Here is a 115343-nt window from a genome sequence, read left to right on the forward strand (position 1 = left end):
TTAACGGGCCAACCGCTGCGTTTCAATTGTCCGCGCAAAGCCGCGAACAACAGCAGGGTGATGCCGCCGACCGCCATTCTGACAGCGCCGAATACAAGAGGCGCCGCCTCTTTCGGCGCGAATGCCTGGGTTGTTCCCGTCGTTCCCCATAAAATGGCCGCAAGCAAGACAAACAGAATCGATATTTTCATACTCCCATCTCTCCCCAATCGATCATTCAGAACTTTTTCTATTGTAAGATAAGTTGGCTGATTTTTGAATCGCTGCTTCAGAAATTTCCCTGCAAAGAGGAAATATTCAACGCTGGCCGAATTCATATAATGGCCTAAAAACAATTAAAGTCGGAGGAAGCGGATGAAAAAACGAACAGTTTTATTCTTCTTGTTGATCTGGCTCGCCGGATGTGCGAGCGCTCAAGAAGCTGACCAACAAACCAAATGGGTGAACAGTGAACAGGGAGCGATTGAGGACGGCATTCGTTACGAAAACATCACAAAAGACGATATTTTAGACAAAATCGATTTAAACGGTGAAAAAGTCGTCGTTTTTCGATTCGGGGATTCGGAGGGGGAGGGAATTTGCCTCGCTCACATCAAACGGGAAAACGGCAAATATCAATGGTACCGCGATTTAAACTATGTAATTGTGAAATCTGATCACCCGGAAACGGAAAGTGCGGAAGCTTCTTCACTGTTCACAACCCCCAATGGAAGAAAGTACACGTTATATACAGGGGATGCCGCTCGCCTGAATGGAACATTTGAGACTGATGACGGGCTTCATTTGGAGCCGGTGGTCGATCAAAAAACGGGCATGTATTATCAGATTGTGCAGGATTCGGACTGAAATGGACAAAAAAGCTGCCGGGATATTCCCGACAGCCTTTTATTTTTTATGATTTCTTTTTCCGCACTGTCAAGAGCAGCGCAGCACCTCCAAGAAGCACGGCAAGGATCGACAGGATCAGGGAAGCGGTTTGAATCCCTTGTCCTCCTTGACCGTCCTCATTTTCTGCGGCAGTGTTTTCTTTCGTTGAAGCGCCGTGTGCATCAACCGTTTCGTGTCCGAGCTTTGCAGCGTCGACAATGCTTGTGATCGCATGCGGGGTATCGGCGTCTTCATCACCGGTCCACTCGACAATAGAGCCGTCTTTATAATATTGGTAAGCGTTCCAGGCGGCCTTTTGTTCTTTGTCAGGGTTTTTGGCGGTGAAGGTAAACTGCTGGAATTCGCCGGGCTGAATGCCGCCGTTTTCGGCTTCCCACGTCACCCTTGTCACTTTTTCGTTTTTGCCGGTTTCAGTGCTCGTTTTCCAGCCCGGCACCGGTTCATACTGCTGAAATTCAACACCGTCCGGCATGCTGAGAACGACCTTGGTTGTGGCGTTGTCTTTTTCAACCGGTACTTTAACCGTGTATGTTTCCCATGAGCCTGCTGCTGATTCAGTCGGTTTTACCGTAACATGTGCGCTGACCGGCACGGAGAAAAGCAAAAATGATGCTAGGATTGCACCCAGCCATAATGTTTTTTTAAACATAATCAAAACTCCTTTTTATTAATTTTTGCATTGAAAACCGTTCTGATTTCCTCAAATGACGCCGTTAATCCGTGAACGCGGATCTTCCAGATGCCGTCTTCGTTTAGATTTAAATTTTTCGTTTGGAAAACACCGTCTTTATTTTTGCTGAGGCTGAACGTGCTCTCCTTGTCATCCCCGAAAAGCCCGGTTTTCTCAACAGTTAATTCGATTTTTTGAATATCTTTGACGACGTCTCCTTTTCTGTTTCTGACTGTGACTTCAAACGTATTTGAGCCCGGCATGTTCGGGCTGATTCGGAGCGACAGCGTATTTCCTTCCATCAGCTGCTTCGTCTCACTGAAAGGCTGCGGCAGCGGCGCAGGCGGACTTGGAATATTGGTGAAAACCGCCGTGGTCAGCAGAATGAGAAGCCCGACCGCCCATTCAGCTTTCATCGAACGGCCGTCCGGCCGTTTCGGCGCTTTTCTAAAACGGAAATAGTGAAATGCTCCGAGTCCGATCATGAGAAGAACGAGCGCCGATTTCACAAGGAGCGCTTTCCCGTAAGCCGTCCCGAACAGGTTATCCAGTGTATGAATGATGAAAAAGCTGTTGAAAAGGCCCGAGAATATGAGAAGCCCTGCTGAAGCCAGCGCCCATGGCGAGAAACGCCGAATGGTTTCCCATATCAAACTTTTGTCAGGCTTCAGCCAGTCTTTTCCGAAAAACAGCACAAACATCGCGAGTCCGCCCGTCCAAATGGAAGCGGCATTCAGATGGATGAAGTTCATCGCAATTGTCATATAGCCGGCGCTTGTCGAAGCGGCATGGCCGTCGAGCGATTTGACGAACAAAAGTCCGGCAAAAAGGAACAGGCTCAAGATCGCGCTCTTCAGGCCTTTTCTGTTCGAACAAAAAACAAGCAAGGCGATGATGGCGATGTTGATCAGCCACAGCATTCCACCCGTCGTATTCAGAAGCGTTTCCTGTAAAAGCGAAGGCTGTAAAGCCCCGAGCCAGGAAACACCTGCGTTTGCTTTTGTTTGCAGTGGCAGCTGAATGATGATGGCGGCCCCTGTCAATAAGAGCGCAGCATTCTTGATCCGCTTCAGACGGCGCCGTTTGTCACCCGGCCAGCCGTTTTCAGGTCGGTGCCATACGAGCTGCAAAAGAGCGGCTCCCATGAACAGGGAGAAACCGGTATACAAAAGGACGCGTTCCATGACGGTATCGGCTGCCGGCAGGCCTGATGCTTGATTTTGTTGATCTTTCGGCAGCCCGCCTTGAATGTTTCCGATACTGAAAGGGATCGTGCCTGATACGGGATGACCGTCTGCGGATACGGCTCTCCATTCGGCCGAGTAGATATCATCCTTTAACTTCGGTTTCAGCTTGACGGTCATGATCTTGGCGTTTTGCGGGTCGATTTCCGTTTTGCCGGAATCGACGCGCTCACCCGACGAATTTCTGACCGTTATAGAATGAAACCCTTTCTGAATCGCTTCATTGAATTCAATCTTAATTTCTGCAGGCGCTTTTTTCAGCTCCTGATTTTCAGCGGGATCTGAATTTACGATATAAGCGTGAGCAAAAGCGGCTTTTGGCAGCAAAATGGTACAAAGAACAGCCAGAACTGCCCAGAGTGTTGCTCTTTTCATCACATTCATCCAATCTTTTAAAAAAATTTCACGTCTTCAGGCTGCAGCAGCTGTTCTTCATCGTTTTCTGGACCAGAAGCGCGGCATCGTCAAACGATAACAGCTGTCCGCCAAAGCCTTTTTTGAATTTCCGCGCATCTGCTTCTGAAGCGAAAGGGATCGCCTGCGGCTCGCAGCAGTTCAAATGAAGATCTGTATCCAGCAAAAAGACGGCAGCTTTGGCGCTGATCGTCGTATCCAGCAAAAAATCTCTGCAGATCATCTGTGATACATCATCTTTCACTTTCTCATAGCGGAGCATTGCGCAATGGGCGCAGCAAAATTGTTCAATCTGGCTGTCGTTTTTTACAATTTGTACGGAAAGCCTCGAACTTGTCCCTTTTCCGCAAACGACGCAAAGCTGCCCAAGCTGCTGCTTCGGCTTGTTTAGCGTAATTCCGCCTGCCGTCTTGATGACCTGTCCGTTTTCAACGAGCGGTTTAATGTCGCGGTAAACGGTCATTTCAGAGACGTTCAGCCTTTTCGAAATTTCCGAAATGCGCAGAGATTCTTCTTCTTTGATCCACGCCAAAATCTGCTGTCTTCTTTTAATCGGTAGCATTCTCCTCCTCCTTTCCTTATGTTCTTTACTTATAAGCCTAGTAGATTGCAGGAAAAGAAACAAGCAGAACGTGATAAAAAATGTGATAAAATGTTGAACTTTAACATCGGGGCCAAAGCCGTTGAATCGTCATCAATGGGTGCTGGTCAAACCGTCCTGTTTCTAAATTTTTTTGTCAGGAAATGTAACAGGTTAGAACGCTTTAGCGATGCAATGTGAAATAATAATCCAGAGCAAAGCTGCAGAGGGGAGGGGAGAAAATGGGGAAACAAAGGTTAGTTTTAATAGGAAACGGCATGGCCGGAGTTCGCACGGCCGAAGAAATTTTACAACACGGCGGGAACCGGTTTGAGATCGTCATCATCGGCAGCGAACCACACCTCAGCTATAATCGGATTCTGCTGTCTTCTGTCCTGCAGGGGGAAACGGATTGGAACGACGTGATGACAAAAAGCCGGAGCTGGTATGAAGAAAACGGGATTACACTTTATACAGGGGAAACGGCTGTGGCAATCCATACGGTTAAACAGACGGTGGCGACAGATGAGAACCGCGAAATCGCTTATGACAAACTGATCATTGCGACGGGCTCTTCCCCGTTTATCCTCCCGGTTCATGGTGCAGACAAAGAAGGGGTATATGGTTTTAGAACAATAGACGATTGCCGGGCATTTATAAAGGCATCAAAGCGGTTTGAAAAAGCGGCCGTCATCGGCGGGGGAATTTTAGGCCTTGAGGCGGCGCGAGGATTGGCAAACCTTGGGATGAAGGTTGATGTGATTCACCACTCTTCCTGTATCATGCAGAATCAGCTCGATCCGCCGGCATCTGCCATGCTCCAGAAAGAGCTGGAGCGTCAAGGGATCCATTTTCTTTTGGAGAAAGATACAGAGGCGATTTTAGGGACATCCCGCGCCGAGGGTGTGCGGTTTAAAGACGGGACGAAGATCAGTGCCGATCTCATCGTCATGGCTGCCGGTGTCAGACCGAATATCGAAATGGCCAAGGCAAGCGGTATTTCAACCAACAGGGCGATCATTGTCAGCGACTATATGGAGACAAATGTGCCAAATGTCTACGCCGTCGGTGAATGCGCGGAGCATAACGGAACGGTCTATGGCTTAGTCAAGCCATTGTATGAACAGGGGAAAGTGCTGGCCAAACATATTTGCGGCCTCGAATGTGCCGGTTATCAGGGCTCTGTCCAGTCTGCAACTTTAAAAATGTCCGGCATCGACGTCTTTTCGGCAGGGAAAATCACAGAGGACGACTCGACGACGGCTATTAAACTTTTAGACGAAGCGGCAGGAGTCTATAAAAAAGCGGTCTTTCAAGAGGATAAAATGGCCGGCGTCATTTTATACGGAGACACCAGCGGCAGCCAAAGGCTGTTGGAAAGCATTATCAAACAAAGGGATATTACCGTTGTCAAAAAAGAGCTGTTTCAATCGGAAGAAGACAGTTCAGTCGCTTCTATGGCGCTTGGTGAAACGATCTGCCAATGCAATGCGGTTTCAAAAGGTGCGATCATGGAGGCCATACAGAGGCACGATTTAAAGACGGCCGAGGAGGTCAAACACTGTACAAATGCTTCCGGGTCATGCGGCGGCTGCAGGCCGATGGTCGAGGAACTGCTGCTCCATACCGCCGAACAGGATGGTCACGTATCTGCGGCGGAACAACCGATGTGCGCCTGTACTTCATTCACGGAAGATGAAGTCGTGAACGAAATACAGATAAGAAATCTTTCTTCCGTTCACGAAGTCATCTCAGTGCTCGGCTGGAAAAATAGCAGCGGATGCCAGATTTGCGTGCCCGCGATTCACTACTATTTAAAAATGATCCGTCCGGACAACACCGATGAGGAGCACGAAGAGGAGACGGATACACTGATTCCGCAAATGTACGGAGGCCGAACGAATGCCGAAGAGCTGAAGCGCATTGCCGGAGTGATTGAAAAATATCAAATTCAAGAGGTGTACATGACACACCATCAGAGATTAAAGCTTGCCGGCATCAAGCCGGAGCATATAGAGCGCGTGAAAGAAGAACTCGGCATGCCGTATTGCCTGCCGCAACAGCAGCGGATCGCCGCGGTTAAAACGTGCCCATGCGGATCACCGCAGATTCAAACATTGGCAGCAGACTTGGAAAAAGCAGCAGAATCCCTCCTCATTCCGGCAAAGGTCTCGATCGGGGTGTCGGGCTGTTTGGACGATTGCGTGTACGCTTCAGTTCATGACATTGGACTTCTCAAAGTAAACGGAGGATGGGAGATTTATGCGGGCGGCCAGGGAGGACAGCATGCTTCCCCGGGAGAGCTGCTTGCAGTAGCCGACTCGGCGGAGGAAGCGGGGGAATTCATGAAAGGCCTGCTTCAATATTACCGCGAAACAGCAAATTATCTCGAGAATATCGGGCATTGGATTGAACGCGCCGGCATCATTCATATTCGGGAAGTTTTATTTGACAACGGACTTCGCGGCCAGCTGATCGAACGGCTTGAAAAAGAGAAGCGGCTGGCTCAGCAAGAAACGATAAAAGGGCTGATGTGAAATGACAGAACGATTGCTAAAGTACTTTCGCACAAAGCAAAAAGAAGTGCAATCCGAAAAAACGTATGACACCCAATGTCCATTTTGCAGCATGCAGTGCAAAATGCAGCTCATTGAACAGACGATTGTGACAAGAAAAAAATACACGGCGGTCGGAAAAGACAATCCGACGACAAAAGGGCGGCTGTGCATGAAAGGGATGAACGCCCATCAGCACGCGTTTCATTCAGAGAGAATCACCCATCCGCTGATCAAAAAAAACGGCGAATTTGTCCGTGTGTCATGGGAAGAAGCGCTTCAGTACATCAAAGAACAAGTAACAGCGATCCAGCATGAAGATGGCTTCGATGCTTTGAGTGTATACGGCAGCGCGTCCATTACAAACGAAGAAGCGTATTTGCTCGGGAAGTTCGCCCGCGTCGCCTTGAAGACGAAGCATATTGACTACAACGGCAGGCTTTGCATGTCGGCAGCCGCCACAGCTGCAAATCAAACCTTCGGAATGGACCGGGGGCTGACAAATGCCCTTTCCGAGATCCCCCATGCAAGGGTCATCATCCTTGCTGGTACGAATATCGCAGAGTGCCAGCCGACGATCATGCAGTATTTTGAAGAAGCGAAGCAAAATGGGGCTTACATCATTGTCATCGATCCCCGCGAAACGGCAACGGCCAAGATTGCCGACCTGCATTTAAAAATCAAGCCTGGGACTGACGCCGCGCTCACAAACGGAATGCTGAAAATCATCATTGAAGAACAGCTGACAGACGAAGCTTTTCTCAGAGATAGAGCGGAAGGTTTTGAAGAGGTCAAGCGCCATGTGACGTCTTTATCACTTGAAGAAATTTCGGCCAAAACCGGGATACACATCGAGCAGATCAAAAAAGCTGCGGTAAAATTCGCCCGCGAGGAGACGGGAATGCTGTTCACGGCAAGAGGGGTTGAACAGCAGACGGACGGAACCGCTGCTGTCAGAAATTTACTGAATATTCTAATATCAACGGGGAAAATCGGCAAATTTGCGTGCGGATACGGCGCTATCACCGGGCAAGGAAACGGGCAGGGCGCGCGGGAGCACGGGCAAAAAGCAGATCAGCTGCCCGGGTACCGTTCGATTGAAAATGAAGACGACCGCGCCTATATTGCGGATGTTTGGGGCATAAGAGCTGAAGACATTCCGGGAAAAGGTGTATCCGCTTATGAAATGATGGAGAAAGTTCATGAAGGCGACATTACCGGCATGTTTTTAATGTGTTCAAACCCTGTTGTATCCAGCCCGAACGCCGGCTTTGTCAAATCCGCTTTGGAAAAATTAAAGTTTTTTGCCGTCGTTGATTTGTTTCTTTCTGAAACGGCAAGGCTCGCAGACGTCATTCTCCCCGCATCATCCTATCTCGAGGACGAAGGAACGATGACCAATCTGGAAGGCAGAGTAACATTAAGGGAAGCTTCAAAGCCGTGCCCCGGTGAAGCGAGGCATGACTGGCAAATTATTTGCGATATCGCTGCAGCGCTTGGAAAAGGCCATTATTTCTCATATCGATCGGCAGAGGATGTTTTTAATGAATTGAGAAAAGCGAGCCGCGGCGGAATTGCCGACTATTCGGGCATCACTTATGAGCGCCTGAGAAAGGAAGGCGGCATTTTATGGCCTTGTCCAGAACAGGGGCACCCTGGGACACAGCGCCTGTTTGAATCATCCTTTGCCCACCCGGACAAAAAAGCGAAAATGTGCGTCGTCCCGAACGAACCAAAGATCAAAAAAGATGAACCAACTGAGGATTACCCCCTTTTTCTGACGACCGGAAGGGTGATGTCTCACTATTTAACCGGCGTACAGACGAGAAGGAGCGCTGCGCTCAAAGCAAGACACTTTGAATCATTTATGGAAATCCATCCGAAAACGGCCGAAAAGTATAACATTGGCGACCGGGTGCTGGTCAGGGTGGAATCAAAAAGAGGCAGCATCATTGTCAGGAGCAAATGGTCGGAAGCCATCAGGCCGGATACCGTATTTGTACCCATGCATTGGGCGGATTCGCAAAATGTGAACGACTTGATAGCGGAAACGCTAGATCCGTCTTGCAGAATGCCGGGATTTAAGGTTTGCTCCGTAAAAATTCGTCCGTCAGTTGACAATTTTGTGAATAAATTGTCATAAAAAGTCATAAAAAGTTTACAAAATTAACTATAATTTGTGATAGTTTTAAAGATGTAAATAGAATACTTGTTTAGGGCGTATAGTGAATTGTTTTGAAAAAAGGGGAGGATCATAGTGAAAAAAAAGCAGCTTGTCCTTGTAGGGAACGGTATGGCCGGGGTCAGGGCCATTGAAGAAATTCTTAAAATTTCAAACGAAGAGTTTCAGATCACGATTTACGGAAACGAACCGCACCCAAACTATAACAGGATTCTTCTTTCCAAAGTGCTTCAAGGAGATACGGATGTTAAGGACATTACACTGAATGATTGGGATTGGTATGAAGAAAACGGGATTCAGCTGTATACAGGTGAAGAAGTCGTTAAAGTTGATCCGGAGTCCAAAACCGTCATCACGGATACGGGAAGAGTCCAGCCGTATGATGAACTGATTTTGGCGACAGGTTCTCTCCCTTTTATTCTGCCATTGCCCGGAGCGGATAAAGAAGGTGTAACAGCTTTCCGTGATATCAAGGATACGGATATCATGCTCGAAGCTTCCAAAACGTACAAAAAAGCAGCCGTTATCGGCGGCGGGCTGCTGGGACTGGAAGCAGCGCGCGGACTTCTCAACCTTGGCATGGATGTTACCGTTATCCACCTCGCGCCATATTTGATGGAGCGTCAGCTTGATGCAACCGCAGGACGGCTTTTGCAAAAAGAGCTGGAAAAGCAGGGCATGAAATTTTTACTGGAAAAGCAGACTGAAGAAATTTACGGAGAAACACGTGTCGAAGGCTTAAAATTCAAAGACGGCTCAACACTTGAAGCCGATTTGGTCGTCATGGCGGTCGGAATCAAGCCGAACGTTCAGCTCGGCAAAGATTGCGGCCTTCCGGTAAACAGAGGAATCGTCGTCAATGATTACATGGAAACCGAAGTTCCCAACATTTACGCTGTCGGAGAATGTGCGGAACATAGAGGCATTGCCTACGGACTTGTCGCGCCTCTTTATGAACAGGCAAAAGTGCTCGCCAAAAAAATCTGCGGCGTTGAAACGAATCCGTATGAAGGATCTGTTTTGTCAACCCAGCTGAAGGTTTCCGGTGTTGAGGTCTTTTCCGCCGGCGACTTTAATGAGGATGACGGAGAAGACAAAAAAGCGCTCAAAGTGTTTGACGAACAGGACGGTATCTACAAAAAAATCGTTCTGCGCGGCAATCAGGTGATCGGCGCCGTACTGTTCGGAGACAGCAGCGAAGGAAACAGGCTGTTTTCCATGATTCAAAAAGGAGCGGATATTTCTGATACTTCTAAAATTTCAATCTTGCAGCCTTTAAATCAGGAAGAAGGCATGAGCTTGACTGCTGCGATGAGCGACGATGAGATTGTATGCGGCTGCAACGGTGTTTCGAAAGGAATGATCATCCAGGCGATTAAAGAGCAGGGATGCACGTCTACGGATGAAATTAAAGCCTGCACAGGCGCATCACGCTCTTGCGGAGGTTGTAAGCCGCTTGTTGCAGAGATTCTCCAGCATACGCTCGGCTCAGAATTTGATGCTTCAGCACAAAAAGAAGCGATTTGCGGATGTACAGACCTTTCAAGAGACGAACTCGTGGCTGAAATCAAAGAAAAAGGGCTGACCCATACGAAAGAAGTCATGAACGTGCTCGGCTGGAAAACGGCGGAAGGCTGTTCCAAGTGCCGCCCTGCGCTTAACTATTACCTCGGCATGATCAATCCGAAGGAATATGAAGATGAAAGGGAATCCCGCTTCGTCAATGAACGGATGCACGCCAACATTCAAAAAGACGGCACATATTCAGTCGTACCGCGGATGTACGGCGGGGTTACCAATTCGAATGATTTGCGGCGCATCGCTGATGTCGTCGACAAATATGAAATTCCTCTAGTGAAAATGACCGGCGGCCAGCGGATCGATCTGATCGGCGTCAAAAAAGAAGATCTTCCGAAAGTATGGGCTGATCTTGACATGCCTTCAGGATTTGCTTACGGAAAAACGCTCAGAACTGTAAAAACGTGTGTAGGCGAACAGTTCTGCCGCTTCGGTACGCAAGACTCAATGGCCCTCGGAATTGACCTTGAGAAAAAATTTGAAGGGCTCTACACACCTCACAAAATTAAAATGGCGGTTTCCGCTTGTCCGAGAAACTGTGCTGAGTCCGGCATTAAAGATATCGGCGTCGTCGGCATCGACGGTGGCTGGGAAATTTACGTCGGTGGAAACGGAGGCACGCATTTGCGCGCAGGCGATCTGTTAATGAAAGTCAAAACGGCGGAAGAAGTTATCGAAATCACAGGCGCATATCTCCAATACTACCGTGAAACAGCCAACTATTTAGAGCGGACATCTGCATGGGTCGAACGTGTCGGCTTGTCCCACGTCCAATCCGTATTAAATGATAAAGAAAAACGCAAAGAGCTGAATGACCGCATCAATCAAGCGCTGTCTGTCCATAAAGACCCATGGAAAGACTTTTTGGAAGACGAAAAGACAACAAAACAGCTATTCGAAAATGTTGTCACTTCTTAAAATGAGAAACCAACTTGAGGAGGAATTCACATGGTGAACAAGAACTTAACAAAGGTGTTTGTTTCGAAGATCGGGGATTTGCCGAATCAGCTTGGGAAGACAGTGCTTATCGAGGACAAGGAAATCGCGGTATTCAAGCTTTCAAACGGCAGCGTCCGTGCGATTGAAAACCGCTGCCCCCACAAAGGGGGCGTGCTTGCCGAAGGAATGGTAAGCGGCGAATTCGTCTTCTGCCCGATGCACGACTGGAAAATCAGCCTTGAAGACGGTAAAGTCCAAGAGCCTGATACAGGGTGTATTCAGACATACGAAACGGTCGTTGAAGGCGAAGATTTGTATATCGTTTATTAAACGGCTCAAAGACATGTATTGTCAAAAGCCTTAAGGGTCGCTGAACGTGATCCCTCTTTATTAAAAAAACAAACACGCTTACAGAATCGGCAGATGGAAGGATGACAGTTGATGGGGAATGGGAAAGTATATTTTGTCGGGGCCGGACCGGGCGATTCAGGATTGATCACATTAAAAGGAAGAACACTGATCGAGGCGGCGGATGTCATATTGTATGACAGGCTCGTCAATTCCCGGCTGCTTGAGCATGCAAAAGCATCATGCGAATTTGTCTACTGCGGCAAGCTCCCGGACCGCCATTATATGAAACAAAGTGAAATCAATGCACTGCTCATTGAAAAGGGCCTGAAAGGCCTCAAAGTGGTCCGGCTGAAAGGAGGAGACCCGAGCGTGTTCGGCAGAGTCGGAGAAGAAGCGGCTGCCGTCAGCGAACACGGCATCCCGTACGAAATGGTGCCCGGCATTACATCGGGAATCGCCGCGCCTCTTTATGCCGGACTGCCTGTGACCCACCGCGATTTCGCTTCATCCTTTGCCGTTGTCACCGCTCATGATAAATCGGGCAAACCGGAAATGAATTGGGAAGGGCTGGCCAAAGGCGTTCAAACCCTCGTCTTTTACATGGGGATCAAAAACCTTGGTTATATATGCGAGCAGCTGATGAAACACGGCAAGTCCCCTCTTGTTCCCGCGATGGTCATCCAATGGGGCACATGGGGCCGGCAGCGGAGCGTTAAAGGGACATTGCAGAATATCAGGGAAAAAATAACCGAGCATCAAATCAAAAATCCCGCGATCATCGTCATCGGCGACATCGTATCATTCAGGCAGAACAGCTGGTTTGAAGAAAAGCCTTTGATCGGGCTGAACATCATGGCAGTCAAAAGCTGTGAAGAAGAACGAATTCCAGTGGAGGCGCTTCGTGAACAAGGCGCCGAAGTTGTTGAATGGCCGAAATGGAACTTAGCCGAAGCGGTGCCTGACAATGCAGTTTTAGATCGAATTGCCTCTTTTGACAGCCTGCTGTTCACCTCAAGTGCGTCACTGCGAAGATTTTTCAGCCGGCTTGCCGCTTTGAAGATCGATGTCAGGGAAATGCGCGGACGGCTCTACGCTTCAGATCAGCATGTAAAAGCAGCTCTTGAAGAACGGGGATTTGCCGCTTTTCTACAAACGGAAATGCCGATCTCGGGCAGCTGTTTGCTGATCGGCAGCAGGGAAGCCGTGCAACATCAACCGCGCTCCGGGTGTGAGGTATTGATTACACATGACAGGATGATCGACAATCGCTTTACATCGATCATTAAACGGGAAATCGATGAATTTCCTGTTGATGTAGTGATGTTTGGGAATCGAACATGCGTCGATCTGTTCGTCAACGAGGCGGAGACAATCGGCCTCCGTCCGGAAAAAGCGGCTGCCCGTCTTCAGGCGGTCTGCCTCACCGAAGAAGCGGGGAATCGGGCTGCAGCAGTCGGGTTTAAGCATGTTCATGTCGTGAATGAACGCGATCGTCTTCCGGATGTCATCAAAGGGATCAACCGAACAGCCGAATTTGTCTTTCAGATCTGAAAAAAGCAGGGGAAACCCTGCTTTTTTAGCGTGCGGCACTGCTTCCGAACAACACCTCTTTTAAGTAGCAAAGGTCTGCCTCTATATGCTTCCTCATTGATTCTGCCGCTTTTGCATCATTTCCGTCCTGCATGTGACTTAGAATCTCCTCGTGCTGATTGATGATGTCAAGGGTGCGTTCCGGTTTTTCAAGGTTTTTGCTCCGGTAGAAAAAGGTCAGCGACCGCAAATCAAGCAGCTGTTTTTGCAGGCGTTCGTTTTCGCTCGCTTCGATGATGACATCATGAAATCGCGTATTTAGACGAAGCAGAGCATTGGCCGACTCCGGACTTTGGCTTTCTTGATGCTTATGCGCGTCAGAGAGCGTTTCGGAAATGAGCGCCAGTGTTTCATTTGAAGCAAGGCGGGTCGCTAATGAAACGGCCAGTGATTCGAGCGCCTGGCGGCATTGGTATATTTCTTCAAGGTCTTTGATTGTCGGTTCATAAACTGTAATTTTTGATTTATCATCTATCAATAACAGGCCTTCTTGTTCAAGTGTCCGAATTGCCTCCCTGACGGGGCTGCGGCTCACTTGCAGCTCCTTGGCGATTTTCGATTCATAGATCCGTTCGCCTGGCTGATATCCTCCTTTAATAATCATATCTTTTAAATAATGATGGACTTGATCATGATAAGAGACTGCACGTTGGATCGAAAACTTCACGCTGTTCACCTCGTTTATTTTTCACTGCGGAAATCACTAATAGTCTAGCAAAAAGAGAGAAATACTATCAACCTAAAATTACCATAATATTGAGTATTTTGTGACAAAAAAGTGTTGACTGCCATTAGCTGTCCGTTATAATTAAGTTATAACTGTCGACAGTCGGCAGCTTACTTTTTGATTACTATTGTAAGCGCTTTATCGATAGAGGGGAAGGGGGATTTTTTATGAAATCAAGCGTTGTGTCAGCATGGGATATGCTTTGGAGATCACACCGGGAAGCAAAGAGGCTGCTTTTGTTTGCTATGCCTGTCAGAGCGGGAAAAGATGCCGGTTTAAAGATCAAGTCGGAGCAAACCATGAAGGAAGAGAAGCCGCCGAGCTATAAAACGCCTCAGAAAATCGGGCTGCTGCTTGGTCCTGCATTGTTTTTCGCCGTCCTTTTGTTCTTTTTTCCCGAGGGTCTGAGCTATGAAGGAAGAATGGTATTGGCGACCACTTTGTGGGTTGCGGTTTGGTGGATTACGGAGGCTGTTCCGATTCCGGCTGCATCATTGCTGCCGATCGTGCTGCTTCCGCTGACCGGGGCGCTGGAAGGGGCAGCTGTCACGTCAAGCTACGGCGATCCGATCGTCTTTTTATTCTTAGGAGGCTTCTTGATTGCACTTGCCATGGAGCGTTGGAATCTCCATAAAAGGATCGCGCTCAATATCATTTCTGTAGTGGGTACGAGCACTTCAAGGATCGTCCTCGGTTTTATGGCGGCCACAGGGTTTTTGTCGATGTGGGTCTCAAATACGGCCGCGGTCATGATGATGCTTCCGATTGGAACCGCTATCATTCACCAGGTATCAGCCGTCATGAAATCTGAAAGAAAAGATTTAGCCGGAGAAGAAGCAAAATTTTCAAAAGCGCTGATCTTCAGCATCGGGTATGCGGGGACAATCGGCGGACTTGGTACACTGATCGGCACGCCGCCGAACATTATTTTGGCCGCCAATATTAAAAAGCTGTACGGAGTTGAAGTGTCTTTCGGTGGATGGATGGCTTTTGCCGTTCCGGTCGTCGTCATTTTGCTTGTAGCGGTATGGCTGTACTTGACGAAAGTGGCGCATCCTATCAAGATGAAGGAGCTTCCGGGCGGAAAAGAATTGATTCTCGAAGAAAAAAGAAAGCTCGGAAAAATGAGCTTTGAAGAATCGATGGTTCTGCTCGTCTTCGGGTTTGCCGCGTTTATGTGGGTGACGAGAACGTTTTTATGGGATGACAAAATACCGGGTATTGACGATACAATGATTGCGATATTCGCGGCTTCAATGCTCTTCTTGATCCCTTCGCTCAATAAAGGGGGCAGGGTATTAGACTGGTCAGTATCGAAGGACTTGCCGTGGGGGATTCTCCTTTTATTCGGAGGAGGCTTGGCGCTCGCGACCGGCTTTAAAGAAACGGGTCTGGCGGAATGGATCGGCGGAAGGCTCACGGTATTGGATGGATTTAACTTTGTGATCATTGTCGTTATCTCAGCGGCATTGGTGCTGTTTTTGACGGAGATTACGTCGAATACGGCTACGGCGACTATGATTCTGCCTGTACTGGCCTCGCTCGCGTTAGCGCTGAATGTTCATCCGTACGCATTAATGGTGCCTGCTGCAATGGCGGCAAACTGCGCCTTCATGCTGCCGGTCGGCACGCCGCCGAATGCGATTATTTTCGCATCGGGCAAATTGAAGATCAGTGAGATGGTTCGAACCGGCTTTATCATTAATATTTTCACACTGATTTTAATCGTCGGAGCTGTGTTCTACATTCTTCCACATTTATGGGGAGTGGATCTGACCGTCTTCCCGGACAATCTGAAATCGAATTAATGAAGCAAAGCCGGAGCTTAGGCCCCGGCTTTTTGTCATGGTGGAATTTGTGAGCGTTCAGCAGCTATTTCATTCTGTGTCATCGCGCTAAACAAAAGAGAAAAAAATGAAACTGCGGTATAATCATGTAAAAAAGGATGATCAGCGTGAACAACTCTGTACTGCCGCATCGATACCCGTTTCTATTCATTGACCGTGTTGTAGAAAGCGAGCCGGGAAAATGGGTGAAAGGATATAAATTCATAACGGAAAACGACTGGTTTATTACGGAAAACCAAAAGGAAATGCCATTTTCCATCATCATTGAAGCGCTTGCACAGACCGCTGCATTTACTGCGCTCAAAGACCCGGCTGAGATCGGTTTTCTGTCTTCGGTGAAAAATGCCGAATGCACCGGCAAGGCTGTTGTGGGAGACAAACTTGATCTATACTTTGAAGTTTCCCGCTATAAACGGGGGTTTTTATTCGGTAAAGGAACCGCATCAGTAAACGGAAAACCTGCAGCGAAAGCAGAGATCGGGATTTTTATGGAAGCGAAGTGAAAGCGGGGGATAAAATTGATAGAAATAAAGCCTGTCGCGTTTGTGAAAAACTTGCGGATTTTGCCGAAGGATGATCATTGGGGCGATGTGATTTCTGAAATTAAATTAGCTGAAGATATCCATCCAGACGCTTTAAAAGGGATCGAAGCATTTTCCCATTTGGACATTATCTTTTACTTTCATCAAGTAAAAGAGGATCAAATACAATATCAGGCGAGGCGCCCGAGAAACAATAAAAACTATCCTGAGACAGGCATTTTCGCTCAGCGCGGAAAAAACAGGCCGAACAGGCTCGGCGCGACTGTTGTCACCCTCCTTGAAAAATCGGAGAGCAAGCTTGTAGTGAAAGGGTTGGATGCGATTGACGGAACACCTGTAATCGATATCAAACCGGTGATGAAAGAATTTCTCCCGAAAGGGCAAATCATACAGCCGAAGTGGTCGGAAGATTTGATGAAAGCATATTGGCATGACAGCTGATTGATAGAAAAAAACCTCTCAACATTTTTTGAGAGGTTTTTATGCTTTTACGATAAAAAAGAAGGATATCAGACCAATCTTGAAGATCGGAAGTCCCATGAATTGTGCCCAATCGGCAAACAAAGTGAAAGCGCTTTATTATATGATGACAATAAGGGGGGCGCAAAAATGATCAACGAGAAACGTCCGGCTCAATTGCTCCAATATTTGCTGCGTGTCAGAGAAGCGACAATGCATCAGCTGCTTGATCATTTTCAATTATCGAAACGGCAAATCTGCTATGACCTTGAGAAAATCAATTATTGGCTGAACGAAAAACAGCTGCCTGAAATCGAGTATAAAAGAAAGAACAGGCTGGCCGTTCCGGAAAAATTGCTTGAATTGCGGTTCTCCGAAGCCTGTTCAGACATCGGCCGCTCATTTATTTTCACGCAGGAAGAGCGGATCAAAGCCTTGTACATGTTTCTGTTTGTCCGCAGAGAGCCGATTTCATCCGCTCATCTGACACAGTTATTGCAGGTCAGCAAAAATACGGTCATGAATGATGTGAAAAAAGCGAATGAGGCGCTGGCTCCGTTTTTGGTGACAATCAAATATACAAGACAGCGCGGCTATCATTTAATAGGAAGCGAGTTTGATAAAAGAGTTCCGGTCATGCACCACCTTTCATCTTTCCTGCAAAAGCCTTACGGCAAAGAAATCCTTCATTATATTTTAAAAATTTCCGGCTCGCACGATCACACACAACAAGAAATCAAAAGAGCGGTTGAACTTGTCTCAAAAGAATACGGGCTTCAACTCGTTGAAGAAAGGCTTAATGAATTTATCCACTTTCTGATGATGTATTCGATCAGAGTGGCCGAAGGAAAAATTGTCCGTTTTCACCAGGAGGAGGGGGAGCTTTTAAAGCAAAGTCCGCTGAAAAACGCAGCCGTAAGGCTTGTGAATGAACTTCGGATTCCCGTCCATGAAACCGAACTTTGCTACATTTTGATTCAGCTGCTCGGGCTTTCATTCGGACAACAGCCGGCGCATGATCCGCTTTATCAGCTATGTGAAAAGCTTGTGTTTGAATTTGAATCAAGAGCATGCATCACATTTCCAAGGAGGCGCGAGGTGGTGGAATCTCTTTATCGGCACTTGAAGCCGGCATATTTCAGAATGAAATACCGCATCCCGATTTACAATCCCCTGCTCAGCAAAATTAAGAAAGAGCACAAAGAACTGTTTACCATCGTTCAAAAGCTGATGCGGCACCTTGAAGCGCTGCTGAACAAACCGGTTCCAGAGGAAGAAATCGGCTTTATCACGATACATTTTGGTGCATTGCTTGAGGAGCCGGTGCAGTCCGGGTCATCCAAAAAGACGGCTGTCGTCGTCTGCCCGAGCGGTGTCAGCTCATCCTTGATGGTCAGGCGCCAGCTCGAATCGCTATTTTCAGAGATTGTCGTTGAGAAGGCGATGCCTTTGCAGGAATTCACACCTGACGTCTTTGAGCATTATGATGCTGTGTTTTCCACTGTTGAGCTTAAAACCAAAAAACGATACTACATGGTCAGGCCGCTGATGACGCCCGCTGAAAAAAGCAGGCTTGTCAATGAAGTGTATCAGGAAATGTTCGGTGTGAAGCAAAGGGAGCTTTTGACAGACGAATTTCTTCACATTCTCAAGAAGCACGCCAGTATCATAGACGAAAAAGGACTAAGAGAATCATTGAAAAATATTATATTTGTTCAAAAAGTGACGGAAACAAGGGGGAAACGACCAGTGCTGAAAGATCTGCTGACAGACGAAACCATTCAAATGGCTGACCAAATCAATAGCTGGGAAGAAGCGATTCAAACAGCGGCAAAGCCTTTGCTTGATAAGGAGGTGATCTTGAAGGAATACACAGATGCGATGATCGACAATGTCAAAACGATGGGACCTTATATGATCATCGGCCCCGAGATTGCCGTCCCTCATGCAAGACCTGAAAAGGGCGTCCGAAAGGTGGGAATGAGTCTCCTGAAACTGAAGGAGCCGGTCTATTTTTTGGATGATGAACAGTATCCGGTAAGGCTATTGTTTTGCATTGCGGCGGTTGACCATACGACACATTTGAAAGCACTTTCCCAACTGACCCGGCTTCTCAGCAATAAGGAAAATCAGGACTCCTTAAAGGAAACCGAGTCGTTGGAGCATATCAAACGTTTAATCGAAGCCTATTCATCCAATTAAAAACAGGAGGGATAACATGAAGATATTGGCCGTTTGCGGATCAGGACTCGGAAGCAGTTTTATGCTTGAAATGAATATTAAGGACATTTTGCAGGAAATGGGGTTGGTGGAGATCGAGGTGGATCATTCGGATTTGAGCTCAGCGTCTCCTGATCAAGCGGATTTGTTTGTCGTTGCCAAAGATATCGCGGAAGGAGCATCCCACCTGCGGGATATCGTCGTACTTGAAAGCATTATAGACATGGATGAACTGAAAACAAAACTGGTTAAAACATTGCAGAAAAAAGGAGTGCTTTAATCACAGAAAAGGAGGAACTGCAAATGGGTGAAAGAGCACTAAAGTTGATGATGGATGTGTTGAGCCAGCCAGCTGTATTAATTGCAGCCATTTCTCTTATCGGTCTTCTGCTTCAAAAAAAGCCGGCCAATGAAATTGTGAAAGGGACGACGAAATCGTTTTTAGGTTTTATCGTGATTTCAGCCGGGGCTGGTATTCTTGTTGGTTCGCTTGAGCCGTTCGGAAAGATGTTTCAGGCAGCCTTTCATGTGAACGGCGTCGTTCCGAACAATGAAGCGATTGTCGCGATGGCGCTCAACGAATACGGAACGGCGACAGCGCTGATTATGTTTTTCGGGATGCTGTCCAACATCTTAATTGCCCGTTTTACCAGATTAAAATACATTTTTTTGACGGGCCATCACACATTGTATATGGCTTGTTTAATCGCCGTCATACTGGCGGTGGCGGGGTTGAAGGGCCCGTTTTTGATCGGCGTCGGAGCGGTTTCACTCGGCTTGACAATGAGTGTGTTTCCGGCGATGGTTCAGCCTTTTATGAAAAAGATAACCGGCAATGATAAGGTCGCGTTCGGCCATTTTTCTTCAATCGGTTACGCTGTGTCCGGGTTAATCGGCAAAGCAGCAGGCAAGGGCTCGCGCTCAACTGAAAAAATCCGGTTTCCGAAGGGCCTCGGATTTTTAAGGGATAGTTCTGTCAGCATTGCACTCACCATGACCATCTTGTACGTTTTGATTGCCTTATTTGCAGGAGCGGGCTATGTGGAGCGCGAGTTGAGCGGCGGTACGCATTACCTTGTCTTCTCCGTTATTCAAGCGGTCACATTTGCGGCAGGGGTGTTTATTATTCTTTCAGGAGTCAGACTTGTGCTCGCAGAGATCGTTTCGGCATTTAAAGGCATATCTGACAAGCTTGTGCCGGATTCCAAGCCTGCACTGGATTGTCCGATCATTTTTCCGTACGCGCCAAACGCCGTATTAATTGGCTTTTTTTGCAGCTTCATTGGCGGCATCACCGGCATGTTGATTCTCGGAGCAGCCGGAGCCGTCATCGTTCTTCCCGGAGTGGTTCCGCACTTTTTCACAGGAGCCTCGGCCGGCGTCTTCGGGAACGCTGCAGGGGGGATACGGGGAGCGGTCTTGGGGTCTTTTGTCAACGGTCTGATCATTACGTTTTTCCCTGTGTTTCTGCTGCCGGTCATGGGTGATTTAGGTTTTGCCAATACGACATTTTCCGATACAGATTTTGCTGCGACAGGAATCGTGCTTGGGCATGCGTTGAAACTGCTGGGGTCTGGAGGAGTTGTAATTGGAATCGCAGCGGTCTTGGCTGGCGCGGTCTTGCTGGGCTTTAAACGCGGAAAGGCGGAGAAGTCCGATCATAAAGCTGAAGCATAAAGGAGTGGGCAATGATGTCAGTGAGAGAAATCGATATGGAGCGTTTTCGTGATCAAATCAGGCTGCTGACACTGAAACAGCTTCATCACCTCGGTTTTGGGCATTATGGAGGCAGCTTGTCAATCGCCGATGTGTTGGCCGTTTTATATGGAAAGGTGATGAAAATAGATCCCGCCAATCCGTCGTGGGAAGATCGGGACTTCTTTATCCTTTCAAAAGGGCACGGCGGCCCCGCCTTGTATGCAGCGCTTCATCTTACCGGCTATTTTGAAGAAGATGTGCTCTATACGCTAAACCAAAACGGCACGGCTCTTCCGTCGCATCCTGACCGGAATTTAACACCGGGAGTCGATATGACGACCGGGTCGCTTGGCCAGGGGATCTCGGCTGCAGCAGGAGTCGCGCTGTCGCATAAGCTTTCAGGACGCACAAACCGCACCTTTGTCATTGTCGGCGACGGGGAGCTGAATGAAGGTCAATGCTGGGAAGCGATTCAATTCGCGGCACACCATAAGCTCCACAATCTTTATGTGTTTGTGGATGATAATAAACAACAGCTGGACGGTCCGACTAAAGATATTATTGATCCGCTGGATTTTGTCAGCAAATTTTCAGCCTTCGGGTTTTATTCCGAAAGGGTAAACGGACATGAACCAGATGCCATTTATCAAGCGGTCAAAAGAGGAGAAGCCCAGCGGGAAAGGCCGGTTGCCGTCATCCTTGATACGGTGAAGGGAAAGGGCATCCCTTATTTTGAAAATATGGAGAACAGCCACCACATTAGAGCGAATGATGAGCAAAACCGCATGATCGAAAAGATCATTTTGACGCTTGAAGAAAAGGAAGTGAGGGCATGAATGAGGCGGCAGCAAATGTAAAGCTGGATGCTGTCGAAATGAGGCAGGCATACAGCTCAGCCGTATATGAACTGGCTCAAGAAAACGCGGACATCGTGGCCTTGGAAGCGGATTTGATGAGCTCGATCTCCATGGACAAAATCAAACGGCGCATCCCCGAGCAAGTGATCAATTGCGGTGTCATGGAAGCCAATATGATAGGGCTTGCGGCCGGGCTTTCGTTAACCGGAAGAATCCCGTTTGTTCACACGTTCGCTCAGTTTGCGACAAGACGCTGCTTTGATCAGCTGTTTGTTTCAGGTGCATATGCCAAAACAAACATCAAGATTCTCGGTTCAGATTCGGGTATTACGGCTGAACATAACGGCGGTACCCATATGGCTTTTGAAGATTTGGGACTCGCCCGGCTAATCCCAAATGCCTTTGTTTATGAAGCAAGCGATGCGACAATGCTCAAATTTTTGATCAAAAGGGCTGCGGGAGAGTATGGCATTCACTATATTAGGACGATCAGAAAAAAAGCCGTCAGACTTTATGATGAACACGAAACATTTGCAGACGGAAAAGCAAAAGTTCTCAAAGACGGCAGCGATGCGGCGTTGTTTGCCAGCGGTATCATGGTCGCGGAAGCTTTGCAGGCGGCGGAACTGCTAAAAGAAAAAGGGATCGATGCAGCGGTCATCGATATGTATTGCATCAAGCCGATCGATCAAGAAACCGTGATTCGTTACGCACAAAAAACGAATGCGATTGTCACGGCAGAAAACCATAATGTCATAGGCGGATTGGGAAGCGCAGTCGCGGAAGTGCTGAGTGAACATTATCCCGCTCCGCTCAAGAGAATCGGGGTTCATGAAGCCTTCGGACAGGTCGGGACGATCGATTATTTGAAAAAATATTACCGTTTGACCGCAGAACATATCGCACGGGCGGCGGAACAGCTCGTTTAAGATTTCTTTGTCCTGGCCGATTTTTATATTAGAATAGATAAAAGCCTAAAAAAAGTGAGGTATCTTAAATATCGTGTCAGTCAGTCAAAGAGATCGAATCGATGTGAAGCTAGTAGCTCTGGATATGGATGGAACACTATTAAATGATGAACAGACCATTTCTGATGAAAACAGAAATGCGATTAAAGAAGCAGAGGAAAAAGGGATTTATGTCGTGCTCAGCACCGGGCGGACGCTGATGACGTGCCGGGAGTTGGCGGAGTCGCTCGAACTGTCTTCTTTTTTGATCACGGCAAACGGCAGTGAAATCTGGGATTCGTCTTTCAACCTCGTTGAACGCCAGCTGCTTCATCCCGATCATGTCCAAATGATGTGGGATTTGCGCAATCTGCACAACACCGATTTCTGGGCCGCCAGCGTCGATAAAGTGTGGAGAGGCGAGTTTCCTGAGGATATTCAGGCGTATGAATGGTTGAAATTCGGCTTTGATATTCCGGATGACGACGTCAGAAGCCGGGTCCTGGAAGAGCTGAAAAAGAACAAAGAATTGGAAGTCACCAATTCAAGCCCGACCAATATTGAAGTCAATGCCATCGGGATCAATAAAGCGGCCGCTTTGGCAAAAGTATGCGAGCGCCTCGGTTTTACGATGGAACATGTGATGGCGGTCGGAGACAGTTTAAATGATATCGCCATGATCAAAGAAGCGGGTTTAGGCGTTGCAATGGGGAACGCCCAGGAAATCGTCAAAGAAACCGCGGACTGGATTACGGATTCCAATATCGAACACGGAGTCGCAAAAGCGATCAGGCATTGGGTTTTGTCCTAGCCGAAAAAAGAGCCGATTTGCGGCTCTTTTTTTGTACAAAATAAAAAATATTCATGGACTGAAGCAAGCTGAAAAAACCTTGTGAAACCAGGTTTTTCAGTTAAAAGTTTTTAGGAAAAATGATTTATTTTATGTGAGGTTTTCTAACAATATGATGCCAAGCGGGCAAATCCTTGATATAATCAATTCAAGTTTGATTATTCGGAATTAAGGTTCCGAAAAACGGAACAAAACGAGGGATATACTAAAATTCGACCGAATGTGCATCAATATATAGGGGGGATTTGATGAATCAAGTTGATTTAAACTGCGATCTTGGAGAAAGCTTCGGCGCTTATAAAATCGGCCTGGATGAGGAGATTCTCGAATTTGTTACATCAGCCAACATCGCTTGCGGATTTCACGCCGGAGACCCTGGCGTCATGCGCAAAACCGTCAAAATGGCGGCGGAAAAAGGCGTGAAAATCGGCGCGCATCCGGGACTTCCCGATTTAGCGGGATTCGGGCGCCGCAATATGGCGATTACGCATGAAGAAGCATACGATCTTGTCGTGTATCAAATCGGTGCGCTTTCAGGATTTCTAAAGGCCGAAGGCGTGACCATGCAGCATGTGAAACCCCATGGCGCACTGTATAATATGGCAGCGCAAAGCCGGGAACTGGCGGATGCGATAGCGCGTGCAGTTTATCAAACAGACCCGGAACTGATTTTATTCGGTTTGGCGGGAAGCGAACTTGTGCTTGCCGGTGAAAGAGCCGGTTTGAAAACGGCTCACGAAGTGTTCGCCGACCGTACATATCAGGAAGACGGAACGCTGACTTCCCGCCGGCAGAATGATGCGCTGATTCATGATGATGATGAAGCCGTCGGTCAGGTGATCCGCATGGTGAAAGAAGGTAAAGTCCGCAGCCTGCAAGGAACGGATGTCAGCCTTAAAGCAGATACGGTGTGCATTCACGGAGATGGTGCACACGCGCTTCAGTTTGCGAAAAAAATCCGCCGTGAACTCGCAGCAGCAGATATTAAAATACAAGCCTTTTCCACATGATGTTGACAAAAGGAGGAATACCATTTGAAACAAAATAAAAAAACAAAAGCGTCATCAAGCAACTGGACGTTGCTTTTGGGCGCCGCTTTTTTAATGGCCACATCCTCAATCGGGCCGGGATTTTTAACGCAAACCACAGTATTTACACAGAGCTTGGCTGCAAGCTTCGGCTTTGTCATCCTCGTTTCCATCATTTTAGATATTTTCGTCCAAACCAATGTGTGGAGAATCATTGCGGTTTCTGAAAAAAGAGGGCAGGAAATCGCCAACCTCGTCTTTCCGGGACTCGGCTATGTCATCGCCTTTCTCGTCGTTCTGGGCGGGCTTGCTTTCAACATCGGCAATATCGGAGGTGCCGGTCTCGGCCTGCAGGTTTTATTCGGCATTACACCGCAGACAGGTGCCATTATCAGTGCCGTGATCGCGGTTTTGATCTTTGTCATTAAAGAAGCGGGAAAAGCGATGGACCGGTTTACGCTGATCGCGGGCTTTGTCATGATTTTGTTGGTGGTGTACGTTGCGATTACTACCGGGCCTCCGGTTGGAGAAGCGGTAACAAAGACGATCATGCCTGATAAGATCGACATTCTTGCGATTGTGACGCTTGTCGGCGGTACGGTCGGCGGATACATTACATTTGCCGGCGGACACCGTTTGCTTGATGCGGGTGTTAAAGGGAAGGATGCGATTCCCGAAGTAACGAAAAGCTCTGTTTCCGGCATTTTGATTACATCTGTCATGAGGATTGCGCTTTTCCTTGCCGTACTTGGAGTCGTCTCAAAAGGCCTGCAGATTAATCCGGATAACCCGCCGGCTTCTGTCTTCCAGCTTGCTGCGGGAAATATTGGCTACAAAATCTTCGGCCTCGTCATGTGGGGAGCTGCCGTTACATCTGTAATCGGCGCTGCTTATACGTCCGTATCGTTCTTTAAAACATTTTCTCCGAAAATCGAAAAGAATTCGCGCGGCATTATTATTGTCTTTATTATCGTATCAACGATTTGCTTTGTAACAATTGGAAAGCCGGTCAACCTTCTCGTTCTTGCCGGCGCATTAAACGGCTTAATCTTGCCGATCGCACTCGGCTCCCTTTTGATCGGCGCGTATAAGAAGAATATTGTCGGCGACTACAGGCACCCGATCTGGCTTACAATTCCGGGTATTCTGGTCGTTATTGTCATGGCCGTCATGGGAGGCTATACGTTAATCAATGAAATTCCTAAGTTATGGGGATGATATCGTTGCGTCATGTAAATGAAATGCGTCCTGACGAAGTCAGGGCCCTGATTCGAAAAGGGGAAATAACGGGTCCGACGGCCGGCATGGCCGGGGGTTTTACCCAGGCAAACCTGGTGATTTTGAAAAAAGAGCTCGCTTTTGAGTTTTTGCTGTTTTGCCAGCGTAATCAAAAGCCGTGTCCGATTCTCGATGTCACGGACCCCGGATCTCCGGTTCCGTCCATCACGGCGCCGGACGCCGATATCCGCACCGATTTTCCAAAATACCGTGTATACAAGCGTGGCGAATTGGCGGATGAAGTGACAGATATCTCTTCTTTATGGGAAGACGACATGGTCGGGTTTTTAATCGGCTGCAGCTTTACGTTTGAACAAGCGTTAATCAATAACGGAATCCCTGTCAGACACATTGAAGAAAAGCGTAATGTTCCGATGTATCAAACGAATATTCCTTGTGTCCCGGCAGGCCGTTTTCAAGGGCCGATGGTCGTCAGCATGAGGCCGGTTCCGCAAGAGCAGGCGGTGCGTGCCGTTCAGGTTACATCAAGGTTTCCCGCCGTTCACGGAGGGCCTGTCCATATCGGCAGTCCTGAAGCCATCGGTATAACAGACATCGCAAAACCCGATTTCGGTGATGCGGTCACGATAAAAAAAGGGGAAGTTCCGGTATTCTGGGCTTGCGGCGTCACCCCTCAGGCCGTCGCAATGCATGTAAAGCCGGAGCTGATGATCACGCATTCGCCCGGCCATATGCTGGTTACCGATGTTCGGGACGAACAATTTGGTGTGTTATAGGATCTCAAGATCAATACAGAGCGGTTTATCTGTATTGATTTTTGATTTAAGGGGATGAAAGGCAAGGTGAAACAGAATTGAAAAATCTATCGAATGTGACAATGTCTCCGCTCGGCGACTCAGCGGTTATCATTCAGCTCGGAGAGGGGATAAGCGAACAGACGCACCGTGTCGTCAGCGCGCTGACAAAGCGGATTGAAAACGAGCCGTTTCCCGGTTTTATTGAGTGTGTGCCGGCTTTCACGAGTGTGACCGTTTTCTATCAGCCATTTGAAGTATACCGCAAGATGGAGAGCTGCAAGGCTGTTGATTCTCCGTATGAAAAGGTAAAAGCCCTCATCGAACATCATCTCCAAGAGCTCACAATGGAAGAAGAAACAAATCAGCGTACGGTGGAAATTCCGGTTTGTTACGGCGGCCGTTTCGGCCCTGATTTGGAGGAAGTGGCCGACATCAACGGACTGACTGCACAGGAAGTCATCGATATTCACACCTCGGGTGAGTACCTCGTTTATATGATCGGCTTTGCGCCGGGATTCCCTTACCTAGGCGGAATGTCTGAAAAGATAGCCGCGCCGCGGCGGTCATCTCCGCGGACTTCGATTCCCGCCGGTTCTGTGGGAATCGCCGGCATGCAAACAGGCGTCTATCCCCTTTCAACGCCGGGCGGCTGGCAGCTGATCGGCAATACACCGCTTGAATTATTCAAGCCTTATGAACAGCCTCCGAGCCTTCTGAGAGCAGGGGATATCGTGAAATTTGTCAGCGTGACAGAAGAGGAGTATCACGCGCTGAAGGAGGGAAAATCTTGAGCATAGAAGTGTTAAAGCCGGGTCTGATGACGACGGTTCAAGACTTGGGCCGCGCAGGTTTTCAAAAATACGGGGTGCTTGTCAGCGGGGCCATGGATGCCGATTCTTTGCGGATTGCCAATCTGCTCGCGGGGAACAGCCAGAACGAAGCTGCACTTGAAGTGACGCTGATGGGACCGGGGCCGTCTCTCCGCTTTCAAAAACCGGCTCTTATAGCGGTGACGGGCGCTGACTTTTCACTGATGGTAAATGACGAAGAAGTCCCGCTTTGGCGTCCGGTTTTCATCAAAGAAGGCAGCGTGTTGACATTCGGCATGTGCAAGCGCGGAAGCCGTGTATACATGGCGGTGGCCGGGGGGATTGATGTGCCGCCTATTATGGAAAGCAAAAGCACATATGTCAGAGCAGGGCTCGGCGGCTTTCAAGGAAGGGCGCTTCAAAAGGGAGACGTGTTATCGCTAGGCAGCCCGACGCCATTGTCGGAAGCGATGCACAAAAAGCTCGCAGACCATGGCAATAGCCGGGGCTTTGCGGCTCCGAAGTGGGCTGTCGACCGCAAATATTTTCTCCCATTAAAAAAGAACCCGGTCATTCGTGTCATCAAAGGCGATCAGTTCGCTTGCTTCACCTCATCATCGCAAGAGCGCTTTTTCGCGGATACATTCCGGGTGACGGCCAAATCCGACCGGATGGGGTACCGTCTTCAAGGAGAAGCGCTCGAACTCACTCAGCCTCTGGAAATGATCTCTGAAGCGGTATCGTTTGGAACGATTCAGGTGCCGCCCGACGGCAATCCGATCGTTCTTCTCGCAGACAGGCAGACAGCTGGCGGATATCCGAGAATCGCCCATATCGTATCCGCCGATTTTTCGCAGGTCACGCAGATGATGCCGGGCGAGCAGGTGCAGTTTCAGCTTGTCAGCCTTGAGGAAGCAGAGCGCATTTACATCGAACGGGAGACAAAAATCAGCGAACTTTCTGCCCGATTGAAGCTTGAATACATGTTATGATAGGTGTGATGTGTATCAGGAGGGGGAAGGCATGGAACATAAAAACAAAACAGTTGTCAAAGCCATGACCCTGCTCAATCTGTTCCTGACGAGAGAAAGGCTCTCACTGGGCGACATGATTGAGCTGACAGGCATGCCGAAAACATCTGTCTACCGCATGGTTTGTTCTCTCGAAGAAATGGGTTTTCTCGACCGTGACGAGAACGGGATGTATGCTTTAGGACTGCTGTTTTTACAATACGGCCACCTTGTTTCAGAAAGGCTTGATATTCGAAAAATCGCTCTGCCTATCATGGAAGAACTCCGCGATGACGTGGATGAAGCCGTCCATTTAATCGTAAGGCAGGGAAATGAAGCAATGTATATAGAAAAAATTGAGGGCACGCAGACCGTTCGTCTCTATACAGCGATCGGGAGGCGGTCCCCTTTATATGCCGGAGCCTGTGCGAGAAGCATTCTGACGTTTTTGCCAGAAGAGGAGCGGGATGCCTATATCAAGAAAACAGAGCTGGTGCCGATCGCTTCCGGCACGATTCGGGATAAGACCGAGCTGATCCGCACTTTGGACGAGTCGTACCGGAGCGGCTGCACGGTCAGTCATTCGGAGCTCGAAGACTACACCTCCGCGATTGCCGCGCCGATTTTCAATCATAAGCGCGAAGTCGTGGCCGGGATCAGCATCGCCGGGTTTGAAGCCCGCTTTCAGAAAGACCGCCTTCCTTACTTGACCGAAAGAGTGAAAAAGGCGGCGCTTGATATCTCGAGAAAATTAGGTTTTTAGGAAAAAAGAAAAGTATCCTTTCAACCCTTTGCCGAGTACATATATGGTAGCTGCCGCGAAAAAACGGCATACCGGAGGGGGAAAGGAAATGATGCTTCAATATACGGCTCTCGGCGATTCTCTAACCGTCGGGGTCGGTGCAGGTTTGTTTGAGCCGGGATTTGTCCAGCGCTATAAAAGGAAAATGGAAGTGGATTTGAACGAAGAAGTTTCTTTGCTTGTATTTGCAAAATCGGGTCTTGAGACGTCGGAAATTCTAGCGATGCTGAACGAGCCGTTTATCATGGAACAGGTCAAAAAAGCGGACGTCATCACGATAACGGGCTGTGGCAATGACCTTCTGCAATCGCTGGAGATATATGAAAAAGAAAAGGATGAACACGTCTTTTTGGAAGCTTCCTCCCACTGTCAGAAAAACTACTCAGGCATGCTTGAGAAAATCAGAGACATAAAGGGAGAGAAAGATACGCGTTACCTCGTCCGTCTTCTCAATTTATACAACCCTTTTCCATCAATTGAATTAGCGGACAAATGGATTTCCGGCTTTAACAGGCATTTAAAGCAGCTCGAGTCCGCTCCGCAAATCAAGGTGATCGATACTTATGCTGTCTTTAAAGGACGCGAAAAAGAATATTTGTCAATTGACCGTGTGCATCCAAACAGCAGAGGGTATGAAGCGATGGCGGAAAAGCTGAGAGCGGCAGGCTACGGGCCGCTGAAAAGCTGAATATGATGAAGAAAGACCATTCCAATCAGGAATGGTCTTTTTTTGTGCTAATCGTCAGCGAGCCTTTATTTTCCTAGAGTCGGCCGCAGCAACCGGAACCAGACTGAAAAATGAAACTATTAAATTTTGTCACACGGCTCCTGCCAAAGTACCGTTTTCTTTCAATTGAGCAGTCATCTGTAAGCGTTTTAATATAGAGATAAGGAGCCGACATTATTCGACATCATTTTTTTATCACAGGCTTGAAAGGACAACAAAGGAGGGTTATGAAATGGAAGAAAGACAAAATTCAGATTTCAAAGTAAAGATTCAACGTTTCGGAAGCTATTTGAGCGGAATGATCATGCCGAATATCGGCGCATTTATCGCATGGGGGATCATTACCGCCCTGTTTATTCCGACGGGATGGAAGCCGAATGAAGCGCTTGCTTCATTGGTTGATCCGATGATCAAATTTTTGCTGCCGCTCTTGATCGGATACACGGGCGGTAAGATGGTGTACGACCACCGCGGAGGCGTCGTTGGTGCGACTGCAGCGATCGGCGTTATCGTCGGCGCGGACATTCCGATGTTCCTCGGCGCAATGATCATGGGGCCGCTGGGCGGTTACCTGATGAAACTGACGGACAGGCTTTTCAAAGATAAGGTCCGATCCGGATTTGAAATGCTAATCAACAACTTTACAGCCGGAATTCTCGGCTTCATTCTGGCAGTGCTCGGCTTTCTAGCAATCGGTCCGGTGGTGCTCGGCTTGAACAAAACATTGGCCGCCGGCGTGGAAGTGATCGTCAATGCGAATTTGCTTCCATTGGCAAGTATTTTTGTAGAGCCTGCGAAAGTTCTTTTCCTTAACAACGCGATTAACCACGGGATTTTGAGCCCGATTGGTATTGAGCAGGCCGCCCAGACAGGAAAGTCAATTTTATTCCTATTGGAGGCGAACCCAGGTCCGGGTCTCGGGATTCTTTTAGCTTATATGATTTTCGGAAAAGGTACATCAAAGCAGACCGCTCCGGGCGCTGCAGTGATCCATTTCCTTGGCGGGATTCACGAAATTTATTTCCCTTACATTCTGATGAAACCGCTGTTAATCCTGGCTGCAATAGCGGGCGGAGCGAGCGGTGTACTGACGTTCTCCATCTTTAATGCGGGGCTTGCGGCTGTTCCTTCACCTGGAAGTATTATTGCGGTGCTGGCGATGACGCCGAAAGGCAACCATATCGGCGTGATCCTTGGTGTTCTCGTTGCAGCAGCCGTTTCATTCATTGTAGCTTCTTTGATTTTGAAAACGTCTAAAGCCGGCGAAGAAGATTTAACGGCCGCAGCGGAAAAAATGCAGCAAATGAAAGGGAAGAAGAGCCAGGCCGTTTCTGCATTGACTTCGGCTGATCAAGCGGAAGAATCGGCGGCTCAGTACGAAAATGTCGGCAAGATCATTTTCGCGTGTGATGCCGGAATGGGCTCCAGTGCGATGGGGGCATCCATTTTGAAAAACAAAGTCAAAAAAGCAGAACTCGATATCGACGTATCCAATACATCGATCAATAATCTGCCGGAAGATGCCGACATCGTCATCACCCATAAAGACTTAACGGAACGCGCAAAAGCGAAGCTTCCAAACGCCAGACACATATCGGTGGAAAATTTCCTTAACAGTCCAAAATACGACGAACTGATCAATCAGCTTAAAAAATAAAGTTTGAGAACCCGTGAGCCTGTCAATCAGGCTCACACAACATGTATGAAAGAGAGTGATTTCCCAATGAAACCAGTACTTGCAAAAGAAAACATTCATCTCAATCAATCTGCCGCAACGCAGGAAGAAGCGATCAGGCTGGCCGGAAAGGCGCTGGTTGACGCCGGCTATGTGACCGCGGATTATATCGAGAAAATGTTGGAGAGGGAAGGCCTCACTTCCACTTACATGGGGAACGCAATCGCCATTCCGCATGGTACGGAAGACAGCAAGCAGGATGTTCTTCATTCCGGAATATCCGTTATCCAGCTTCCGGAAGGTGTCGAATACGGCGATGGCAATATGGCTAAAGTGATCTTTGGCATTGCCGGGAAAAATGATGAGCATTTGGAGATTTTGTCAAAGATTGCGATCGTCTGCTCAGAAGCGGACAATGTCGAACGGATCATCAATGCGAAAAATGAAGACGAGTTAATGGCGGTTTTTGAAGAAGGTGACCAGATATGATTGCACTGCATTTCGGTGCGGGGAACATCGGCCGCGGATTTATCGGAGCCTTGCTCTGCAAATCGGGATATGATGTCGTGTTCGCCGATGTAAACGATGCCGTGATCAATGAACTGAACGACAAGGGCCGCTATACCGTCGAATTGGCCGACGCCGGAAGAAAGCAGGAAACGATTGGCCCGGTGCGGGCGATTAACAGTGCCACTCAGCTTGACGAATTGTATGATTTGATAGCGAAAGCCGACCTTGTCACGACAGCGGTGGGTCCTACGGTGCTTAAATTGATCGCAGAGCCGATTGCAGAAGGTTTGAAGCGCCGGATGAAAATAAACACACAGCCTTTAAATATCATAGCTTGCGAGAATATGATCGGAGGCAGCGCTCATCTTCGCGAGGAAATTTTTTCCCGCTTAACTGTAACAGAGCGCGCTACAATCAGCGATTCAGTCGGCTTTCCGAACTCGGCAGTCGACAGAATCGTGCCGATCCAGCATCATGATGATCCGTTGAAAGTAACGGTTGAGCCTTTTTTCGAATGGGCAGTCGATCAAACGGAATTCGCCGGAAAAGTGCCGGATATTAAAGGTGTGACATACGTAGCGGATCTCGCGCCATTCATTGAAAGAAAGCTGTTTACGGTCAATACCGGACATGCCATGGCGGCTTATGCCGGCTATAAGAAAGGTTTGAAGACGATAAAAGACGCCATTCATCACCCGGAGGTCCGCCAAACGGTCGCAGGCGCGCTTGAAGAAACAGGCCGGTACCTTGTTGAAACATACGATTTTACACAGGAAGAACACCGTGCATATATGACAAAAATTATCGGCCGCTTTGAAAATGAATGCCTGTCAGACGATGTCACCCGTGTGGCCAGGTCGCCGCTTCGCAAGCTTGGCAGAGATGACCGTCTTGTCGGCCCGGCCCGGAAGCTTTGCGACCTCGGCTTTGACCCTGTCCGCCTTGCAGAAGGTATTGCCTTGGCGCTGCAGTTTGATTGTGCAGATGATCCGGAAGCCGTTCAGCTTCAGAGCATGATCTCTGAAAAAGGCTATGAAGGCGTGCTTCGGGACGTGTGCGGACTCGAAGAGGATCATTCTTTATTCAAACTGGTGATCAGCCATTTGAAAGCATAGCTTTAGATAGAATCGGGAGAAGTTCGGCAGCCGAGCGGGGGCTGCCGCAAACAGAATGTATGAACAGGGCGGCGCAGATGCAACCTAACCTAGAAACATCAGCTGTGAGCTGATGTTTCCAGCGTGTCGAGAAACCCTCGCATTCGTTGTCAGGCCTGCGCGTCGGTGCTCACGAATTCCAACATTCGCTCCGCTCCGATGCTCGGCCTTCCTAGACTGCAAGGGTTTTCAATCACGCTGAAAGGATGACAAAATCCCAAAACTAAAAGTCGTTTTGGGATTTTGTCAACAATCTAGAAACATCAGCTGTGAGCTGATGTTTCTTCACTTCTTGAAAAGTATTTGCACAGATTTTAATAAAAAATGAATTAGTTTGAATTGAAGATTTCTTAACAGCGTTTTATGATAGGGATACCGTTTCAACCGCTGGACCCCCTTTCATCCCCCGCAAAAACGACAACACCGGAGGCGGCGTTTTATGTATATGACAGCAAGGGAACAAAAATTGATGAAATATCTTTTGCATCAAAACCGTTATCTCAAGGTCAATGAAATTGCCGACTATATTGAAGTCAGCACAAGAACGGTCCACCGCGAGCTTAAAGCGGTTAAAGCCGTTCTGGATAAGTACAGTCTTCAGCTTGATAAGCAGCCGGGAAAAGGCTTGAAACTGGTTGGAGCCTACGGAGACAAACAGCGGCTTCTTGAAGATCTTTCCCGGGACAGCCATGTCGAATACAGTGCCGATGAACGAAAGCTGTTAATTTTATGTGCGATGCTTGAAGCGGGAGAGCCGATCAAGCTTTATACAATCGCCAATGACTTGCAGGTGACAACGGCTACGATCAGCAATGATCTTGACGAGCTGGAGAAGTGGATCGCTCCGTTCGGGCTTTCGCTGATCAGAAAAAGAGGCTATGGCATAGAACTGAGGGGGCCGGAGGACGCCAAGCGAAAAATCGTTGGAAACTTGATGGCCGACAAGCTCGATGTTCAGCAGTTTCTGGAAACAATCGAAATGAATATTAAAGGTAAGAACGAAGCGCCGGAGAAAATATTCGGTGTCGTTAGCAGGGGGAAATTGCTGAAAGCGGAAAAAGTGCTGTTTCAAATGAAAGAAAAGTATGGACTTTCCCTTTCTGACAGTGCATACATCGCTCTCGTCGTCCACTTGACGTTTGCGATTGAGCGGATACAGCTCGGTGAAATGATCAATATGAATGAAGAAGAATTGTCTGACCTGAAGCGTACGAAAGAGTTTGAACTGGCGCTTGCGCTTGCAAAGGCACTTGAAGATGCGTTTCACGTGAAGATCCCCGAAGCTGAGGCGGGGTATATTACGATGCATTTAAGAAGCGCCAACAAAAGCTTCAAAATCGAATATAGAGCGGAAGATATCGAGCTGGATACTGCGCTCAGAACGAAAAAGCTGATCGATTTCATCTCGCAAAAAACGGGCATGAATTTAACCGGCAATCATTCGCTTTATGAAGGCTTAATCGCCCACCTTGAACCGGCGATCATCCGGATCAAAGAAAAGATGTCGGTGCATAATCCGTTAACAGAACAGGTCAAAAAAGATTATTTCCTCTTATATATGGCCATAGAGGAAGGCGTCGAAATATTTTTTCCGGAAATCCGGTTTCCAGATGAAGAAATTGCTTTTATCGTCCTTCACTTTGGATCGGCGCTTGAAATGAGCAAACAAAAAGTAGACATTAGCGCTCTCGTGATTTGTTCGAGCGGAATCGGATCATCAAAGATGCTGGCCTCGCGGCTGAAAAAAGAGCTTCCTGAAATCGCTTCCTTTGAGATATCCTCGCTAATGGAGCTGAAGACGAAAAATACTGATGCCTACGACATCATCGTTTCAACCGTACCGATCCCGTATGAGAACATTGACTGCGTCACAGTCAGTCCGCTCCTTGATACGGAAGATGTGAAACAGATCAAACACCAGCTCACCCGAAAAATCCCGCTCATCCTTCGGAAAAAGCGGATGGCTCCCAAAAAACCGGAGCCGTTTCCAAATATGCTTCAGATTGCACGGAAAATCGGCTATTACGCGGCCGGCATTCAACATATACTGAGCCATTTTACGGTTGAAACGCTGGAAGCTGAATCAAGCCTGGAACATACGGTCAACCGCATTTGCAGTACCCTTAAAGATCAAGGCCTGGTTACGGATGCAGAGCAGCTGGCCGACGGGCTGATGAAAAGAGAAGCGCAGGGGGGCCTCGGAATTCCCGGAACGACCTTCGCACTGTTCCATTTAAAAAGCGAAGCGGCCGCGATTCCCCTCTTTAAAGCTTATGATCTGTCCAAACCGTTCGAGATCAAAGGGATGGACGGAAGCGCCATGAAGATGACACGGATGCTCATCATGCTGGCGCCGGCCGATCTGTCTCCGGAAGGTTCCGAAATTCTGAGCTTCATCAGCTCTTCGATGATTGAAAGTGATGAGAGTATAAAAGCGTACCAGACAGGAGACCGCGAGCAGCTGTACGGCAGGCTGAACGTGTTGTTTCACCGGTTTATACAGGATAAAGAGTGGTGAAAAGCCCCGGGTTAACCCGGGGCTTTCTTCATTTTTATCGCACACGGTCATGTTTAAACAAAAATTTCTCCGGTTAAAAGTTTAGTAACATCAGCTAAAGGGAGGAATCACAAATGGATTTGCGCAATCAGCAGACAAACGGACAGCCGGCGCAGACGCAAGACCGCCAGCCCGGCATCGAAAGCGTCATGAACCCACGTCCGATCTATGAGGATGAAAATTACAAAGGGACGGATAAATTGAAAGGAAAGGTCGCGCTGATCACAGGAGGCGACAGCGGAATCGGCAGGGCCGTTGCCGTTGCCTATGCTAAAGAAGGCGCGGACATCTCGATCGTCTACTTAAATGAGCACGAAGACGCTCAGGAGACGAAAGCGCGGGTTGAAAAAGAGGGCGTCAAATGCCTGCTGCTTCCCGGAGACGTCAGAGACGAAGCATTTTGCAATGACGCGGTTGAACAGACTGTGAAGGAGCTGGGCCGTCTTGATATTCTTGTCAATAATGCGGCCGAACAGCATCCTAAAGACAGCATTAAAGAGATTTCCAGTGAACAGCTCGAGAAAACATTTAAAACAAATTTCTTCTCTTATTTCTACTTTACAAAAAAAGCGATTGATTATTTGGAGCCGGGCAGCGCGATCATCAATACAACATCGATCAACCCTTACCGGGGCAATCCGCAGCTGATTGACTACACGGCAACAAAAGGTGCGATCAATGCATTTACACGGTCGATGTCACAGGCGCTCGTTAAAGACGGCATCCGTGTCAATGCCGTTGCACCGGGACCGATTTGGACGCCGCTGATCCCGTCCACATTTTCAGGGGAGGAAGTGGCGAAGTTCGGTACAAATACACCGATGGGCCGTCCAGGTCAGCCCGTGGACCATGTGGGCTGCTATGTGCTTTTAGCATCTGACGATTCTTCGTATATGACAGGGCAGACCCTCCACGTCAACGGCGGAGACTTTATCACGACATAAAAGGGGGAAGCTCGTGTGATGGTGACAAAGGAAGACGTAATCGAATACTACGAAAAAGCGGGCATCGCGTTGAGCGACGATGATAAAGAAAACATCCAAATCATGGACTACGGTTTAAATAAGCTGAATAAGCTGGGACTTCAGCTGTTCGTCTATATCAACACAGACCGCTACTGCGCCAAAGAGCTTGTATTATTCCCTGAACAAACATGCCCAGAACACCGGCATCCGCCTGTAGACGGGCAGAAAGGGAAGGAAGAGACTTTCAGGTGCAGATACGGAAAAGTGTATTTGTATGTAGAAGGAGAAAAAACGGAAGTCCCGGCTGTTATGCCGCCGCACGAGGATATCGAGCATTTCACCGTCTGGCACGAAATTCAGCTCACGCCCGGCGAACAGTACACAATTCCGCCGGACACGAAACATTGGTTCAAAGCGGGGAGTGAAGGTGCGGTAGTCACGGAGTTTTCTTCAACAAGCACCGATGATCACGATGTGTTCACAGATCCGAGAATTTAGCGAATGGGAGCCGATCTCATTCGCTTTTTTCCGCCTGATCCATCACATCAAAGCCGATGAAATGCCGTCCGTCATGATCGGCAAAGTAAAATTGAACACCGTTCACAAGAATCGTTTTAACCGCTTCCTGTGACGTCGGTCGAAACCGCTGAACGCGGGCGCCGTTTAGGAAAGCAGGTTCAAATTTGTGTTTTCTGCCGGTCAGCGTTCCAAGCCGCGCCATTTCCGGAGCCGCCTCCCCCGGAAATTCGACACCGATGATCCGCTGATGGCGGTCAAAGTCTGCAGCTAAAGCCGTGTTGCCGATCTCATCGGTTGCTGCGGCAGATCCGGCACGGCTTTCCGTCAAAGCAATATAGCCCATATCAGCCTCCACATCAAACGATATGAAAATATTCACGTCAAAAACCTCCATTCAATTGTTTAATATACAAGACATTGTGGAAAAGTAACAGTGGAGATGATACAAAGGAGGGAACTCAAAATGGATCAGCAGCAATTGAAGAACAAGGTGCTCGACATTCTCGATCATCATAAAATCGGTTCGCTTGCAACAGTCGAAAGCGGCAAGCCTCATTCCCGCTACATGACTTTTTTCCACGACGGGCTGACGCTTTATACTCCGACAAGCGATGAGACGCACAAGGCGGAAGAAATTGATAACAATCCGAACGTTCACGTGCTGTTGGGTTATAACGGCGAAGGATTAGGCGATGCATACCTTGAAATCACAGGTACGGCAAAGCTCAACCATTCAAAAGATTTAAAGGACAAAATCTGGGATGAAAGGCTTGAGCGCTGGTTTGACGGAAAGGACGATCCGAACTTGACCGTGCTTGAGATTGAGCCTTCGGAAATCAGACTGATGAATGAAGGTGAAAGCACCCCGGTCACGCTTGATCTGTAGCATGCTGTGCTCAGGAAGTTTGTCATGAAGGACAAACTGTAGTATAATAAAAAACAGGAACACACAAAAGAGCAAATAAATGGAAAGTAAACTTCTTTTTTCTTTCTGAGAAGATGCTAATTTCTTCCTCTGACCCGCCCCTAACAGGATAGAGGGAAAAAAGACTTTTTGTTTCACAATTCACACTGGCGCGGCTTCGGAGCCGCAAGGACGAATGAGAGGTAGGGCTTTCGTTGTCTTGTATCAGAAATTCCATGGTGTTTACTTTCGCTCGGAACGATAGATGCTGATCTTTTACGAAATTCAAATGACCGCCTTTGGCAGCGGATGATGATTTATTTGCTCGAATAAATATGATAATTGAGACCGCTTCGGCTTTTGCCGGAGCGGTTTTTGATTTACCGAAACGTTTCCGTTTTGAAAACAGTCTTACCTATAGACTGGAGGAAGGAAAATGGACTTTTTAACATCCAAGGTACTATTGATTTTTTGTTTTCTGTTGTTGATTCATTCCATTGAAACGCTCGCATACGCTACCCGGCTGTCAGGCGCGAGAGTCGGATTTATCGCATCGGCTCTGTCATTATTTAATGTGATGGTCATCGTCTCGAGAATGTCTAATATGGTTCAGCAGCCTGTGACGGGAAAGCTCGTCGATGTCGCAGGGGCTGACGCGCTTTCCCTCGTCGGCAGCCAATTTCGGTTTTTGATCTTTGGTTCAACCGTCGGCACAATTTTCGGAATGCTGCTTCTGCCGACATTCGTCGCCGTATTTTCGAGAGCGATTGTTCATTTAGCAGGGGAAAACGGCTCCGTTTTGCAAGTGTTTCGCAAGGCGTTTTCAAAAAATATCTTCAAGCATGCAAAGCATTATGCAAAAAGACCGAGCCTGGAATATGTGAAAGACTTTCGATTCCGCTATATACCGAAACGGCTGTTTGTCTTGAACATGGTCATCACGGCGATTTATACAATCGGCGTTCTTGCCGCTCTTTATGCGGGCGTCCTCGTGCCCGAAAGGCATACGACCGCGGTGATGGCCTCCGGTCTTGTCAACGGGGTTGCAACGATGCTGCTGGCGCTGTTTGTCGATCCGAAGGTATCGGTACTTGCAGATGATGTAGCAAAAGGGAAGCGGAGCTATACCTATTTGAAATGGGCTTCGATCACGATGGCAACATCGAGGGTGGCCGGGACGATTTTTGCCCAAGTTCTATTTATCCCCGCTTCTTACTATATCGCATGGATGACGAAGTGGATGTAGTCGATTTTTGACGAAAAGATCAAAATTCGATCATTTTTGTTACATTATGAAACAAATAAAAACAAAAGATTATCTTTTTCGACAGGATTAGACAGCCTGATCTTTCTTTTATTAATTGCCCGCTGTTTCATCCTGTGATAGTCTTATGTGTGGCGGTGATAAAAGTGGAGAGGGTTAGAGTAAGAGTAAGAAAACCGAAAAGAAAAAGGCGGAAAATTATAAAGCGCCTGTTTACATTAACTTTGCTGGTTATCATAGCAGCAGCGGGTTATACCTACTTTGAATACAAAAAAGGCTTATCTGAATCTGACGGAGATTTTAAAGAAGACGGCCAGTTTGAATTTAACGGGGAAGGCTCTGATCTTGATGAAGTGAACATCCTCGTACTGGGGATCGATTCAAGAGGGGAAGACCATTCAAGGTCTGACTCTATGATGGTCGTCCATTATAATAAAAAGCAGAAACAGCCTAAATTGATTTCGATTATGAGGGACAGCTATGTCGACATCCCGGGATATGACAAGCAAAAAGTCAATGCGGCTTATGCATACGGAGGCCCGGAACTCGTCAGAAAAACATTAAAAGATTCCTTTGATTTGGACATTAACTATTACGCCATCATCGATTTTAAAGGTTTTGCCAAAATCGTTGATGCGGTGGCGCCTGACGGCATCGAAGTCGACGTTCCGAAAAAAATGTCGTACGGAATCGGCATGACACTGCAGCCGGGAAAACAAGTTCTTCACGGTGATAGGCTGCTGGGCTATGTCCGGTTCAGGCATGACAGAGAAAGCGATTTTGGACGGGTCAGAAGGCAGCAGGAAGTCTTTTCAAAGCTTCAAAAAGAAGCGGTGAGCATCGGAAATATCGCTCAGCTTCCGAAGCTGTGGGGGCTCGTCGATCCGTATATTGAAACAAACATTCCGAACGGCGTCATATTCTCCCTCGGCAAAGACTTTTTGCTCGGAAGCGTAAAAGAAACGAAAAGCTTCAGGCTGCCGATTGACGGATCATTTACGAACAAAGACGATCCAACATACGGGGCAGTCCTCGATTTAGACCTTGAACAAAACAAGGAAGAGCTGAAACGCTTTTTAAATGAGTGATCAAAAAATCCGCCGGGTTTCCCGGCGGATTTTACTGATCATATTTTTTTAGTCCCCGGTCATAAAGGAAATTGCCGAACGGAACAAATGCGGCCACAAGACCGGCAGCCGGCCATTTCACAGACCACCTCAGCACAAAAGTTGCATACAACAGAACAAACAGATACAAAATAAACAATCCGCCGTGAACCGATCCGACAATCGTAACGGCCATCGGATAATCCGCCCAATATTTAAGCGGCATGGCGATAAACAGCAGGATTAAAAGCGACATGCCTTCAATAAAACCCATCAACCGAAGGCGGCCAATCGGCGTTTGCAGCATAGTATACCTCCTGTGGCGTGATAGTCTACCTTTATACTATAAACCAAAAGGGGACAAATATGACAGGTTTTTCTCCGTTTGATTTATGCGTCTGCCGGAAGCTTCATTAAAGCGCCGAAATATTGTTGGGCAGTCGTAAAACAAATAAATGCGGTCAATTCCGTTATTTCTTCTTCTGAAAACACTTCTTTTAAAACATCAAACTGTCTGTCTGACACGCGCTCTCTCTGCGCCAAAAAGACCTCTGCAAACCCCATCGCAAAGCTCGTTTTCTGCTGATTCGGAATCTCGGGCTTCCCCTTGGCCTTGCAATATTCACACCCGTTTCCCTGAGCCAGCACGCGGCGCACCTGCTCCTTCAGTTCCTTTGATAAAAAGCCGTCTCCTGACAGCTCTTCAGCTAAAGCCGTCCAGTTTGACATCAGGCTTTCAGAGTGTCCGAGCAGCCGCTGAAACGGCGTCTCTCCTCTGTCTGAAAAATTGATTCTTGTCATATGATGATCACCTCTTCATAATCATATATAAGCAGAAGTAAAATATGAATTTCGAACGAAAGAATTTTCGCAAAAAGATTGAAATAATGAAATAGAATGAAGGGAATTAAGTTACATATGAAAATTGATGATCTCGATTTTAAAATCATAGCCGAATTAAAGAAAGACAGCCGTTTATCGATGCGGGAGCTGGGCAGGAAGATCAGCCTTTCCGCGCCGTCTGTGACCGAAAGAGTGAGGCGGCTCGAATCGTTCGGCGTCATTAAAAAATATACGCTGGACATCGATTACCAAAAGGTCGGTCTTCCCGTTTCCTGCATTATTGAAGCAACGGTGAAAAACGGGGAATACGAAAGGTTTAAAGCGTATATCGAACGTCTCCCCAACATTGAATTCTGCTACCGGATCGCGGGAGCCGCCTGCTATATGCTGAAAATCAATGCAGAGAGCCTGGCAAAGATCGAAGCGTTTATCAATGAAACGTCTCCATATGCCAAAACCGTGACACACGTGATTTTTTCTGAAATTGAAATAAAGGAATCGTGAACATTAGAGATGCATCTGTATCATCTGTTATAATAAAAGGATGCATGAACAAGAAAGTGATGTGATGGACTTGTCTAAAACAGTCGTTTTAGCAGAAAAACCTTCAGTCGGCCGTGACTTGGCCCGCGTGCTGAAGTGTCATAAAAAAGGAAACGGATATCTTGAAGGCGACCGCTATATCGTGACATGGGCGCTCGGCCATCTGGTCACATTGGCGGACCCTGAAGGATACGGAAAGGAATACCAGTCTTGGCGGCTTGAAGACCTGCCGATCATCCCCGAGCCTTTAAAGCTCGTCGTCATCAAAAAGACCGGAAAACAGTTTCAAGCAGTTAAATCGCAGCTGATCAGAAAAGATGTCAAAGACATCGTCATTGCAACCGATGCCGGCCGGGAAGGCGAGCTTGTCGCCCGCTGGATCATCGAAAAAGCAAAGGTCACGAAGCCATTGAAGCGCCTGTGGATTTCATCGGTCACAGACAAAGCGATCAAAGACGGATTTAAAAACTTAAAGAACGGCAAAGACTATGAAAACCTTTACCATTCAGCCGTGGCCCGAGCTGAAGCCGATTGGATCGTCGGCATCAATGCGACGAGGGCGCTGACAACGAAATTCAACGCCCAGCTTTCCTGCGGACGCGTACAGACACCGACATTGGCGATGATCGCGAAAAGGGAGGAAGATATTAAGAACTTTAAACCCGTCCCTTTTTTCGGCTTGCGTGCGGCGGTTGACGGCATGACGCTGACATGGCAGGACAAGAAGACGAAGCAGACCCGCACATTCAATGCGTCTGTGACGTCACAGCTTGCAGGAGCGCTGCAAGGCAAACCGGCCGCCATCGTCGACTTGAAAAAAACAGCGAAAAAAAGCTTTGCTCCCGGACTTTATGATCTGACTGAGCTGCAGAGGGACGCCCATAAACGCTTCGGATTTTCCGCAAAAGAAACGCTGTCCGTTTTGCAGAAGCTCTATGAGCAGCACAAGCTTGTCACCTATCCGCGGACGGACTCAAGATTTCTTTCCAATGACATCGTCCCTACGCTGAAAGACCGTTTGGAAGGCATGCAGGTGAAGCCTTATGCCCAGCATGTGACCCGGATCTTGAAGCGGGGCGTTAAAGCCAATAAAAGCTTTGTCAACGATGCGAAAGTATCCGATCACCACGCGATCATTCCGACGGAAGAGCCGCTTGCGCTCGGCGCGTTAAGCGAAAAGGAAAGAAAGCTTTACGATTTGATCGCGAAGCGCTTCCTCGCCGTTTTAATGCCGCCGTTTGAATATGAAGAAACAAAAGTGTTTGCCGAAATCGGCGGAGAAACCTTTACGGCAAAAGGGAAAACGGTTCAGGCGCAAGGCTGGAAAGCGGTGTACGATTTCGCAGACGAAGATGATGACGAGGAAGAAAAGGATCAAACCCTTCCAAAACTCGCAAAAGGCGACACGCTTTCCGTCCGGTCTTTAACAGAGACGAAGGGTGAGACAAAACCGCCGGCGCGTTTTAATGAAGGAACATTGCTGTCTGCGATGGAGAATCCGGCTGCATTTATGCAGGGAGAAGAAAAAAACCTTGTGAAAACCCTCGGAGAGACGGGTGGACTCGGGACGGTCGCAACACGCGCCGACATTATCGAAAAGCTGTTCAACACGTTCCTGATCGAGAAAAAAGGAAAAGATATTTACATCACTTCAAAAGGAAAACAGCTCCTTGAACTTGTTCCGTCAGATTTGAAATCTCCGGCGCTCACCGCCGAATGGGAGCAGAAGCTGTCAGGCATTGCGAAAGGAAAACTGAAATCCTCCGCCTTCATTAAAGAAATGAAGGAGTACGCAAAGCAGACGATCAGAGAAATTAAAAGCAGCAATCAAACGTTTAAGCACGACAATATCACAGGGACGCATTGCCCTGACTGCGGAAAACTGATGCTGAAAGTAAACGGCAAACGCGGCACAATGCTCGTCTGCCAGGACAGGGAGTGCGGCCACCGCAAAACAGTCGCCAAACAGACGAACGCCCGCTGCCCGGTTTGCCATAAGCGCATGGAGCTGCGCGGCCACGGGGAAGGCCAGACCTTCGCCTGCGTCTGCGGCCACAGAGAAAAGCTATCCGTTTTCGAAAAGCGCAGAGCAAAAGACAAAAATTCAAAAGCATCAAAGCGCGATGTACACTCCTACTTGAAAAAGCAAAACAAGGATGAGCCGATCAACAACGCGCTCGCCGAACAGCTGAAGAAGCTGAAGCTTGATCAATAATCATCAGACAGCCTGCCAAACGGCAGGCTGTTTTAATGTGACCAAATATCTCCAAAACTAGCTGTTATGAAAAAGAACTTGTCAGTGAAAAAGTCGCGAATCTTCACGACTTTTTCATACTTCTATTTGCGCTAGAAAGCCATCCCCTGATCAAAGGAAGCAGTTGTTTTTAAAATTCTTGATTCTACCCAATTAACCGGGGTGGTTGGTTTGGCTATGCTTTCCCTCCTTTGGAGCGATTGGACCTTCAAAGATACTAGTACAGAGATCTTGATAATGGGCTATTTCAGATCCAAATACCTCTCGAGATTTACGCAGCAGTTCGATGAATACGGACTTATCCCTCACCGATTCGTCCAACGATCCGACTGCTTCAGCCAGTGCAGCACGAGCCGTCATTGCTTGGTGGTTCACGGATTGGACGTCCCAATACACTTCCGGTGTTCCCGAACTAATCCGTGCTAGTAGTGCAAGCATAGTCGCATGCGGAGGGGGTGCAAGGGAACTAAGTTTTGCAATGTCAACATCTAATTCTGCGAGCGCCAATCCAAAGGTGAGTATCGCTGAATGAGTGAGTGCCTGCATAGCCGCGACCAATTGATCATGCTCCTCAGCTTCTAATAGCACCGGACGTCCTTTCCAATCTAAAATCATTTGAATCAAATGATTTCCTTTAGGCCCATCGTTTTGGACGATGACAGCTACCGGTCTACCCGCGATACTAAGACTAGGAGCAAACATAGGGTTAAGACCTACGCTTTCGAAAGGCAATCCCAAAGAGTGGATTTTTTTAAATATGGGTGACTGTACAGAAAGAGTGTGCACAAAGAGAGAATCAGGCTTCATTAACGACCCAACAACTTTTACTGCTTGAAGAGCAACGTTCTCTGGTAAAGCGAGCATCACCATGTCCGCCTTCTGGATCATATCTTTGGCCTGTGGAGTCGGAACAGTGATGTCACACTTCTTGAATTGTCGACTAACGGAAGGAGGATTCATATCGATAATACATACTTCAACACCATACCCTTCAAGGAGGTCTGCAAACATCCCGCCAACACCGCCGGCTCCTCCCACAATCACACACTGCCTGATTTCCTGACTCATCTTGAACCTCCCACTGCAGAGACTTCCGCTGCTGCGATAGCTGAGACCATAGCTCGCGCTTTAACCTGAGTTTCTTTGAACTCCTCTTCTGGATCTGACAATGCTACGATCGCTCCTCCGACACCAAAAGTCGCCTTGTCATCGGTAACAACAACTGTACGAATAACAATACTAAGATCCGCAGCGCCACTCAGTCCAAACCAGCCGAGGCTGCCCGAGTAGACACCGCGGGGGCCGTTCTCGAGTCGGTCAATGATTTCCATCGTCCGAATTTTCGGAGCACCGGTCATCGAACCGCCTGGAAAAGCAGCGCGGACGCAATCAACCGTTGATTTGTCCGGACGTATAGTGCCGCGAATCGTCGAGATCAACTGGTGGACTGGTGCATATGTTTCTACATCGAACAGCTTGGGTACATGAACAGATCCTATTTCACAAACAGTGTTAAGGTCATTTCGGACTAAGTCAACGATCATTAAATTCTCTGCGAGATCTTTTTCATCACTTAGTAACTCATTTCGTAATTGATGATCTTCAGCAGAAGTCCTGCCTCTCATACGGGTACCCTTTATCGGTTTGGACTCAACGATACGATCAGTACCGATTGAGAGGAACCGTTCCGGAGAGGCACTCAGTACTGCCAAACCGGCAAAGTTTAAAAATGCCCCATAGGGAACCGGACTGATTTTTCGCAGGTGTGTATAAGTAATCCAAGGATCTATAGGGGTATAAACAGTTGCGGAATTAGTCAAGCATATCTCATAGGATTCACCATTGCGGATTTCTTCTAAGCAATTGTTGATCAGTTGAAGATAAGATGGTCGGTTATGACGAAACTCGATTGGGATATTGTGGTCTGGCACGGACGTAAGCACTGAATCCTTGTCAAAATCATTTGCTGCAAGAGGAATTTCATTCAAGATTTGCTCTGTAGCATTTAGCCAGTTGAGTGCTTGCTTATCCTCATCCCCAGTCGAAAGACACAACAGATAGGCTTCCTGTTCAAGATGATCAAAAACAAGCATGCGGTCAACGAAAAGCAAGGCCGCATCCGGAATCTCAGATTGATACCGGTTGCTCCCACAAGTTTCAGCTTTTAGCTCATAGCCAATGTAACCCACATAGCCGAGATTGAAGTCAAAGGGAAGGCCTTCCGGAGTAGATGTTGCTCGACGGCGGATTTGCTCATCAAGATAATCATAAAATGACTGTTGAATGAACTCCGTCTCTTGACCCGGACGTTGTACTTTTACAATACCCTCTGCTACGCTATAGGTCATATATTCAGCATTCTCTCCGGCACCATCGCCAAGATATGAAAATCGTGACAAGCCTTCGATGACACTACTGCTGTCAAGCCAGAATCCATGAGGTGCATCAGCAAATAGTGTCTGGTAACTTAACTGAGCGTCAGGAAATCTCGATAATTTTCGAAAGTGAATCCGGTAGAAATCATTTTTAGAATGAGAAGGCTCCTCTAATTTGGGAGACTGTGTTGATCGTCTAGTGCGCTTCGGAGTTAGGTCTCGAAAGTTGGCAAGCAACTCGTGCCCATAATGACTACAGATTGACTCGGGGTGGAATTGCACACCCCAAATCGGCAGATTGCGGTGTCGAAGCCCCATAATCAAACCATCTTTTGTCCACGCAATCGGTTCAACATTATCACCCAAATCAGTAACGATAAGGGAGTGATAACGTACGACAGAGAACTCAGGAGGAAGCCCGTCAAAGATATCGGTCCCTGAATGGTGGATGACTGATGTTCGTCCATGCATGGGCTCAGAAGCGTGGTTCACCTTCCCGCCAAACAAATGAGCTATACCTTGATGTCCAAGGCAGACCCCGAGAACTGGCAACTTCGTTTCTAGAATAACAGTTGCATTAATACCAAAGTCCTCAACCCGTTCCGGTCGACCTGGGCCTGGGGAGATCACGATGTTGTCAATCTCATCAATCGGTACTTGTGACCAGTCTACATCATTACGGACAACTATTGGCGGTCGGCCATTTACTTCGCCGATCAATTGATAGAGGTTGTAAGTAAATGAATCATAGTTGTCAATTAGAAGTGTTTGTATCCCTGTCCCCATTAAACAGTCCCTCCCTTTTTCTTTTTTGGTCAACTAGGCTTGAAGAAATTTCTTGCCTGCGATTTTCTGAGTTATCAATTACGATATCCTCAACCCTGCACGTTTCAGAAATAATGAGCTCATAAAGGTTACGCAAAAACTCTTGACTTAAACCGTTTTCGTCAGCGTATCGAGCTGCTCGTTCCTGGACAAAGTTAATTCGGTGCGGTTGCATCATCGGAATATTATACTCGCGTTTGTACAACCCAATCCTAATGCAGCATTCTAAACGTGCTTTCAATGTATCCAACAATTGTTCATCAATACGATCAAGTTTTGCACGCAGGCCCTCAAGCCCCTTTTCTATTTCTGATAACATGTAAATGCCTCCAATTCTAAATTCTTTTGATAAAAGACTTGACGATCCGCGTCTCTCCTTTTCACCCGAAACTTAGACTATGAAGTATACGGTTCATAAGATACGAAGATTTGAGTGTTTCGACTATAGTTTCAGTGAAAATACCTTCAGATCGCAACAACCGAATCTTGTAGGCAGATGGCTTCCACAGCACTTGAAACTGACAATCTACTGCCTTATGAGGAGACTCGACAAGTGGATTGAGATTGTCTTGGTATCTGCATTAATAGATAGATCTGCTTGTCCTTCTAAAATGGAGTAACCTTTATACAATGCCGCATGACAGGTGGAATCACATACGTACGAGCACTGCTGACCAATCAAAGCAGGATCATTGGATAAATAAGCCAGTGAACAAATATTTAAATATGGAGCAACAGCCGCGAGATTACACCTGTGATCCTCAAAAACTATAAATTTTATAAAAGCAGATTATAATAATTGCCGCCACGACCACCCCTGTGTTTGACGAAGGATTTAACAACCTTAACTTTCATCAAAGTTATGCAAATTCGGTATATTTCTGTTAAATTATAACTCTGAACCTAAATTATAACAATTTAAATATTGGAAAAAGTTTCAACACTTGTGTGAATGAACTGCGCCCCAATTGCCATTACAGCGCTGCTTCAACTGGCTGGAATACCGTGCAGTACGTATGATTACTGGGGATCAAACTTTTTTCAAAATACTCTGAGAGTATATTGATTACTGGAATCACAAACGGATGAAGATTAAATGAAAAGGCATGAGTCCAATACAATTCCGGACTCATGCCAGTCTAACCGCTTCATGACATTTTATTGTCTAACTTTTTGGGGGCATATCAAAATGAGCGGCAGCCTTTTAGTAGATTTGATCATGTGTACATTGAGTGGTGCTTAGGATCAGATGCCGTAGGATTTTCCGGGCACGGCTTCAAGCAGTGTGGTGGGGAGATCTTTATCCGAGATGAGCACGGCTGGGAACACAAAGCATGCAACAGCTGCTGTCGTGTTTTCTTCACTGTCCTAAGCATGCCGTATCACGTTTCCCGTCAGCGAAAAAGTGGTATGGAAGAAACAAAGGAGGACGTGATATGGCAAACAAAACCGCAGGAAAAATAGCTGCAGAACTGCTGAAGGAATGGAATATTGATCATGTTTACGGCATGCCGGGCGACAGCGTCAACGAATTTATCGATGAATTGCGGCATGAAGAAAACAGCCTCCGCTTCATTCAAGTGCGCCATGAAGAAACCGCTGCTCTCGCTGCCGCAGCCGATGCAAAGCTGACGGGCAAAATCGGCGTCTGCCTTTCGATAGCGGGACCGGGCGCCGTTCATCTGCTGAACGGATTGTATGATGCGAAAGCTGACGGGGCGCCTGTGCTGGCGATTACAGGACAGGTGTCTTCGAATGAAATCGGAAGGGATTATTTTCAGGAGATCGGTCTTGAACGAATGTTTGAGGATGTGGCAGTCTTTAATCAGCAGGTTCATTCGGCTGAAGCGCTGCCTGATCTTTTAAATCAGGCGATTCGTACCGCATACAGCCAAAAAGGGGTCGCCGTACTGAGCGTCTCTGATGATCTGTTTGCGGAAAAGATTAAGCGTAAGCCGGTTTATACGTCTGCGCTTTATGTCGAAGGCGATCTTCAACCGAAGCAAAGCCAGCTGATGCAATGCGCACAATTGATTAATCATGCGAAAAAGCCGGTGATTTTAGCGGGAAGGGGAATGAAATCGGCAAGAGACGAGCTGCTCGAGTTTGCAGATAAAGCGGCCGCCCCGATCATCGTTACGCTCCCCGCGAAAGGAGTCGTACCCGATCGGCACCCGCACATGCTCGGGAACCTTGGACACATCGGCACAAAACCCGCATATGAAGCGATGGAGGAAAGCGATCTGTTGATCATGCTGGGGACTTCATTTCCGTACCGCGATTATCTGCCGGAAGATGCGCCGGCTATTCAGCTTGATAACAACCCGGCGAAAATCGGCAAACGGTATCCTGTCACCGCCGGCCTTGTCTGCGATGCGAAAAAAGGGCTTTTGGAACTGACGAAAACCATTGAACGGAAATCGAACCGCGCATTTTTGGAAAGCTGTATACAACATATGAGGAAGTGGCGCTATGAAATTGAAAAAGACGAACAGGTGGCGACAGCACCGCTTAAGCCTCAGCAGGTGATTGCAAGGCTTGAGGACGCAGTCGCCGATGATGCAGTCCTGTCCGTTGACGTCGGAAATGTGACGGTTTGGACGGCGCGCCATTTTAATATGACCAATCAGGATTTTCTGATATCAAGCTGGCTTGGCACGATGGGATGCGGTCTTCCGGGCGCGATTTCCGCAAAGCTTTCCAATCCGGAACGCCAAGCTGTAGCCGTGTGCGGAGACGGCGGTTTCAGCATGTCTATGCACGATTTTCCGACTGCTGTCAAATACGATCTGCCCATTGTTGTCGTGATTTTAAATAATCAGAACTTGGGAATGATTCAATATGAACAGCAGGAAAAAGGGCATGTTAATTATGCAACGGCGCTCGAAAACGTCGATTATGCCAAGTTTGCCGAGGTCTGCGGCGGGAAGGGCTTCAGCGTGACAAAGCACGAAGAGCTCATTCCAGCTTTGAAAAATGCCTTTCAATCACAAAAACCGTCAATTATCGATGTGGCAATCGAAGACGAACCGCCGCTTCCGGGAAAAATATCCTATACACAGGCGGTAAACTACAGCAAATATATGATCAAAAAACTGGTTGAGAAAAAAGAGCTCGACTTGCCGCCGCTGAAAAAAAGTTTAAAAAGGATTTTTTAGTATGAAGCCAAGGGATACGCCCCTTGGCTTCATCATGTTCAGATGTTAAAATTGAATGGGTAATATTGGAATGCTTGCGTGTGCTTTCTTTTTGCATCAAAACCCGTCTCAACACTATGAAAAGAGAGGGGAGGATCGTAACGTGGAGCATTTTACGAAAAATACCTTCGGTACTGCTTTCATACTAGCAGCCGGATTGCTGTTGATGTCAATCGTTCCCCAGCAGGCCTTCGCTCATGGTTTTGTCGAAAAACCGGGGAGCAGAGCGGCTCTGTGCAGTGAGGCTTACGGACTTCTCAATCTGAATTGTGGAAGCGTGATGTATGAGCCGCAAAGCCTGGAAGCGAAAAAAGGGTTTCCGCATGACGGCCCGGCAGATGGACAAATAGCATCCGCGGGCGGACTGTTCGGCGGGATTCTTGATCAACAGTCGGAAAATCGCTGGTTTAAACATACCATGACCGGCGGGAAGCACACCTTTACCTGGACATATACCGCCCCCCACAACACCAGCCAATGGCACTACTATATCACCAAAAAAGGCTGGGATCCTGACAAACCGCTTAAGCGTGCAGATTTCGAACGGATTGGAACCGTTAAGCATGATGGTTCCCCTGCATCCCACCATTTATCTCACCAAATTTACATTCCAGAAGACCGCTCCGGGTATCATGTCATATTGGCCGTTTGGGATGTGGCTGATACTGAAAACGCTTTCTATCAGGTGATCGACGTTGATCTAGTGAATAAATAAAGCCAAGTCGTCTGAAAACCGATTTGTGAATCAGCGGGTTTTGGTGCAAACAGAGAAAATATGTGATTAAAAACCCCGGCTCTCCAAAAGATGCCGGGGTTTTTGATATTCGTCATTTCTTTTTCTTCATTGCGGCAGCCATGAACGGCAGCAGGGTGCCGAACAGCATTGTACCGCCGAAGAAATTCCCGAGGTAAGGCTGTCCGATCAGGTAGCAGACGGCAAATACAACCGCAGCAAGACCGATCATGATATAGCCTGGATAAAACCTTTTTTTAAAGCTTGTCCGCTGGGTCATTCGGAAAAATATCAGCCCGATGACGAGCGGGACAATCCATAGGTAAAACAGTATAAATACTTTCATGATCAAAACTCCATATTTTTTTATCTATCATACCAGATTGCAGTGTAAAATGCGTGTGACAAATCCCGAACTTATTTGTTGCGGGCCTTATATTCCTCCCGCAAAAGCCCGTATACGAAGTGATCGGCGAAGTGATCGTGGAGCCACTCGCATTGCCTGAGGTAACCTTCTTTTGTGAAGCCGAGCCTTTCCGGAATCGCCTGGCTTTTCACGTTTTGAACAGCGGCTCTGATTTCAATCCGGTTTAAATCGTATTCGTTGAACAACGTGTCGATCAGCGCCCGGCAGGCATCAGTCATGATGCCTTTTCCGTGAAAAGGCTCACCGAGCCAATAGCCGATCGAAGTCGTACGGTTAATCCAATTGATATAGTGGAGTCCGATGATTCCGGCAAAATGGCCTTGATGCCATATTCCCGCTTGAAACCCGTTGTTCGCAGCGGCCTGTTTCATGCTTTCTTCAATAAAAGCTTCGGTATCCTCCAGCTGCTTTGTGCTGTCTACCCAAAACAGCCATTTCCGTAACACATCTTTAGACTGCTGGATCTGCATATAAACTGCCCTGGCATCTTTTGGTTCAACCATTTTTAAAAACAGATCATCACGTACCATTAATTTGAACATCCAGTATCCTCCTTTTCTTCAGTATAATATAAAAAAGCCGACCGAGGCCGGCTTTTAACCAGAAAATGTATCGTAAATCAAGAAAATATTAAGGGCGACGATTAAGGCAGCGATCAGCCATGAGACGGCTGTTATCCACTTCGCATTTTTCAGGCTCCCCATAATGCGTTTATTGCTCGTAAATAAGATGAGCGGAATAAGGGCAAAGGCGATGCCGAATGACAGGACGACCTGGCTCAAGACAAGAGCGGTTGTCGGATTCACCCCTGAAGCAATAATAGCGATAGGCGGCAAAATCGTAATGAACCGTCTTAAATAAAGCGGAATCCGGAAATTAATGAAGCCCTGCATGATAATATCTCCTGAAAGCGTTCCGACAGACGAACTCGATAAACCGGCTATTAACAGGCCGACGCCGAACAGTACGGCGGAAAGCGGGCTGACCATGCTGCTGAAGTGGCTGAAGGCCACATCGAGGTCTTCGACAAAAATGCCGTTCTTATAAAACAGTGCAGCGGCGACGATCAGCATGCTCGCATTGATTGCTCCGGCAATCAGCATGGCGATCAAAATGTCGATGAACTCAAACCGGAAGATCTTTTTCTTTTCCGCTTCCGTTTTTCCGACCACTCTCCGCTGTGTGAGAGCGGAATGAAGATAGATGGCATGCGGCATCACGGTCGCTCCCAAGATTCCGGCCGCCAGCAGGATGCTGTCTGCACCATCGAAACGGGGAACAAACATGCCCTCCAAAACCGATCCGATATCAGGTTTTGCAAAGAAGGTTTGAAAGGCAAAAGCGATCACGACGATGAATAACATTCCTGTTATCGCTGCTTCAAGCGGCCTGACGCCGCGCCTTTGCAGTTCCAAAATGGCGAATGATCCGGCGGCTGCAATAATCGATGCTTCAAGCATCGGTATGCCGAACAGCAGATAGAGCCCGAGAGCAGCTCCGATAAATTCGGCCAAGTCCGTCGCGATTACGACAAGCTCTCCCTGAATCCACAAGCCGACGGAGACCGGTTTGGGGAATTCTTCCCGGGCAACTTCGGGCAGGTTTTTGCCCGTTGCAATGCCAAGCTTGGCTGACAATGACTGAATCAGCAAAGCCATGATATTTGAAAAAAGGATCACCCATAACAGCAAGTAGCCGTATTTCGAACCAGCCGCGATATTTGTGGCGAAATTGCCGGGATCAATATAGGCTATAGCCGCGATAAACGCCGGACCTAAAAAAGGGAGCAGCCTTTTGAAGCCTTTGCTTTTTCCGTCCAGTGCATCTTGAGCTTCTTTTGATATTTGCGAGTGTTTGGACAAATCGTGACTGACCATTTGATTCACCTAGATTCTCAGTTGTTTTTCCTTATACATAAAAGTTTCCTTAGTGCAAATTTATATCAACATCATATGCCCGCGATGATCAATTGTCAACCATAAGATGCTATAGTATATGCGAGAAAGGTTTCGCCCAAACAAAAAACCAGCACCGCTTTCGGGCGATGCTGGCGAGATATTATGCTTGAGAACCCATTCTTCCGCGGAAGATCAGGTTTAGAATGAAGACGAGAATTGCGGCTCCGATAATCGCCGGAAAGATGGCGAATCCCGCAATATCAGGCCCCCACGTTCCGAGCAGCCCGTGGCCGATCCAAGCTCCGATAAAGCCGACGACCATTGAGCCGATAATTCCTCCTGGTGCACCGTGGCCTCCGATTGCGCCTCCGATTAAACCGATGACAATCGCTACGATTAAAGAAACGAGAAATCCTAACATTGTCTTTCCACCTCTTTCAATTAATTTATATTAAGTGTTTAGCCCGTCTCGGGCGTCTATAAACGCTTGAAAGCATATTGAGAAAGACGGATGGCTATTCCTCTAGAAGCGAAGCGCCAGCAATGCCCGGGTGTGTCATTTCGTACGGATCAAGAATGAGATCCAATTCTTCCTCTGTCAAAACATCATGGAGCAAACACAGCTCGCGCACTGATCGTCCTGTGGCAATCGCTTCTTTCGCAATTCGTGCGGCAGCTTCGTAGCCGAGGTGCGGATTGACGGCCGTAATCGTTCCTACGCTTTTTTCGACGAATTCTTTCAGCCTGATCTCATTCGCTTCAATCCCTGTGATGCAGTAATCGGTAAATACCCGAAATCCGTTGTTCATGATTTTAATTGACTGCAGCAAATTAAAGACGAGCACGGGCTCCATCACGTTTAACTCAAGCTGCCCCGCCTCTGATGCAAGGCAGATGGTATGATCGTTGCCGATCACCTGAAATGCGATCTGGTTCATCAGTTCAGGCATCACCGGATTTACTTTGCCGGGCATGATGGAGGAGCCGGGCTGGCGGGGCGGCAGCCGGATCTCAGCAAGCCCTGCCCTTGGGCCTGACGCCATTAAACGCAAATCGTTGGCGATCTTGGACATGTTCATCATGCCGACTTTCAATGCAGCTGATACCTCTGTGTAGGCATCCGTGTTTTGTGTGGCATCGACAAGATGGTCTGCGCCGGTCAGCTGATAGCCGCTGATATCTGACAGGTGTGCGACAACATTTTGAATATATCTCGGATCAGCGTTCAAACCTGTGCCGACTGCCGTGGCTCCCATATTGACTTCATAGAGATGATGCTGCGACTGCCTGATCCGCTGAATATCGCGTTCGATCACCCGGGAGTAGGCTTCGAATTCCTGGCCGAGCCTGATCGGAACTGCATCCTGAAGATGGGTGCGGCCCATTTTAATGACGGAATCGAATTCCGCCGCTTTTTTGCGGAAGGCATCCAGCATATGCTCCATCGTCGATATGAGCTGTCTTAAGTGATTCAATGTAGCCAGATGAATGGCTGTCGGAAACACATCATTTGTTGATTGGGCCATATTGACATGCGTGTTTGGGCTTAAATGGAAGTAATCCCCTTTTTCTTTTCCTAAAAGCTCCAAACCTCTGTTTGCGATAACTTCATTCGTATTCATATTCATTGAAGTGCCGGCGCCGCCCTGAATGGGGTCGACAATAAAATGATCGTGCCAGAGCCCTTCCGTTATTTCAGCGGCCGCTTTTACAATGACGTCGCCAAGCTCTTTATATAAACGTTTAATATCCATATTGGCGAGAGCCGCCGCTTTTTTGACCATTGCCAAAGCTTTAATGAGCTCTTCATCAATCCGATAGCCTGTAATCGGAAAGTTCTCCACGGCCCTCATGGTTTGTACGCCGTAATAGGCGTCAGCCGGAACTTCTTTTTCACCTAGAAAATCCTTCTCGATCCTGGTTGCTTTCGTATCCATGGCAAAACCTCCGTAGGTTGTTTCTTATGATGTATTGTGCCTCGATCTACCGTGTTTTAATTTGCTTTTAAAAAAAGGAAAATCGTCTTCCGATATGGGGCTGTCAAGTAATAAAGAGCCTGTTTTCTCTAATGATATACGCTCATTTGCATGGCGAAAAAATTTAAAGGAAAGATATGCAGAAACAGACAAATGGTCATATAGTTATGTTTATGTATTATTAACCTAATTAAATTCCTTTACTTCATTTGTCTTTTTGTAGTAAATTTCCTTATATAAATTTTCGTATGAGAAAGGAAGATCTGTGATGGGACATGTACTGATGATCAATTTTCCGGGGGAGGGGCACATCAATCCTTCTCTTGGCGTCACAAAGGAGCTGCAAAGGCGAGGAGAAAGCATCGTATATTATGCAGTTGAGGAATACGCTGAAAAAATTAAAAAAACAGGCGCAGAAGTCCGCTTATACCCGGATTTCAGAGAGGCTCTATCACCCGGGAAGGAAAAAGAAAAGATGGACTTTGCCGAAATGGTTTACAATATGTCGGGTAAAGTCGATGAGATCGTTCAGCTCATCTACCGGGAAGTCACGAGCGAATCTTATGATTATGTGATATATGACCATCACTTTTTGGCGGGGAAGATCATTGCTGAAATGCTTGAGCTGCCGAGCGTTTCGTTATGTACCACATTTGCAATGGACGAGTCGTTTGCAAAAACGTTTACCTTGCAAGGCGACCTTGAAAGCTCGCCGTATTTTGAAAAATTGAAACGATCCCTCGGCGAATTAAGTGAGCGGTATCCCGTCAGTCTCGACAAGCCGTTTGACGTATTCTCCTGTCCGGGGGATATCACGATTGTCTTTACCTCCAGGGAGTTTCAGCCTCATGCCGAACGATTTGGGCATGACTATTTGTTTGTTGGGCCGTCGATTACGAGCAGGCAGGATCCAGGCAGCTTCCCGTTCGCTGAGCTGGAGGGGGAAACCGTCATCGTGATCTCGATGGGCACAATCTTTAATCAGCAAAAAGAGCTGTATCATATATGTATCGAAGCGCTGAAAGACTTTGACGGCAAGGTGGTCATGTCTATCGGGAAATCAACGGATCCCGCGGATCTCGGCAGCATACCGGATCATTTTATCGTGAGGCCGTATATCCCGCAATTGGAGGTTTTGAAACAAGCTGATGTATTTGTCACACACGGCGGCATGAACAGTACAAATGAAGGCCTTTACTTTGATACGCCGCTCATCGTCATCCCGATGGGTGCAGACCAGTTTTTCGTCGCAGATCAGGTGGAACGGACAGGCGCCGGTATCAAGCTGGACAAAAATGAACTTTCCGCGGCTGTTTTACAAAAAAAGATTGAAGATATGCTTGAAAACCGTTCTTATAAAGAAGGCGCCGCCAAAATCGGCCGCTCGCTCCGCAATGCCGGCGGCTATCAAAAAGCAGCTGATGCTGTATTGGAGTTGGCGGGCAAAAAGTAAGACGCTCCAAAAACAGAGCGCCCTGCTAATTCATTCTGATCTTCCGCTCAACACTGCCGTCTTTTTTATGAACGATGACGGCAGTGCCTTTATTTTCGGCGATTTCTTTCGCACGTTCGACGGCTTCTGCTTTTGTATCCTTTACTTCGCTGGCCCGCTTAGCGTCTTCGGCTTTGACTGCCCAGCCTTTTTCGTGTTTGATGACATGCTCGCACTTTTCCGCAAGCTCCGGCCTGCTGCTCGAACCGCTGTCACCGCGTTCCGTTTCATCGGCTTCTTCTGCATAGGATTTAAGTTCCCTTTTGCTCCTGTTATCCGCCCATTCCTTCGCCTGACTCGTAGCAATCGGAATTGCCCGGCTTTCGTCGTATCCTTCGTCAACCATCGCATTCGCAATTTCAATGGCTTTCTTTTTCACTGGTTTGTCCAAATGTTTCAATGAAGCGGGATAGTCTTCCATTGACCACGGCATTTGATCATTCCTCCTTTGTCATAAGTTTTACCCGCTGAAAGCCGATCAAAAAACACGGATTCATAAGATGAATCATTGTATACTATAAAAAAACACGAATGAGAGGGCGAACCTTCCGTGCGCTACGACAAAATAGATTTGGAAAACGAACTGAAAAAAATTGAAAAATGGGAAAAAGAACAGCAGAAAGCGTGGTTTTGGGAAAGGATCGGCCGGCTGCCGTTCAAGGTTCTGGACAAGCTTACCCCGGCATTCATTCAAGATAAAATCGGTCTCTTGCTCGACGAAATCGGCGGCTTTATTCAAAACGGGGGCCAATATTTGACGTCCGAAAAACACCTCATCCGCCAGTTTCAAAAAAAGCTCCCGGATGAAACAATCGAAACGATTGAAGATATTCAAAAGGCACCTTTGGAAGTGATGGATCAAATGTGTGAAAACCTCGGGAAAAACAGAGCGAATACCGCGGCTGTCCAAGGAGCGACAACCGGTGTGGGCGGCTTGTTCACGCTTGCCGTCGATATTCCCGCTATTCTCGGCCTTTCTTTGAAGACATTGCAGGACATCGCAGTATCTTACGGCTACGATCCTAAAGAAAAAACGGAGCGGATGTTTATTATTAAATGCCTGCAGCTCAGCGCGGCTGATATTGTCGGGAAAAGGGCGATCATTCAGGAACTCAGCCGGTACCATCAACCGTCAGGCTCCCGTGAAAATATGATTTCGCAAATTCAGGGCTGGCGGGAAGTTGTTTATACATATCGCGATTCTTTCGGATGGAAAAAGCTGTTTCAAATGGTACCCGTAGCAGGCATCCTCTTTGGCGCAATCTCAAATCGTTCGATGGTGAACGGTGTTGCCGAAACAGGAATGATGATGTATAAAAAGCGGCGGATCATGGAAAGGCTTGCGGAGCTGGACGCGACAGAAACAGAGTGAAAAAAAGCTGCCGTTATTAAACGGCAGCCTTTAGGTATAGAAGGAAACCCAACTCCAGAATCCATCAACACCTGCGCAGGCGTCGACCTCGCTTATTGGGAGCAGGACGGCGAACCGTACGGGGTGTGCAGTATTATCGTGATTGACGCTGATCCGAAAGAAGTCATTAAAAAAGTGCATAGCATGGGGAAAATCAGCGTGCCGTATGTGGCCGGCTTCCTTGCGTTTCGTGAGCTGCCGCTGATCATTGAGGCGGCAAAAAGCTGGAAACGGAGCCGGATGTGTTTTTGTTTGAAGGCAACGGGTATCTGCATTACAACCATATGGGCGTTGCCACCCATGCTGCTTTTTTTCTCGGTAAGCCGACAATTGGGATTGCGAAAACCTATCTCAAAATCAAAGGCTGTGATTTCGTGATGCCTGAAAATGAAGTCGGTGCATATACCGTTATCATTGACGGCGAGGTTTGGACGCGGCGGGACGTGAAGCCTATCTTCTTGTCTTGCGGAAATCATATTGATTTAGAAAGCAGCTATCAGATCACGATGAGCCTGATCAATCAAGAAAACAGGCTGCCAATCCCTGTCCGCCTTGCTGACCTGGAAACACATATCTTGCGAACGTTCTATCAGAAAAGTCACGCGTAACATTTGCAGATCCAGAACTGCAAGTGTTTTTTTAATGATTCCTGTATATTTCGCTTATATATACAGACGGGGACACTCCAGTCACCCGTTTGAACACTCTGCTGAAGTAATAAGGATTAGAAAAGCCTAATGTGCTGCTGACTTCGGTTACGTTTAAGTTGCTTGTTTTGAATAGATCAATTGCCTGTGCAATCAGCAGTTCATTTTTATAAGCTGTTATGCTTTTCCCGGTTTGCTTTTTGAAGAGGGAGGAAAGATAGGCATAATTCATTTCTAAAGCATCCTCAAAATCTCTGCTGACCAGCTTTGCATGCTTGTTACGATGCAGAAATTCAATGATTCTGCTGATGGTCCTTGAAGAGGGTGTGCCGGCCTGACTGTTTATCGCATTGCTATAAAGATCAATGAAGAATTGATAGGTGAGAGAACACGCTTGGAGCGCCCTGAAAGCACTTGGTGATTCAAAGGCATGAATAATGCTGCTCAGCTGTTTTTCTGTGTACTCACGATGAGGGACAGAACCGCTTTTCGGAAAGGTTAATTGCGATGAATAGATGCTGTCGAGAAGGATTGGTGAATTGTGAAATGGAGAAAACTCCTCCTCCTCATTCAAGGAAGGTTCGGTATAAAAATGAATGTAGTACCATTCGGTGCCGGGTGTATAAAAATCGCCTCCCCAATGCGGTGTATTGTTCTTAAGAAAAAGATATCTCCCCGCCTGAATGCGGTACTCGTTTTCGTTCTCAAATACATGGATCGCACCTTGTTTTACGTAAAAAAATACGCTGATTCTATCCATCGTCCTGTCAGGATGACGTAAAGTCCCTTCTGTATCCTTCATATGTCCGGCCTCACGGATCTTAGGGAGATGATTGGCTTGGAGTTTTACTTCATACATGGCTTCACCATCTTTCACTATTCTTATCTCCAGTGTAACGGTTCAATCCAAAAAAAGGATATGTTTTTGATAAATATTGAATTCACATCCCATATCATCATTTGGATAATGAAAGCATCACCATGCATGATGAGACGTGATAGGGGGAGATCAAAAAATGAAAGATGTAACATTATTAAAAGGAAAATTTTATGATTCTCAAATGAAAGGGAAGGAATATTTACTTTTTTTGGATGTAGACCGTCTTTTGGCTCCTTGTTATGAGGCTGTATCACAGACGCCTAAAAAACCACGCTACAGCGGGTGGGAGGCAAAAGAGATTGCCGGGCATTCGATCGGTCATTGGCTGTCCGCCGCATCAGCCATGTACCAGGCTTCCGGAGATGAAAAGCTGAAAAGGAAAGCAGAGTACGCAGTGAATGAGCTGAGTCATATCCAACAATTTGATGAAGAGGGATATGTAAGCGGTTTCTCCAGGGCGTGTTTTGATGAAGTGTTCAGCGGTGATTTTCGGGTGGACCACTTTAGTCTGGGAGGCTCTTGGGTGCCGTGGTACAGCATCCATAAACTGTTTGCGGGATTAATAGATACGTATCGGCTAACCGGCAATCAGACGGCTTTACGAGTCGTCGTCAAGCTGGCTGATTGGGCAAAAAAGGGACTGGATCGTCTGACCGACGAGCAATTTCAGCGTATGCTGATATGTGAACATGGCGGAATGAATGAGGCGATGGCCGATCTTTATATGTTGACGAAAAACAAAGCATATCTTGAACTTGCAGAACGTTTCTGTCATCGTGCCATTCTTCAGCCTCTGGCAGAGGGGAAGGATGAGCTTGAAGGAAAGCATGCCAATACCCAAATTCCAAAGGTGATCGGAGTCGCCAAGCTGTACGATATTACGGGCAAAGAAGCATATAGAAATACCGCGCTCTTCTTTTGGGAACAGGTTGTATATCAGCGTTCCTACGCAATTGGCGGCAACAGTATTGGAGAGCATTTCGGAGCGGAAGGCAGCGAGGAGTTAGGCGTGACGACCGCGGAAACGTGCAATACGTATAACATGCTGAAATTGACCGGGCATTTATTCCGGTGGTTTCACGAAGCGAGATTTACGGATTACTATGAAAATGCGCTTTATAATCACATTCTTGCTTCCCAAGATCCCGATTCAGGCATGAAAACCTATTTTGTTTCCACACAGCCGGGGCATTTCAAGGTGTATTGTTCTCCGGAAGATTCTTTTTGGTGCTGTACAGGCACCGGGATGGAAAACCCCGCGCGCTATACGCAGAATATTTACCATTTACACCAAGACGATTTGTATGTGAATTTATTTATTCCTTCACAAATAAACGTACGCGAAAAACAAATGATCATCACACAGGAAACTTCTTTTCCAGCAGCGAATAAAACCAAACTGGTTGTGAAAAAAGCTGACGGCGTGCCTATGACACTCCATATTCGTATTCCTTATTGGACGAATGGCAGCCTTAAAGCTGTGGTTAATGGAAAACGAGTTCAATCGGTTGAGAAAAATGGGTACCTTGCTATTCGTAAACATTGGAACACAGGAGATTGTATTGAGATTGATCTGCCGATGAAACTCCACATCTATCAAGCGAAGGATGATTCTAAAAAAAGCGTTCTGATGTATGGGCCGGTTGTTTTGGCAGGAGCACTAGGGAGAGAGAACTTCCCTGAAACAGATATACTTGCTGATCATCTCGCCCTTAATAACCATCCGTTAATTGATGTCCCTGTGTTGGTTGCGGATCAGGGACAGTTGGATCAGTGGGTGAAGTGTATAGATAAAACATCACTCGTATTTCAAACGAAACCGATTGGTCAGCCGGGGAATAAAGAAATCACATTCATGCCGTTCTACAATGTGCATCATCAGCGGTATTCTGTTTACTGGTATGTAATGACTGAAAAGGAATATCTTGATTTTACAGATGAAGAAAAAGAAAAGCAGGAAATCATCAGACGCATAACCGTTGATGCTGTTCAGCCGAATGAACAGCAGCAGGAGATAGAACATCACCTGAAAAAAGAAAACTCTTACTCCGGTTACGCAAGTATTGTTCACAGAGGCTGGCGAGACAGCAGAGGAGATGGTTTTTTCAGTTATGAGATGAAAACAGAGCCGAGTAAACCCATGTATTTGCTGGTCACTTATTTTGGAGGTGATGATACCTTTCAATCGGAGGAACAAACATACGAAAGAAATTTTGAGATCATGATAGATGATCAACTACTGGCCAGACAGCAGCTAAAGGCAAATCACCCAGGAAGGCTTTTTGATGTATGTTATGACATTCCAGTTGCATATACGAAAGGAAAAGAGAGAGTAACTGTCACGTTCAAATCCAGTGAGGGAACAGCAGCCGGCGGAGTGTTTGGGGTAAGGATGATTAATGAAAAAATGGTTTTACATTGAATGCATATCGATATGAATTGTTTGTTCACTCAAAAACTTGCGACCCATGGGCCGCAAGTTTTTTATTTGAATGTTTTTCGCGTCAAATCGATAAAAGCCTTTAATGGCGCAGACATCCACTTGTCCTTATGCCATGCTAATTGAGTAAAAACGGGGCAACCGCTTGCCAATTGAGTTCTTTCATCCGGCCTGCAGCAATATCATCTTTTACTGGCAATTCAGGCAAGATTCCAAACCAAGCACATCCAAGCTTGATGCAGGCAAAGAAACAATTGTCATATCGAACGGCATTTCGGGACCAAAATAAAAATGCACCTGTCCAGGTGCTCAGCTTTTTGACTGTTAATGGCTTTTTTTCGTGTTCCTCCCGATCTTCTTGGATGGCTTCATTTAAATCCTTGATATAGTTTTGTGTATCCTGTTCAATTGTTTTTCTTGTGTATTTATGCTTGTTGGCATTGGCTTTCAGGTGGGTGGAATTAGTGAATAGGACACGTCCGCCCACCATGTCATGATTGATGGCCTGAAGAACGTTCTCATCAAAAATGTCTTGGAAGATGGTTGTATCTTTAAAGCGTGTGCGTCTGTTCCAGCTGATGGTGGAGTGGTGCGGAACGGGATCGTTTATGTTCAATCCGAGAAACCATCTGGACGCCATGTTGTAAAAAATTTCTTTTTCGAGCTGTCTTTCTGAACGGATACCATAGAGGTATCCAATAAACATCATTTTGAATAAAATCAGCGGGTCAAGTGAGGGGCGGCCTTTGTTTTCACTGTAATAAGGTTTAACCTTTTCAATGATGAAAGAGAAATCTAACCAATTTTTCGAAGCAGATGATCCTCTTCGACAAGTTGATCGAGAAGAACAAATTCGGCTGCGTTTAGAGAAGAACTTTTTGTGTGGAACATGAGAAAGACACTGTCCTTTTGAAGTCTTTCTTTATTTTATTACAGGAGAATGGATATTTTAAGGAAAAATAAAGGCTGCCGTTTGATAACGGCAGCCTTTCTTATGGAGTTACGCTTTTTCTGTAAAGCGAGGCAGTCTGAAGAGAATCGCGCAAATGCCGCAGACGCCGATCAAAATCGGATAAAAAGAATAAGGAAGGATACTGACAGGCGATATTTTCGCGATTTGTGCAGCTGATAGCATTTGCGCACCGTAAGGAATCAATCCTTGAACCACACAGGAAAAGATATCAAGGATGCTCGCCGATTTCCTGTTGTCGATTCCGTACCTGTCAGATAAATCTTTTGCCAGCGGCCCCGCTGTAATAATGGCAATCGTATTGTTGGCCGTTGCCAGGTTTGCCGCACTGACAAGGCCGGCAATGCCCGCTTCCGCTCCTTTTTTTGAACGGATTCTCCGCGATACAAATTGAAGGAGAAATGTGATCCCGCCGTTTCGCTTCATCATTTCCGCCATTCCGCCAATCAGAAGCGATAAAATGATCAGTTCAGACATCCCGCCGATGCCTTCGGTTATCGCCGTCAAATACGTATGAAGCGTCAGGCTTCCGTCGAAAATTCCGATCACCCCGGCTAATACGATGCCGCCGAAAATAACGGCCATAACATTAAATCCGAGAAGGGCAAATATCAGAACCCCGAGATACGGAAGCACCTTCACCCAGCTGTAAGTCCCAGCTTGTGCTCCGGGATGCCCTCCGGCTGAGAACACCATCAGCAGGATGACCGTGGCAACCGCGGCAGGCAGAACGATCAGGAAATTCGTTTTAAACTTGTCCGACATTTTCGTCTTTTGTGTGCGGACAGCGGCAATGGTCGTATCGGAAATAAATGATAAGTTATCACCGAACATCGCGCCCCCTACAACCGCTGCAACCGAATAGGCCGCTGGAACGCCGATTTCCGCGCTGATCCCCGCAGCGATCGGAGCGAGCGCTGCAATCGTTCCGGTTGACGTGCCCATCGACACAGAGATAAAGGCAGCAATGATAAATAAACCGGCAACCATAAACTGCCCCGGTACAAACGAAAGCGCGAGATTAACGGTTGATTCGACGGCCCCCATCGCCTTTGCGGCTGATGAAAACGCTCCGGCCAAAATAAAGATCATCACCATGATCATAATGTCGGGGTGTCCGGCACCTTTCGCAAACCACTCCGTCTTTTGGCTGAGCTTCTCCTTCCGGTTCATCGCCAGTGAGACAACCGATGCCGCAAGCGCCGCGGCCACGATTGGCAGGCTGTAAAAGTCGCCTGTGATCAAGCCTGATCCAACGAATAAACAAACAAATAAAAACAGCGGCAAAAGCCCTGAAGCTTTTCCGTTTTGATTTTGCATGATGTACACCTCTTCTATAGGTTCAAACCGTTTTTTCACCAATATCCAACACTTTAAAAGGCGAACGCTCAAAAGTCAAATGGTAAAATAAGTTCGGGAGAAAATCAAATGAAAAGAGGAAAGAGCTGATGAATCGCAAAATGAATGTTCTCGATTTGATAAAGGGAGACACAGCTAATTTGTCCGTTTCGGAAGTGAATGACCATTGCATGAGGATCGCCGTTTTGGAGGGTGATTACGTATGGCATTTCCATCCCGGCTCAGATGAGCTGTTTGTTGTTTTGGAAGGAGAGCTGTTGATCGATTTTCAGGATCGTCCCACAGAAGTCCTGAAAGCGAACGATTCCCTGCTGATTCCGAAAGGCGTCATTCACCGGACGCGCGCTGAGGTAAGGTCGGTTAACCTTTGTATAGAAAAAACTAATGCGGAAATCGTCCCGTTCGCGGAAGGGAATGTGCTGAAGCTGATACGGTGCAAATCAGCCGGACAAAAGCTTCGAGCGTTCAGCAAGGCGCAGGCCAAATGGGCTCCGCTGCAAAACGTCAGCGGATTCATCAGACAGTGGGGCGGATGGGTGGAAACAGAAAACGGGCAGGAAGCCGTCGTCCTGGTGCTTTGGAAATCGAAGCAAGACTATTTGAACTTTATGGCCGATCACCATGATGCAATATATGAAAGAACGAATCAGAAAGGCACGTTCGAATCAATCAACATTACGCTGTTTGAAGATCCTGCCGAGATATGTGAGACGCTGCAGAACAATACACCGGCTCCGGTACCGGAATGGACGGTAAAGGGCAGCGGACGATCGCGCGATTCTCGGACGCTTTCGTGAATGTGCTATTTGTGTTTACTCTTTTTGAAATGTGGAATGTAAAAACCATAACACTTCAAAAGGAGGAATCGAAAATGGCAAACAATAATGACAACAACAAAATGAGTAGGGAAGAAGCAGGCAGAAAAGGCGGAGAAAAAACGAGCCAAAACCATGATAAAGAATTCTACCAAGAGATCGGTCAAAAAGGCGGAGAAGCTACAAGCCAAAACCATGACAAAGAATTCTACCAGGAAATCGGCGAAAAAGGCGGGGAAGCCACAAGCCGTAACCATGACAAAGAATTCTACCAGGAAATCGGTGAAAAAGGCGGAGAAGCCACAAGCCGTAACCATGACAAAGAGTTCTACCAGGAAATCGGTGAAAAGGGCGGAGAAGCCACAAGCCGTAACCATGACAAAGAATTCTACCAGGAGATCGGTCAAAAAGGCGGAGAAGCTACAAGCCGTAACCATGACAAGGAGTTCTATCAAGAAAACGGCGAAAAAGGCGGACGCCAAAGAAGAAGCGGTTAATGAGCGGTGAAGAGAGGGGCTGAACATCAGCCCCTCTCTTTTTATGGAAGATGCCTGCCGCTGCCGCCCGAGCACCCATATTAAATTATTATAAATTATTGATCTTCTGAAGAGATTTCCGGTCTGTTTTGTTATATAATTTACAGATGATGCATCAAATTGTAATTATAAAAGTTTGAATGCTAAAAGTTAAGGACTAAAGTACTGGTGGGAGTGTACCGAATGGCAGCGTTGATTAAATTTTTTCAGCACCCTGGGGTCAGGCGTTTTTCAGTTTTTGTTGTATTGGCGGGAGTTTTATATCTGTTCCGCAGCATGATGAATCTCATATTGCTCACATTTATCTTTACGTTTTTGATGAACCGTCTGGAAAATGTGATCCGCGGTTTTTTAAACCGCTTTATTAAAGTCAGCCAGAGACTGATTATTTCTTGTTTGTATGCGGCTCTTGCCATCGCGCTTTCGATCGGCGGTGTGGTCTATTATCCCGTGATCGTCACCCAGATTCAGCAGCTGATCAAACAAGGAAAGTATATCGCTTCTCACCCTGACAGCATTCCTTTTCTCGATATGATTACCGGTATGTTCGGCGATATCAACTTGACATCCTATTTGGAAAAAGGTCTTAACTTTATCTATACATATATCACGGATATCAGCGCGTTTGGCCTGCAGGTGGTTATGTCATTGGTTCTCAGCATGTTCTTATTGATCGAAAAAGACAAAGTCATGAGCTTAATGGATAAATTTAAGACGAGCAAAATAGCTATTTTCTATGAGGAAATTGCTTACTTTGGGAAAAAATTCACGAGAACGTTCGGCAAGGTGCTTGAGGCTCAGTTTATTATCGCCTCCATCAATTGCGCACTGACGACCATTGCCCTCGCGATTATGGGTTTTCCTCAGCTTTTCGGCCTTGCCGTCATGGTGTTTTTCCTCGGGCTGGTTCCGGTCGCAGGCGTTGTGCTCTCCCTTATTCCGTTAAGCATTATCGCCTACAGCATCGGCGGAATCGCTTATATCGTATCACTGGTGTTGGTCATTATGATCGTCCATGCGATAGAGGCCTATTTCCTCAATCCGAAATTGATGTCCGCCAAGACGGAGCTGCCGATTTTCTTCACGTTTATCGTGCTGATTTTTTCTGAACATTTTATAGGGATTTGGGGTTTAATTATCGGTATTCCGATATTTGTTTTCCTGCTTGATATACTTGATGTTACAAGTCAGGAGAAAAACCGAACAGCAGACACACGAAAATAGCATATATTTGTAAATCAGAAAATTTGGTTTACATATTTCGAATTTTCAGGTATAACTGTTATATAACGAAATAGCGCCACACGTTTAATCCTTTAGTAGGAGTGGGGGACCCGATCATTTGGGGTGAATTTTTCTGTTCCCGTGCGAACCGAAAGACGGACATCTCTTCGTCCGAACCCGTCAGCTAACCTCATCAACGTGAAGAGAGTCATGTGGAACCAATTTTAATGGTAAAAGCCCATGGGAGATCTCTCATGGGCTTTTTTTGGAAAGGGGAGATATGTTATATGAAGTTAGCAACAAAAATTATTATCGCTCTATTACTCGGTGCAGCCGTCGGTATTATACTGAACGTCACTTCACCGGATTTATTTAGCAAGCTTAATACATTTTTATTCGGGCCGCTCGGCACGATCTTCCTTAACTTAATTAAAATGCTCGTTGTACCGATTGTTTTCTTTTCTCTGACTTTAGGGGTAGCAGGACTTGGAGATCCAAAGAAACTGGGCAGAATCGGTGCCAAAACGATTTCTTTCTTTTTAGTAACAACTGCAATTGCCATTATTATCGGACTTGTTTTAGCGTTGGTCATCAAACCGGGAACCATCGGAACGTATGATACAAGCGCTGCGGAATATTCAGCACAGAAGGCGCCAAGCATTGCCGAAACGCTTTTGAACATCATTCCGACAAACCCGGTTCAGGCAATGGCTGAAGGTAATATGCTGCAAATCATTGCTTTCTCCATTTTGGTCGGTCTCGGAATTACGATGCTCGGCAAAAAGGCGGATGCTCTTCTCAAAGTGGTGGAACAGGGTAACGATCTGATGATGTACCTGGTCAATCTCGTCATGAAGTTCGCGCCGTACGGTACGTTCGGCTTGATTGCCGGGGCAATCGGAAGCCAGGGCTGGGACGCCATTAAAGCAATGGGGCTTTATATGATCGTCGTCATACTGGCGCTGTTCATCCATGCCATTGCAACATACGGCGCAGCGATTGCGTTTCTGGCAAAGCGGAACCCGCTCACATTCTTTAAAGATTTTTCAGAGGTTATGCTTGTTGCTTTCAGTACGTCCAGCAGCAACGCGACACTTCCGGTTTCGATGGATGTCGCTCAAAGAAAGCTGAAAGTTCCAGAGCCGATCTCAAGTTTTGTCCAGCCGCTTGGAGCTACGATCAACATGGACGGAACGGCGATTATGCAAGGGGTAGCAACAGTCTTTATCGCTCAGGTGTACGGTTATGACCTGACATTCACACAGCTGCTGACGGTCGTTCTCACGGCAGTGCTTGCCAGCATCGGAACAGCGGGTGTACCGGGTGTCGGACTGATTCTGCTCGCCATGGTTCTTCAAACAGTTGGCCTTCCAGTTGAAGGAATTGCGCTAATATTGGGAATTGACCGACTTCTGGACATGATTCGTACGGCTGTCAATACAACAGGCGATGCAGCATGTGCAGTCATCGTCACCGAGACGGAAAAGAAACACGGCAAAATCGAAGCCCCTCATAGTGAAGTGTCCGTGTAACTCAAAAATGATATAATCAAACAGTGCCTTTTCGGCACTGTTTATTTTTTTAGGAAAGAGGAGGGGGCTATGACAAAGCAGCCTGTTTTACATATAGAAAATGTTGATAAAATCATAGACGGCAAAACGATTTTGAAAGATATCTGCTTAACGGCGGATGAAGGGGAGATTATCGGCCTGCTAGGTCCGAACGGGTCAGGAAAAACGACCCTCATTAAATTGATCACCGGCTTAATCAAAATGAAGAGCGGATCAATTGTCATAAACGGTTTTCCGATTGACCGCCAATTTGAAAAAGCGATCCAGTCCGTCGGAGCCATCGTTGAAAATCCTGAATTTTACCCGTATCTGACTGGCTATGAAAATCTGAAACACTATGCAAATATGCACGCTGGAATCGGGCGGGAAAGACTAGCGGAAGTCATCAGCAGGGTCGGCCTTGAAGATGCCGCAGAAGACAAGGTCAAAACGTACTCGCTCGGAATGAAACAGCGCCTCGGTATCGCCCAGGCGATTCTTCACCGGCCGAAGCTGCTGATTTTGGACGAGCCGACAAACGGATTGGACCCGGCGGGAATGAAAGATTTCCGCGAACACTTGCGTGAGCTTGCCGAAGAAGAAGGAACAGCGATCCTGTTTGCGACCCACTTGCTGAAGGAAGTGGAAGATTTGTGCGATCGGGTCGTCATCCTTCAACAAGGGAAAATCAGATCAACCGTCGTCCTCAATGATGCAGATGAAAAGCAGGAAAAGGCGATGCTGGAGGTACAGCCTCATGACAAAGCGCTTCAGTGGCTGAAAGACCAAGGATACGAAGCCCACGCCGAAAAAGGCCTGCTTGCCGTAAAGGTGGCGAGAGCGGAAATTCCCGCTTTAAATCAACAGCTTGTCGCCAATAATATTGACGTCTATTCGATTGCTCCGTTTAAGCAGTCTCTTGAGGATGAATATATGGCGCGGACGAATGGAACGGAAGAGAGGAATGCTGATGTTTAGACTGATTCAAAACGAGCATGTTAAATTGCTGAAGCGAAAAGTAACATTTGTATCGTTGGCGCTGATCGTAATCTTTCAATTTTTTCTCGCGCTCATAACGAAAAGAATCCTGATGGGCGCTGGGGCAGATGATCATTTTATCGGCTATTTTTCATTCACCCCAAACCTGAATATCCTCTTGCAGGGGCTTTCAATTGTGGTGGCGGCTTCAATTATATCCTTTGAATATGATAAAAAGACGATCAAATTTTTGCTGATCCGCCCTGTCAAAAGAGAAAAAATTCTCGTTTCCAAATACGTGACGAGCGTGCTCGCAAGCATTTGGCTTTTTATCATTTACTACGGATTTTCTTTATTATTTGGTCTGCTCTTTTTCGGCGTGAAGCTCGACGAAAAAGCGGAGCCGCTCTTTACCAATACGGTGAAAATGATCGGGACGCAGTGGTTTGAAGTATGGATGATGGTTTCATTTGCGTTTTTATGTTCGGCTTTGTTCAAAAGCAGCGCGCTCAGCATCATGGTGTCGATTGTCGTGCTGTACGGCGCCAAAATGCTTGTAACGATTATGGCGTATTTGGAAAAACCGCTCGGTAAATTTTTGTTGTTCGCCAATACCGATTTAACGCAATACGCCGGAGAGGCCAAACCGCTTTTTGCCGGGATGACGCCTTTGTTCTCACTCTTTATCGTCTTTCTCCATCTCGTGTTTTTTCTCGGAGCGGCATGGTGGGGCTTTTGTAAACGAGATATGAAAGTATAAAATAATTTGTCTAATGTGTGACAAAAGGAATGACATTTTTGTGAAATGTGTCGTAATTACCGTGTGAATCTCCTATTCTTAATTATAATTTTAGGATAAGGGAATGGGGGATGAGACATCCATGAAAAAATTTATTACGGCATTGCCGATTGTATTGCTGTTGTCATTTTCATTTGTTTCTTTTGCCTTTAACTTCGATCATCTCGTCTATTTTAGACTTGCGCTCGGACTATTTTCGCTTGCAGGTTTGTTTCTGTTATATAAATTGAAAAACGGTGTCCGCTTCTTTATGGTGTATCTTTATGGAAGCTGGGTCGTGCTGGCCGGAATCGCCGCATATGAAGAACCGCTTTTTTCCGATTTCTTCTTCGGCGGCCTTACGATCACGATGGGCTACTTAACCTATATGCTGATTTATCTCGGTATGAAGGTTGACCGCCGCGGCGGTCAAGCCGTTTAGTTAAAAGCGTACCTTGTTGAAGGTGCGCTTTTTTGTTTTGCCAAGGCTATCATTTGCACAACGAGCCGTGAACGAACTATAATACTTATTAAATCTATCGGAATTTGGTCAGGAGGATGCCGGTGTGTGTTCAATATTTGTGAAAACGGAAAGGCAGCAGGAATGGTTCGGTAAAATCGGAAAACTGGCGGATGAATTTGAGAAAACTGCAGCGTACTATGACGAACATGCCCAATTTCCCGCAGAACATATTCAAAAGCTGCGGGATTCAGGCTACACGGCGCTAACGGTCGGAAAAGATTACGGGGGAGAGGGTATTTCGCTCTACGACATGCTTTTATTTCAGGAACGGCTTGCCAAAGGAGACGGACCGACGGCTCTCAGCATCGGCTGGCACTTAAGCGTGATGGGAGAACTGGCAGAAGGAAACAGCTGGGATCGGCATGTGTTTTCATCGATTTCACATGAAGCATTAAAGGGCGCGCTGATCAACAGAGCTGCAAGTGAAGCGCAGACGGGCAGCCCGACAAGAGGAGGACGCCCCGGAACCCATGCAGTCAAAAAGAACGGCGGCTGGATTGTAAACGGCCGTAAAACATTCACAACGATGTCTCCGGTTCTCGACTACTTTCTTGTCACCGCTTGGATTGAAGAGAAGCAAACGATCGGCGTTTTCTTGATCCATAAAGATGCGGAAGGCTTGGCAATAGAAGAAACGTGGGATATGGCGGCGATGAGGGGCACGGGAAGCCACGATTTGGTGCTGACCGATGTCCGTCTCGACGAATCCATGCTTGTTGAGCTGTTAGCAGGTAAAAGAACGGATAAAATCAACGGCTGGCTGCTTCATATACCGGCTGTATATTTAGGGATCGCACAAGCAGCGAGAGATTATGCCGTTCAATTTGCAAAAGACTATCAGCCGAACAGCTTGAAAGGTCCGATTAAAGAAGTGCCCGCCGTTCAGCGCCATATCGGCGAAATCGATCTGGAACTCATGAAAGCCCGCCACTTTATGTATCATGTCGCAGAGCTTTATGATGACCCGGAGCGCCGCGCCCTTTTGACAGGTGAGCTCGGAGCGGTTAAGCATACGGTAACGAATACGGCCATTGCTGTCGTAGACAAGGCGATGAGAGTCGTCGGAGCGAAGAGCCTGGCGAGAACGAACCAGCTCCAAAGATTCTATCGCGATGTCCGGGCGGGCCTCCACAACCCCCCGATGGATGATGCGACAATCGGCAAGCTTGCAGGAATTGCATTCAGCGAATAGTTTCAGCGAAATAAAAAAGAAGCCGTTCAAAATGAGCGGCTTCTTTTATGTTTGTTTTGCTTTAGAAATGGCCAAAAGGCGGTTCTCGTGTCTGCGGTCGATCTTGTCATAAATGACTTCCATTTCTTTCGGATTCTTGGCGATTTCTTTTTTATATTCTTCGACAAGCTGATGAAAGGTTTTAATCTTCCGTTTTGACATGATTATCCGCCTTTCTTGATGGATTGGTATTCGCTTTCAAGTTCGCTTAAAGATAATTCGTAAAGATGGCGCTCTTCTTTTTTATATATGCCAAGCTGGATAAGCCGCTGAATGAGTTGTTTCTTTCTCATTTCCACCGCTTTCTTTAAATGAGGGGCCATGTGATCACCTCGTCAACCATTATTGATATTGATAATCATTATCAATTATATGTATTATACTAAACAGTATCACTGGATGTAAAGAGACATCGCTAAAAGAATATTGAACAAAATTGAAAAATATGAATTATTATCCAAAAAAATATATAAAAAAAGAAGCCGACAAGGGCTTCACAACTAGAAAAAATAATTGCAAAATAGGAACAAAAAACATTCTACCTGAATATAAAAAACGAATCAAGAACTTTTTATGAAAATTCGACATTTTACGTTTCCCGGGAAATACTCGTGTCGAATTTTTAATGAAAGCTCATTCTATTATGAAACAAATATTGCTGCTGTCCCGTCTTATATAAAAGGACATGGGATGTTCCCATGTCCTGCCGTTCAGACAAAAAATCTGGACTTTAAACGAATTAGCTAATATGTTCAGCCAGGAATTCATTCACTTCTTCAGGCGTTTTGGCATTTGCGCTGTGAAGGTGACCCGTTTTTTCGCCGTTCTTGAAAATCAACAGGCTTGGAATGCCCATGACCTGATACTTGTCGGCAAGTTCAGGAAGGTCGTCTTTATTCAGCTCATACCAGTCATTTTCCTGATAAGCCTCAAGAATATCTCCGATGAACATGTTCATGCGTGTGCAGTCCGGGCACCAGTCAGCGTGAAATTTGACGATGATTTCTTTATCGGATTGGATCAGTTCATTAAATTGCGCTTCTGTTGTGATTTTTTTCAATTGCAACCTCTCCTTTTCAATGCCATTTTAATATAAAATGAAAAGGATTTACATACAAATGCTTTTTATATGCTGTTTTTAGACCGTAATAAAATAATTAGATCATTTTCCTGGGAAAGTGATAAGATAGTAAAGATGAATCCAGTGGGGGGAGTACGAATTGAAGACAAGATTAGGATTGGTATACGGCGGAAAATCAGCGGAGCATAACGTTTCTCTGCAAACCGCGCTGGCCGTCACGAAAGCATTAGATACTGAAAAATTTGATATACACCCGATTTATATAACAGAAAAAGGCGAGTGGGTGAGAGGGCCGCAACTGACAGAGCCTGTTTCAAATGTGAAAATGCTTCAATTTGAACAGACGGGCCAGACATTTTCTCCGGCTGTGTTAAACCGGGATATGTTTCCGGGCGAAGCTGATGTAAAAGAAGACTCGATTGATGTTGTTTTCCCGCTTTTGCACGGACCGAATGGGGAAGACGGCACAATTCAAGGCATGCTTGAACTACTGAATGTGCCGTATGTGGGCAACGGAGTCTTAGCTTCCTCTGCGGGCATGGATAAAGTGGTCATGAAGCATCTGTTTGCACAGGCAGGTCTTGACCAGGCGAAATACGTTTCATTCGTGAAAAAAACATGGAGTCAGTCTAAAGAAGAAAGCTATGATCAAGTGGAAGCGGAACTTGGTTATCCGTGCTTCGTAAAACCGGCTAACCTTGGATCAAGCGTCGGGATCAGCAAATGCAGAAACCGTGAAGAGCTTGACCAAGCCTTTGAACTTGCATTCCAATATGACCGCAAAATTGTCGTTGAAGAAGGCGTCATCGGCCGGGAAATAGAACTCGGCGTTCTTGGGAATGATGAACCTGTCTGCTCAGTCGCGGGGGAAATCGCTCCGAAGAAAGATTTTTATGACTATAAAGCAAAATACGAAGACGGCGATACCGATTTGATTATTCCGGCTTCCCTGACAGAAGACGAATACGAAACAATGCGCAGCATGGCGGTCAAAGCGTTTCAGGCGATTGACGGCTCAGGCCTTGTGAGAGCGGACTTTTTCCTTACAAATGAAGGCAGGGTCCTGATCAATGAAGTCAATACGATGCCGGGATTCACCCCGTTCAGCATGTTTCCGCTTCTCTGGAAGCAATCAGGGGTTGAGTATGCTGAACTGATTGAGAAGCTTGTTGCTTTGGCAATCGAGCGCCACGAAGAAAAACAGCAGATCAAACATACATTTTAACGGGACGGAGCGGACCGAATCCGGGGAGCTTTCATGGAGAAAGGCGCGGCAGGCGGTTCGCCCTTAGATACAGCTGCAGACACTATCCTTATTTGTGGTAGTGTCTCTTTTCCTTGCTGGAGAAAGAGAGGGACATACATGATAACGAGAACGGTAAAAGAAATTGCTGAAATGTCGGAAGGCGTTTTGACGAATGAAGCTTTTGAAGAGCGTCTTGTCAAAGGTGTCTCAACCGATTCGAGAAAACTGGCGAAAGACCAACTGTTTATTCCGCTTGCAGGCGAGCGGTTCAACGGACACGTTTTTGCAGAGCAGGCTTTTCAGGAAGGTGTCGCGGCCGTGCTGTGGAACCGGAGCGAACCGAATCCTCCGGAAGGGAAGCCGGTCATTTTAGTTGATGATACGCTGGAAGCGCTGCAGAAGCTTGCGAAAGCATACAGGCATCAGCTGGACGTAAAAGTTGTCGGCGTGACCGGTTCAAACGGGAAAACGACGACAAAAGACATGATTCATGCTGTGTTGGGCACCGAGTATAAAGTGCATAAGACAGAAGGAAACTACAATAACCATATCGGCCTGCCCCTGACAATTCTGGCGATGCCCGAAGACACAGAAATCGCCATTTTGGAGATGGGGATGAGCGCCAAAGGAGAAATCGATTTTCTTACTCGTTTGGCGCGCCCTGATATCGCAGTCATTACAAACATCGGCGAATCACACCTCCTTGAACTCGGATCAAGAGAAGGAATTGCAGAGGCAAAGCTCGAAATTGTCAATGGGCTTTCAAAAGAAGGCACACTCATTTATGTCGGAGATGAACCGCTGCTCGCCGAAAGGCTTAACCAGCCGCCTTACGATACAAAGACGTTTGGAGAGGATCCGGCTTTCGATTATCAGCTTGAGGATATGTCACAGACGGAAGAGGGCACAGCATTCCGTGTCAGAGGAATCGAAAACCGGTTTTTCATCCCGGTGCTCGGAAAGCATAATGTGAAAAACGCTTTAGCTGCGATTGCGGCCGGAGACCTTCTGAATGTCAGCCGGGCTCACATTGCTGAAGGGCTGACTAAACTGAAAGTGACCGGAATGCGGCTTGAGCTTGTGAAGACTGCGGACGGCGTTGCGATCATTAATGACGCCTATAATGCAAGTCCGACATCGATGAAAGCAGCGATCGAGCTTGTCGAACAGATGAAGGGATACGGCAAGAAAATTCTTGTTCTCGGCGATATGCTGGAGCTCGGCGAAGGAGAAAAAGTGTTTCATGAAGAAATCGGGCAGGCAGTCAATCCGGACTCGATCGACTTTTTATTTACGTACGGAGAACTCGGTGCATATATTGCAAAAGGGGCGCTTAAACATTTCCCGGAACACCGCGTCCTTCATTTTAACCCGGAAGACAAAGACAGTTTGAAAAAGACATTGAAAGACAAAGCGAATACAGGGGATTTGATCCTCATCAAAGCGTCCAGAGGCATGCGCCTTGAGGATGTTATAAAAGATTTGTAAGGGAACATTGAATCATAAAGTCGTTTTTTTATGTGATAATCAGTAAAAGAAAACGGGTGAATGGTCATGATAGGATGTTTATGCATTCACGGATTTACCGGAGCACCGTATGAATTGGAACCGCTGGCTTCTCATTTAAAACAGACGGCAGATTGGCAAGTCGAAATGATCACGCTGCCCGGGCACGGGGAGAGGCCGGTTTTAAAAGGCGTCTGTTTTCAGGAATGGATCGCTTGTGCTGAAGTGGAGCTCGTCCGCTTGTTGAAAACGTGTGAGACGGTGTTTTTAATCGGATTTTCAATGGGCGGGATGATTGCCGCCTATTTAGCCGGAAAATATTCGGTCAGCCGCCTTGTCCTGTTGAGTGCGGCCGCCCAGTACATCAGCCCGGGACAGCTGATCCAGGACTTGAAGAATGTGATCAAAGATTCTCTGCAAGGCAAGATTGAGGATAATTTGCTTTACAAAAGGTACAAACAAAAGCTGACAAGCACTCCGGTGTCATCAGCATTTCAGTTTCGCAAGCTCGTCAAGATGACAAAGCCTGCTTTAAAAAATCTCCGGATCCCTGTGCTCATTGTTCAGGGGGAGTGTGATTCAATCGTGCCGCTGTCAAGCGCGTATTACTTGTATGAAACCATACCTTCCGATGAGAAAGAGCTGTGCCTCTTGCCGGAATCCAAGCACCATGTCTGCCTTGAAGAAAACTCCGCTACCCTATTTCAAACCGTTGAGGCGTTTCTCAAAAAAACGCCGATTGAATCCATAAAAAAATAAATAATTGAACGGCAATCTGCAAAAAATAATCTGGGATGCTGGCAGGGAAAAAAATGAGCGTATGCTGTCGAAAGCTGCACAAGCCTGTGTTACAATGTGTAAAAGACGCCTCCGGGCGGGCTTTATATTTCGATGCCGGACGGCTACGCCCGAGGTCCATAGGAGACTGCCGAACCGGCAAGAGAGCACACCGCTCACTCTCATCTTGTTGAAAAACGTATAACGGAATGGTAATATAACATGTAAAGTAATTCGGGCTTTGCATAAGTATGGACCTGTCCTTTGCACAAAGGGCAGTTTTTATTGATAAAACACGATTACTGAAACAGTAAGCAGAAGGAGTTTGAATACATTGACAATAACGTTTCAAGATTTTCAATTAAGTTCTGATCTCACAAAAGCAATCAAGCGTATGGGATTTGAAGAAGCAACACCAATTCAGGCACAAACGATTCCACTCGGCCTTGCAAATAAAGATGTGATCGGACAAGCGCAAACGGGAACAGGAAAAACGGCTGCATTTGGCATCCCCCTTGTTGAGAAAATCAACCCCGAGTCTCCTAACATTCAAGCCATTGTTATCGCACCTACTCGTGAACTAGCCATTCAAGTTTCTGAAGAGCTATACAAAATTGGACAGGATAAACGCGCTCGCGTGCTGCCGATTTACGGAGGACAGGATATCGGACGCCAGATTCGCGCGCTCAAGAAAAACCCTCATATTATCGTCGGAACACCTGGCCGCCTGCTTGACCATATCAACCGCCGCACGATGCGTCTTCAAACCGTGAACACCGTTGTGCTTGATGAAGCGGATGAAATGCTGAACATGGGTTTCATCGAAGATATCGAATCCATCCTTTCCAATGTGCCTGCTGAGCATCAGACATTGCTGTTTTCTGCAACAATGCCTGCTCCGATTAAGCGGATTGCAGAACGTTTCATGACCAACCCGGAGCACGTGAAAGTGAAAGCGAAAGAAATGACAGTATCAAACATCCAGCAGTTCTACCTTGAAGTTCATGAACGCAAAAAGTTTGATACGCTGACACGTCTTCTTGACATCCAGTCTCCGGAACTGGCGATTGTATTCGGCCGGACAAAGCGCCGCGTCGATGAGCTGACTGAAGCGCTTAATCTGCGCGGTTATACAGCTGAAGGAATCCACGGAGATTTGACTCAGGCGAAGCGGATGGTTGCACTCCGGAAATTTAAGCAAGGCGCAATTGAAGTGCTCGTTGCGACAGACGTTGCGGCACGCGGCCTTGATATTTCAGGTGTAACACACGTTTACAACTTCGATGTGCCGCAAGATCCTGAGAGCTATGTTCACCGCATCGGAAGAACGGGACGCGCGGGCAAAACAGGAATGGCGATGACCTTCATTACACCGCGTGAAAAGGATATGTTGCGCGCCATTGAGCAGACGACAAAACGCAAAATGGACCGCATGAAAGCACCGACTCTCGATGAAGCCATTGAAGGACAGCAGCAGGTGACGGTTGACCGTCTCCGGACGATCATTGAGGAAAATAACCTGAACTTCTATATGACGGCTGCAGCTGAATTATTGGAAGATCATGACTCTGTGACGGTTGTTGCTGCTGCCATTAAAATGATGACAAAAGAGCCGGATGACACGCCTGTACGCCTGACAGAAGAGGCTCCTCTCAGATCAAAGCGAAACAAGAGCCATCACCAACGTTCATCAAAACGCAGAGACGGCGGCGGCTACAGAGGAAAGAACAATCGTTCATCCTATGATAAAAAGCGTTCTTCGAATGACAGACGCCAAAAAAAATCATATAATTCATAAGCAAAAGGCGGATCCTTTTTTACGGATTCGCCTTTTTTAAAAAACTAAAGCCTTTAAATGAAACATTTTCAGCCTGAAGACCGTAAATAGAACTAGATTGGGGGAATCGAGTTTTGAGAAGTGAGCCGAAAAATCAAATCAGCCGTGATGGCGTAAAAGTCTGGAGAATCACAGCTTGTATCACATCATTCGTACTCATGCTGGTTGCAGCAGGCCTGATTGCCGCCGGAGTATTATTTAAGTGGCCGGTATGGATCGGCATTTTGTCAGGAGCCGTTTGGCTGGCGATTTCATTTGTTATCATCATCATTATTCCGAATATCCGCCACAGAATTTGGCGCTACGAAGTCCATGAGAACGAAATCGATATTCAGCACGGCATCTTTGTGGTGACCCGCGTGATCGTTCCGATGGTCAGAGTCCAGCATGTTGATACATCGCAGGGCCCCATCCTCAGAAAATATAATCTCGCCTCTGTACAAATTTCAACAGCCGCGACGACCCATTCCATTCCCGCTTTGGATGTTGAAGAGGCCGATCAACTCAGGGACTCCATTTCCAGGCTGGCAAGGGTGACTGAAGATGATGTCTGAACCGAGACGCATGCACCCCGCCGCCGTCATTCTCAACTTTATCAAAGGACTTGTTGAGACCGTTAAAAATTTTATCATTCCATTTGGTGTGGTGATTTTTTTAAATCAGTCGCACACAGTCAAAATGATAGCGATCGCCGCGGCTGTGCTGTTTTTCATTTCTTTGGTCGTGACAAGCATTATCAAGTGGAGAAAATTTACATACCGTATCGAAGAGGATGAATTGCGAATAGAGGAAGGCCTGATCAATAAGAAAAAAAGGTATATTCCGATCGAACGGATTCAAACGATCAACACGAGCGCAGGCCTCATTCAGCAAATGTTCAAGCTTGTGAAGCTTCAAGTTGAAACGGCAAGCGGAGGAACGGAAGCGGAAGTTTCCTTGGTCGCCATTACCCAGGCTGAAGCCGAACGTATTCAGCAAGCGCTTTTCGAAAGGAAAAAAGCGGCGGAAGACACGGGAGCCGATGTCACGGATCCGCTGGAAGAGACTGCCGAAGAGGCGGAGGAAACAGCGGAAGAACCGGTTATGATGTACAAAATGACCGGACAGGAGCTCTTAACCGCGGCTTCAACATCGAGCGGCATCGGTGTTATTATTTCAGGGGTATTCGCTTTTTTCACTCAAGTTGATGATTTCTTTGATTTGGATTGGCTGTATGACCGCTTTGCGTTTTTGAACAGCGCGGGAGCCACTGTCATCGCATTGGCCGCCTTTGTTGCCCTTTTCATCGCATGGCTTCTCAGCATCGTCGGGATGCTTTTGAAATACGCGAATTTTACAGTCGTGCGTAAAGAGAAGGAAATCGTCATTTCCAGAGGGCTGATTGAAAAGCATCAAATCACGATTCCCCTGCAGCGGATTCAAGCGATTAAAATCAAGGAGAGTCTGATCAGGCAGCCTTTTGGACTTGCAGCCGTCACGATCGTCAGCGCAGGCGGAAACGTTTTGGAAGAAGATAAATCAGCCATCTTATTTCCGATTATCAGCAAAAAAATGATTCATCAGCGCCTCGGCGATTTCATTCCGGATTATGCGCCGGAAGACGATTTGAACCGCTTGCCGAAACGCGCACTGCGCCGCTATATCCTGCGCGCATCCTGGCCGGTTCTCGTCGTCGTTCCGCTTTCCATTCTGTTTCCGCCCTGGGGCTATTTGTCCGCTGTATTGATTCCTTTTTACTGGATTATCGGCTATTTATCATACCGCGATGCCGGATGGAAGATCAGCGGCAGTAAAATCATCATGTCATCGCGCTTCATCGGCAGAACAACCGCTGTCATTCAGCGCAGGCGTATGCAGGTTTTCGAAGTCAGCCGTTCGTATTTCCAGCGCAGAAAACAGCTTGTTTCGATTCATACATCAACAAAATCGTCTGTTTTAATGGAGAAGTTTTCGGTGGCAGATGTCGAGAAGAAGGATGCGGATGATATTTTTGCATGGTATTCTTATGAAAAAAGAGTGAACGGTTAAAAGCCGTTCACTCTTTTGTTTAACAACGGAGGAGCCAAGGCGAGTCCGCCCAGCAGTCCGAAGATATGCGCCATGATATTGATATTTTGGTTGACAAACGTCATCAAAACCGAAATGGCGAGGATGGTGACGATGATTTGGGAATTGGCGCTCCCCATCAGCTCTTTTCGAAACAGCACGATGTACAGGTACACGCCGAACAAGCCGAATATCGCCCCCGAAGCGCCGACATGCATATACTCCAGCGGTTCGATGAAATACGTGCCGATATTGCCGATCACTCCTGATCCGATATAAACGATGAGAAACTTGAGCTTTCCGAGCATTCGTTCCAGCCCGGGGGCAAATAAGAAGATCGACATCGAATTAAAGAGCAAGTGGCCGAATCCGGCGTGAATAAAAATCGGCGTCACAAACCTCCACCATTCTCCATTCGCTATCCCCCAGTTAAAGCCAATCAATAAATCAGACCACATCTGTACGGCCGTAAACGGAATTAAAAAAAGAATCCAGATGGCAAGCTGCAGGGCCAGTATGGCGGATGTGACCGGGTAGAGCCTGATAAACGTCTGAAAATTTTCTGTTCTGATAAACATGCTTATGATTTAAGCCCCTTTACAATGATCTCGTACATATATAGTAACACGTTTATGACCAGGCAGCGGCGATTAGTACGGAGGAGAAAAATGATTTTGAAAGGTTGTCATGCTAGTCTGCATATTGTCTGAGACACGCTCATATATTGGGTAGTGCAATAAGGGAGACGAGTCGTTGCAGGCTTTTATGGTACGCACGCCGATACAGCCGGCCCTGTTCTTATGGCGTACCGTTAAAGTCGAACAAGCGGTTTCTTCCTTTTTACATCAATGATTAAAAAGGGGTTGAAAAAAGGTGAGAAAAAGCTTTGTTTTGCTTTTAACGGGGCTGCTTGTAATCCTTATGCTTTCTGCCTGCGGCCAAAAATCGCAAGAAGATGTTGTGACGGGGCTCGACAAGAAGGCAAAAGAATACACGTCCTATAAGGCAAAAGCGAAAATGACGATTGAAACGGGAAATGAACCGCAGGAGTACAACGTGGAAATCTGGCATAAAAAACCTTCTCTTTACCGGGTCTATTTGGAAAACCCGAAAAAAGACCAGAGCCAGGTGATCTTGCGCAATGAAAACGGCGTGTTTGTTTTGACTCCGTCGCTGAATAAAAGCTTCCGCTTTCACAGCGACTGGCCCAACAACAGCAGCCAAGTATACTTATTCGAATCGCTCGTAAAGGATGTCAAAAATGATGGGGAAGCTTCTTTTTCCGCAAAGGATTCAAAATACATTTTTGAAACGAAAACGAATTATCAGCATAATCAGATGCTGCCGACCCAGGAAATCGTTTTCCATAAAAAGACTATGGCTCCTTCATCGGTTAAAGTGATGGATACGGACCGCAAACCGATGGTAAAGGTTGAGTTTACAAGCTTTGAATTCGATAAGCCGCTCGATAAAGACTCATTTGATGAAAAGAAAAATATGACGCTTTCTCAAATTGACGTAGCGACAAGCGCTGACGTGTCAGACTCTTTTGCCGTCAAAACGCCGCTTGATGTGCCTCAGGGCGTAAAAAAGCTTGAGGAGAAAGAAATGGCGACCGAAGACGGCAAACGAATTGTCATCACATACGGCGGTGAAAAATCCTTTACATTGATTCAGGAAAAAGCCCGCGTCGCCAAAACGTCCACTTCCGTATCCATGAACGGAGAGCCGGTTGACCTCGGCTTCACTGTCGGCGCACTGACAGATAAATCGTTGTCATGGACATATGACGGAGTCGATTATTTCATCTCATCAGAAGATCTTACTCAAGATGAACTTCTGATGGTTGCAAAAAGCATGCAGGGCCAGTCTTCAAAATAGACTGTGCCGTATCAGGCAGCCTGTTTTCCGCCCGGAAGCGGAAAGCAGGCTGTTTTTATATTTGTGACACAAGCGTATGTTTTCGACAGCTTTTCCGTAAAATGTATAGCGTGCCAGCAATTTTTCTTTTGTTCGGGGCTGATGGTCCCGTACATAATTTCCCTTTCTCCGAACTTTTTAGTATGATGGGAAGGACGATTGAAACAAGGAACAGGAAGTGTCATGATGAGCTTAAAACCATTCTATAGAAAGACTTGGACCGAAATCGATTTAACGGCTTTAAAAGAAAACGTGCGCAATATGAAGCGGCACATCGGCGAGCATGTCCACTTGATGGCCGTCGTTAAAGCGAATGCCTACGGTCACGGGGATGCACAGGTAGCGAAGGCGGCTCTTGCAGAAGGGGCGTCCATTCTTGCTGTGGCTTTACTGGATGAAGCGCTTTCGTTGAGAGCACAGGGGATTGAAGAACCGATTCTTGTCCTCGGTGCAGTGCCGCCCGAATATGCAAGCATTGCCGCGGAAAAGCGCATTATCGTGACGGGCTACTCCGTCGGCTGGCTGAAAGACGTGCTCGGTTTTCTGGGTGAGACCGAAGCTCCTCTTGAATATCATTTGAAGATCGACACGGGCATGGGCCGCCTTGGCTGCAAAACGGAAGAAGAGATCAAAGAAATGATGGAGATGACCGAATCGAGCGATAAACTCAATTGTACAGGCGTGTTCACTCATTTCGCGACTGCGGACGAAAAGGACACCGATTATTTTGACATGCAGCTGGACCGCTTTAAAGAGCTGATCAGCCCCCTCCCGCTTGACCGTTTAATGGTACATTCGTCAAACAGCGCCGCGGGTCTGCGCTTCAGGGAACAGCTCTTTAATGCCGTCCGCTTCGGCATCGGCATGTACGGTTTGGCGCCGTCAACCGAAATAAAAGACGAGCTGCCGTTTCGTCTGCGGGAAGTGTTTTCGCTTCATACTGAACTCACCCATGTGAAAAAAATCAAAAAGGGCGAGAGCGTCAGTTACGGGGCGACATATACGGCTAAGCGCGACGAATGGATCGGGACAGTCCCCGTCGGGTATGCTGACGGATGGCTGAGGCGCCTGGCCGGAACTGAAGTGCTGATCGACGGAAAACGCCAAAAAATAGCAGGGAGAATCTGTATGGACCAGTTCATGATTTCCCTTGCGGAAGAATACCCTGTCGGCACAAAGGTTACCTTGATCGGGAAGCAAAAAGACGAATGGATTTCAGTCGACGAAATCGCCCAAAATTTGCAGACGATCAATTATGAAATTACCTGTATGATAAGTTCAAGGGTGCCCCGTATGTTTTTGGAAAATGGGAGTATAATGGAAATAAGGAATCCGATCTTGCCTGATCAATCCTGAAAATTGATGAATTAGCGGAAAAACAACTTTGCTTGCGAAAAGAATAATGATATCATTATGGATGGAATGGATAGAGTGTTGTATCCGTAAGTTTGGTGGAGGTGTATGTTTTTGTCTGAATCCAGCGCAACAACTGAAATATTGATTCGCTTGCCAGAAGCTTTAGTATCAGAACTGGATGGTGTCGTCATGCAAGATAACGGGAGCAGAAATGAACTGATTTACCAAGCCACAAAAATGTATTTGCGCGAGCGCAAAAATCGACAAATTCGGGAATCGATGAGACGCGGTTATATGGAGATGGCCAAGATCAATTTGAACATCTCTTCTGAGGCTCAATTTGCAGAGTATGAGGCTGAAAACACAGTAGAGCGCTTAGTAAGCGGAGGATAATCATTTGATTGTTAAACGCGGCGATGTTTATTTTGCTGACCTATCTCCTGTTGTTGGCTCAGAACAAGGCGGGGTGCGCCCGGTTTTAGTGATTCAAAACAACATCGGCAATCGCTTCAGCCCAACTGCTATTGTTGCAGCCATAACAGCCCAAATACAGAAAGCAAAATTACCTACCCACGTCGAAATTGATGCGAAACGCTACGGTTTTGAAAGAGATTCCGTTATATTGCTCGAACAAATTCGGACGATTGATAAGCAAAGATTAACGGACAAAATCACCCATCTCGATGATGAAATGATGGAAAAGGTCAACGAAGCCTTACAAATCAGTTTGGCACTCATTGATTTTTAATATGGATGAAAGTTGCTCGAGGCGAAAGAGCAACTTTTTTTGTTTTAAAAAATAACAAACGATATAATGGAACTGTTAGGTCAAAAAAATGTTTTCAGATGTAGTTAGGGGGATGAACATGTCGAATCAAGAGGTGTTAAAATTTATCTCAGAACACCAAAACGTACTCGCCGGGAATTTGGCGGATATTCTGAAAGACTTAAACAGCAACATGACAAACGTGAAGCTGACTGAACACATGTATGAGACGATCAGCAATGAATATATTCATATCCTCATGAATGAGTCCGGGGATAATGAAAAATCGATCGACACCATCTACCAGTTTTCTTCAAAAGCCGTACAGCTTGGTGTTCCGCTGAAACTTCTGTCGTCTGGGTTATCAGCTTTTTGGAAGCACCTGTACTATGAAATGAACAAGGATGTCCCGGAAGATCAGCAGTGCTATGATCTGATTTGGGAAATCGATAGGTTTATTGAACCGATCAACAGCGAAATCTTGAATCAGTATGCGATCTCCTGGGAGAAAACAGTTGCTCTGCAAAGGGTCGCATTACAGGAGCTTTCGGCCCCGCTGATCCCGGTTTTTGAGAATATTACGGTGATGCCGCTCGTCGGCACGATCGATACGGAGCGGGCCAAAAAGATTATGGAAAACCTGTTGAGCGGCGTCGTCAAACACCGGTCTGAAGTCGTCCTCATTGACATTACCGGCGTGCCTGTCGTCGATACGATGGTCGCACACCACATCATGCAGGCTTCCGAAGCCGTCAGACTGGTCGGCGCTAAATGCCTGCTCGTTGGAATCCGCCCGGAAATCGCGCAGACGATTGTGAATTTGGGAATCGATTTAACTCAGGTTATTACAAAAAATACCCTGCAAAAAGGAATTCAAACCGCATTAGAAATGACAGACAGAAAAATTGTTTCATTGGAGGAATAAGTTTTGAGGATACCTAACATTCCAATTTTGAAGCTGTATAACTGTTTATTGGTATCCATTCAAGTGGAGCTTGATGACCAAACCGCTCTGAAATTCCAAGAGGACCTGCTGAACAAAATATATGAGACCGGTTCGAACGGAGTGGTGATCGATCTGACTTCAGTGGACATCATCGATTCATTCATCGCCAAAGTACTTGGCGATGTCATTTCAATGTCAAAACTGATGGGCGCCAAAGTCGTTCTGACTGGCATCCAGCCGGCTGTTGCGGTGACATTGATTGAACTCGGCATTTCTTTGGACGAGATCGAGACGGCGCTCGATCTCGAAAAGGGGCTCGAGACATTGCAGCGGGAATTGGGGGAATAAATATGGCAGACCAATCCTGTGTAAAGATTTTGACAGAATGGGACATAGTGGCCGCCAGACAGCTCGGGCGAAATGTCGCAAAAGAACTGGGGTTCGGCACAGTGGACCAGGCCAGAATCACGACAGCCATCTCAGAACTGGCACGTAATATTTATTTGTATGCCGGAAAAGGCCGAATCTGCATCGAACAGGTTCAGGAAGAAGGAAAAAAGGGGTTGAAAGTCATAGCGGAGGATGAGGGGCCGGGAATCGCTGACATCAAAAAAGTGATGGAAGACGGTTTTTCAACCTCAGGCGGCCTCGGAGCGGGCCTGCCTGGAGTAAAGCGTCTGATGGACCAATTTGAATTGCATTCGGACGCGGAAAATGGAACGGATATACAAGCCATAAAGTGGCTGCGGTAGGAGGGAAGGAATGGATTTCAGGGAAGTGATTGAGCAGCGCTATCGACAGCTGCTTAGCCGTTATATATCTGAATTAACAGAGACATCCCTTTATCAGGGGCAGAAATTCAGCAGAAAAACGATTGAACATCAAGTGCCGCCGGAAGAGATTATTAGCATACACCGAAAAGTTCTGTCTGAATTATATCCGGATCTTCCAGACCATGTGTTCCATTCTCTCGATTTTTTAATTGAAGTGATGATTGGATACGGTTTGGCCTATCAAGAACATCAGACATTAAGAGGAATTCAGCAGGAAATTAAATCGGAAATCGAAATTGCCGCGAATGTCCAGCAAACGCTGCTCGAGACAAAGATCCCGAAAGTTGAAGCGCTCGAAATCGGAGCGGTCAGTGTTCCGGCTAAGCAAATGAGCGGTGACTATTATCATTTTGTACGGGACAAGGAATCGATTAATATCGCCATTGCGGATGTGATCGGGAAAGGAATACCGGCTGCGTTATGCATGTCGATGATCAAATATGCGATGGACTCTCTGCCGGATTCGGGCACGTCTCCTTCACAGGTGCTGAAAAACCTGAATAGAGTCGTCGAACAAAATGTAGATCCAAGCATGTTTATTACAATGTTTTATGGCAACTATCATCTTCAAAAACACCTATTTACGTTTTCATCTGCCGGTCATGAACCTGGCTTTTATTATTCTTGCAGGGAAAATAAATTTTACGATTTAAACGCAAAAGGCCTCGTTCTTGGCATTTCATCACAATACGACTATGAGCAGTACGAGCAAAAACTGGATATTGGCGATATGATCGTTCTATTTTCAGATGGTGTAACCGAATGCCGGACAGACAGCGGGTTTTTGGAGCGGTCTGACTTGCAGAACCTGATCAATGTACATATGGAGAAACCGGCTCAGCAAATGGTTAACAGTATATACGAACATCTGCTCAAGCTTCAGGATTTTCAGCTTCATGACGATTTTACTCTCATTGTTTTAAAAAGAAAGGTTTAATGCTTCTCTTCGCTGGGTAATAAACCAGTAGCTCATTAAGAGAACCAGAGGTGATATTGTGAATTTGGCAGTCGATACGAAAAAAAATGATCATGTGATAGAAGTAAAAGTGGCGGGCGAAATTGATGTGCATACGGCTCCGGCATTGCGGGATGAGCTGATGCCGCTCGCGGAAGAAGGGAAAGATCTCAAAGTTTGTCTGAAAGACGTTGCATATATGGACAGTACAGGACTGGGTGTATTTGTCGGCATTTACAAAGCGGTAAACAGAACTGGGGGTTCTTTAGTGCTTGAAAATCTGTCAGAGCGTTTGATCCGTTTGTTTGATATTACAGGCTTAAAGGACATCATTGATATTTCTGGAAAGTCAGAGGGTGGATTATAATGAAGAGAGCAGCTGATTACATTGAAATGAAGTCACCTGCCAAACCTGAATACGTAGGAATCATTCGTTTAACCCTGTCGGGGATTGCGAGCAAGATGGGGTATTCTTATGATGACATTGAAGACTTGAAAATTGCAGTCAGCGAAGCGTGCACAAACGCTGTGCAGCATGCTTATAAAGCAGACAAAACAGGAGAGGTCTCCGTCAGATTCGGCGTGTTTGAAGACCGTCTCGAAATCGTCGTCGCAGATCAGGGTGACAGTTTTGATATTCAGGATAAGCAGAAGGGGCTCGGCCCATATTCCCCTGAGCATACGGTAGATCAATTGTCAGAAGGAGGGCTCGGTTTATATTTAATGGAGACGCTCATGGATGAAGTGCATGTCCAGATTGACTCAGGCGTAACCGTCTCGATGACAAAGTTCTTAAACAGGGAGCGAGTTGATGATGGCACAACCGTCCAAAACTACGAAACTAACTAAAACCGAAGTCGACACGCTGATCAAAAAATATCAGGAGAGCCAGGATGAAGACGCTCAGCTGACCCTTGTTCAGACTTATAAAAATCTGGTCGAAACACTCGCCAAAAAATATTCAAAAGGAAAAAGCTTTCATGAAGATTTATGCCAGGTTGGGATGCTTGGATTGCTTGGAGCCATCAAACGCTATGATCCCGATGTAGGAAAATCGTTTGAAGCGTTTGCCATTCCGACTATTATCGGAGAAATCAAACGGTTTCTCCGAGATAAAACATGGAGCGTCCACGTCCCGAGAAGAATCAAGGAGCTCGGGCCGAGAATCAAAATGGCGGTGGATCATTTAACGACTGAAACGCAAAGGTCCCCAAAGGTCGATGAGATTGCCGAGTTTCTTGACGTTACAGAAGAAGAAGTGCTGGAAACGATGGAGATGGGCAAAAGCTATCAGGCGCTTTCCGTCGACCACAGTATTGAAGCAGATGCAGACGGCAGCACGGTGACGATTCTCGACATCGTCGGCTCGCAAGAGGAAGGCTATGAAAAGGTGAACCAAAAGCTGATGCTTGAAAGCGTATTACACGTACTGTCCGACCGCGAAAAGCAAATCATTGAACTGACATACATTCAAAACAAAAGCCAAAAAGAAACCGGTGACATGCTGGGCATATCGCAAATGCACGTCTCACGGCTGCAGCGCAAAGCTGTCAAAAGGCTGAGGGAAGCTTTGGCTGAAGATCCGTTTATGGAGCTTAAACCATGATTTGGACTGAGTCGAATGAACATATGCAAGCGCTTGTTTATCAGCTTCCTAAAGAAGGAAAAGCCGTCTGCGGAGACAGTTTTTATTTCCATGCGACAGACGAGACCATGGTGTGCGCACTGGCTGACGGGCTTGGCAGCGGTGCGATGGCACTAGAATCTTCTTCGGTCATCAGTGAAGTTGTCGAAGAGCACGGTCATGAAGAAGTCGCAAGCTTGATGGAACGGTGCAATCAAGCGCTGAAAAATAAGCGCGGTGCGACTGTGGCGATTTTAAAAGCCGATTTTCGAACAAGAACGATCGCTTACAGCTCTTTAGGCAATATCCGCTTTATCTTGTACGCTCCTTCGGACAAATATATCCACCCTCTCCCTGTGACGGGATACATGTCGGGAAAGCCGCAAACATACAAAACATTCACCTATACGTATGAAAAAGGATCAAGATTCATCATTTATTCAGACGGATTGGAAGTACCCGCCCTCCGGACTTATTTAAAACAGCACCATACACCGGGAGATATATCGAATCAGCTTGAATCATACACATTAATGGGAAAAGACGATCTCACCTATATCATCGGACAGCTTTTTTAAGGAAGCTGCCCTTTGATATAGGTGTTTTTCTGTTTCTTTTGGTACACTAAGAAGACAACATTCTTTTGGAGGCTACAATGGATACTTTAGCGTTAATCGTCAAACAAATCGCAAAAGAAACGGGGCTTGCGCCAAAGCATGTCGAAAGTGTCATTCAATTATTAGAGGACGGCAACACCGTCCCCTTTATTGCGAGATACCGCAAAGAACAAACGGGCTCCATGGATGAAGTCCAAATTCAAACAATCTCCGAACGCTGGGGATACATCCAGCATTTAAATCAACGGAAAGACGAAGTCATCCGGCTGATCGACGAACAAGGTAAGCTGACCGGACAGCTGAAGCTTGATATAGAAAAAGCGGACAAGCTTCAGGAAGTTGAAGACTTATACAGACCTTTTAAACAAAAACGAAAAACAAAGGCGACGATCGCCAAAAGCAAAGGACTTGAACCTTTGGCTGATTTCATCATCTCGCTCCCGCGTAACGAAGACGTAGCAGCCGAAGCCCGCAAGTACATAAATGAAGAAAAGGAAGTCATGAGCGCCGAAGAAGCGCTTGAAGGGGCAAAGAACATACTGGCGGAACGGATCTCAGACGAACCGGAATACAGGAAGTGGATCCGGCAGGAGACTTTTAAAAGAGGAACGCTGAAGTCCGCGGCGAAAGATGCCGAAGCGGATGAGAAGAAAATCTATGAAATGTATTATGAATACGAAGAGCCGATTCAAAAAATCGTTCCTCATCGCGTGCTTGCGGTTAACCGCGGCGAAAAAGAGGAGATTTTGAGAGTGTCGGTCGAGCCGCCGGCAGACCGTATTCAAGCGTACTTGGAAAAACGGATTTTACAACACAAGCAAACGAGTGCTCAAGATGTACTGAAAAGCGCGATCGAAGACGGCTATAAGCGTCTGATTCAGCCGTCCATCGAAAGAGAAATCAGAAAAGAATTGACGGAAAAGGCGGAAGATCAAGCGATTCACATTTTTGCCGAAAACCTGCGCAAGCTGCTGCTGCAGCCGCCGATGAAAGGAAAGCTCGTTCTCGGCGTTGACCCGGCATTCCGCACTGGCTGCAAGCTTGCAGTTGTGGATGAGACAGGAAAGATGCTCAAGATCGACGTCATATACCCGCATCCTCCCGTCAATAAGAAGAGCGCAGCCATCGAAAAAGTGAAACGTATCATCGAAGATTTTCAAATCGAGGTCATCGCAATCGGGAACGGAACGGCATCAAGAGAGACGGAACAGTTTATCGCCGATCTTTTGAAGGACATCGACAGAAGGGTGTACTATCTGATCGTCAATGAAGCGGGAGCCAGTGTCTATTCGGCATCAGAGCTTGCGAGGGAAGAATTTCCCGATCTGCAGGTTGAAGAAAGAAGCGCCGTGTCGATTGCACGCAGACTCCAAGACCCGCTCGCCGAACTCGTCAAAATCGATCCCAAGTCGGTCGGCGTCGGCCAGTACCAGCACGATGTCAGCCAGAAAAAACTAAACGATTCGCTCCGCTTCGTCGTGGAAACGGTCGTCAACCAAGTCGGCGTCAACGTGAATACGGCGTCAGCCGCGCTCTTGCAATATGTAGCCGGACTATCGAAAACAGTCGCGGCCAACATCGTCAAAAAACGGGATGAAATCGGAAAATTCACGAGCCGGAAAGAGCTGAAAGACATTCCGCGCCTGGGCGCGAAAACGTATGAGCAATGCATCGGCTTTTTAAGGGTGCCTGACGGCGATGAACCGCTCGACCGCACAGGCATCCACCCTGAGAGCTATAAAGAGACGAGAGAGCTCCTGAAAAAGCTTGGCCTGTCAACAGCCCAAATCGGCACAAGAGAGCTTCAGGACAAAATCAACGAACTGAATATTTCCGAAGCAGCTGAACAGCTGGGAATCGGGGAAATCACCCTGAAAGACATTTGCGCCCAGCTGACGAGGCCTGAGCGCGATCCGAGGGATGAAGTCCCTAAACCGCTCTTAAAAACCGATGTGCTTCAATTGGAGGACTTAAAAGAGGGGATGGAGCTGCAGGGGACAGTACGGAACGTCGTCGACTTCGGGGCATTTGTCGACATCGGCGTGAAACAGGACGGGCTCGTCCACATTTCCAAGCTCAGCCATTCCTTCGTCAAGCATCCGCTCGACGTTGTGTCGGTCGGGGACATCGTGACCGTATGGGTAGAAGGTGTCGACGCTGCAAAAGGAAGGGTATCCTTATCGATGGTGAAAGATCGTTAGGACTGCAGTCAGCCTGCCGGAAGCTTTTTATCCCGGGGGATCAAGTTTTAACTGGATGCGGTAGATGACGCTGGCTATATGTGCCGGCGTCTGAACCATTCCGTCGTTGATCCACTCTTCCAGAATGCCGACCGCTCCGGAAACTAGAAACGTTATTTCCATTTCATCGCATGTTATCTCATTCCCTGATTGCTGCATCATGCTCAATTCTTCGAAAATCTTCTGCTTGAAAAACTCTTTAAATTTATTGATGGTCAAAATATTTCTTTTCGGTTTCGTCAACAAAGTGAAGATCGCAGCGTTTTGATAAATATATTCGGTCGTTTTTTCGATGAAGGTGAGCAAATTGTGCGGATCTTCGCTCGGAAAATAATCATCGTAAAATTTCCCCAGCTGATCAAACAACTCATTCTCGATTTGTTCATACAAATCAAAGACATCCCGATAATGAAGATAAAAAGTTCCGCGTCCTAAATCAGCGCGTCTCGATAAATCGGAAACGGTAATTTTATTAATTTCTTTCTCATGGAGCAGCTTTAAAAAAGCCTCTTTAATCGCTCTTTTTGTTTTCATAGACCTTCTGTCCTCCATCGGTGACCTCCGTTTATAGACAAATTTACGTATGTTGTTCATTATTGAACATCTCAATCCCAATTGCCGATTGAACACCGCATTTGCCTCAAATTATAATGAACATGTGTTTATTAATCAATAGGTGTTTATTTTTTTCAACCCTTCAAATATCAACGGCCATCAGCCGATAAGTTAATCAAGCAGTTTAGCTGTTTTCCTGTAAAATGAATGATCTTTCACTTTCGCGAATAAAGTGGTGAAGTAATGCAGAACAGCGAGGACAAGACCTGCAGGCGGTTTTTTCTGCCGTCTTTCTTAAAATACAAAGAAATCAATCTACCTGCACAGTTCATAGAGGAGGAATAAAACGTCAATGAGAACGATTATAAAGGCGAGATGGATCATTGCGGCGCTCTGGATTGCAATGGCCGCCGTCCTATTCATCACGGCGCCCGATATGGGGCAATTAACAAAGGAGAAGGGCCAGATAGCGGTCCCTGAAGGCTATCCGTCTTCTTATGCGAACAAGCTTCTCGAACAAATGTCAAAAGACGGGGATACGAACAAATCGGTTGTCGTCGTATTTCAGGACAAACAGCTCCTGCCGAATCGGGAGGCGGCTTTAAAAAAAGCGATCACCACTTTAGAAAAGGATTCCTCTCTTCACGTCTCAGATATTACATCGTACTTTGACGCAGATGAGGATATTCAAAAGCAACTGTTGTCAAAGGATCGAACGACACTGCTCGTACCTGTCACATTTGATGCGAACAAGATCAGTGCGGCCGATTTTAAAGCAAAGGTCAATGAAAAGCTCAAAACTTTAAAGCTTGACTACGAGATGACCGGGCAGCCGCTCATCGATGATGATGTCATAACAAGCTCGCAGGAAGGCTTGAAGAAGACCGAATATATTACGGTCGGTTTTATTTTAATTGTGCTGATTCTCGTATTCCGTTCTGCGGTTGCACCTTTTGTTCCACTTTTGGCGGTCGCACTTTCCTACCTTGTGAGCCAGTCCGTCGTCGCCTATCTAGTCGAATACGCTGATTTTCCGCTGTCTACGTTTACGCAAATCTTCATGGTGGCGATTATGTTCGGAATCGGGACGGATTACTGCATTCTTCTTTTAAGCCGTTTTAAGGAAGAGATCGCCAACGGGAAAGACAAGATTGAAGCGATCTTGACAACGTATAAAACGGCGGGGAAAACCGTTCTGTTCAGCGGAATTGCCGTTTTGATCGGTTTTACATGCATCGGCTTTGCCGAATTCCAGCTTTACAAGTCTGCGGTCGCAGTAGCTGTTGGTGTCGCGGTCTTGATTTTGGCGCTTCTGACGATTGTGCCGTTTTTCATGGCTGTTTTGGGGAAAGTGCTGTTTTGGCCTGTCAGAGGAAATATCGGGCATCCGCAGTCAAAGCTATGGGAAACCGCCGGCCGTTTCGCCTTCAATAAGCCGCTGATCAGCCTGTTGATCGTAGCGGCCGTGGCCGTGCCGCCAATCTTGATGTATAAAGGAACACTTTCCTATAACAGCCTTGACGAAATCGGAGATCAATACGAATCCGTCAGCGCTTTTAACACCATTTCCGACAAGTTCGGGCCGGGGGAATCATTGCCGGTCACGGTCGTGCTCAAAACATCGGATGCGCTCGATACCAATGACGGGCTGATCGCGATTGAAAAAATTAGCCGCGCCATTGAGCAGACAAACGGCGTCAACAAAGTTCGCAGTGCGACCCGACCGGTCGGAAAAGGGCTGAGCGACCTGTACGTCAAAACACAGGCGAATGAGCTGAATAAAGGGCTTGAGAGCGGCAATAAAGGTCTGAAAAAGATCAAAGACGGGCTCGCCGAGGCGAGCAAGTCGATCGCGGATCAAAAGCCGCAAATCGAAGCGTCTGGAAAAGGAATCAACCAGCTGATCAAAGGAACCGAATCGATCCAAGCCGGAATCAGCGACGTTGAAGCCAATATGAGAAAGCTGAAGGATGGTACAGATCAAAGCAAAGAAGGCGTCGCTCAGGCAAAAAAAGAAATTCAAGCTGCGAAAAAACAGCTGACGGCGCAAGTCGATCAATTAAATGGACAGATCGAAAGCTACAAAGAAATATCGAAAATTTTGAAAGCGGCATTGTCTCAAGCCGAAAATGCCCAAGGCATAACGGCTGACGTGCAAAAGATGATCGAGCAGACAAATCAAAATTTCAAAAATCTTGAAAGCGAAATTCCCGAAGTGAAGGAGAATCCTTCTTATTTAGCGATTAAAGGCTCTTATACAGAGCTTGCATCGGCAATCAAGCAGGGATCACAGAAAGCGGCCGTTTACACGAAGCAGGCGGCAAACGCGAAAAAGCAGCTTGAAGCAGCAGATGCATTTATCGCAAAAGCTCAGGAAGAGCAAAAAGTATACACAAGCAAAATCGATGCTCTGATCAACGGTCTCGGCCAAATCGAAAAAGGGCTTGAAGAGACATCGAAGGGGCAGGGGCAGCTCGCCGATTCGCTGCCTAAGCTCGAATCAGGCGCAGGGGATGTCGCTGAAGGCCAAAAGCAGATGAAGGAAAAAGTCGGAGAATTCGCCGGCCAGCTTGATCAATTAACAAAAGGGCTGAATTCAAGCGTGGAAGGCCTCGAAAAAATTTCAAGCGGTCTGATGGGAGCAGGCGACTACCTGGATCAGCTGAAAAACGCATCAGATCAAGAAATGTCCGGCTGGTTTGTCCCTAAAGAAGTGCTTAAAAATAAACAATTTCAGCAGGTGTTTAATTCCTATATGTCAGACGACCGCCATATCACGACGATCGATGTGATATTGGAAGACAATCCGTACGGAAACGGAGCGATTGCCAATGTCAAAGACATTGAAGCATCCGTAAAACGGGCTCTTCCCGACACGCATTTGAACGATGCATCGTTTGGCGTCGGCGGCGTTTCCAGCATCAACGCCGATCTGAAGCAGCTGTCAGACCAGGATTTCAGCAACACGGTGATCTATATGATGATCGGAATCTTCCTGATCCTCATCCTGCTGTTCCGTTCAATCGTCATGCCGGTGTATTTGGTCGGATCGTTGATCTTGACGTACTTTGCATCCATCGGTGTAACTGAGTTTATTTTCACGGCGTTTTTCGGCTATCCCGGTCTCAACTGGGCAGTGCCTTTCTTTGGATTTGTGATTTTAATGGCGCTTGGTGTGGACTATTCGATCTTCCTGATGGAACGCTTTAACGAATACCGCGGAACGGATATTAAAACGGCGATGACAGAATCGATGAAAAATATGGGGTCCGTCATTATTTCAGCCGCAATTATTTTGGCGGGAACCTTCGCGGCGATGCTGCCATCCGGCGTTTTATCGCTTCTGCAAATCGCCACCCTTGTATTGACAGGTCTCCTGCTGTATGCATTCGTCATGCTGCCGCTGTTCGTCCCTGTGATGGTTCGGATCTTCGGCTCAGCCAACTGGTTTCCGTTTAAAAGAAAAGAATAAACGGCTCGTCCATCCGCAGAAGAATTATTCGCCCATGCTCCCCGAAATCGGGCGGTCAGCTCCATTTGGGGAGTAACGGGCGCCATTGTGTGAGATGATAAAAGGACCGGTGAAGATGATGAGGAAACAGAAGGAATTCCATTAGGGCTCCGATGAACACTGCTCATCAGCAGTGTTTTTTTCTGTAAAAATACCAGCACTGATTCAGCAATTTAATCTGATAATGATCTTTTTCATAAAAAGCTCTCTGCATTTGGCTTTTGAGCCAATTCGGCATTGCTCATCCCTCCTCAGACTCTTATCATAAGAGTATGGGTGTCGTGTATTAGTTTATGCCGCCCGGAATTTGTCCTGTTCAATGTTTTTAAAAATGAGGTGGAACCAAGCAATGGACGAACAACAACTGCAGCAGCTGACAGAACAGCTTTCGCTCACATACTTTAAAAAACCGTTCCGGCACCGCGCTTACTTCAACAGCCGCCTGAAAACAACCGGAGGCAGGTATTTGCTGAATTCCCACAATATTGAGCTGAATAAAAAATACCTGACAGAACACGGGCAAAAAGAGCTTGAAGGCATCATTAAGCATGAATTGTGCCATTACCACCTCCATCTTGAAGGAAAAGGCTACAAGCACCGCGACAAGGATTTTAGAACGCTATTAAAGGAAGTGGGTGCGCCGCGATTCTGCACGCCGCTCGCAGGAGAGAAAAAGCCGCAAAGAAAGGTACGCACTTACAAGTGTGAAGCATGCGGACAAACGTTTCTCCGAAAGCGGAAAATGGATACAAGCCGTTACGTTTGCGGCAAATGCGGAGGGAAAATAAAAGAAATCATAAAAAAGGGTTGACTGATCAGGCTTGTCTATGATAAATTATAAAAGCCGTCGCAAGACGAGCCACAAAGATGAATTGTTCTTCTTGACACAATTTGTCGACATATTTATAATGAAATGAGTCTGATTATTCCACAGTAGCTCAGTGGTAGAGCTATCGGCTGTTAACCGATCGGTCGCAGGTTCGAATCCTGCCTGTGGAGCCAATGGAGAAGTACTCAAGTGGCTGAAGAGGCGCCCCTGCTAAGGGTGTAGGTCGCGTAAGCGGCGCGAGGGTTCAAATCCCTCCTTCTCCGCCATTAGGAAAATATGATGCTGACTTCATATGGCCCGTTGGTCAAGTGGTTAAGACACCGCCCTTTCACGGCGGTAACACGGGTTCGAATCCCGTACGGGTCATTTCTCATATGTTGGGCTATAGCCAAGCGGTAAGGCAACGGACTTTGACTCCGTCATGCGTTGGTTCGAATCCAGCTAGCCCAGCCATTATATTTGAGCCATTAGCTCAGTTGGTAGAGCATCTGACTTTTAATCAGAGGGTCGAAGGTTCGAGTCCTTCATGGCTCACCATTGTTTTTTCACGCGGGTGTGGCGGAATTGGCAGACGCGCTAGACTTAGGATCTAGTGTCTTTACGGCGTGGGGGTTCGAGTCCCTTCACCCGCACTTTAAAAACAACATATCATGCGGTCGTGGCGGAATGGCAGACGCGCTAGGTTGAGGGCCTAGTGGGGGCAACCCCGTGGAGGTTCAAGTCCTCTCGGCCGCATACCAGAGATACCAAGGGTTTTGACGCCCTTGGTGTTTTTTTGTTTCTTTTTCATTTATTTTTTTACTCCACATTTACCCCAGTTACTTAAAGTAAGTCATCTAAACGGTCAGCAGTCTCTCTTTGTTTGTTGGGGAAAAGGTGTCCGTAACTTCACAATCCCTAATGTATATCTCCTTTATACGAAATTGTTCGAATCGGGATTAATTACAGATATTACTCCATCAGATTTAGAAACAAGAATTGTGATTCTGCGAAAAGAGGATAAGGCTACGGTGATACAAGAACACTTATAATGTAAATTTTTTAGGTCTTTTCAATTAATTTACAGATACTATTAATATTCACTCGTGAATTCGTGATATTATATTGAAGGGGACGATCAAAGGCTTTGGCGTTAGCAATTAATAATGTTTTAAATATATACGAGTGCTACCTCAAGTCAATGTCAGAAAAAATATTATAGGAGGTAACATATGTTTAAGTTTAAAAGGAATTTCTTAGTTGGATTAACGGCAGCTTTAATGAGTATTAGCTTGTTTTCGGCAACCGCCTCTGCAGCTAGCACAGACTATTGGCAAAATTGGACTGATGGCGGCGGAACAGTCAACGCTGTCAATGGGCCTGGAGGGAATTACAGTGTTAATTGGTCTAATACCGGAAATTTCGTTGTTGGTAAAGGTTGGACTACAGGTTCGCCATCTAGGACAATAAACTATAATGCCGGAGTTTGGGCGCCGAATGGCAATGGATATTTGGCTTTATATGGTTGGACGAGATCACCTCTCATAGAATATTATGTAGTGGATTCATGGGGGACTTATAGACCTACTGGAACGTATAAAGGTACTGTAAAAAGTGATGGGGGTACATATGACATATATACAACTACACGTTATAACGCACCTTCCATTGACGGCGATAAAACTACTTTCACGCAGTACTGGAGTGTTCGCCAGACGAAGAGACAAACTGGAAGCAACGCTAAAATTACTTTCAGCAATCATGTTAAAGCATGGAAGAGTCATGGAATGAATCTGGGTAGTAATTGGTCTTACCAAGTCTTAGCGACAGAGGGTTATCAAAGTAGTGGAAGTTCTAATGTAACAGTGTGGTAACAGATCATCTTAAAGCAGGCATATGCCTGCTTTATTTTAATGCGTTATTAATGATTTTTACGTGTATTCCATCTGATTTGTACCCTAAAAGTATTTCCTCAGTTGCTTCATTCGCAAAGTGAGGTATTCCTTTTATTTCGGCTAATTTTTCTCTAAAATCTTCGCAACCGAAGAGCAAATTGAAAAATACAAAGAACGAGCAAGAAGAACAGAATATTATCATTGGAAGTATAATGACGTTGTTGCGTGGATTGAATTATATTTAGACTTTTCTGTTGTGTAGGCACGAGCTTTTACAACAAATATAAAAAGGTTCAATCGAGGATTCCGTCCAATTTATAAAAATAACTCCAGGATAGCGGTCGAGGTTTGAATTAACGAAAAAAAAGACAATAGTGAAACTGTGAATGACATTATTAGTGGAATCGAATCTTGGAAGAACTATTATTACAAAAATCGTTGGATTGATTACTCTTTTTTGTCATCAATCTCATGGATAGACCATGTTAAAAAAGCAAAAAAATCTTAAGAACCGCTTTGGTAAGCTTTACGGAATTCGTTTGAAAAGCTTACTCAATTTTCACTCCATAATTCTTAAAAAACAATGAAATTTTATGTAATTGGTGTAAAGAGATACAATGAAAACAAGCTTTCATAAATCGTGATAAGCTTCCACTTTATTGAGGGCTAGTGGGGGCAACCCCGTGGAGGTTCAAGTCCTCTCGGCCGCATACCAATAATACCAAGGGTTTAATCACCTTTGGTATTATTTTTTTGCGGAAAATCGGCAATAAATGTACCGCATTGTGAAGTCTGCAAGTATATTTGGCACTAAAAAAGTGCTGACCTCTGCACAAAACCGTTGTGCGAGTCTGCACTTTTATTCTGCAATATACACTGCCTGTTATCATCGATTATGGGGCGTTTATTTAATCCATTCTTAGCCGCGCTGATACTTGGCTTTTAGAAGATTTTTTTAAGTGGCTAAAACCAACAAATTTTTTGCTTTCTTCATCCCACAGGCGGAACTTTAATGACTTGAGACTGGTTGCAAGTGTAATGGTCGGAACGTTTTGCAATGGTTCAATGTTGTTATGCACGTTTTCAAGCTTATAGTTTGGGACTCTGGGGCTTAAATGATGAACATGATGGAAACCGATATTGCCTGTTAGCCATTGCATGACTTTTGGAAGCTTATAAAAAGAGCTTCCTTCAACTGCTGCTTTGACATATTCCCAATGCTCATCTTCTTCAAAATAAGAATCCTCAAACGTATGCTGAATATAAAACATCCAAATTCCGAGAGATCCCGATATCATAAAAATGGGCGCCTGAACCAGCAGAAAGTTTTGCCAGCCAATAGTCCAGCATAAAAGTGCTGCCAAAGCGACGATCCCCAGGTTCGTTACATACGTATTCATCCGTTCTTTGCGTTTTGCTCCTTTACGATTAAAACGATTGGTAATCCCGAAGACGTAAATCGGCCCTAAAATAAACATAATAAACGGATTTCTATACAAACGGTACATTATTTTTGTCTTAGTTGAGGCTTCCTTATATTCCTCAACGGTCAGCACCCAAATATCGCCTGTACCGCGTTTGTCCAGGTTGCTGCTAGTCGCATGATGGACAGAATGGTCGTGTGCCCAATGATCAAAAGGATGCAGAGTCAGAATTCCTGTGATTGTTCCAAGGATTCGATTCGCCTTTCTGTTCTTAAAAAAGGAATAGTGGCAACAATCATGAAAGATGATGAAGGTTCTTACTAAAAAACCTGCCGCGAGGATAGAAATCGCAAATGTAAGGAAATAAGAAATCGACAAGCTCTTATATGCCAAATACCATAACAGGAGAAATGGTACCAATGTATTGATGATTTGGCAAATACTTTTCTGTAAATCGGACTTTTCATAAGGTGTAACCAGTTTTCTCAAAGTCCTTAGGTTTTGCTGCTTCATTTTTTAAAGTTTCCCCTCCTATGATGATCTTCTAAGTATAGAAAAAACGTTTTAATGCCTTTGAAGCCCCAGCGTCAAATACCATATATGATAAGTTTCTTCCCTATCTCTCTGTAAAATTTTTGGAAATGCGAACTGATTTCCTGCTCAATTAAACCTTTATTAGCAGCCAGCCGGGATACAAAAGGCGTATGAAAATTATACCCGGCTTGTTCTCGGGCTAAACGCTCTCCCTCCTCTATGGGAATCGGTTGATATAGACGGTGAACATTGAAGACACTCTTGATTCATTTTCACGGCGTTTTTAAACCAAAGTTATTAGACCCCTTAGAGATGCTATAGATTCGATGCAGAATTATTGACTTTTTGCTTACCGCTTCTGCCCTGGTATACGTTTAACAAATAACAACATGATTAAAACGATAATCTTAATTTGCAATTCTTTCCGTTTCATGCTAAGATAAAGAAGAATTATTTTTGTTCGGTGTAAAGGATAGTATGAATATTGACTTTTCGTCTTGATGATACTTTGGGCAAGGATAGTAATACAATGTGCGGTAACGCACTAGGAGGCAACAAAAATGGAACAAGGTACAGTTAAATGGTTTAATGCAGAAAAAGGTTTTGGATTTATCGAACGTGAAAATGGAGACGATGTATTCGTACACTTTTCTGCAATCCAAAGTGACGGATTCAAATCATTAGACGAAGGTCAAAAAGTAACATTTGACGTTGAGCAAGGTCCTCGCGGAGCTCAAGCTGCTAACGTTCAAAAAACTGCTTAATCTTCAATCGTTTATACAAACAGGCTCTTTATATAGGGGCCTGTTTTTTTATGTTCTCTGTATAATGCTTAATAAAAAACCCTACTCAATGTTCGAGTAGGGAGGTGGTAAAAGGTAATAGAAAAAGATTTAACGCTTCAAAGGTTGTTTACAGTATAACATACTGGATTGACAATATGCGGAATGTATATAAATTATTTATTTTTTTTCGAATGCAATTACTTTTTATTTTTTTTTTCACTAACTTGCTCGTTAATTTAAGTACAAGACTTCTCAATCTAAGTCCTACAAATCACTGGCATCAAACATCAAACAAAAAGGATCATCCCTTTTCGTAAAGAATCATCCTTTTCTTCGTTCATTCAACAATTTTTAGATATTCTGGATTAATTAAAGTAACAGCTGGTCTATCTACAAGAATTCAGCCAACTTCAATTTTTCCATAAAACTCAACCTTAATAGAAGTAATCTAGTTATAGAAATTCCATCATTTTTTATTGTTGTCCATATATAGATGTTACCAACACGCGTATCTCTTTTATGAAAGGAAGATAAACGATTCACTGCCGCAGTGGATATAAGAAATTCTTAAAGATAAAGGTGAGATTGATTGTTTTTTCTTCTAGAAATCATCACTTAGATATACCTCAAACAATGGAAGCCCTGCCTCTCTTCCATCCTTACGGCTCCTTGTCCGTGCCAGTGTGAATCAGGATTACAAAAATCAAGTGACGATTTAATCGAGTTTTTTGATAAACTGGCAAATGTTCTTAGAAGAAATTTAAATAATAAAAATGGATTAATTGTAGGATTAACAAAAGAGGTTAATGTTCTGAAAATAAGTTGAAGAAGTTAAATGTCTTTGAAATGATTTACTTTTAATTATCATCATGTTACCGAAAATTACAGGATTTTTTTTGGGATGCAATATATTATCTATAATGAACTTTAACTGAAACTTTTTATTTGATTTTCAGTGATTCCTTTAATTACTTCCAGTTCACTAATCAAAAATTCATATGCATTATCCAACATTTTTTTTTCGCTTGCATTAAGTGCTTTTTCTTTATTCATACGCATTAAATCACGTACAACTTCAGCACCTTCTTGTATTTTACCCGTTTTTATTTTGTTCGTGTTTACTTTAAACCTTTGTTTCCACGGCAGTAACCTATCTGATTCTCCATGCTGAAAAATGTGTATAATGTGTTTTAATGCAAGTATATCAGTAACAGGTCGTATACCTGAACTCAATATTTTACCCGTTGGAATCATAACTTGCATATTACTGATTGACATTTTTATGACATAATACTGTTGTTTTTCCCCTAAGAATTCTTTTTCTTCTATGGCTTCAATTATACCTGCTCCGTGCATTGGATAAATAATGTTATCGCCAATTTGAAACATATCATCCACCTCCATATATGGTATCCTTCTTAAGATTACCATATATTCGGTTTTTTATCAAATATTCAATAATAACATGATCATATTTTTGATGTCAATAAATTTCTTAAAAAAATCAGATTAAGCAAAAACAACAAAGCAATAGTGAGCGTGTCGTATCGCAAAAAGGAAAGGTCAATTGATCCGTATATATCCTGGAACCTCGTTCTTCTTTCGTTATTTTCTCTATTTCCTTGTCTATTTTTATATTTTTCGCCTGTATATCTTCTACAGTTTCTTTTTTAACCTCATTACGAAGTTTAAATTTATCAGCAGAAACCTCTACCTGCGATAAAGTTGGTGAAATTTTTGTCAGCTTTTTTACATAACATGACTGGTGGCAAGTCTGTTAATAACCAACTTTAATTAGCTTTTTGTTCCTTATGAAAGAATAGTTGCCACCTTTCACTTTCGGTACTTCCATATTAAGCTATGCAATGTTTTCTGTTTTATATTTACTTGGTTCGGAATTGACCTCGGATTTGTATTTATGGAACTGTATTTTGTTGAGCTCGATCGACAAAAGGAACGGGGCAATTGCATTTTGTCCTTCCACATCTCGAACTTTTTAATAAAAATCAATCAAGTGTTACATCTTCTTCTTCACTGCAAAGTTCAGCAGTATTTTTCCATTCAAGCTTGGCTGTTCATAATGCTTCAAGGCATCATGAAAATCTTCAAAATCATATATTTTTTCTGGAGCATTGATGACCATTCTTCCGCTTTCAACAAGCTTAATTACCTCCGAGAAGCGATTGCGATATTCAGAAACGGAATGTCTCTCGTTCCAAAGTCTTAAGGCGAATAATTGTGGTGACACATGGTATGTATCGTGTAACTTTCGCCAATCGTTTGGTATACCTGACAACAGGCCATAACTGACAAATGTCCCTTCAGGTTTTAGCGCCCTCGCCAGCAGTTCGCCGCTTTCTCCTCCCACAGAGTCAATTGCATGGTCAACACCAATGTCGCAAACATCAGAAATCTGTTCATATATAGAACCGTTGGAAGCGTCGATGACTCTCCATGCCCCAAGTTTTTGAAGTTTCTCTATCTTGCGGCTGTTTCTTGTAATGACAATTAAACGGAATCCCAGTATTGTAGAAATTTGCGCAAACAAACCTGCAATAGATGTACCTCCGGCATTCATTAACACAATTTCATTTGGCTGAACACGCAATGATTCCTTACAAATTAGCCAGGCTGTTAATGGATTAATATACAGTTGACTGGCATCATTATCACTTATTGATGGAGGTACCTCTATTGCATAATCAGCTTTTGTGGTTACATATTGTTGCCAAGTTCCCTCTCCTCTTACAGGGAGGACCCTTTTTCCAATCAGTGATGGTGATACATCTTTGCCTTGATCTATCACAATTCCCACACCATCATATCCTGCAACCGCCGGCAGCTTAATTCTATGAGAATAGGCCCCTCTAATTGGAAGCAAATCTGATGGATTAATTGGACTGGCAATCATTTTGACAAGAATTTCATTTGGCTGAAGAGGAAGCTTTTCTCCGGTATAAAGCTGTAATTTTTGTAGTGGATCACCAAATTCTTTATATATTAATGAAACATTATTCATGATTTGTTATTGGCTCCTTAGGTTAATACTTCTATAAATAAACTTGCACTCTTTTGAGATTATGTCAATATTGTCTTTGTTTTAAAATATTTAAGGGGATTAAGAATTGAGGTTTAAAATGATGAAATAAATTTGAATGGATTGTTATAGACAACTCTACAAACATGTACTAAAAGTAGAAATCAGAGTGCTTTACTATTAATAAATCTAAAAAAAGTCCAAAAGATTGAAAAAGAGATGAATGGTTTGCGTGTTTTTATGGCAAGCAGCATTGATATTTGAACTGTGATATTTTGATAAAAGGCCGGATTACGAAAAAGGAGGAACAAAATGGGGAAATTCTCAACTAAACTTTTAAAGGCTTGGCTTGCAATCCCCAGATGGTTCAGAGTGTTTACGCTAAGTGCTATCACCATATATATGTTATGGTCATTTTTCATTAATGGAATAAAAAATATATTTAGATTAGATACCTCTACCTTAGTTATAAGCTTAATAGCATCCGGAATCATATTGATGATTTCAATAAAAGTTATGTGAAAAAGTAGGGAGTGGCATTAAAAACATTCTTTATCGTAATGTACGAGTGTCTGTAAAGCGCCCCAATACTTTTCCAGCAAACGGCATAAAGAAATGAAGGACCAGCCCCCCTAAACAAACGGTTAATAAAGTTCCGATGCCAATCGGTCCTTTTAACATGACGCCCGCTGTCAAGAAGACGAGGTAAATGATGGTTCTCGAAACAAATATACTGGTTCCCGTTAATTCTTTTATGATGAATGTTAAACGGTCAATTGGCATCGGAGCAAAATTTGTGTATAAGTATGTCGCGGTTCCCAATCCTGTAACAACCAAGCCGATTCCAAAACAAATCACTTTGCTGTACCATTGTTCTGGTGTCACAAAAAAATGCAGCAAAAAAAGCCACATGTCAATGCCGATACCGGTTATAAACGCCGTTAGCATCCCCGAAACTTCCGGTCTTTGTCTTTTTAAAAACGAATTGCAGCCTATTAATAGCAAAGCAATCATGACTTCCCAACTTCCCACAGTAAGCCCCGCATGTACGGCCAGTCCCACCAAAAATGCGTCAAAAGGTGAAACGCCAAGATCTGATTGAATCGTGAAAGCAATCCCAAGGGTTAAGATTAAAATTCCTAATACATAAAAAACATATTTCACTTTAATCGACCTCTTTATTTTTATTGCAAATACAACAAAAATCCGATATATTTAATGTACGGCATTTATATTGCATTTGCAACAAAAAGTTCGAAAGGAGTTTATGATGAAGGATATTCTGCGTGAAATTGGAATGATTGCCCGAGCATTGGATTCTATAAGCAATATCGAATTTAAAGAACATGACCTGACAAAAGGGCAATATTTGTACCTTGTCCGAATATGCGAAAACCCGGGAATCATTCAGGAGAAGCTGGCTGAGATGATTAAAGTAGACCGGACAACCGCAGCCCGTGCTATAAAAAAACTTGAAATGAAGGGCTTTATTGAACGGAGAGATGATGAACATAACAAAAAAATAAAAAAGCTCTTTCCGACGGAAAAGGGGAATGAGGTATTTCCTTTTATAAAAAGAGAAAATGATTATTCGAATTGTGTGGCATTAGAGGGGTTTTCCAAGGGGGAAGCGGAGACCATCTTCAATCTTCTTCAAAGAGTAAGAAAAAATGTAGAAAAAGACTGGGAATTCGTGAAAAAGGGGAACAAAAGAAATTATTGACAGCGTAAAGGAGTGGCAGATTGAAATGACAGTAAATATAAAAAGGTGTACCCTTGAAGACTTACACAAGCTTCAGGACATTTGTTATGAAACATTTAATGAGACATTTAAGCATCAGAACTCGCTAGAAAATATGAAAGCCTACTTGGAAAAGGCATTTAACTTAAAACAATTAGAAAAAGAATTATCCAATAGCTCTTCGCAATTCTTTTTTGTTTATTTTAACAATGAAGCCGCTGGATATTTAAAAGTCAATATCAATGAAGCCCAGTCTGAAAAAATGGACGATGAATCACTTGAAATCGAGAGAATTTATATCAAGAGCAAGTTTCAAAAACATGGGCTTGGCAAATATCTGTTCAATAAAGCTTTGGAAATTGCGAAGGAACTGAATAAAAAGAAAATCTGGCTTGGCGTATGGGAAAAAAACGAAAACGCGATTGCTTTTTATAAGAAAATGGGGTTTGTGCAAACCGATGCCCACTCTTTTTATATGGGTGATGAAGAGCAAACGGACTTTATCATGACCAAAACACTCCTATAACTTTTCTAAAAGGAGGATGACGATGTATATTCCAAAATATTTTAAAGTCGAAAATGTTGATGAAATTTTGGATTTTGTTCAAAAAAACTCTTTTGGCACGATCGTTACGACAGAACAAGGGAAGCCAATTGCCACTCATTTGCCCTTGGGGTTCAATAAAAAAGGTGATGATTACTATATCACTGGCCATGTCGCTTATGGAAATCCGCAATGGAGAACTTTTGAAACCTGTAAAGATGTGCTTGTCATGTTTCAGGGGCCGCACGCATACATTTCTTCTTCCTGGTATGGGCATGAGGATGTTCCAACATGGAATTATCAAGCCGTCCATATATACGGTCAAGCAAGCATTTTAGAGAGAGATGAATTAATAGAAGAACTAACAGTCATGATGGAAAAATACGAAAAGCATCGAGAAAATCCAATTTTATGGGATAACCTTTCTCCTCAACTCTTAGAAAATCAACTGAAAGCGATTGTCGGGTTTAAGATTCAGGTGGAAAACATTCAGGCTGCATATAAATTAAGTCAGAACCGAAATGATACAGACTATATGAACATCATTGATCAATTGCAAAATGAAGGAGATCCCAATTCGGAGCAATTGGCGGCAGTGATGAAAAAGAGGCTGGAAAATTAAATATAAATTGACCTTCAACCCTTTCATCTAGGAATTAAAGGTCGGAATCAGAGCAGTCATATTTGCAGCACCTTAAAGATCGAGTGAGAAATGAGAGGCAGGCCGAATGGTTTGCTTTTTTTATGTCGTGTAGAGTTGTCTATTGTGAAAAGGTCAAATAATCTTTGTTGAGGACCTAATGGGGGACAACCTCGCGGAAGTTCAAGTTGTCTCGGTCGCATCATAGGAATACCAAGGGTTTTATGGGCCCTTGGTATTTATTTCTTCCACTTGATTCTAGTGAGCAACATGTGAAGGGCAAAAATCATGTAACATTACAGGCGATGGGAAAGCTAACTCTATTATTATGGAGAGTTTCGAGGCTATTATTTTGTTGTTATCCCGGTTATGAAATTATTGGTTTAAAATGGGGATTTCACTAAGCAATTTCTTCAAATGAATAGAATCCCACGGCAAATGCTCGGTTATACCTAATCCAACTACATCCGTTTCGGAAGAGAGTTCTTTCAGAAGATGAAGCAGGTGCGGCATTTGCATTGTTCCCTCAGGAGAAAAATATACAGGTGCTTCAGGATTGGCGAATAATAAAGAACGAAATGCCTTTGGATCAAGCACGTCTAAATCAAGGTGTATTGCCAGATACTTGATGTCGCTTTCTTTTATCCATTCTTTTATAGATTCGGTACTGGTCATTAACTCTTTAGTTCCAGCAGTTCTAATCCCAAGTCTTTGAATCACTTCAGTGTCTGGTTCTGTGAAAACTATACCCTGTCTTTGAAGTTCTTTTGATATCACTTTTGTTTCTTCTTCTGTAGGAGCTGCTAATCCCGCAATAAAGACATTTTCAGGTTTAAGAGGAATTTTCACATGTTTTGCGAACTCTTCATCTCCTTCCCCCAAAAGATTTCCGAGCGGTAATGTATGACCGTTATCATATCCGGCATATCTAACTAAATCGCTATGAGCGTCAATCCAAATTAAACCTAAGTCCCCGCCGTATCGTTCGTTTAAATAAGCAAAAGGTGCTTGTTCGACTAAGCAGTCACCACCAAACATGACAATGCGATCCGGCTTATGAGCATGAATGAGATGCTGAGCAGCCTCCAATTGTTCCAGCAGTTGTTTTCTCCCGTTTATCCCGTTTTCGTTTTCAAGCGGAGTTCCATCATAAGCTTGAACCGGAACATGAAGAAGGGGCTGATCATTTTCAGGAGCCAGCCAAGCAAGCAGTTCCGCTCCAAAAGAGTAGTTGGGATTGTTTCCCCCTTGCCATTGCGGCATCAACAGACGTATCGTTTTTTTAGCCATGTTTTAGTCTCCTTTACTTCAAAGTAAGGTTAGTATAAAATGAACGCAAATAAAAAAATAGTACGCACTTTAATGACAGGTACTATCCAAAAGGAGAGTGTGAATATGAGCATGGCTGAATATAAAGGTAAAGTGAAAAATATACAAGATACACCTTTTGGATACACATTGTCTGTTATCGGTGGCAAATGGAAAATGGTTATTATTTACCTCCTGGCAGAAAATCAACCAATTCGCTTCAATGAGTTGAAAAGACAAATAGGGGCTATTACTTATAAAACATTGAGTTCACAACTTAAAGAATTGGAAGCGGATGGTCTGGTGAAACGGAAAGAGTACCCTCAAGTTCCCCCTAAGGTCGAGTACAGTCTCACGGATAAAGCGGAATCACTATTGCCGGTTTTAGAAGGGTTATGTGAATGGGGTTTAAAAAACCAATAAAGTTAAGATTTCATCCATTTGGAGAGGGAAGAATCAAAAAGCTTCGTTCTATTGCCAACAATCCTTTTGTTTGGCTAGAAAAGTCCATAAACATTGTCGATGCTCCTTAAGAGAGGGCCTTTATTTGTTATTCACCAGTTGCTAAAACGGGGGTTCTTGCCGGCACATGAATGTTCCAAGTCTAAAAGGGTTACCCTTAATTCAAGGTAAAGAGCAGTATTTGCAGCAGCCGTCTTACCAAAATGAGATGACTGGAATTTTTAACAGATAAAATCTGTTATGGTATATTTAAATATAACGTAAAATTTGAAATGAGGAATGGCATGAATAAAATCGAAAAACATAAGAAATTTAAAGCAAAAATGATTTTCAAAGTCATAATGGTCATGATCGGAGGAATCATAGCGGCATATGGATTGGAAACAGTGCTGATTCCAAACAGTGTATCTGATGGCGGAGTGACAGGACTCAGCATTGTTGGTTCACAACTGTTTGATTTGCCGCTTGGGATACTTATCGCGGCCTTAAACATCCCGTTTGTCTGGTTAGGGTATAAGCAAATCGGGAAAAGCTTTGCGTTATTATCCATTATCGGAATCGCATCACTTGCAGCAGGTACAAGTTTTATGCACCACACTCCAGCTATCATCGAAGGGGACACTTTGTTAGTCACTGTAGTTGGGGGGATCATCCTTGGATTTGGAATGGGGCTGGCGCTGCGTAATGGCGGAGCATTGGATGGAATTGATATGCTTGCTGTTCTGTTATCGAGAAAATTGCCATTTGGAACGAGCGATCTTATTCTATTCTTTAACCTTTTTGTGTTTATTTTTGTTTCCGCTGTATTTGGCTTGCAAGGGGCATTGCTGTCAGTCATTGCCTACTACATCGCGTCCAAAGTCATTCATGTTGTCGAGGAAGGATTAAGCGGGTCTAAAACCTTTCAAATTATTACAAGCGAACCTGAATTAATGGTTGAGACAATACGAGACCAATTGGGCCGAAGTGCTACATATAAAGAAGCTTACGGGGGTTTTTCCCACGAGAAATTTAAAGAAATTACATGTGTCATCAACCGTTTAGAAGACACCAAATTAAAGGAAATCATTAATGAAGTTGATAAAAATGCTTTTGTTACTGTATATGACGTAGCTGAAGTCAAGGGCAGTAATTTTAGAAAACCTAATATTCATTAATTAGGGGTTTCCTAAGAAAAAACATACCAAATCCTCTTGGTATGTTTTTTTATCTCCGGACATGCCCATCAAGCTTACACCCACAACATTTGGAGTTTGGCCTTTTTTACAAGAAAACTGTTTATAAGTTCGTTTACAACCTCGATTCGCATAATATAAAAGAAATAATAGCGTTTTAGGATAACCATTTGCTCAAGCTTGATAAACATGTGCAAGGGCCATATAAATAAAAGATATACGGTTCCTACTCATTTAATAAGATTATTTTTTTACCGGTCTTTGCCGATTTCCGAACGGCGTCTAACAACCGGTGAAGTTTGACAGCGTCATGAAAGTTTGGAATTTGGCTTTTATGTTCAAATATATCTTCCGCCAAAATAGTATAAGCAGTTTCAACATAGCCTTTTGCACCATTATCCTTTACTGGGGATATTTTCACTTCTTCAGAATAAACATCTTCAGCATTTAGCAAACCATGAGGATGTGTAATCTTTTTGACTTTGAGATTCCCAAATTGTACATGCCCTGAGGAATTATGCTGTGTTAATAGCAAAACACCTTTTTCCCCTCTAATCTCTAATTGAAAAGCTGGATAAACCCCGCCCTGAATATGTACAGAGGCCGAAGCACCATTAACGAGCGTCCCCTGTATTAAAATTTGGTCAGCTGTGTTTTTTGGTATCTTTATACCAGTTTCTTGTATGACGGTTTCTGTATAATGGATGTTGATTGCAGCTGATAATTCTTTAAAATCACCCAGGATATAACAAAGCACATCAAGCGAATGACCACCGTTGATTGTAAGAAGGTTCGCCCCATTTTCTCTTTTTAAAAGGTAACTGCTTCTTTCATCTGTTATTCCTCCCTTTCCTTGTGTTGCTACCTGCATCGTGCAGGAAATGACTTTGCCGATTTCCCCCTGTTTGATTGCCTGCTTTAAATAAATAACTTCTGGAGATTGCCTTCCCTGTAATCCAATCGCATGATGAATGTTCGCGTCATCTGCCAATTTTGCCAGTTTTTCAGCCTGCATCGTATCTATACCTAAAGGCCATTCACAATAAATATGTTTATTTTCTTCTATGGCTGCAAGCGAAGCTTCATAATGGAAAGGAACCTTTATACTGACGACTACCAAATCAACATCTTTTGATTGTGCCAATTCCTTATAATCTGTAAAAGCATAGGAAGCCTTAAGCATCATAGCACTTTTTTTTGCGGTTTCCATTTTTGATGTTCCAATCGCCGTTATTTCATAAAAAGGATTTTCCTTCAATACCGGAATATGGGTTTGGCTAGCCCATTGATTATTCAAAGATCCGCCGATAATCCCTGTTTTTATCACGTTGTTCTTCATTAGCTATCCCTCCAATATAGAAGCCATTATCTTTAGATCGAGTATAATTAAAATTAGGCATCATTTTAAATGTTAAGTTATGATGGTTTTATCACTATTTTTGATGGGTGGTAAAATGTGAATGGATATTGAAAACATGAAAGCTTTTGTTTCAGTTGCGGAATTAAAAAGCATATCTGCTGCTGCAATTAAATTGAATCACCTTCAATCCAATATGACTGCAAAAATAAAAAAAATCGAAGCTCATTATAATCAACAACTGTTTATCAGAAATTCAAAAGGAGTAAAACTAACGAAAGAGGGAGAAAAATTATATCATCAATATAAGAAAATACTGTTCGTTTGGGAAGAAACCGAAAATATCATGAAAAAACACGATGAAAAACTTCGTATCGGTACGATGATATCAGTCGGTGGAACTCAATTCTCAAGTGCTTTAAATAAACTTTATAACACATATCCTGATTTATCGGTAACACTAAAAACAGGTTCAACTGAATATATTGAGAATCAAGTTCTTCTTGGAAAAGTTGATGTTGCTTATACGATTGGATCGCTAAACAATAAAAAGATAAGTTATAAAAAAGTAGGATATGAAGAATTGGTCATCATAGGCCAAGGTATAGATCAATATACGAGATTTAACGATTATATAAACGGAAAGAACGTACTTGTATTATCAGATAAGTGCTTGTATCTCTCATTATTACGTAATATTTTTGAAGATTTGAACATTCAACAGGGGGAAATCATTGAAGTGGGCGATCCAGAATCCTTAGTGCAATTTGCATTGATGGGTATGGGAATTTCCTTAGTCTCAAAGCGCATAGTAGATCGTTACAATATCAATAATTATTTAGAAGTTCCATCATCTTATAGATACGTCGATTTGTATTTAATTACACGACTAAATCATAAATTTACACCTATAGAAAAACAGTTTATTGAATTAAATAACTCACTTAGCGACATCATTGAGGGAATGTAAGGTTGATAGAAAAGTTACGCCGATTTTCCTTGCACTAAGGAATCGGCTTATTTATTTCAACCGAAAACTTGATGGGCAGAGATTTTTGAACATATAGTGGGATTGCCTTTTGATCAGAAAATATCAATCAAAGTAAAGATGTGCTTATCACAATTTTAGGTGTTGATTTCTTGGTGAAATTGTATATATTTTATCAATTCTGCGATGCCTTTCAATTGATTTAATAGTTGGTTATTCAAATTTTGTAAAGCCAACTGAAAGGAATGTTCGATTTTGCCATAGTCTTGTGTGTCCAATTCATGTAATAAACTCTTCATATTTTCTATATAATAAACGGTTTTTCTCAAGCTGCTTATAACCAGTATTTTACGCAGTTCAGATATTGAAAACATTCTATAGCCGTTTTCTTTATTTCTTTCTGAATGGACTAAACCTTCATGTTCCCAATGACGGATCGCTGAAGTATTCACGCCCGCTATTTTTGCAGCCTCTCCAATATTCATATATCCTTTTAATTTAACATTTTTATATTTAGTAAAATCGGCATTTTGTATCATCGTTAGTATTTCTTCGACCCTCTGTTTCTCCGCTTGAATATGAAATTGCTGTTCATTAACCAGCCAAAGGGCTTCTTCAAATTTTGCATTTTTACTCATTCTCATGATTTTGTAAACAATGGGTATGTCATATCCTTTTAATAAAGCTCTAATGGTTGTAAAAGCTTGGAAGTGTATCGGCGTATAGAAACGGTGATTACTTTTTGTTCTTGGGACAACAGGAATAAGACCTTGTTCTTCATATCTTCTCAAAGTTGTGGTACTAACATTTAAGATATTTGCAATGTGTTTAGGGGTGTATGTCTTCATTTACTGTTAACTCCTTTTTAAAGTAAAACCTTCAAGTGCTACAATAACATACTTCAAACTAATCCCCAATATATAAAGGGCGGGAAGCAGAAATCCGAAAGATTGCATGAATGTTATATGATGATTGTATGAACACTTTAGGAGTGGTGGAAATGGAAAAAAACATAAAACTAACCGATGAATCAGAGATAAAAGTTGGCTTAGTTGGGAACCCCGACTCTCCAACAATCATGCTTCCTGTTGCTAAAGAATCTGTATATGGACAAGAAGCTGAAAACTTAAAGTTATGGGGAGTAGACCCTGTATCAGGAAAACATTTTGTTGAGGGACTCATGGACACGTTTCAGATTTTATATTTCGACTACGAAGGACATCGTCTACAACAGCCGAATCCAAAGAGTCTCACACCTGAAAGCATAGTGAAAGATCTACTAACAATTGCTAATGAAATGAATGTTGTAAAGTTTGGCTATTATGGATATTCTTGGTTGGCTTTAGTAGGGTTACAATTAGCGATTCGGACAGACAGGTTAGAAAGCTTGATCATGGGTGGGTTTCCGCCAATAGATGGTCCATATAAAGAAATGATGGTAGTGACAAATCAAACATACGAACAAACTTTAAGTAAACAACATTCTTCTGTTATTAATGAACAAAACCTTATCAGTCCAGAAAAGGTTGATTGGGATAACATACAGGTAAGGATGGACGCGAATCAAACAAAACAGTTTGTTACAATGTACGAAAATTTGATGGAATTTGATGATCGGGGCATTCAACATAAATTAATGCTTCCGAGATTGGCGTTTGCTGGGGAAAAAGACACAATTGTTTATGGAGAAAACTTCGGTAATGTAACAGTTGATATTATCGGTATACTTCAAAAAAATAAACAAGAATTAGAACACCTTGGATGGGATATAAAGATCTTAAACGGAAATGATATGGATCACACCAAAGCTATGCAGCCTGTAACGGTTCTGTCATTGATAAAGCCTTGGTTGGTTAAAAATTTGAATATAACCCATTAAATAACAGACCCCTTCAAGACAGGGAAATTATTAAAAAATTTGAGAAGGGCGGCTTCTAAGCCCTTCTCCGCCATAAAAACCGAATATCCTTTATTGTTTTTAGCAAGTTTCTTTTGAGAAATAGGAGTTTAAAACATCATAAACAATAGGCAAAGAAGTAAATCCGTCGGTTTCTAAAAAATGACCCCCGTGTTGGACTTCGTAAAGCTTAGCGTCAATTTGTTGTGCCAGATCTTTGCTCCATGCAAATGGCACAATTTGATCGTCTTTAGAGGCAATGACAGCACGATGCTTAGCTGACTCAATGATTTTTTGAAAATCAAACGATTCCTCTGTAAATTCATCTAACATCTTTAAATCGGGCAGTGACTTGGCAAAGCCGGAAACGAGTAGGATTCCGCCAAGTGGTTGATGCAATTGCGTTTGTTCCAAAAACCTCAAAATGGCGGGGCACCCCAGGCTGTGGGCAACCAGATAAGTATGTTCATTTAATGTGTGTTTATTTAAAGAGAGCGTATCAAGCCAATCTTTAAGCCTTGGCTGGTGAGGATTAGGCATGTCTAAAACTTCTGCGTGTAGTCCGTCTGCAAGCAGACGTTTTTTCAGCCAAGGAAACCAGTGGTTGGTTGAGGAGGCTCTGTAACCATGAATGATATAGATTTGTTTTGTCATCCTGTTCTCCTTACAAATGATTTTTAATCAGTATAAAATTCCTCCCGTCGGGAAACAAGTACGCACTTTTTTGTAAGTATTTTTTACTCATAAGGAAAGCCTTCTCTTTGTCCCCATCTGCACATTTCATCTATGAGAGGGTACAAAGACAGTCCTCTGTCTGATAACG

At 45.3% G+C, this 115343-nt stretch carries 108 protein-coding genes, 7 tRNA genes, 6 pseudogenes and 1 riboswitch (2 of these 122 running past the window's edge); of the genes and pseudogenes, 85 read left to right on the forward strand and 36 right to left on the reverse strand.

Going from position 1 to position 115343, the window contains the following annotated elements; all coding sequences use genetic code 11:
* On the reverse strand, window positions 1-191 hold the 5' portion of the coding sequence (locus tag MKX80_RS02565; RefSeq protein WP_182069290.1) for an EamA family transporter. 694 nt of this gene lie to the left of the window's left edge; only the first 191 of its 885 coding nucleotides appear in the window; it begins with the start codon at window positions 189-191; the stop codon falls past the left edge of the window.
* Between the two features lie 163 nt (window positions 192-354).
* Between MKX80_RS02565 and MKX80_RS02570 the strand changes: the two genes are divergently transcribed.
* Window positions 355-846 (forward strand): hypothetical protein, encoded by a 492-nt coding sequence (locus tag MKX80_RS02570; RefSeq protein WP_268310402.1) that lies wholly within the window; start codon window positions 355-357, stop codon window positions 844-846.
* A 46-nt stretch (window positions 847-892) separates the two neighbouring features.
* Here MKX80_RS02570 and MKX80_RS02575 read toward each other — a convergent pair whose 3' ends face one another.
* From MKX80_RS02575 to MKX80_RS02585, 3 genes are read right to left on the reverse strand one after another with little or no spacing between them, the layout of a single operon-like run.
* Entirely contained in the window at window positions 893-1537 is a 645-nt protein-coding gene (locus MKX80_RS02575) for a DUF1775 domain-containing protein (protein WP_176277305.1), read from the reverse strand.
* A gap of 2 nt (window positions 1538-1539) precedes the next feature.
* Window positions 1540-3186, reverse strand: coding sequence for a copper resistance protein CopC (locus MKX80_RS02580; RefSeq protein ID WP_339227891.1), 1647 nt, complete (start codon window positions 3184-3186; stop codon window positions 1540-1542).
* A 19-nt stretch (window positions 3187-3205) separates the two neighbouring features.
* Window positions 3206-3778 (reverse strand): DeoR family transcriptional regulator, encoded by a 573-nt coding sequence (locus MKX80_RS02585; RefSeq protein WP_339227893.1) that lies wholly within the window; start codon window positions 3776-3778, stop codon window positions 3206-3208.
* 260 nt (window positions 3779-4038) lie between these two features.
* On the opposite strand from MKX80_RS02585, the gene nirB (MKX80_RS02590) reads away from it, so the two are divergent.
* The 5 genes from nirB (MKX80_RS02590) (at window position 4039) to cobA (ending at window position 12952) form a co-directional block, all read left to right on the forward strand.
* Window positions 4039-6333, forward strand: coding sequence for a nitrite reductase large subunit NirB (gene nirB, locus MKX80_RS02590; RefSeq protein WP_268343164.1), 2295 nt, complete (start codon window positions 4039-4041; stop codon window positions 6331-6333).
* A 1-nt stretch (window position 6334) separates the two neighbouring features.
* Window positions 6335-8494 (forward strand): nitrate reductase, encoded by a 2160-nt coding sequence (locus MKX80_RS02595; protein ID WP_268343165.1) that lies wholly within the window; start codon window positions 6335-6337, stop codon window positions 8492-8494.
* Between the two features lie 114 nt (window positions 8495-8608).
* Window positions 8609-11029, forward strand: a complete 2421-nt coding sequence (gene nirB / locus MKX80_RS02600; protein ID WP_268310405.1) for a nitrite reductase large subunit NirB — start codon at window positions 8609-8611, stop codon at window positions 11027-11029.
* A 30-nt stretch (window positions 11030-11059) separates the two neighbouring features.
* Window positions 11060-11380, forward strand: a complete 321-nt coding sequence (gene nirD / locus MKX80_RS02605; RefSeq protein ID WP_268293489.1) for a nitrite reductase small subunit NirD — start codon at window positions 11060-11062, stop codon at window positions 11378-11380.
* 111 nt (window positions 11381-11491) lie between these two features.
* Window positions 11492-12952, forward strand: a complete 1461-nt coding sequence (cobA, locus tag MKX80_RS02610) for a uroporphyrinogen-III C-methyltransferase (RefSeq protein WP_268310406.1) — start codon at window positions 11492-11494, stop codon at window positions 12950-12952.
* A 25-nt stretch (window positions 12953-12977) separates the two neighbouring features.
* On the opposite strand, the gene MKX80_RS02615 is transcribed toward cobA, so the two are convergent.
* Window positions 12978-13658 (reverse strand): GntR family transcriptional regulator, encoded by a 681-nt coding sequence (locus tag MKX80_RS02615; protein WP_268310407.1) that lies wholly within the window; start codon window positions 13656-13658, stop codon window positions 12978-12980.
* Between the two features lie 227 nt (window positions 13659-13885).
* On the opposite strand from MKX80_RS02615, the gene MKX80_RS02620 reads away from it, so the two are divergent.
* The 22 genes from MKX80_RS02620 (at window position 13886) to MKX80_RS02725 (ending at window position 36909) form a co-directional block, all read left to right on the forward strand.
* Entirely contained in the window at window positions 13886-15526 is a 1641-nt protein-coding gene (locus tag MKX80_RS02620; RefSeq protein WP_216930856.1) for a DASS family sodium-coupled anion symporter, read from the forward strand.
* 146 nt (window positions 15527-15672) lie between these two features.
* The gene (locus MKX80_RS02625) at window positions 15673-16068 is read left to right on the forward strand and encodes a 3-hydroxyacyl-ACP dehydratase FabZ family protein (protein WP_182069278.1); all 396 of its coding nucleotides are present in this window, start codon (window positions 15673-15675) and stop codon (window positions 16066-16068) included.
* 15 nt (window positions 16069-16083) lie between these two features.
* Window positions 16084-16548 carry a tRNA (N6-threonylcarbamoyladenosine(37)-N6)-methyltransferase TrmO gene (gene tsaA, locus MKX80_RS02630; protein WP_154995662.1) on the forward strand — a complete coding sequence of 155 codons (465 nt, stop codon included), beginning with the start codon at window positions 16084-16086 and terminating at the stop codon, window positions 16546-16548.
* Window positions 16549-16716: 168 nt separating this feature from the next.
* Complete coding sequence (locus MKX80_RS02635) at window positions 16717-18768, forward strand: BglG family transcription antiterminator (protein WP_268310408.1); 2052 nt, start codon at window positions 16717-16719, stop codon at window positions 18766-18768.
* 16 nt (window positions 18769-18784) lie between these two features.
* Window positions 18785-19066 carry a PTS sugar transporter subunit IIB gene (locus tag MKX80_RS02640; RefSeq protein WP_154995666.1) on the forward strand — a complete coding sequence of 94 codons (282 nt, stop codon included), beginning with the start codon at window positions 18785-18787 and terminating at the stop codon, window positions 19064-19066.
* A gap of 23 nt (window positions 19067-19089) precedes the next feature.
* The gene (locus tag MKX80_RS02645; protein ID WP_339227901.1) at window positions 19090-20463 is read left to right on the forward strand and encodes a PTS ascorbate transporter subunit IIC; all 1374 of its coding nucleotides are present in this window, start codon (window positions 19090-19092) and stop codon (window positions 20461-20463) included.
* Window positions 20464-20477: 14 nt separating this feature from the next.
* A complete protein-coding gene (locus MKX80_RS02650) occupies window positions 20478-21320 on the forward strand; it encodes a transketolase (protein WP_182071075.1) in 843 nt (280 codons plus the stop codon).
* A complete protein-coding gene (locus MKX80_RS02655) occupies window positions 21317-22270 on the forward strand; it encodes a transketolase family protein (RefSeq protein WP_268310409.1) in 954 nt (317 codons plus the stop codon). Before MKX80_RS02650 ends, MKX80_RS02655 begins: the two co-directional genes overlap by 4 nt.
* A 73-nt stretch (window positions 22271-22343) precedes the next feature.
* Complete coding sequence (locus MKX80_RS02660; protein ID WP_154995672.1) at window positions 22344-23099, forward strand: Cof-type HAD-IIB family hydrolase; 756 nt, start codon at window positions 22344-22346, stop codon at window positions 23097-23099.
* A gap of 287 nt (window positions 23100-23386) precedes the next feature.
* On the forward strand, window positions 23387-24148 hold the full coding sequence (gene pxpA, locus MKX80_RS02665; RefSeq protein WP_268343166.1) for a 5-oxoprolinase subunit PxpA: 762 nt from the start codon (window positions 23387-23389) through the stop codon (window positions 24146-24148).
* A gap of 24 nt (window positions 24149-24172) precedes the next feature.
* Entirely contained in the window at window positions 24173-25384 is a 1212-nt protein-coding gene (locus MKX80_RS02670) for an NRAMP family divalent metal transporter (RefSeq protein WP_154995676.1), read from the forward strand.
* Window positions 25381-26181 (forward strand): putative hydro-lyase, encoded by an 801-nt coding sequence (locus MKX80_RS02675; RefSeq protein WP_261763392.1) that lies wholly within the window; start codon window positions 25381-25383, stop codon window positions 26179-26181. Before MKX80_RS02670 ends, MKX80_RS02675 begins: the two co-directional genes overlap by 4 nt.
* A 101-nt stretch (window positions 26182-26282) precedes the next feature.
* Window positions 26283-26993: a 5-oxoprolinase subunit PxpB gene (gene pxpB, locus MKX80_RS02680; protein WP_182071073.1), complete on the forward strand. Its 711-nt coding sequence runs from the start codon at window positions 26283-26285 to the stop codon at window positions 26991-26993.
* Window positions 26990-28003 (forward strand): biotin-dependent carboxyltransferase family protein, encoded by a 1014-nt coding sequence (locus MKX80_RS02685; protein WP_154995680.1) that lies wholly within the window; start codon window positions 26990-26992, stop codon window positions 28001-28003. The genes pxpB and MKX80_RS02685 overlap by 4 nt, the downstream gene beginning before the upstream one ends.
* A 31-nt stretch (window positions 28004-28034) precedes the next feature.
* The gene (locus MKX80_RS02690) at window positions 28035-28784 is read left to right on the forward strand and encodes an IclR family transcriptional regulator (RefSeq protein ID WP_154995683.1); all 750 of its coding nucleotides are present in this window, start codon (window positions 28035-28037) and stop codon (window positions 28782-28784) included.
* A gap of 88 nt (window positions 28785-28872) precedes the next feature.
* Window positions 28873-29511: a GDSL-type esterase/lipase family protein gene (locus tag MKX80_RS02695; protein WP_154995685.1), complete on the forward strand. Its 639-nt coding sequence runs from the start codon at window positions 28873-28875 to the stop codon at window positions 29509-29511.
* Between the two features lie 271 nt (window positions 29512-29782).
* A complete protein-coding gene (locus MKX80_RS02700; RefSeq protein WP_154995687.1) occupies window positions 29783-31207 on the forward strand; it encodes a PTS mannitol transporter subunit IICB in 1425 nt (474 codons plus the stop codon).
* Between the two features lie 66 nt (window positions 31208-31273).
* A complete protein-coding gene (locus tag MKX80_RS02705) occupies window positions 31274-31714 on the forward strand; it encodes a PTS sugar transporter subunit IIA (protein ID WP_154995689.1) in 441 nt (146 codons plus the stop codon).
* Window positions 31711-32850, forward strand: coding sequence for a mannitol-1-phosphate 5-dehydrogenase (locus MKX80_RS02710; protein ID WP_268343167.1), 1140 nt, complete (start codon window positions 31711-31713; stop codon window positions 32848-32850). Before MKX80_RS02705 ends, MKX80_RS02710 begins: the two co-directional genes overlap by 4 nt.
* Before the next feature lie 478 nt (window positions 32851-33328).
* Window positions 33329-35407 (forward strand): BglG family transcription antiterminator, encoded by a 2079-nt coding sequence (locus MKX80_RS02715; RefSeq protein ID WP_268299461.1) that lies wholly within the window; start codon window positions 33329-33331, stop codon window positions 35405-35407.
* 113 nt (window positions 35408-35520) lie between these two features.
* On the forward strand, window positions 35521-36390 hold the full coding sequence (locus MKX80_RS02720; protein WP_154995695.1) for an SDR family oxidoreductase: 870 nt from the start codon (window positions 35521-35523) through the stop codon (window positions 36388-36390).
* 15 nt (window positions 36391-36405) lie between these two features.
* Window positions 36406-36909, forward strand: coding sequence for a D-lyxose/D-mannose family sugar isomerase (locus MKX80_RS02725; RefSeq protein ID WP_268324487.1), 504 nt, complete (start codon window positions 36406-36408; stop codon window positions 36907-36909).
* A 16-nt stretch (window positions 36910-36925) separates the two neighbouring features.
* Here MKX80_RS02725 and MKX80_RS02730 read toward each other — a convergent pair whose 3' ends face one another.
* Window positions 36926-37309: a DUF2283 domain-containing protein gene (locus MKX80_RS02730; RefSeq protein ID WP_268342631.1), complete on the reverse strand. Its 384-nt coding sequence runs from the start codon at window positions 37307-37309 to the stop codon at window positions 36926-36928.
* Between the two features lie 84 nt (window positions 37310-37393).
* Between MKX80_RS02730 and MKX80_RS02735 the strand changes: the two genes are divergently transcribed.
* From MKX80_RS02735 to MKX80_RS02745, 3 genes are all read left to right on the forward strand, one after another.
* The gene (locus MKX80_RS02735; protein ID WP_043926753.1) at window positions 37394-37816 is read left to right on the forward strand and encodes a pyridoxamine 5'-phosphate oxidase family protein; all 423 of its coding nucleotides are present in this window, start codon (window positions 37394-37396) and stop codon (window positions 37814-37816) included.
* A 454-nt stretch (window positions 37817-38270) separates the two neighbouring features.
* Entirely contained in the window at window positions 38271-39080 is an 810-nt protein-coding gene (locus MKX80_RS02740; protein ID WP_154995703.1) for a lipid II flippase Amj family protein, read from the forward strand.
* Between the two features lie 164 nt (window positions 39081-39244).
* The gene (locus MKX80_RS02745; protein WP_154995704.1) at window positions 39245-40186 is read left to right on the forward strand and encodes an LCP family protein; all 942 of its coding nucleotides are present in this window, start codon (window positions 39245-39247) and stop codon (window positions 40184-40186) included.
* A gap of 31 nt (window positions 40187-40217) precedes the next feature.
* Here MKX80_RS02745 and MKX80_RS02750 read toward each other — a convergent pair whose 3' ends face one another.
* Together MKX80_RS02750 and MKX80_RS02755 are read right to left on the reverse strand one after the other, a co-directional pair.
* On the reverse strand, window positions 40218-40511 hold the full coding sequence (locus MKX80_RS02750) for a DUF3817 domain-containing protein (protein ID WP_003179046.1): 294 nt from the start codon (window positions 40509-40511) through the stop codon (window positions 40218-40220).
* Between the two features lie 83 nt (window positions 40512-40594).
* On the reverse strand, window positions 40595-41005 hold the full coding sequence (locus tag MKX80_RS02755) for a carboxymuconolactone decarboxylase family protein (protein ID WP_020450223.1): 411 nt from the start codon (window positions 41003-41005) through the stop codon (window positions 40595-40597).
* A gap of 117 nt (window positions 41006-41122) precedes the next feature.
* On the opposite strand from MKX80_RS02755, the gene MKX80_RS02760 reads away from it, so the two are divergent.
* Both MKX80_RS02760 and MKX80_RS02765 read left to right on the forward strand, forming a co-directional pair.
* Window positions 41123-41551: an Lrp/AsnC family transcriptional regulator gene (locus tag MKX80_RS02760; protein WP_076791758.1), complete on the forward strand. Its 429-nt coding sequence runs from the start codon at window positions 41123-41125 to the stop codon at window positions 41549-41551.
* Window positions 41552-41621: 70 nt separating this feature from the next.
* Window positions 41622-43805 (forward strand): DNA topoisomerase III, encoded by a 2184-nt coding sequence (locus tag MKX80_RS02765; protein WP_182071072.1) that lies wholly within the window; start codon window positions 41622-41624, stop codon window positions 43803-43805.
* A gap of 192 nt (window positions 43806-43997) precedes the next feature.
* Here MKX80_RS02765 and MKX80_RS02770 read toward each other — a convergent pair whose 3' ends face one another.
* From MKX80_RS02770 to MKX80_RS02780, 3 genes are read right to left on the reverse strand one after another with little or no spacing between them, the layout of a single operon-like run.
* Complete coding sequence (locus MKX80_RS02770) at window positions 43998-44912, reverse strand: prephenate dehydrogenase dimerization domain-containing protein (RefSeq protein WP_268342632.1); 915 nt, start codon at window positions 44910-44912, stop codon at window positions 43998-44000.
* Entirely contained in the window at window positions 44909-47005 is a 2097-nt protein-coding gene (gene pabB, locus MKX80_RS02775; protein ID WP_268325187.1) for an aminodeoxychorismate synthase component I, read from the reverse strand. Before pabB ends, MKX80_RS02770 begins: the two co-directional genes overlap by 4 nt.
* Window positions 46974-47363, reverse strand: coding sequence for a chorismate mutase family protein (locus tag MKX80_RS02780; protein ID WP_154995711.1), 390 nt, complete (start codon window positions 47361-47363; stop codon window positions 46974-46976). The genes pabB and MKX80_RS02780 overlap by 32 nt, the downstream gene beginning before the upstream one ends.
* A gap of 1117 nt (window positions 47364-48480) precedes the next feature.
* Here MKX80_RS02780 and MKX80_RS02785 point away from each other — a divergent pair.
* Both MKX80_RS02785 and MKX80_RS02790 read left to right on the forward strand, forming a co-directional pair.
* Window positions 48481-50202 carry a pyruvate oxidase gene (locus MKX80_RS02785; protein ID WP_268299469.1) on the forward strand — a complete coding sequence of 574 codons (1722 nt, stop codon included), beginning with the start codon at window positions 48481-48483 and terminating at the stop codon, window positions 50200-50202.
* Window positions 50203-50344: 142 nt separating this feature from the next.
* A pseudogene (locus MKX80_RS02790) lies at window positions 50345-50950 on the forward strand (lytic polysaccharide monooxygenase); the annotation flags it as partial.
* Window positions 50951-51068: 118 nt separating this feature from the next.
* Here MKX80_RS02790 and MKX80_RS02795 read toward each other — a convergent pair.
* The 5 genes from MKX80_RS02795 to aspA form a co-directional block, all read right to left on the reverse strand.
* Window positions 51069-51320, reverse strand: coding sequence for a hypothetical protein (locus MKX80_RS02795; RefSeq protein WP_176277339.1), 252 nt, complete (start codon window positions 51318-51320; stop codon window positions 51069-51071).
* A 71-nt stretch (window positions 51321-51391) separates the two neighbouring features.
* Entirely contained in the window at window positions 51392-51943 is a 552-nt protein-coding gene (locus MKX80_RS02800) for a GNAT family protein (protein WP_154995714.1), read from the reverse strand.
* A 54-nt stretch (window positions 51944-51997) separates the two neighbouring features.
* Window positions 51998-53278, reverse strand: coding sequence for an Nramp family divalent metal transporter (locus MKX80_RS02805; protein WP_154995715.1), 1281 nt, complete (start codon window positions 53276-53278; stop codon window positions 51998-52000).
* A 181-nt stretch (window positions 53279-53459) separates the two neighbouring features.
* The gene (locus tag MKX80_RS02810; protein ID WP_020450235.1) at window positions 53460-53720 is read right to left on the reverse strand and encodes a GlsB/YeaQ/YmgE family stress response membrane protein; all 261 of its coding nucleotides are present in this window, start codon (window positions 53718-53720) and stop codon (window positions 53460-53462) included.
* Window positions 53721-53814: 94 nt separating this feature from the next.
* Window positions 53815-55236, reverse strand: coding sequence for an aspartate ammonia-lyase (aspA, locus tag MKX80_RS02815; protein ID WP_154995716.1), 1422 nt, complete (start codon window positions 55234-55236; stop codon window positions 53815-53817).
* Window positions 55237-55543: 307 nt separating this feature from the next.
* On the opposite strand from aspA, the gene MKX80_RS02820 reads away from it, so the two are divergent.
* A complete protein-coding gene (locus tag MKX80_RS02820; protein ID WP_234112643.1) occupies window positions 55544-56728 on the forward strand; it encodes a macrolide family glycosyltransferase in 1185 nt (394 codons plus the stop codon).
* 25 nt (window positions 56729-56753) lie between these two features.
* On the opposite strand, the gene MKX80_RS02825 is transcribed toward MKX80_RS02820, so the two are convergent.
* The gene (locus MKX80_RS02825; protein ID WP_154995718.1) at window positions 56754-57200 is read right to left on the reverse strand and encodes a DUF2188 domain-containing protein; all 447 of its coding nucleotides are present in this window, start codon (window positions 57198-57200) and stop codon (window positions 56754-56756) included.
* Between the two features lie 117 nt (window positions 57201-57317).
* On the opposite strand from MKX80_RS02825, the gene MKX80_RS02830 reads away from it, so the two are divergent.
* A complete protein-coding gene (locus tag MKX80_RS02830) occupies window positions 57318-58139 on the forward strand; it encodes an EcsC family protein (RefSeq protein WP_268342634.1) in 822 nt (273 codons plus the stop codon).
* Window positions 58140-58184: 45 nt separating this feature from the next.
* Window positions 58185-58786 (forward strand): annotated as a pseudogene (locus MKX80_RS02835) (endonuclease V); the annotation flags it as partial.
* A gap of 31 nt (window positions 58787-58817) precedes the next feature.
* Here MKX80_RS02835 and MKX80_RS02840 read toward each other — a convergent pair.
* Window positions 58818-59702 (reverse strand): AraC family transcriptional regulator, encoded by an 885-nt coding sequence (locus tag MKX80_RS02840; RefSeq protein ID WP_234112644.1) that lies wholly within the window; start codon window positions 59700-59702, stop codon window positions 58818-58820.
* A gap of 139 nt (window positions 59703-59841) precedes the next feature.
* On the opposite strand from MKX80_RS02840, the gene MKX80_RS02845 reads away from it, so the two are divergent.
* Window positions 59842-62127 (forward strand): beta-L-arabinofuranosidase domain-containing protein, encoded by a 2286-nt coding sequence (locus tag MKX80_RS02845; RefSeq protein ID WP_268342635.1) that lies wholly within the window; start codon window positions 59842-59844, stop codon window positions 62125-62127.
* 62 nt (window positions 62128-62189) lie between these two features.
* Here the strand turns inward: MKX80_RS02845 and MKX80_RS02850 are convergent.
* The 3 genes and pseudogenes from MKX80_RS02850 to MKX80_RS02860 all read right to left on the reverse strand — a co-directional run.
* Window positions 62190-62359 (reverse strand): annotated as a pseudogene (locus tag MKX80_RS02850) (LysR substrate-binding domain-containing protein); the annotation flags it as partial.
* A 111-nt stretch (window positions 62360-62470) separates the two neighbouring features.
* Window positions 62471-63036, reverse strand: a pseudogene (locus tag MKX80_RS02855) (transposase); the annotation flags it as partial.
* A 109-nt stretch (window positions 63037-63145) separates the two neighbouring features.
* Entirely contained in the window at window positions 63146-64435 is a 1290-nt protein-coding gene (locus tag MKX80_RS02860; protein WP_154995721.1) for a Na+/H+ antiporter NhaC family protein, read from the reverse strand.
* Between the two features lie 128 nt (window positions 64436-64563).
* On the opposite strand from MKX80_RS02860, the pseudogene MKX80_RS02865 reads away from it, so the two are divergent.
* The 9 genes and pseudogenes from MKX80_RS02865 to MKX80_RS02905 all read left to right on the forward strand — a co-directional run.
* A pseudogene (locus tag MKX80_RS02865) lies at window positions 64564-64851 on the forward strand (cupin domain-containing protein); the annotation flags it as partial.
* Between the two features lie 54 nt (window positions 64852-64905).
* A pseudogene (locus tag MKX80_RS02870) lies at window positions 64906-65271 on the forward strand (YdbC family protein); the annotation flags it as partial.
* Window positions 65272-65345: 74 nt separating this feature from the next.
* On the forward strand, window positions 65346-65786 hold the full coding sequence (gene gsiB / locus MKX80_RS02875; RefSeq protein ID WP_154995724.1) for a glucose starvation-inducible protein GsiB: 441 nt from the start codon (window positions 65346-65348) through the stop codon (window positions 65784-65786).
* A gap of 222 nt (window positions 65787-66008) precedes the next feature.
* Window positions 66009-67049, forward strand: coding sequence for an AI-2E family transporter (locus tag MKX80_RS02880; protein ID WP_043926728.1), 1041 nt, complete (start codon window positions 66009-66011; stop codon window positions 67047-67049).
* Window positions 67050-67120: 71 nt separating this feature from the next.
* A riboswitch (cyclic di-AMP (ydaO/yuaA leader) is annotated at window positions 67121-67262 on the forward strand.
* A gap of 74 nt (window positions 67263-67336) precedes the next feature.
* Window positions 67337-68581: a dicarboxylate/amino acid:cation symporter gene (locus MKX80_RS02885; protein WP_043926727.1), complete on the forward strand. Its 1245-nt coding sequence runs from the start codon at window positions 67337-67339 to the stop codon at window positions 68579-68581.
* Between the two features lie 69 nt (window positions 68582-68650).
* Entirely contained in the window at window positions 68651-69577 is a 927-nt protein-coding gene (locus MKX80_RS02890) for an ABC transporter ATP-binding protein (protein WP_268293518.1), read from the forward strand.
* Window positions 69570-70337 carry an ABC transporter permease gene (locus tag MKX80_RS02895; RefSeq protein WP_216931151.1) on the forward strand — a complete coding sequence of 256 codons (768 nt, stop codon included), beginning with the start codon at window positions 69570-69572 and terminating at the stop codon, window positions 70335-70337. The genes MKX80_RS02890 and MKX80_RS02895 overlap by 8 nt, the downstream gene beginning before the upstream one ends.
* Window positions 70338-70458: 121 nt before the next feature.
* Window positions 70459-70797: a hypothetical protein gene (locus MKX80_RS02900; protein ID WP_216931152.1), complete on the forward strand. Its 339-nt coding sequence runs from the start codon at window positions 70459-70461 to the stop codon at window positions 70795-70797.
* 124 nt (window positions 70798-70921) lie between these two features.
* Window positions 70922-72070 carry an acyl-CoA dehydrogenase family protein gene (locus tag MKX80_RS02905; protein ID WP_268342637.1) on the forward strand — a complete coding sequence of 383 codons (1149 nt, stop codon included), beginning with the start codon at window positions 70922-70924 and terminating at the stop codon, window positions 72068-72070.
* Window positions 72071-72115: 45 nt separating this feature from the next.
* Here the strand turns inward: MKX80_RS02905 and fbpB are convergent, their stop codons facing one another.
* From fbpB to MKX80_RS02920, 3 genes are all read right to left on the reverse strand, one after another.
* Window positions 72116-72271, reverse strand: coding sequence for a Fur-regulated basic protein FbpB (fbpB, locus tag MKX80_RS02910; protein WP_003179099.1), 156 nt, complete (start codon window positions 72269-72271; stop codon window positions 72116-72118).
* 2 nt (window positions 72272-72273) lie between these two features.
* Entirely contained in the window at window positions 72274-72432 is a 159-nt protein-coding gene (gene fbpA, locus MKX80_RS02915) for a Fur-regulated basic protein FbpA (protein ID WP_154996619.1), read from the reverse strand.
* Between the two features lie 416 nt (window positions 72433-72848).
* Window positions 72849-73169 carry a thioredoxin family protein gene (locus MKX80_RS02920; protein WP_268342638.1) on the reverse strand — a complete coding sequence of 107 codons (321 nt, stop codon included), beginning with the start codon at window positions 73167-73169 and terminating at the stop codon, window positions 72849-72851.
* 160 nt (window positions 73170-73329) lie between these two features.
* Between MKX80_RS02920 and MKX80_RS02925 the strand changes: the two genes are divergently transcribed.
* The 6 genes from MKX80_RS02925 to MKX80_RS02950 all read left to right on the forward strand — a co-directional run bounded on the left by MKX80_RS02925 (window position 73330) and on the right by MKX80_RS02950 (window position 80584).
* Entirely contained in the window at window positions 73330-74415 is a 1086-nt protein-coding gene (locus MKX80_RS02925; RefSeq protein WP_154996621.1) for a D-alanine--D-alanine ligase, read from the forward strand.
* A 138-nt stretch (window positions 74416-74553) separates the two neighbouring features.
* Entirely contained in the window at window positions 74554-75924 is a 1371-nt protein-coding gene (gene murF / locus MKX80_RS02930) for a UDP-N-acetylmuramoyl-tripeptide--D-alanyl-D-alanine ligase (RefSeq protein ID WP_268342639.1), read from the forward strand.
* Between the two features lie 66 nt (window positions 75925-75990).
* Entirely contained in the window at window positions 75991-76701 is a 711-nt protein-coding gene (locus MKX80_RS02935) for an alpha/beta fold hydrolase (protein ID WP_234113144.1), read from the forward strand.
* Window positions 76702-77053: 352 nt separating this feature from the next.
* Complete coding sequence (locus MKX80_RS02940; protein ID WP_154999318.1) at window positions 77054-78517, forward strand: DEAD/DEAH box helicase; 1464 nt, start codon at window positions 77054-77056, stop codon at window positions 78515-78517.
* 113 nt (window positions 78518-78630) lie between these two features.
* Window positions 78631-79110, forward strand: a complete 480-nt coding sequence (locus tag MKX80_RS02945) for a PH domain-containing protein (protein WP_154999317.1) — start codon at window positions 78631-78633, stop codon at window positions 79108-79110.
* On the forward strand, window positions 79100-80584 hold the full coding sequence (locus MKX80_RS02950) for a PH domain-containing protein (protein WP_216931153.1): 1485 nt from the start codon (window positions 79100-79102) through the stop codon (window positions 80582-80584). Before MKX80_RS02945 ends, MKX80_RS02950 begins: the two co-directional genes overlap by 11 nt.
* Here the strand turns inward: MKX80_RS02950 and MKX80_RS02955 are convergent.
* Window positions 80581-81180 (reverse strand): rhomboid family intramembrane serine protease, encoded by a 600-nt coding sequence (locus tag MKX80_RS02955; RefSeq protein ID WP_043926794.1) that lies wholly within the window; start codon window positions 81178-81180, stop codon window positions 80581-80583. The two genes, MKX80_RS02950 and MKX80_RS02955, sit on opposite strands and share 4 nt — an antisense overlap.
* A gap of 343 nt (window positions 81181-81523) precedes the next feature.
* Here MKX80_RS02955 and MKX80_RS02960 point away from each other — a divergent pair, with 343 nt between their 5' ends.
* From MKX80_RS02960 to MKX80_RS03020, 13 genes are all read left to right on the forward strand, one after another.
* Complete coding sequence (locus MKX80_RS02960) at window positions 81524-82483, forward strand: outer membrane lipoprotein carrier protein LolA (RefSeq protein ID WP_182071071.1); 960 nt, start codon at window positions 81524-81526, stop codon at window positions 82481-82483.
* 225 nt (window positions 82484-82708) lie between these two features.
* Window positions 82709-83878 (forward strand): alanine racemase, encoded by a 1170-nt coding sequence (alr, locus tag MKX80_RS02965; RefSeq protein WP_268342640.1) that lies wholly within the window; start codon window positions 82709-82711, stop codon window positions 83876-83878.
* Window positions 83879-83989: 111 nt separating this feature from the next.
* Window positions 83990-84271 (forward strand): hypothetical protein, encoded by a 282-nt coding sequence (locus tag MKX80_RS02970; protein ID WP_006638778.1) that lies wholly within the window; start codon window positions 83990-83992, stop codon window positions 84269-84271.
* A 4-nt stretch (window positions 84272-84275) separates the two neighbouring features.
* Complete coding sequence (gene ndoA / locus MKX80_RS02975; protein ID WP_003179128.1) at window positions 84276-84626, forward strand: type II toxin-antitoxin system endoribonuclease NdoA; 351 nt, start codon at window positions 84276-84278, stop codon at window positions 84624-84626.
* Between the two features lie 118 nt (window positions 84627-84744).
* The gene (locus tag MKX80_RS02980) at window positions 84745-85569 is read left to right on the forward strand and encodes an RsbT co-antagonist protein RsbRA (protein ID WP_216931156.1); all 825 of its coding nucleotides are present in this window, start codon (window positions 84745-84747) and stop codon (window positions 85567-85569) included.
* Between the two features lie 3 nt (window positions 85570-85572).
* Window positions 85573-85938, forward strand: coding sequence for an STAS domain-containing protein (locus MKX80_RS02985; protein ID WP_043926799.1), 366 nt, complete (start codon window positions 85573-85575; stop codon window positions 85936-85938).
* A gap of 2 nt (window positions 85939-85940) precedes the next feature.
* A complete protein-coding gene (locus tag MKX80_RS02990) occupies window positions 85941-86342 on the forward strand; it encodes an anti-sigma regulatory factor (protein ID WP_023857861.1) in 402 nt (133 codons plus the stop codon).
* A 10-nt stretch (window positions 86343-86352) separates the two neighbouring features.
* Window positions 86353-87360, forward strand: coding sequence for a PP2C family protein-serine/threonine phosphatase (locus MKX80_RS02995; protein WP_268342641.1), 1008 nt, complete (start codon window positions 86353-86355; stop codon window positions 87358-87360).
* 58 nt (window positions 87361-87418) lie between these two features.
* Window positions 87419-87745, forward strand: coding sequence for an anti-sigma factor antagonist (locus MKX80_RS03000; protein WP_154999311.1), 327 nt, complete (start codon window positions 87419-87421; stop codon window positions 87743-87745).
* Window positions 87745-88227 carry an anti-sigma B factor RsbW gene (gene rsbW, locus MKX80_RS03005; protein WP_154999310.1) on the forward strand — a complete coding sequence of 161 codons (483 nt, stop codon included), beginning with the start codon at window positions 87745-87747 and terminating at the stop codon, window positions 88225-88227. The genes MKX80_RS03000 and rsbW overlap by 1 nt, the downstream gene beginning before the upstream one ends.
* Window positions 88193-88984 (forward strand): RNA polymerase sigma factor SigB, encoded by a 792-nt coding sequence (sigB, locus tag MKX80_RS03010; RefSeq protein WP_154999319.1) that lies wholly within the window; start codon window positions 88193-88195, stop codon window positions 88982-88984. The genes rsbW and sigB overlap by 35 nt, the downstream gene beginning before the upstream one ends.
* On the forward strand, window positions 88981-89580 hold the full coding sequence (locus MKX80_RS03015) for a PP2C family serine/threonine-protein phosphatase (RefSeq protein ID WP_182069236.1): 600 nt from the start codon (window positions 88981-88983) through the stop codon (window positions 89578-89580). The genes sigB and MKX80_RS03015 overlap by 4 nt, the downstream gene beginning before the upstream one ends.
* Window positions 89581-89657: 77 nt before the next feature.
* Window positions 89658-91820 carry a Tex family protein gene (locus tag MKX80_RS03020; protein ID WP_154999308.1) on the forward strand — a complete coding sequence of 721 codons (2163 nt, stop codon included), beginning with the start codon at window positions 89658-89660 and terminating at the stop codon, window positions 91818-91820.
* A gap of 27 nt (window positions 91821-91847) precedes the next feature.
* Here MKX80_RS03020 and MKX80_RS03025 read toward each other — a convergent pair whose 3' ends face one another.
* Entirely contained in the window at window positions 91848-92411 is a 564-nt protein-coding gene (locus tag MKX80_RS03025) for a TetR/AcrR family transcriptional regulator (RefSeq protein ID WP_154999307.1), read from the reverse strand.
* A 355-nt stretch (window positions 92412-92766) separates the two neighbouring features.
* On the opposite strand from MKX80_RS03025, the gene MKX80_RS03030 reads away from it, so the two are divergent.
* Complete coding sequence (locus MKX80_RS03030) at window positions 92767-95886, forward strand: MMPL family transporter (RefSeq protein WP_268342642.1); 3120 nt, start codon at window positions 92767-92769, stop codon at window positions 95884-95886.
* 166 nt (window positions 95887-96052) lie between these two features.
* Here the strand turns inward: MKX80_RS03030 and cmpA are convergent, their stop codons facing one another.
* Window positions 96053-96163 carry a cortex morphogenetic protein CmpA gene (gene cmpA, locus MKX80_RS03035; RefSeq protein WP_023857852.1) on the reverse strand — a complete coding sequence of 37 codons (111 nt, stop codon included), beginning with the start codon at window positions 96161-96163 and terminating at the stop codon, window positions 96053-96055.
* 111 nt (window positions 96164-96274) lie between these two features.
* On the opposite strand from cmpA, the gene MKX80_RS03040 reads away from it, so the two are divergent.
* The 9 genes from MKX80_RS03040 (at window position 96275) to MKX80_RS03080 (ending at window position 98607) form a co-directional block, all read left to right on the forward strand.
* Window positions 96275-96736, forward strand: a complete 462-nt coding sequence (locus MKX80_RS03040; protein ID WP_182069230.1) for a SprT family protein — start codon at window positions 96275-96277, stop codon at window positions 96734-96736.
* A 116-nt stretch (window positions 96737-96852) separates the two neighbouring features.
* A tRNA-Asn gene (locus MKX80_RS03045) sits at window positions 96853-96927 on the forward strand.
* A gap of 2 nt (window positions 96928-96929) precedes the next feature.
* Window positions 96930-97020 (forward strand) — tRNA-Ser (locus MKX80_RS03050).
* Window positions 97021-97048: 28 nt separating this feature from the next.
* Window positions 97049-97120 (forward strand) — tRNA-Glu (locus MKX80_RS03055).
* A 12-nt stretch (window positions 97121-97132) separates the two neighbouring features.
* Window positions 97133-97207, forward strand: a tRNA-Gln gene (locus MKX80_RS03060).
* A gap of 8 nt (window positions 97208-97215) precedes the next feature.
* Window positions 97216-97291, forward strand: a tRNA-Lys gene (locus MKX80_RS03065).
* 12 nt (window positions 97292-97303) lie between these two features.
* A tRNA-Leu gene (locus tag MKX80_RS03070) sits at window positions 97304-97386 on the forward strand.
* 20 nt (window positions 97387-97406) lie between these two features.
* Window positions 97407-97489, forward strand: a tRNA-Leu gene (locus MKX80_RS03075).
* A gap of 476 nt (window positions 97490-97965) precedes the next feature.
* Entirely contained in the window at window positions 97966-98607 is a 642-nt protein-coding gene (locus tag MKX80_RS03080) for a glycoside hydrolase family 11 protein (protein WP_339227923.1), read from the forward strand.
* A gap of 929 nt (window positions 98608-99536) precedes the next feature.
* On the opposite strand, the gene MKX80_RS03085 is transcribed toward MKX80_RS03080, so the two are convergent.
* Complete coding sequence (locus tag MKX80_RS03085; protein WP_268310417.1) at window positions 99537-100565, reverse strand: fatty acid desaturase; 1029 nt, start codon at window positions 100563-100565, stop codon at window positions 99537-99539.
* Between the two features lie 581 nt (window positions 100566-101146).
* Between MKX80_RS03085 and cspC the strand changes: the two genes are divergently transcribed.
* Window positions 101147-101350, forward strand: a complete 204-nt coding sequence (gene cspC / locus MKX80_RS03090; RefSeq protein WP_003179166.1) for a cold shock protein CspC — start codon at window positions 101147-101149, stop codon at window positions 101348-101350.
* A gap of 948 nt (window positions 101351-102298) precedes the next feature.
* Here cspC and MKX80_RS03095 read toward each other — a convergent pair.
* The 3 genes from MKX80_RS03095 to MKX80_RS03105 all read right to left on the reverse strand — a co-directional run bounded on the left by MKX80_RS03095 (window position 102299) and on the right by MKX80_RS03105 (window position 105572).
* Window positions 102299-102760 carry a CarD family transcriptional regulator gene (locus tag MKX80_RS03095; protein WP_182071069.1) on the reverse strand — a complete coding sequence of 154 codons (462 nt, stop codon included), beginning with the start codon at window positions 102758-102760 and terminating at the stop codon, window positions 102299-102301.
* 628 nt (window positions 102761-103388) lie between these two features.
* Window positions 103389-104390, reverse strand: coding sequence for a zinc-dependent alcohol dehydrogenase family protein (locus MKX80_RS03100; RefSeq protein ID WP_268310418.1), 1002 nt, complete (start codon window positions 104388-104390; stop codon window positions 103389-103391).
* A gap of 570 nt (window positions 104391-104960) precedes the next feature.
* Window positions 104961-105572 carry a YitT family protein gene (locus MKX80_RS03105; RefSeq protein ID WP_268293528.1) on the reverse strand — a complete coding sequence of 204 codons (612 nt, stop codon included), beginning with the start codon at window positions 105570-105572 and terminating at the stop codon, window positions 104961-104963.
* 106 nt (window positions 105573-105678) lie between these two features.
* On the opposite strand from MKX80_RS03105, the gene MKX80_RS03110 reads away from it, so the two are divergent.
* From MKX80_RS03110 to MKX80_RS03120, 3 genes are read left to right on the forward strand one after another with little or no spacing between them, the layout of a single operon-like run.
* On the forward strand, window positions 105679-106131 hold the full coding sequence (locus MKX80_RS03110) for a MarR family transcriptional regulator (RefSeq protein ID WP_268299521.1): 453 nt from the start codon (window positions 105679-105681) through the stop codon (window positions 106129-106131).
* A 25-nt stretch (window positions 106132-106156) separates the two neighbouring features.
* Window positions 106157-106675, forward strand: coding sequence for a GNAT family N-acetyltransferase (locus MKX80_RS03115; protein ID WP_268342643.1), 519 nt, complete (start codon window positions 106157-106159; stop codon window positions 106673-106675).
* 22 nt (window positions 106676-106697) lie between these two features.
* Window positions 106698-107315: an FMN-binding negative transcriptional regulator gene (locus tag MKX80_RS03120; protein WP_268299498.1), complete on the forward strand. Its 618-nt coding sequence runs from the start codon at window positions 106698-106700 to the stop codon at window positions 107313-107315.
* Between the two features lie 393 nt (window positions 107316-107708).
* On the opposite strand, the gene MKX80_RS03125 is transcribed toward MKX80_RS03120, so the two are convergent.
* Complete coding sequence (locus MKX80_RS03125) at window positions 107709-108623, reverse strand: arginase family protein (RefSeq protein WP_216931211.1); 915 nt, start codon at window positions 108621-108623, stop codon at window positions 107709-107711.
* 105 nt (window positions 108624-108728) lie between these two features.
* Here MKX80_RS03125 and MKX80_RS03130 point away from each other — a divergent pair, with 105 nt between their 5' ends.
* Window positions 108729-109064 (forward strand): helix-turn-helix domain-containing protein, encoded by a 336-nt coding sequence (locus tag MKX80_RS03130; RefSeq protein ID WP_003179182.1) that lies wholly within the window; start codon window positions 108729-108731, stop codon window positions 109062-109064.
* Window positions 109065-109387: 323 nt separating this feature from the next.
* Window positions 109388-110260 carry a YitT family protein gene (locus MKX80_RS03135; RefSeq protein WP_216931213.1) on the forward strand — a complete coding sequence of 291 codons (873 nt, stop codon included), beginning with the start codon at window positions 109388-109390 and terminating at the stop codon, window positions 110258-110260.
* A gap of 244 nt (window positions 110261-110504) precedes the next feature.
* On the opposite strand, the gene MKX80_RS03140 is transcribed toward MKX80_RS03135, so the two are convergent.
* Complete coding sequence (locus tag MKX80_RS03140) at window positions 110505-111617, reverse strand: Gfo/Idh/MocA family oxidoreductase (protein ID WP_268324462.1); 1113 nt, start codon at window positions 111615-111617, stop codon at window positions 110505-110507.
* Window positions 111618-111738: 121 nt separating this feature from the next.
* Between MKX80_RS03140 and MKX80_RS03145 the strand changes: the two genes are divergently transcribed.
* Window positions 111739-112605 carry a LysR family transcriptional regulator gene (locus MKX80_RS03145; RefSeq protein ID WP_154995506.1) on the forward strand — a complete coding sequence of 289 codons (867 nt, stop codon included), beginning with the start codon at window positions 111739-111741 and terminating at the stop codon, window positions 112603-112605.
* A 155-nt stretch (window positions 112606-112760) separates the two neighbouring features.
* Here MKX80_RS03145 and MKX80_RS03150 read toward each other — a convergent pair whose 3' ends face one another.
* Window positions 112761-113471 carry a MerR family transcriptional regulator gene (locus MKX80_RS03150; protein ID WP_268324460.1) on the reverse strand — a complete coding sequence of 237 codons (711 nt, stop codon included), beginning with the start codon at window positions 113469-113471 and terminating at the stop codon, window positions 112761-112763.
* 152 nt (window positions 113472-113623) lie between these two features.
* Here MKX80_RS03150 and MKX80_RS03155 point away from each other — a divergent pair, with 152 nt between their 5' ends.
* Entirely contained in the window at window positions 113624-114502 is an 879-nt protein-coding gene (locus MKX80_RS03155) for an alpha/beta hydrolase (protein ID WP_268342873.1), read from the forward strand.
* A gap of 99 nt (window positions 114503-114601) precedes the next feature.
* Here the strand turns inward: MKX80_RS03155 and MKX80_RS03160 are convergent, their stop codons facing one another.
* Entirely contained in the window at window positions 114602-115174 is a 573-nt protein-coding gene (locus MKX80_RS03160; protein WP_154995513.1) for an alpha/beta hydrolase, read from the reverse strand.
* A gap of 83 nt (window positions 115175-115257) precedes the next feature.
* Window positions 115258-115343 carry the 3' portion of a winged helix-turn-helix transcriptional regulator gene (locus MKX80_RS03165; RefSeq protein WP_154995515.1) on the reverse strand. 244 nt of this gene lie beyond the right edge of the window, so 86 of the gene's 330 nt are visible here — the last part of the coding sequence; its start codon lies beyond the right edge, outside the window; the stop codon is at window positions 115258-115260.

Source organism: Bacillus sp. FSL K6-0972 (assembly GCF_037976035.1).
Taxonomy (GTDB): Bacteria; Bacillota; Bacilli; order Bacillales; family Bacillaceae; genus Bacillus; species Bacillus haynesii.

Bases quoted from the DNA above. Each gene is read 5' to 3' on its own strand.
- MKX80_RS02570 (WP_268310402.1), top strand. From the start codon at position 355: ATGAAAAAACGAACAGTTTTATTCTTCTTGTTGATCTGGCTCGCCGGA.
- MKX80_RS02575 (WP_176277305.1), bottom strand. From the start codon at position 1,537: ATGTTTAAAAAAACATTATGGCTGGGTGCAATCCTAGCATCATTTTTG.
- MKX80_RS02580 (WP_339227891.1), bottom strand. From the start codon at position 3,186: ATGAATGTGATGAAAAGAGCAACACTCTGGGCAGTTCTGGCTGTTCTT.
- MKX80_RS02585 (WP_339227893.1), bottom strand. From the start codon at position 3,778: ATGCTACCGATTAAAAGAAGACAGCAGATTTTGGCGTGGATCAAAGAA.
- nirB (WP_268343164.1), top strand. From the start codon at position 4,039: ATGGGGAAACAAAGGTTAGTTTTAATAGGAAACGGCATGGCCGGAGTT.
- MKX80_RS02595 (WP_268343165.1), top strand. From the start codon at position 6,335: ATGACAGAACGATTGCTAAAGTACTTTCGCACAAAGCAAAAAGAAGTG.
- nirD (WP_268293489.1), top strand. From the start codon at position 11,060: ATGGTGAACAAGAACTTAACAAAGGTGTTTGTTTCGAAGATCGGGGAT.
- cobA (WP_268310406.1), top strand. From the start codon at position 11,492: ATGGGGAATGGGAAAGTATATTTTGTCGGGGCCGGACCGGGCGATTCA.
- MKX80_RS02620 (WP_216930856.1), top strand. From the start codon at position 13,886: ATGAAATCAAGCGTTGTGTCAGCATGGGATATGCTTTGGAGATCACAC.
- MKX80_RS02635 (WP_268310408.1), top strand. From the start codon at position 16,717: ATGATCAACGAGAAACGTCCGGCTCAATTGCTCCAATATTTGCTGCGT.
- MKX80_RS02640 (WP_154995666.1), top strand. From the start codon at position 18,785: ATGAAGATATTGGCCGTTTGCGGATCAGGACTCGGAAGCAGTTTTATG.
- MKX80_RS02645 (WP_339227901.1), top strand. From the start codon at position 19,090: ATGGGTGAAAGAGCACTAAAGTTGATGATGGATGTGTTGAGCCAGCCA.
- MKX80_RS02650 (WP_182071075.1), top strand. From the start codon at position 20,478: ATGTCAGTGAGAGAAATCGATATGGAGCGTTTTCGTGATCAAATCAGG.
- MKX80_RS02655 (WP_268310409.1), top strand. From the start codon at position 21,317: ATGAATGAGGCGGCAGCAAATGTAAAGCTGGATGCTGTCGAAATGAGG.
- pxpA (WP_268343166.1), top strand. From the start codon at position 23,387: ATGAATCAAGTTGATTTAAACTGCGATCTTGGAGAAAGCTTCGGCGCT.
- MKX80_RS02675 (WP_261763392.1), top strand. From the start codon at position 25,381: ATGATATCGTTGCGTCATGTAAATGAAATGCGTCCTGACGAAGTCAGG.
- pxpB (WP_182071073.1), top strand. From the start codon at position 26,283: ATGTCTCCGCTCGGCGACTCAGCGGTTATCATTCAGCTCGGAGAGGGG.
- MKX80_RS02690 (WP_154995683.1), top strand. From the start codon at position 28,035: ATGGAACATAAAAACAAAACAGTTGTCAAAGCCATGACCCTGCTCAAT.
- MKX80_RS02695 (WP_154995685.1), top strand. From the start codon at position 28,873: ATGATGCTTCAATATACGGCTCTCGGCGATTCTCTAACCGTCGGGGTC.
- MKX80_RS02700 (WP_154995687.1), top strand. From the start codon at position 29,783: ATGGAAGAAAGACAAAATTCAGATTTCAAAGTAAAGATTCAACGTTTC.
- MKX80_RS02705 (WP_154995689.1), top strand. From the start codon at position 31,274: ATGAAACCAGTACTTGCAAAAGAAAACATTCATCTCAATCAATCTGCC.
- MKX80_RS02710 (WP_268343167.1), top strand. From the start codon at position 31,711: ATGATTGCACTGCATTTCGGTGCGGGGAACATCGGCCGCGGATTTATC.
- MKX80_RS02715 (WP_268299461.1), top strand. From the start codon at position 33,329: ATGTATATGACAGCAAGGGAACAAAAATTGATGAAATATCTTTTGCAT.
- MKX80_RS02720 (WP_154995695.1), top strand. From the start codon at position 35,521: ATGGATTTGCGCAATCAGCAGACAAACGGACAGCCGGCGCAGACGCAA.
- MKX80_RS02735 (WP_043926753.1), top strand. From the start codon at position 37,394: ATGGATCAGCAGCAATTGAAGAACAAGGTGCTCGACATTCTCGATCAT.
- MKX80_RS02740 (WP_154995703.1), top strand. From the start codon at position 38,271: ATGGACTTTTTAACATCCAAGGTACTATTGATTTTTTGTTTTCTGTTG.
- MKX80_RS02750 (WP_003179046.1), bottom strand. From the start codon at position 40,511: ATGCTGCAAACGCCGATTGGCCGCCTTCGGTTGATGGGTTTTATTGAA.
- MKX80_RS02755 (WP_020450223.1), bottom strand. From the start codon at position 41,005: ATGACAAGAATCAATTTTTCAGACAGAGGAGAGACGCCGTTTCAGCGG.
- MKX80_RS02760 (WP_076791758.1), top strand. From the start codon at position 41,123: ATGAAAATTGATGATCTCGATTTTAAAATCATAGCCGAATTAAAGAAA.
- MKX80_RS02770 (WP_268342632.1), bottom strand. From the start codon at position 44,912: ATGAGTCAGGAAATCAGGCAGTGTGTGATTGTGGGAGGAGCCGGCGGT.
- pabB (WP_268325187.1), bottom strand. From the start codon at position 47,005: ATGGGGACAGGGATACAAACACTTCTAATTGACAACTATGATTCATTT.
- MKX80_RS02780 (WP_154995711.1), bottom strand. From the start codon at position 47,363: ATGTTATCAGAAATAGAAAAGGGGCTTGAGGGCCTGCGTGCAAAACTT.
- MKX80_RS02785 (WP_268299469.1), top strand. From the start codon at position 48,481: ATGGCAAACAAAACCGCAGGAAAAATAGCTGCAGAACTGCTGAAGGAA.
- MKX80_RS02795 (WP_176277339.1), bottom strand. From the start codon at position 51,320: ATGAAAGTATTTATACTGTTTTACCTATGGATTGTCCCGCTCGTCATC.
- MKX80_RS02800 (WP_154995714.1), bottom strand. From the start codon at position 51,943: ATGTTCAAATTAATGGTACGTGATGATCTGTTTTTAAAAATGGTTGAA.
- MKX80_RS02805 (WP_154995715.1), bottom strand. From the start codon at position 53,278: ATGGTCAGTCACGATTTGTCCAAACACTCGCAAATATCAAAAGAAGCT.
- MKX80_RS02810 (WP_020450235.1), bottom strand. From the start codon at position 53,720: ATGTTAGGATTTCTCGTTTCTTTAATCGTAGCGATTGTCATCGGTTTA.
- aspA (WP_154995716.1), bottom strand. From the start codon at position 55,236: ATGGATACGAAAGCAACCAGGATCGAGAAGGATTTTCTAGGTGAAAAA.
- MKX80_RS02820 (WP_234112643.1), top strand. From the start codon at position 55,544: ATGGGACATGTACTGATGATCAATTTTCCGGGGGAGGGGCACATCAAT.
- MKX80_RS02825 (WP_154995718.1), bottom strand. From the start codon at position 57,200: ATGCCGTGGTCAATGGAAGACTATCCCGCTTCATTGAAACATTTGGAC.
- MKX80_RS02845 (WP_268342635.1), top strand. From the start codon at position 59,842: ATGAAAGATGTAACATTATTAAAAGGAAAATTTTATGATTCTCAAATG.
- MKX80_RS02860 (WP_154995721.1), bottom strand. From the start codon at position 64,435: ATGCAAAATCAAAACGGAAAAGCTTCAGGGCTTTTGCCGCTGTTTTTA.
- gsiB (WP_154995724.1), top strand. From the start codon at position 65,346: ATGGCAAACAATAATGACAACAACAAAATGAGTAGGGAAGAAGCAGGC.
- MKX80_RS02880 (WP_043926728.1), top strand. From the start codon at position 66,009: ATGGCAGCGTTGATTAAATTTTTTCAGCACCCTGGGGTCAGGCGTTTT.
- MKX80_RS02885 (WP_043926727.1), top strand. From the start codon at position 67,337: ATGAAGTTAGCAACAAAAATTATTATCGCTCTATTACTCGGTGCAGCC.
- MKX80_RS02890 (WP_268293518.1), top strand. From the start codon at position 68,651: ATGACAAAGCAGCCTGTTTTACATATAGAAAATGTTGATAAAATCATA.
- MKX80_RS02895 (WP_216931151.1), top strand. From the start codon at position 69,570: ATGTTTAGACTGATTCAAAACGAGCATGTTAAATTGCTGAAGCGAAAA.
- MKX80_RS02900 (WP_216931152.1), top strand. From the start codon at position 70,459: ATGAAAAAATTTATTACGGCATTGCCGATTGTATTGCTGTTGTCATTT.
- fbpB (WP_003179099.1), bottom strand. From the start codon at position 72,271: ATGTCAAAACGGAAGATTAAAACCTTTCATCAGCTTGTCGAAGAATAT.
- fbpA (WP_154996619.1), bottom strand. From the start codon at position 72,432: ATGGCCCCTCATTTAAAGAAAGCGGTGGAAATGAGAAAGAAACAACTC.
- murF (WP_268342639.1), top strand. From the start codon at position 74,554: ATGATAACGAGAACGGTAAAAGAAATTGCTGAAATGTCGGAAGGCGTT.
- MKX80_RS02935 (WP_234113144.1), top strand. From the start codon at position 75,991: ATGATAGGATGTTTATGCATTCACGGATTTACCGGAGCACCGTATGAA.
- MKX80_RS02950 (WP_216931153.1), top strand. From the start codon at position 79,100: ATGATGTCTGAACCGAGACGCATGCACCCCGCCGCCGTCATTCTCAAC.
- MKX80_RS02955 (WP_043926794.1), bottom strand. From the start codon at position 81,180: ATGTTTATCAGAACAGAAAATTTTCAGACGTTTATCAGGCTCTACCCG.
- MKX80_RS02960 (WP_182071071.1), top strand. From the start codon at position 81,524: ATGCTTTCTGCCTGCGGCCAAAAATCGCAAGAAGATGTTGTGACGGGG.
- alr (WP_268342640.1), top strand. From the start codon at position 82,709: ATGAGCTTAAAACCATTCTATAGAAAGACTTGGACCGAAATCGATTTA.
- MKX80_RS02980 (WP_216931156.1), top strand. From the start codon at position 84,745: ATGTCGAATCAAGAGGTGTTAAAATTTATCTCAGAACACCAAAACGTA.
- MKX80_RS02990 (WP_023857861.1), top strand. From the start codon at position 85,941: ATGGCAGACCAATCCTGTGTAAAGATTTTGACAGAATGGGACATAGTG.
- MKX80_RS02995 (WP_268342641.1), top strand. From the start codon at position 86,353: ATGGATTTCAGGGAAGTGATTGAGCAGCGCTATCGACAGCTGCTTAGC.
- rsbW (WP_154999310.1), top strand. From the start codon at position 87,745: ATGAAGAGAGCAGCTGATTACATTGAAATGAAGTCACCTGCCAAACCT.
- sigB (WP_154999319.1), top strand. From the start codon at position 88,193: ATGGCACAACCGTCCAAAACTACGAAACTAACTAAAACCGAAGTCGAC.
- MKX80_RS03015 (WP_182069236.1), top strand. From the start codon at position 88,981: ATGATTTGGACTGAGTCGAATGAACATATGCAAGCGCTTGTTTATCAG.
- MKX80_RS03020 (WP_154999308.1), top strand. From the start codon at position 89,658: ATGGATACTTTAGCGTTAATCGTCAAACAAATCGCAAAAGAAACGGGG.
- MKX80_RS03025 (WP_154999307.1), bottom strand. From the start codon at position 92,411: ATGGAGGACAGAAGGTCTATGAAAACAAAAAGAGCGATTAAAGAGGCT.
- MKX80_RS03030 (WP_268342642.1), top strand. From the start codon at position 92,767: ATGAGAACGATTATAAAGGCGAGATGGATCATTGCGGCGCTCTGGATT.
- cmpA (WP_023857852.1), bottom strand. From the start codon at position 96,163: ATGCCGAATTGGCTCAAAAGCCAAATGCAGAGAGCTTTTTATGAAAAA.
- MKX80_RS03040 (WP_182069230.1), top strand. From the start codon at position 96,275: ATGGACGAACAACAACTGCAGCAGCTGACAGAACAGCTTTCGCTCACA.
- MKX80_RS03080 (WP_339227923.1), top strand. From the start codon at position 97,966: ATGTTTAAGTTTAAAAGGAATTTCTTAGTTGGATTAACGGCAGCTTTA.
- MKX80_RS03085 (WP_268310417.1), bottom strand. From the start codon at position 100,565: ATGAAGCAGCAAAACCTAAGGACTTTGAGAAAACTGGTTACACCTTAT.
- cspC (WP_003179166.1), top strand. From the start codon at position 101,147: ATGGAACAAGGTACAGTTAAATGGTTTAATGCAGAAAAAGGTTTTGGA.
- MKX80_RS03095 (WP_182071069.1), bottom strand. From the start codon at position 102,760: ATGTTTCAAATTGGCGATAACATTATTTATCCAATGCACGGAGCAGGT.
- MKX80_RS03100 (WP_268310418.1), bottom strand. From the start codon at position 104,390: ATGAATAATGTTTCATTAATATATAAAGAATTTGGTGATCCACTACAA.
- MKX80_RS03110 (WP_268299521.1), top strand. From the start codon at position 105,679: ATGAAGGATATTCTGCGTGAAATTGGAATGATTGCCCGAGCATTGGAT.
- MKX80_RS03115 (WP_268342643.1), top strand. From the start codon at position 106,157: ATGACAGTAAATATAAAAAGGTGTACCCTTGAAGACTTACACAAGCTT.
- MKX80_RS03120 (WP_268299498.1), top strand. From the start codon at position 106,698: ATGTATATTCCAAAATATTTTAAAGTCGAAAATGTTGATGAAATTTTG.
- MKX80_RS03125 (WP_216931211.1), bottom strand. From the start codon at position 108,623: ATGGCTAAAAAAACGATACGTCTGTTGATGCCGCAATGGCAAGGGGGA.
- MKX80_RS03130 (WP_003179182.1), top strand. From the start codon at position 108,729: ATGAGCATGGCTGAATATAAAGGTAAAGTGAAAAATATACAAGATACA.
- MKX80_RS03135 (WP_216931213.1), top strand. From the start codon at position 109,388: ATGAATAAAATCGAAAAACATAAGAAATTTAAAGCAAAAATGATTTTC.
- MKX80_RS03140 (WP_268324462.1), bottom strand. From the start codon at position 111,617: ATGAAGAACAACGTGATAAAAACAGGGATTATCGGCGGATCTTTGAAT.
- MKX80_RS03145 (WP_154995506.1), top strand. From the start codon at position 111,739: ATGGATATTGAAAACATGAAAGCTTTTGTTTCAGTTGCGGAATTAAAA.
- MKX80_RS03150 (WP_268324460.1), bottom strand. From the start codon at position 113,471: ATGAAGACATACACCCCTAAACACATTGCAAATATCTTAAATGTTAGT.
- MKX80_RS03155 (WP_268342873.1), top strand. From the start codon at position 113,624: ATGGAAAAAAACATAAAACTAACCGATGAATCAGAGATAAAAGTTGGC.
- MKX80_RS03160 (WP_154995513.1), bottom strand. From the start codon at position 115,174: ATGACAAAACAAATCTATATCATTCATGGTTACAGAGCCTCCTCAACC.